This window comes from Mangrovibacterium marinum, from assembly GCF_003046625.1.
Classification (GTDB): domain Bacteria; phylum Bacteroidota; class Bacteroidia; order Bacteroidales; family Prolixibacteraceae; genus Mangrovibacterium; species Mangrovibacterium marinum.
In genome coordinates this window covers 1-115,343 of record NZ_QAAD01000012.1, presented here as the reverse complement: position 1 = coordinate 115,343, position 115,343 = coordinate 1, and the positions used below count along the sequence as shown (strand labels likewise).

Sequence of the window (115,343 nt, the reverse complement as noted above, 5' to 3'; positions counted from 1 at the left end):
CAGAAAAAGAGGCTGTGAAATGAATTTCCAGAGCCTCTTTTGTATATGTTGATGTAAATCTTAAGCTTCTTTCACTTCGAAGCCAACCAATTTTAAATCTTCGTAATAAGCCGGATAGGATTTGGTAACAACCATGGCGTCGTCAATCTCAACGGTGCCGAAGAAAGCCGCCGGGGCAAAAGCCAGCGCCATACGGTGATCGTGATAGGTTGAGATGAATGGAACTTCCTGTTTTTTAAATGGTAAGCTGCCATCCCAAGCCAATTCGCCGTGTTGTGGCTCGGTTAACTGAGCGCCGAACTTGGCTAACTCGTTTTGAAGGGCCGCAATTCTGTTTGTTTCTTTAATCTTCAAGGTTTCCAAACCGGTGAAATGGAACGGAACGCCTTTCATCACGCACAATACAGCCATTGTTTGGGCAATATCCGGGTTTTCGAGGAAGTCCAGATTCAGTTTTTTGGGTTGAATGTTGGCCGTTTTACGGATGATGATACCACCGTCGTAAAGCTCGCTCTCAACGCCAAAAGGCTTAAACCAAGGTGCAATGTTGCAGTCGCCCTGCAAGCTGATCAGGTGGAGATTCGGCAATTTTATCTCGCCTTCGTCAGCTAACGACAGGATTTCGTACCAGTACGAAGCTCCCGACCAGTCGCCTTCAACGGTGTACTCAATTGGCTTGTATGGCTGTTGGGGAATGCGGATTTCGTTGCCTTTAAAAATGGCGTCAACACCGAACTGCTTCATCAACTTTAAAGTCATTTCGATATAGGAACGCGAGGTGATGCGGTTTTTCAGACGCAGCGTTAGGCCATCTTCCAAAGTCGGAGCAATCATCAGCAAGGCCGAGATATACTGGCTGCTAATGCTGCCATCCAGTTCCAGAATCTTTCCTTTTAGGTGGGAGCCAAAAATACGCAAAGGCGGGAAGCCTTCATTTTCGACGTATTCGATTTTCGCGCCCAGTTCGTTCAGTGCATCAACCAACACTTTTATCGGGCGTTGTTTCATGCGCTCGGATCCGGTAACGACCCACTCGCCAACAATTTGCGAAAGAAAGGCGGTTAAAAAACGCATGGCTGTGCCGGCATGACCAATGTCGAACAAATTGGTGTTCGACTCCAAAACCTTTTTCAGTACTTTGGTGTCGTCGCTGTCCGAAAGGTTTTGAATTTCGTAAGGGCTGTAGCTCAGCGCGTGAATGATTAATGCCCGGTTGGCAATACTCTTGGAGGCCGGCAGATTGATGGTGCCGTAAACCTTTTTATCTTGTTTGGAAACTTGAAATTTCATAGTCGTCAAATCTGCAATAATGAATTAAATGCTTAGCTGGCGGTAAAGATCCAGTGCTTCAAAAATCAGTTCTTTGGGGCAATCCTGGTTAATTTCAACCTGGCCAATCGTTGGAATAAGGGTGAAGTTGATGCGGTTACCCTCGTTCTTTTTGTCGTGAGTCATCAACTCGTATAGTGCTTCGTAGTCGGCTTTGCTGATCTCGAACTTACCGTATTTTTGCAGCATCCAAACTGAAATGGACTGCAGGAGTTGCTCACTAAAACCACATTTTTTTGCCGAAAGGTAAAGCTCGGCAATCATTCCGTACACCACCGCGTGTCCGTGCAAAATAGGGCGGCCTTCATGCAGCGCGTAACTCTCAAAGGCATGACCAACTGTGTGACCAAAGTTCAAAGCCTTCCGAATGTTTTTCTCGGTCAGATCGTTCAAAACATGCCACTCTTTTACGGCCACCGAGTGTGCAATAATTTCTTGGAGCGATTCATAATTGATGTTGTTCAGGTCGTATTGCATCAATTCGTCCCAATGCTCCGGGCTTTTAATGAGGCCGTGTTTCAGCATTTCGGCATAGCCCGAGAGGAAGTTGTCGCCATCGATTGTTTTCAGAAAGTTGGTGTTGATGATCACCGCATCGGGTTCGTTGAAAACACCGATTTCGTTTTTCAAACCGTTGAAGTTGATGCCTGTTTTCCCACCAATCGACGCGTCGACCTGCGACAAAAGCGTGGTGGGGATGTTCACAAAGGCCATTCCGCGTTTGAAGGTTGAAGCGGCAAAGCCCCCCAAGTCGGTCAGCATACCGCCACCAATGTTGATGAGCAGTGATTTGCGATCCGCACCGTGCTTCGATAACATCTCCCATACCTTCTCAACCGATCTGATTGATTTGTTGTTTTCACCACCCTGAATGGTAACTGAACGAATGTTGTATTGGTCAATTAACGATTGAATAAGTGGTAAGCACAACTTTGCGGGAATTTCTTCCGTTAATAAGAATACTTTCCCGGCCGGATACGAGCCAATGATTTTCGCCAGTTCGGTTTCGATCTGTTGGGAAAAGATAATATTAGAATGTATTTTTGATGCTGTCATCGCCTCAGTTTTTGGTGCCGCAAAGTTAAAAAAAAATAGGAGCCTCGAGAATTTAAAAGCAATCGGAGGCAATTATTTACAAATCAAAAGTAAAATGGAGATATCGAATAAAAAACGGGTAGCAAAGATCAAACGTATTTTTAACCTGAGCATGCTGGTGCTGGTTTTGGTTACCCTGTTTTTTGCATGGAGAGACAATATGCTGGTGTTTGGAATATTCGCAGGGGTTGATGTACTGTTCTTCTTTGCATTTCAGTTTGCCAATGTGAATTACATCTACTATTGTTCTGATAGCGGCAAGATCCTGCTGCGTTATTACCCCATTCTTTCGATTTTTGGAAAGGACTACCGGTCGATCGAGTTTGACAAAAGCCTGCTTTATTTTGCGAAAATCAAGCGGATGGGGGCGTTGGCCGATCTGTATCTGGCCATAAAAACCAGTAAGGGAATTGCCGAATACCCCGAAGTTAGTCTGATGGGCCTTAGTAAGGACGAGGTAGCGATGATTGAACGCGACTTAAATGTGATGTTAAAACATTAACCTCTTGTCATTTGTCGTGAAAAGCTTTACCTTAACTGAAAGCTTTTCAGGATGTCCGAGCTCAATCAGTTGCCATATCATATCGCCTTATCGTTAATTCCCGGCATTGGCTGCATCAATGCCAAAAAGTTGATTGCCTATATGGGAAGTGTCCAGGCAATTTTTGAGGCGAGCGAAAGGATGCTTCTGAAAGTTCCCGGAATTGGTGCTGTTCTGGCCCGAAATATTGTTGAACACCGCGATTTGGAGCGCGGCCGGAAAGAGCTTGAGTTTCTGAACAAATATAAAATCAAAACCACCTGCTATTGGGACTCCGATTATCCAGGCCGCTTAAAACGTTGTGTCGACGCACCGTTGGTGTTGTTCTCCAAAGGAAACATTGCCTGGAACAGTGAGAAAATTGTCGCGATCGTTGGCACGCGAAATGCCACCGACTATGGCAAAAAGGTGTGCGATGAGCTTGTTGCTGCCATGGCCGAGCGGGGCGGTTATACGGTTGTAAGTGGCTTGGCTTATGGCATCGACTCGGCCGGACATAAAGCCTGCCTACAGCATGGCGTGCCAACCTGGGGCGTGCTGGCTCATGGGCTGGATACAATTTACCCCGCCTTACATCGCTCGCTGGCTGAGCGCATGTTGGTACAGGGAGGCGTGATAACCGATTTTTTGAGCCAGACCAAATTGGATCGGAATAATTTTTTGCGGCGAAACAGGATCGTTGCCGGCCTGGCCGATGCGACCATTGTTGTGGAGTCGGCAGCAAAGGGCGGCGCGTTGGTAACTGCCGATATTGCCGGATCGTACAACCGCGATGTGTTTGCCGTTCCCGGACGCATTGCTGATCCGTTTTCGCAGGGATGCAATGAGTTGATTCAGCAGAATAAGGCTTGTCTGATCCAAAGCTTGTCCGATCTGGAGTATTTTATGGGCTGGGAGAAATCGAAAGCAAAGTCATCTCATATCCAAAAACAGTTGTTTGTTGAGCTAACCACTGACGAACAGCAGCTGTTGAATAGTTTGACGAACGAGCCGGTTTATATCGATCAGCTGTGTCAAAAGGTGAATATGCCGATGGGAAAAGTGTCTTCCTTATTGCTCAATCTCGAGTTTAACGGTTTAGTATTGAGTTTGCCCGGTAAAATGTATCGCCTGAACTGAGACCGCAGTTTCGCATATCAATTTTTGCATATATCTTTGCAGCATGACAACTTTCGAAGATCTAAAAGTCAATAAATCAATTTTGAAAGCCCTCGCAGAGATCGGCTTCGAACAACCAACACCGATTCAGGAGAAAGCGATCCCGATGATTCGTTCCGGTGTTGATGTACTGGGTATCGCTCAAACCGGAACCGGAAAAACAGCCGCGTACCTGCTTCCGCTGTTTATGAAACTGGTGAAAGCCGAAGGTGAAGATCCGCGGGCATTGATTCTAGTGCCAACACGTGAGCTTTCAATTCAGGTTGGCGAGGACATTGAGGAGTTGACCACTTACAGCAACATCCGGCATGCGGCTGTGTATGGCGGTATTGGCTGGACCAAACATGCCGAGTTGATTGAACCGGGAATCGATATCCTGGTGGCTACGCCCGGACGACTGCTCGATTTGTACCAGGCCGGAGCGGTTTCCTTTAAAAAAATAAAAACCCTGGTGATCGACGAAGCAGATCGGATGCTGGATATGGGCTTTATGCCCCAAATTCGGAAGTTGCTCGAAATTATTCCCGTGAAGCGCCAAAACCTCTTGTTCTCGGCAACTTTCAACGAAAAGGTTGAAGAGATGAGCCACGAATTTTTGGACTTCCCGGAACGGGTTGAGGTTGCGCCATCAGCAACACCCGCTCAATCGGTGCAGCAGTCGTATTACAAAGTTCCCAACATACGCACCAAGTTAAACCTGATTCAACACCTGTTGCGCGATGAAGAAACCTACAGTCGGGTGATCATTTTTGTACGCACCAAGGAACATGCTGAAAGTGTTTTCAAGATCGTTAAGCGCAAAACCGAAGGCGAGAAACGGATTCTGCATTCCAATAAAGGGCAAAATACCCGCATCAATGCCATTAATGCGTTTAAAGACGGGGAGGTGCGGATTCTGATTTCAACGGATGTTTCGGCCCGTGGCCTCGATGTGAGTTTGGTTTCGCATGTGATTAATTTTGATTTGCCGCAGCGCTACGAGGATTATGTGCATCGCATTGGGCGTACCGCCCGGGCCAATAATTACGGCGAGGCGATCACCTTGATCAATCCGGCTGAAGAGTACCACCTATATAAAATAGAACAGATTATACGCATGGAGATTCCGGAACGCGAAATTCCCGAGGACGTTGAAATTCCGGCAACGCCAAAAGCTGAAAGTCAGGAGCAACTGCGGGAAATTGACCGGCAGAAAAAAGCTGAAGATCCGACTTTTAAGGGGGCATTTCATGAGAAAAAGCGTCGGCCCGGCGAAAGTAAATACAAGCCGGTCAATCCTCCGAAGCATCTGTCGAAGACCAAAAAGTTTCGCAAGGGACGGGGTAGGCGCTAAGACAGGCTAGTCGGTTGGTAAAATGAAGTAGAACAGGCAGCCTTCGCCGGGTATGGCGTTGCTGATTACGCCGGTTTCGCCGCCCAGCTTTTCAATAATCCGTTTTACGATTGAAAGGCCCAAACCTGTCCCTACAGCGTGGTTTGCGTCCAGACGGGTGTATTTGGTGAATAGTTTATGCTGATCGTCGGCCGACAAGCCACTGCCATTATCTTTGATCCAGTATTTAATTTTTCCTTCGGCATAAAGCTGTTCGGCACCCAGACGGATTACGGGTGGCTTTCCGCCGTATTTTATGGCGTTGCTGATAAAGTTTACCCATACCTCCTCGAGCCAGGCGGAGATTCCCGGGATGTCGGGAAGTTGGCGGTCAACAAGGATGCTTGCCTGGCTGCCGGCAATCAAATCATTTAAACGCGTCTTGGCTTCATCAACGATTAAATTCATATCAACCCGTTCTTTGGTGATGTCCTGTTGTCTGACGGTGGCCAGCGTCAATAGCTCGTCCATGATATAAAGGGTTTTGCGGGCCGAATTATTGATCAACCCGGCATATTGGCTGGCTGCTGTCAGTTCGTTCTCCTCAATTTCGGCACCAATCATTTCCGAGAGGCCAACAATGGAGCCAATGGTATTCTTCAGATCGTGGGCAACGGTGTGGGCAAAGCTGTCCAAATCTTCAATCAGCATTTCTTTTTCCTGGTTTTCCCGAAGCAGTTTGGCATTGCTTGCCATAATTGTTTCCTCGTGCCTTTTTATCGTGGTAATATCACGGGCGATGATTAGTTGTCCGCAGAGCATTTGGTTGCGGTCGAACAGTGCCGTGGAACGGAAGGAATAAAAGCATTTGTCCGTTTTCCCAGGTACGTAAAATGAGGCAGAAACAGCATCGGCATCCGGCCTTAGCCGGCTTATCAGTTCAATTTGCTGCGGAAACAAGTCGATCAGCTGTTGCCCGAGTAGTTCCTTTCTGGAACGACCAACCAGTTGGAGCATACTCGTATTAATATCGGCAACCCGGTTATTGCGATCGCAGAGCAGGAAGCCATCGCTCATGGCGTCAATCAACTTAGTGCGGGCAAAGGGTATCAGATCGACAGAGCCAAAGCGGATATTCACATAGATCAGGATGGCTCCTGTTGTGGAGAAAAACAGCGGTGTCCAGTCGAAGCCGGGAATGGGGTTCAGCTTGAAAACATAGATTAAATTCCCAAGGATGGGAATCAGGCAGGCGACGACCAATAGCCAGATGGACTCGTTGATTTGTTTGCTGTAGCGACGGATGAAATGAAACATGTTCACAAGTCCCAACGTGATAAAACCGTAGATAAACACATAAAGTAGCCAAAAGGCCGGTCCGTATTGGTAGATGCTCGTGTTGTGCTGCTCGTTGATTGTCATTGATTTCCAATGGAGCTGATGCCAGTCGTTGGTAAAGACCAATACGATGAACATTAGCGCAACGCTTATTAGCGGGAGTTTGATGCGCACCGATACCTTGTGTTCGCGGGATTTAAAGTTGATGGAAAAAAGATAAAACCAAACCGGAATGAACGTGATTCCCAGATAGGATAGTTGCGACCAGCGTAGCTTTAGGTTGGCTGTGGTCGCCGAGTATTCGAAGAAATAGCAGATTGTCCAAATCGCAATGGACGTTTGTAGCAGGGCCAGAAAGACAACGCCCGGAGCGCCCCGAAAGCGGTACAAAAACAAGGCAACCATCAACCCAGCGATGCCGGATAAAAGCAGAAACAGGCTTAACCCATTGATGGAGTAGTTGCTAATGAGGTAGGGCATAGTGACAAAAAATTAGATGAGCTTAACGCTAAGGCCAGAGATGAAGATGTTCAAGCAGAATTCGACAGCCAATTAATATCAGAATGACTCCTCCGACTATTTCGGCATGTTTGGAAACCTGGCTGCCCGATTTTTTTCCGATAAGCACCCCCAGCATGGAGGCGATAAAAGTAATGCTGCCAATGATGAGAACGGCCGGGGTGATGCGCTCCATCATCATGGCCATTCCAAAGCCAACGGCCATGGCATCGATGCTGGTGGCAAAGGCCAGCACCAAAGCAACTTTAAAAATCATCGGGTCCAGTCCGGTTCTTTCCTCTTTTGTTTTTCTGGTTTCCAGAATCATTTTCCCCCCAATCAGGCTTAGAAGCCCAAAGGCAATCCAGTGGTCTACCGGTTCGATAAATCGGCGGATGCTGTTCTCCAGCAGCCAGCCCAAAACGGGCATCGCGGCCTGAAAGACGGCCAAAAGAAAGGCCAGCTTTGCGGCCTGAAAAAATCGGATTTTGGGAAGGCTTAAGCCACTGCTGACCGATACGGCAAAGGAGTCGACCGATAAGCCCATGGCAAGCACGATGATGGTATAATAGTACATTCCGGATTGTCGTTTGAGCGGTAAAAATACGAAAAAGAGGCGAAGCTTGCTCCTGTATTTGGCGTAACAACCATCTTCGGAAAATTTACCGAACAATGCGTATGCTTTTAAATTAGTATGGTTATGGCGACGAAAGCAGCCTTTAGGAATGCGCTTGAAAAACGTTCTCCGGCTGGTTAAAGGTGCTTTGCGCAGGCTGTGCATTGCTCCAAAACAACAAACCCACGATTGCCGGCTGTGGGCGATCATGGGTTTGGAGCATCGCTTGGTGGGAGCTTACTGCGCCTGGATCAGCGAAATCAATTTTTTGCCAATATCTTCGTTCTTCATAATTCCGGTAAATTGGTCCGCAGCCGGTCCAAAGGCAAATACGGGCACCATTACTCCGCTGTGGCCGCCCCAGATAAATGAGCCATGCACCATTCCGGTTTGCATGTTGCCACCGGTGATGGCCATACCACCTGTTTCGTGGTCGGCTGTAACTACAATCAGTGTTTCCCGGTCGCGGGCCGCAAATTCCAGCGCATTGCCAATAGCCTGGTCAAAGTCGAGCATTTCTTCTACCACATAGTTGGTGTTGTTTTGGTGTCCGCCCCAGTCAATTTGTGATCCTTCAATCATGATGAAGAATCCTTTTTTGTTGTTATCCAAAATCTGAAGGGCCGTTTCGGTTGCACGGGGGAGCATATTGTCGCGCTCCGAAGCAACGGGGTTGTGCTCTGCAGCAGTCAGCCCTGCCAGCTTCCCGGATTTCACCTTCTCAATTTCATTCATATCCTGTAATACCAAGTATCCTTTGGCTTTCAGTTCGGCAGTCAGATCCTGGCCATCCTGGCGTTGGGTGAAGTGTTTGTAGCCACCGCCAATAAACACATCGATATCGGTTTTCAGAAAATCACCGGCAATGGCTTCGTACATGTTGCGCGACGGCTGGTGGGCAATAAAGGACGCCGGAGTAGCGTGAGTAATGGCCGAGGTTGAAACCAAACCGGTTGCTTTTCCTTTTTTTGCTGCTATTTCGAGCATGGTGGGGCGGGCAATTGTGTCGGTGTCAACGCCAATGGCACCATTGTACGTTCGGTACCCGCTGGATAAGGCCGTGCCGCCGGCAGCCGAGTCGGTAATATAATGGTCGGCCGACTGGGTTTCGGAAAAGCCAACGTGCTTGAAATTATTCAGAAAAAGCTTTCCGTGATTGGCCGTTAAGCCGGCAAAAACCTGGGCGGTTCCCATACCGTCGCCAATCATCAGGATAATGTTCTTCGGCTTTTTTGATTTTGGCGATTCGCGGAAGGTTTTCACCGGATAAGTGATGGTACCATGGTAAATTTTCAGCGAATCTTCTTTCGTGATTGTTTTGTAGTTTTCCTGAGCCAGCAGGTTGCCTGCCAGCAGAACGGCTAGAGCCAATAAAATCTGTCTTTTCATTTCAATTGTTTTTTTCAGAAGCGGTAAAAATAAGCTGCCTTATTGGTATCGCTATCAAGCATCTGTTACAAAAGTGTGAATCTTTTTAGTTTGATGGGGGCTGTTCCCAGCTCTCGCGGTCGAAATCGTCAGCCAGCGCATAGCTTATTTGTTTTTCACCCAAAACGATTTTCAGAATACCCACGACAATGAAATCGGATAGAATAGCTTCGGCTGCGCGATAGGTGATTCCGGCTTTGCGCGCGTAGGCCGACTGGGTGATGCTCGCTTGCCGGGAAAGGTAGTCGAGCAAAAACTTTTCATCCTTCGAGTAGTTGATGAAAACTCCTTTGGGGCGCTTTTGTTTGCGCCAAACTTCAATCATCACTTTGTTGGCCAGTTTGTTTTCGTCGTGGTGACGGTAATAAGCCCACCATTTATTTTCATCGTCTTTGGCAAAGTGGGGTTTGTTGGGGCTGCTTTCAACAATAATCTCCAGCACCACCTTGTTGTCCACCAGGTGCTGGCGAGAGCTGAATTCAATCTCCGGTTTGCTGAAAATCTTCGCTGCCGACTCAATCATATAGTATTCTTCGTCGGAGCGTATACCGGCAATATTGCCGTTATCTTTCACCCCGATCAGCAGTCGTCCTCCATCGGTATTGGCAAAGGCAACCAGCGATTTGGCTATTTTTCGCGAGTCGCTGATACAGTATTTGAAATCCTGCTTTTGGTGCTCTCCCTCCAGGATCATCTTCATCAATTTCATAGGATTAACTATAGCCGGGTTGGCAAGCCCGGATTGTTAAATGTCGATGTTGAACAAGATTCGAACCAAATAGCCCAAACCGAACGAGATTAATCCCACCACCGTACTGAGGGCTACCATTTCGCCAAAGCGTTTGCGGAAGGGCTGGTCGTTGGCAACCGATATGTAATAGCTGTAAACCAGCACGACGAAAACCGAATCGATAACCGAGGCGATCAGCGCCATAAACGGGGAGCTGAAAACCAGGTAGGGCACCACCAGAAATACAACGGCAACAATGTAGGCCAAGCCGGTCCAGAAAGCCGATTTTAGTGCTCCCTCGTGGTTGCCTTCCGACTTGTGCGATAGGTACTCGGACGAGGACATGGACAGGGCGCCTGAAATTCCGGCAATAATCCCGGCCAAAGCAACAAGAGTGGTATTTTGAAGCGCAAAGGTTAAGCCGGCCAGCGTTCCCAGAATCTCCACCAACGCATCGTTTAAGCCCAATACAATGGACCCGATGTACTCCAGTTTTTCTTCTTTGATCATGGCAATCAGCTGGTTCTCGTGTTCGGTTTCTTCCTGTCCTATTTTTGTGGCTTCCGGGATCTCCTGGCCGATTTCGGCGTAGTTTACCTTAGCACTGTTTTCCGCTTTTTCCATCAGCTTCACCCCAAAGGTTAAGCCAAATAGCCGTGCAATCCAGTAGAACTTGCTGATTTCCCATTGGCTGGGTTCCACTTCCCGGTCGGTATATTTCTTCCAGATATGATAGTGGCGCAGCTCATCCTCGGCAATTTTTTGTAGTGTCTCCGCATTTTCAGGGTCTTTGGTCTTTTGGGCCAACTGGCTGTAAATGTGGTATTCGGTAATCTCGTTTCGCTGTGCAATAATCAATTGCTTGCGTGTTTCTGGTGAAAGGCTTTTTCGTTCCATGATGCATTATTTTAGCCACTCATATAACAGATAGTGGTCGGCAGTCATTCCTGCTTTTTGGTAAACAAGTTGTGCTGTTTGGTTGGATTTGTCGGCATACAAACGGATGCCTTTCAGTTGATCGTTTTGCTCAACGATGCGGCGAATGTGGCTGTACATGGCCGAATAAACGCCTTGTTGGCGAAACTCCCGACTTACGTAAACCGATTGAATCCAGAGCACGGTTCCGTTGCGCCAGTCGCTCCACTCAAAGGTGGTGAGCAAGGATGCAACGATGTTGCCTTCTTGTTCTGCAACGTAGTAGATTCCTTTTGACGGGTCGTCGAAAACAGCTTGAACACCTTGGTCAAGCACCGTGTTGTCCAGCTGAAGGTTTTCGGTTTCCCAAGCCATGGCTTGTTGGAATCTTGCAATGGTGCCGGCGTCCTGAGGTTGAGCTTTTCGAATAAGCATTCCTGAAAATTTTAAATTTGAATATTCAGCAAGTAAAGGTAGCTTTATTGCCGAAAACAGATTATGATATCAAATGAAAGTTGTTGTTGCCTCCCAAAACCCGGTCAAAGTTAATGCAGTGTTAAAGTCTTTTCGACAGTGCTGGCCCAACAAAATCGAAGGGAAAGCCATTTCGGTTGCGTCCGGTGTGCCGGATCAGCCCATGGGTGAAGAAGAAACCCGGCAGGGCGCTGTTAACCGGGCCCGGGCCGCTCGGGAACTGGTGCCCTCCGCTGATTTTTATGTGGGTGTTGAAGGTGGTGTACAGCAGATCGGTGAACGTTTGTTTGCATTCGCCTGGATTGCCGTTTCGAACCACGAGACAGTCTCTCTGTCCCGCACCGGAGCATTTGAACTGCCACCCCAACTCAGCCGTCTGGTTATGGAAGGTATGGAACTGGGCGATGCGGACGACCTGATTTTTAAAACCAAAAACTCCAAACAACAAAACGGCGCCGTTGGGCTGCTCACGCGAGATCTGGTTACGCGCCAAAGCCTCTACGAACAAGCTGTTTTGCTGGCATTAATTCCTTTTTTGAATGAACAGTTATATCCGCAAAGCCAAAACCAGTTATCCTAGCGATTTAGGTTCATTTTTTTGAGGATGTGCAGCAAGGCAATTTTATCTTCCGAAAGCATGATCAGCTGAATTTTAAATTCATCCAGCTTGGCTTTGGCCTTTGGGCCAATCTCGCCGGTAACAATTCGGTTGACGTTGTGCTCTTTCAAAAAATTTACCAGACGCGGCCCGATGTTGCTTTCTTCGTTGCAAAACGGATTGCTGACAAAACGACTGGTCTCGCCATCGGTTAAAAGAAAATAAGGAGCACGACCGAAACGAAGGTCCATACTCGAGGTCAGTTTTTTGTCTGTTGCGCTAATTGCAATCATGCTGTGATATTTTAAGGGTGGATATTTGTGGCTGTTTTTTCGTTTAGAGCCTCCCAGTATTCAACTGCGCGGCGTGTATGGGGAATAACAATTGTTCCGCCAACAAGGTTTGCAATTGAGAAAACTTCAAAAATCTCTTCGTTGCTGATTCCCTGTTCGTAACATTTTTCGAGATGATATTTGATGCAGTCGTCGCAGCGCAAAACCATCGACGATACCAAGCCCAGCATCTCTTTGGTGGCTACCGGCAGGGCTCCTTCCTGGTAGGCTAGCGTGTCGATGCTGTATATTCTTTTGAGAACCTTGTTGTTGGATCCCAGGATCTTTTCATTCATCTTTTCCCGGTATGCCCCGAAATCGTCAATCAAATCAGTCATTCTTTTGCGTCGTTGGTGTGTTTTCCTTCCCTGTTTTTTGTTCTTCCATCAAAACTAATATTTGGATCCGATAATCAGTAGCAAAAAGTTCTTTTTTCTTTTTAATGTCGAAAAATCGGTATTCCGACGGGTGTTGCGGTGCGCTGCTTTTGTATTTGCCCGTGTGGAAGGACCGTTCTGGCTATCATTGAATTGATTAAGCCGGAAAAGGACGGCAGATTGGAGTGTGAAGTTTTTTCTAATTTGTGGTTTATTCCACCAAATCGGTTCTTGTATTAAATCAATTACAGCTATATTTGCCCCTTTAAAAGTCGCCTCTATGAAGTTATTAATTGTCGGGATTATTATCTGTTTGTTTCATTTGAGCAGCGCTGCTCAGGAGAATCCCTACAAGCCTGTTCAAACTTCCCCAAAAAATACAATTCTTGATCCTGCCGTGATTCAGCAGGACAGTCGGATTGATAGTTTGTTGGTTGTGCATAAGGAAATGAATAAGCGCAAAAACGGAGCCGACGGCTATCGTCTCGAGATTTTCTTTAGCTCGGGCGTGGGGGCGCGAGCCAAAGCCATGGAGGTGCGAACCGATTTCCTGAAAAACTATCCCGACATTCCGGCCTATATGTCCTTTTCGAGCCCTGATTTTAAAATTAGAATTGGCGACTGCCGGACAAAAAGTGAAGCATTGCAGTTAAAAGAGAGAATAAAGAAAAGTTATCCGAACGCTTTTTTGGTGCCGGATATCATTCAATTTCCCAAACTATACACAGATTCAAATTAAGTAATGAGTGAGTTAATTAAACACGAGTGTGGTATTGCCCTGATTCGGTTGAGAAAGCCATTGAGTTATTATCAGGAAAAGTATGGTACCTGGCAATATGGCTTAAACAAGCTTTACCTGTTGATGGAAAAGCAACATAATCGCGGGCAGGATGGAGCCGGAGTGGTTAGTGTTAAGTTGAATTTGAAACCGGGACAGGAGTATATTCATCGTTATCGCTCGGTTGAGCAAAACCCAATTAAAGATGTTTTTGACAAAGTTGGGAAGCCGGTGAAAAAGGCGATGAAAGCCGGAAAAGATATTAACAACCTGAACTGGGTTTACGATAATATGCCCTTCGCCGGTGAGTTGTATCTGGGACACTTGCGTTACGGAACTTTTGGAAACAACAGCATTGAATTTGTTCACCCGGTGATGCGCCAAAATAACTGGAAGTCGCGGACCCTGGTGCTGGCCGGTAACTTCAACCTGACCAATACCGATGAGCTGTTTCAGCGTTTGATCGATTTGGGACAACATCCCAAAAATTACACCGATACGGTAACGGCGCTCGAAAAGGTCGGCCACTTTCTGGACGAGGAAAACCAATTCCGTTTCCGTCAATATAAAAATGAAGGGTTCTCTAATCGCGAGATCTCTCCCTTGATTGAGAAAACGCTCGATGTTCAAAGCATAGTTGAGAATGCCAGCAAGGATTGGGACGGAGGTTATGCAATGGCCGGCTTAATTGGTCATGGCGATGCTTTTGTAGCCCGCGATCCGTGGGGAATCCGTCCGGCTCACTATTATATCGACGACGAAGTTGTGGTGGTCGCTTCGGAGCGTCCGGTTATTCAAACCGTGATGGATGTGAAAGGTGAAGATGTGCATCAGATTAAACCGGGCGAAGCGCTGATTATTAAGAAGGACGGAAGTGTGTCGACGCAATTTGTGCGTGTACCACATAAACGCAAGTCTTGTTCGTTCGAGCGCATCTATTTTTCGCGAGGTAGCGATAAGGATATTTACCAGGAGCGTAAAGCGTTGGGGCATTTGTTGGCGCCGACTATTCTGGAGGCGATCAATTTCGATGTGAAGAATACCGTGTTTTCATACATCCCAAATACATCCGAAACAGCCTTTTATGGCTTGGTGAAAGGCGTTCGCGATCATCTGATGGTTTGGAAAAAGGAACAAATCCGAATTAAAAACGGAAATATTACCGAAGAAGATCTCGAGAATATCATCTCGTTAGAGCCTCGTGTTGAGAAGATTGCAATTAAAGATGTTAAGCTTCGTACCTTTATTGCCGACGACGCCAGTCGCGACGATTTGGTAGCACACGTGTACGACGTTACTTACGGGGTGATTAGAGAAAATGAGGATACACTGGTGATTATCGACGACTCGATTGTGCGTGGTACGACCCTGAAAAAGAGTATCCTGAAGATCTTGGATCGTCTGAGTCCGAAAAAGGTTATTGTGGTTTCGTCAGCACCTCAAATTCGTTACCCCGACTGCTACGGAATCGATATGGCCGAACTAGGTAAATTTATTGCCTTCAATGCAGCCATAGAATTGTTGAAAGATCACGATAAACAACATATCATCGACGAGGTTTATAGTAAGTGTAAAGCTCAGGAAAACCTGCCGAAAGAAGAAATTGTGAACTACGTTAAAGAGATTTATCGTCCGTTTACCCCCGAGCAGGTGTCGGCAAAAATCGCCGAACTGTTGAAGCCCGAAGGTTGTCGTGCCGAGATCGATATCGTTTATCAAACGGTTGAGAATCTGCATAAAGCCTGCCCGAACGATACCGGCGACTGGTATTTTACCGGCGATTATCCAACTCCGGGTGGTAATAAAGTGGTCAATACATCTTTCATTAACTTTGTTGAAGGATTCAAGGGAAGAGCTTATTAAACGTTACGTTGACAGACATAAAAAAAAGCAGGCCGAAAGCCTGCTTTTTTTATGTCTGTTTATTTGAGTGCTGATCTTTTTCTTCGGTTAATAAGCTAGTCGGTTTATGAAACGTTCAGCCTTTCGAACGCTGAATGTGACCGCTTATCCGGATTCGCCCCAATTGGTATTACTTAATTTCGGGGAAGGCGTCGCCTTTGTCTTTAATGTAGGTTTCAATATGGCGGTCGCGCTTGGCATCGTAAATATCTTTAATGGTTACGATGATGCCTGTTTCTTCAACATCGCCAAAGCGATCGTTCAACACTGTTCCGAAAGTTCGCATCGAGGGGCTCAAATTCATGTAGGCATTTACCAACGGGGGAATATTTTCGCCCAGTTCGCGTACTTTTTGCGTTAATATACGGTAATCTTCGTTGTAGGAACCACCGCAGAAAATTGCCGAAATCTTTTCTTGATCCAGGTGCAGGTCGATTGACTTTTTCGGGTAAACCAGATTCTCGGAATCGTGAAAGTATTTGTCGAAAAAGAACAAAATCAGGTTTCGCGCTTCAATGTTGAAGTGCGTGTACATGGTCACCTTGCCAAAAAAGTATTTGATTTCGGGGTGATCAACCGTCAGAGCTCCTAATCCATCCCAGAGGTTATCGAGGGCAAACAGAGCTTTGGCTCCTGCTTTACTCGATTGGTAGGCCGGTTGCACAAATGAACGTCCCAGCTCTAGGGTGTAGGGCATATAATCTTTCAGAAATTTTTCGGAAAAGTGAAATAAGCGGGCTGTTGCCAGCTCAACTTCTCCGTTTTCGTCCATGGGTAGTCCGTCGCAAATCAAATAGCGATATCCTCCCAGGATTTCCTGGGCGTCAGGATCCCAAACAATGAGTTGTTTGTATGGTTTTTCCTGCGTATCGTATTGGTCGATGTCCAGATCTTTTCCGGTTCCGCCGCCGGCATCTCTAAATGTAATTTCCCGTAAACGTCCGATTTCGTGCATCAGATTGGGCGAATCGTGGTGTGTTACCACGTATATCTCATTGGCACCCTTGTTTGTTTTTCGCAGAAGCTTTTCCGGGGTTAGTTCTGCCAAAAGAGCTTCCTTTGCTAGAGGTGCAGCAATTTCCTTCATAATCTCTATGCTTGGTTTAAATGATTTACAAAACTATAAAAAAATATTTACAGTCGCTTTGGCTGGCACTCGATTTAAAGTAGGCTTTAAGTGGGAAGTTGATAAAGGATTCGGCGTACCTCGTCGGCCCATTCTTTGGGGTTTTTGCTGTTGTCGAAAGTGGCGTGAGGAATGGGTTTTCCAAACGTGAGTTTAAATGTTCTGCCTTTCTGATTGAAGGTCTCGTCGGCCAGATAGAACATCTCGATATTCCATTTTATGCCGATAGCCTTTCTGAAATTGGAAAGGCGGTAGAAGAAATTCGAATTTTGGCCGCTGATGTGTACCGGGATCACATCGCGTTGGTGTTCAACCGCCTTTTGGATGAAGTGCTTTTTCCACTCGGTGTCGGTCACCTGGCCCTTTATTTTACGGCTCGCTAGTCCCGATGGAAAGATCAGGACTTGTTTGTCCGACCGGTAAGTTTCCTCAATTTGCCGGGCCACCATCCGGCTGTGGGCTCCGTGCTTGTTGATGGGCACAAAAAGAGGAGCCAGTGGCTTTATTTGCATTAAAACGTCGTTGACCAGAAAGCGCAGCTCTCCCAGCTTTTGGTATACATTGCTCATAAAAAGCAGCGAGTCGAATCCGCCCAAGGGGTGGTTGGCAACAAATATGAAGCGTCCCTGATCCGGAATGTTCTCCAGCCCGCTAACTTCCTCGTGAACCCCGAAATATTCAATCGACTTCTGAACAAATTCAATTCCTTCAAGATGCCCGTATTTTTCAATAATCTCGTTGCACTCGTCAACGTGTACAATGCGGTTGATGTATTTATAAATGAAGCGGGGGAGTAAGGCCGCCAGTCGCGGGTTCTTCTCGTTGAAAAGTTTCTTGAGATCGATCGGTTTTAGTTTGTTATTCTCGTGCTCTGCCATGCGTTCAGCGTATTTCAGTCGAAAATAGAAAAATATTTGTCAAGTGCCGATTTTGGGCTCCGCTTTATTTGATTTTGATGTTTTTCGGCAGGGAGTTATTAACAATTGTTAATAACGTATGAACAGCTTAATCGCTTGATATAGAGATGCTGTGTTTTTATTATGAACAATAGGGTGGGCTTTATGAACAGACAATAAACAGTGTCGTTGTAGTCTCGTTGTGGAAAAAAGTGACTGAAAGTGACTGAGTGTGGATTTTTGATCAGGAATTTTGTAATTTTACGATTGGGAAATAGGCATTTAGCGTATGAACTTCTCAGCAGAAAAAAAAGCAACATTCGATGAAAAGGGACGAGTCGTCCTGCCTGCCGATTACAAGAATGAAATGGGAGGGAATGTTCCGGGTGGCCAGATGGCTGTCGAGCTGGATCCGTATGAGAAGTGTCTGAATGTCTATCCGATGGAGGCATGGGAGCAACGACTTGGCTATTTTACAAGTCGCTTGAATCGGAATAATCGGGAGCAGAGTCGTTTGCTCGATATGATTTACCGAAGCTTTAAGGTGATTGCGGTGCCCGACAGCTGTCGGATGAATTTCCCCAATAACTTTTTGGAGAAAGTTGGGATCAAAAAAGATGTGGTGTTTGTTGGACAGGGAGAGCGTATCCGCTTGTGGGATGCTGCCGAATACGACGCCTACATCAGCTCTATGGGCGATTACGGAGATTTGTTTGGAAAACATTTTGGCGATTTGGAGGAATTTTAGTGGATCAGGTTTATCACATACCGGTTTTGTTGCGTGAAAGTATTGAGGGACTCAATATTCAGAAGGATGGCGATTATGTCGATGTTACTTTTGGAGGTGGTGGTCACTCGCGTGAGATTTTGAAAAATATCGATGGCGGTCGTTTGTTTGCATTCGATCAGGATGAAGATGCTGCGGCGAATGCATTCGACGATGAGCGCTTCATATTTATTCGGCACAATTTTAAGTATATCCGCAATTTTTTGCGACATAAAGCCGTGGATCAGGTGGATGGAATTTTGGCCGACCTGGGGGTTTCGTCGCATGATTTCGATGTGGCAGAGCGGGGCTTCTCGTTTCGCTTTTCCGGCGACCTGGATATGCGGATGAATCGTGATTCCTCGCGCACGGCGGCCGATATTGTAAATACGATGGATGAGAGTAGTCTGATTCGGATTTTTAAAGACTACGGCGAGGTGGAAAATGCCCGTCGCCTGGTGAAGCAGATCGTGGCTGCGCGGCAGTCCGCTCCAATACGCACCATTGACGAGTTTAAGGCCGTAATTGCACCCTGTGTGCCCAAACGAACCGAAACGAAGTACCTGGCCAAAGTGTTTCAGGCCTTGCGTATCGAAACCAATGGCGAACTGGATGTGCTGAAGGATTTTCTGGAACAGAGTGTTGAGCTTTTGAAGCCGGGTGGGCGGTTGGTTGTGATAACCTATCACTCGCTGGAAGATCGGCTGGTGAAGAACTTTATTAAAACAGGAAACTTCGAGGGTAAGCAGGAGAAGGACTTTTTCGGGAATGTAAGCTCAAGTTTGCAGGCCGTGAATCGTAAAGTGATTATCCCGGATGATGATGAGATTGAACGAAACCCTAGAGCCCGTAGTGCCAAACTGAGAATAGCCGAGAAGGTATGAGTGATGAACCTCTAAATAGCGACAAACAACAAGGCAGGCAGCCAATCCTGAAATCATTTTTGGGAGGGAGTATTCTGGCCAGTGAAAAAGCACTGAGTCAGATTCCTTTTGTTTTGTATGTTGTGCTTTTGCTGATTTTGGTTATCGCAAACCGCTATTGGTCGGAAAAAACCCTTACTGAAATGGAGGCCGTGCAGGATTCGATCAAGGAGTTGCGAGCGTCATCGGTAACCTTCGAAACCGAGCTGATGCGGATGAACCGCCCGTCGACAATCGCCAATAAGGTATATGATAGTGGCCTGGATTTGGTGGAGCCGCAGGAGCCCCCGCGAAAACTGAAAGTGGAAAAGTTGGACGACTAGCCGAAACTAGTCATTCATAAGATATAAAACTAGTCAATTCAGAGAGATTAATGGAGATTAGGAAGGACATAACCTTGCGTTTTGGGATCATTTATTTTGTGGTCATGGTGGTTACTGCAGCAATTGTGGTAAAGCTGTTCATGATCCAGAATGTGGATACCGAAAAGTGGGAAAGCATTGCCCGTAATCTCAAGTCGGCAACCTCCGAAATACAGGCCAAACGGGGGAATGTGTGTGCCGACGACGGCAGTATCCTGGCAACATCTATCCCTTACTACGAGCTGCGCTTCGATTTGCAGGCTCCCCGGATTGTGCGTGACTATGCGGAGAAAAGTAATGCTTTTGCCAAAGAGGTTGCCGGTTTTTTCGGAATCTCTCAAAAACAGTTTAAGCGCAAGTTGGATGCTGCTTTTCGGAAGGGGAGCCGTTGGTTTCTGATCTATCCCGAGAAAGTGAACTATAATCAGCTGCAGAATTTTAAGCGACTGGAGAGCATGAAGCGTTCCAACTTCGGAAGCGGCTTGATTGTGATCGGCGATAGCGAACGGATTATGCCGCATGGTGATATGGCCAGCCGGACCATCGGGACAATGAACAAGGGGGCCTATGGAGGCATTCATGGCAATGTAGGTTATTCCGGAATTGAAGGCATTATGGAGAACGAGCTGGCCGGTGTGAATGGCTTGGCACTGAAGCAAAACTACTCGGGTCACTGGGTCGATGTTCCGATTACCGAGCCTCAGGATGGACGCGATGTGATTACGACCCTGAATGTCAACTTGCAGGATTTTACCGAGAATGCACTTATGCGGCAGATGCAGAAATCGCAGGCCGAGTGGGGAACAGCTGTGGTGATGGAAGTGGCTACCGGCGATATAAAAGCAATTGCCAATATTGGGCGCCGTAAGGACGGCAGCTATGGCGAGTCTTATAATTATGCCTTGGGGCATGCCGGCTGTAGCGAACCCGGTTCAACCTTCAAACTGGTCTCTTTGATGGTTGCCATGGAGGATGGTTTTGTTGATACGACTGATGTGTTTGATGTCGGCATTGGCCGATGGGATTATAAAGGCCAGACGATTTATGATAGTGACTACGGGCACGGAGGCCACGGAGCCATCAATGTGAAGGAGATTCTGGAGCTCTCGTCAAATGTGGGGGTGGCCAAGGTGATTACGAAATATTACGAAGGACGTGAAACAGACTTTATCGACCGGATCTATAACTTCGGACTGAATAAGCCCCTGGGCTTGGGTTTTGCCGGCGAAGGGGTGCCGTATATCAAATATCCGACCGACAATGTGTGGTGGGGACCTTCGTTGGCCTGGATTTCCTACGGCTACGAGATTAAGTTAACACCGATCCAAACATTAACTTTCTACAATGCCGTTGCCAACAATGGGTGCATGGTGAAGCCTCGCTTTGTGAAAGAGATTCGCGAAAACGGACTGCTTTATCGCAAGTTCGATACAGAAGTGTTGAATCCTTCAATCTGTTCATCGTCAACGCTGGCTAAGGCCAAAGCGATGTTGGAAGGGGTTTGTACGGAAGGAACAGGACGATCATTGCAGAATGAGCACTTCCCGATTGCCGGAAAAACAGGAACAGCGCAGGTGGCTTACGATAATGAAGGCTATCTGAAAGGCGGAAAGAAATACCAGGCTTCTTTTTGTGGTTATTTCCCCGCCGACGATCCCAAATATACAGCTATTGTGGTGGTGGTCGGTCCCAAAGGTTCCTATTACGGAGGCTCTGTTGCCGGACCGGTATTTAAGGAGGTTGTTTCGAAAGTGTATGCCTCTTTTCTGGAGCCCCGCGATACGAATGCAGACGAGCATCAGCAAGCAAAGCCGGTGCAGATCGTTGAGAAGGGCTTTCGCGACGATGTGCTGGAGGCGTCCGAAGAGCTGGATCTGAAGGTGGAGGAAGATCAGTTGCAGGGCGACTTGGTGAAAGTAGCTCTGGCAGAACAAAAAACAGATGTGAGTTCCAGTGCTGTGAAAGCCGGACTGGTGCCCAGTGTGGTGGGAATGACTGGTAGCGATGCGTTGTTTTTGCTCGAAAAAACAGGCTTGAAGGTCAAATTAAGAGGGGTAGGAAAAGTGAGCCGGCAGTCGTTAAAAGCCGGCCTGAAAATAAGAAAAGGTCAAACGATCTATTTGGAGCTGAGTTAGCATGAAAACATTGGAATACATATTAAATGGATTGGAGTATGAACTGATTTCCGGTAGTCTGTCGAAAGCTATCGCACAGATCCAGTTCGACTCGCGAAAAGTACAGGCCGGTGACCTGTTTGTTGCAACAACGGGCACGCATGTCGACGGACATGATTTCATTGGCAAAGCAATTGAAAACGGAGCGGTGGCCATTGTGGCCGAACGCGATGATGTGGCGGTGGGCGATGCTGCTTTGGTGAAGATTGACAACACGGCTGCTGCCCTGGGGCTGTTGGCTGCAAATTTCTACGGAAATCCTTCGCAAAACCTGAAGGTGGTGGGCGTAACCGGAACAAACGGCAAAACAACCATTGCCAGCCTGCTGTACAAGTTGTTCATTGGCCTGGGCTATAATGCCGGTCTGATATCGACTATTAAATATTATGTGGGTGAACAGGAATTCCCGTCATCGCATACAACGCCCGATGCCCTGCAGATTCAGGCGCTCATGGCCCGGATGGTGGAGGCCGGCTGCGAGTATTGTTTTATGGAGGTTAGCTCGCACGCCATACACCAGGGCCGAATTGCCGGTGTGCAGTTTCAGGGCGGGGTGTTCACCAATCTTACGCACGACCATCTCGACTACCATAAAACGTTTGCCGAGTACCTGAAAGCTAAAAAGAAGTTCTTCGACGAACTGCCCGCAACAGCCTTTGCACTGACAAATGCCGATGAGAAAAACGGGCGGGTGATGTTGCAGAATACAAAGGCCCAAACTAAGTCCTACGGCTTGCGATCGCTTGCCGATTTTAAATGCAAGGTGCTGGAGAAACATCTCGATGGAATGCTGTTGCTGATTGACGGGCAGGAAATCTGGACCCATTTCTCCGGAATATTTAATGCTTATAACCTGATGGCGGTTTATGGAACAGCGATGCTTTTGGGTGAACAGGCCGATAAGGTATTGCCGCTAATCAGCGAGCTTCGTCCGGTTGCAGGACGCTTCGAGATCTTGCGCTCGCCCGATGGCAAGTATGCCATTGTTGACTACGCTCACACGCCCGACGCACTGAAGAACGTGTTAAACGGCATCAGTGAAATCCGCACCGGTAACGAACAGGTGATCACCGTTGTGGGCGCCGGCGGCGATCGCGATAAAACCAAACGCCCCGTGATGGCTAAGGAAGCGGTGCTGCAGAGTGATAAGGTCATTTTGACATCCGATAATCCGCGTACGGAGGTGCCGGAACAAATTATTGCGGATATGGAAGCTGGCGTTGAGGCTCACCAACGGAAGAAAGTGCTGTCGATCGTGAACCGAAAAGAGGCAATCCGCACGGCCTGCATGATGGCCGTCTGCGGCGATATCATTTTGGTTGCCGGCAAAGGTCACGAGGACTACCAGGAAATCAACGGAGTGAAACATCACTTTGATGACAAGGAAGTTATTCGCGAAATTTTTAATCAGTAGAACCGAGAAAAAAAGAAGACAATGTTTGATTTGTTATATGAATGGTTAAAGCAGTTTGATATCCCCGGAATTGGGATGTTGCAATATATTTCGTTTCGCTCGTCAGCTGCGATTATAACTTCCTTGTTCATCACCATGGGCTTCGGCAAAAAGCTCATTCGGATGCTTCAGAAAAAGCAGATTGGCGAAGAAGTTCGGGACCTGGGACTGGAAGGTCAGCTGCAGAAAAGAGGTACCCCGACCATGGGCGGTATTATTATCTTGGCGTCCATCATTCTTCCCACTTTGTTGTTCGCTAAGCTCAATAATATCTACATCATCCTGATGCTGGTAACAACCGTATGGCTCGGCATTATTGGCTTCATCGACGATTATATTAAAGTGTTTTTGAAGGATAAGGAAGGCTTGGCCGGAAGGTTTAAAATTTTGGGGCAGGTGAGCCTGGGGCTTATCGTTGCTGCTACCTTGTACCTTTCGCCCGATGTGGTGGTGCGCGAAAAGGTGAAAAATGCCAAGGGCGATTTTGTCAAGGAGATTGTTGTGGATGGTGAAACCGGACAGCAAGCGGTGAATTATGTGACTAACGATGTGAAGTCAACAAAAACAACTATCCCATTCATCAAAAACCACGAGTTCGACTATCAATGGATGGTCAACTTTCTGGGCGACAGTGCTTCGTGGATCCGCTGGATTGTGTACGTACTGGCAATTATCCTGATTATCACAGCCGTGTCCAACGCTGCCAACCTTACCGACGGTATCGACGGGCTGGCTACGGGAACGTCGGCCATTAGCGGGGTAACGCTGGGTATTTTGGCTTATGTGAGTGGTAACATCATTTATGCCGATTATCTCAACATCATGTATATCCCGCATATTGGTGAGCTCACGGTGTTTATCGCCGCATTTATTGGGGCTACTGTCGGCTTTTTGTGGTGGAACTCCTATCCCGCCCAGGTATTTATGGGCGATACGGGTAGTCTGGCTTTGGGCGGTATCCTGGCCGTGTTTGCGGTAATCATCCGCAAGGAAATTCTGATTCCCATTTTGTGTGGCATCTTCCTGGTCGAAAATCTTTCGGTCATCATTCAGGTGAGCTATTTCAAATACACCAAGAAGAAATACGGTGAAGGCAAACGGGTGTTCCTGATGAGCCCGATCCACCACCATTATCAGAAAAGAGGAATTCCGGAAGCAAAAATTGTAACCCGCTTCTGGATTGTGGGGATTGTTTTGGCCGTGTTCACAATTGCAACCTTAAAAATGCGCTAAGGATGAACAGTCGCATTGTCATATTAGGTGCAGGCGAAAGCGGAGTCGGATCGGCGATCCTGGCTCAAAAAAAAGGCTTCGATGTTTGGCTGTCCGATGCCGGCCAAATTAAGCCCAAATACAAACAAGTTCTTTCAAATTATGCGATTCCTTTTGAAGAAGGAAAACACTCGGAAGACGAAATTCTGAAAGCCGCCGAGGTGGTCAAAAGCCCGGGCATACCCGAGAAAGCTCCCTTGGTGAAGAAAATTCGCGAGGCGGGAATCCCGGTGATCTCGGAAATCGAATTTGCAGGGCGCTATTGTCAGGCAAAAACGATTTGTATTACCGGCAGCAACGGTAAAACCACCACCACAATGCTGACCTACCACTTGCTGCAAAAGGCTGGTCTGCATGTTGGCCTGGCCGGCAATGTAGGGCATAGCTTTGCCTGGCAGGTGGCCGAACAAAATTTCGACTATTATGTGATCGAGCTCAGCAGTTTTCAGCTCGATGGGATGTATGCCTTTAAAGCCGATGTGGCTGTTTTGCTCAACATCACTCCCGATCATCTCGATCGCTACGATTATAAATTTCAGAATTATGTGGATTCAAAATTTCGCATAATTCAAAACCAGACGAAGGACGATTTTTTTATTTACTGGTCCGAAGATCCGGTCATTCAGCAGGAATTGAAGAACAGAACGATTGCGGCAACCTGTATGCCTTTTGCTTACGGGCAAGCACCCGAGAACGGAGCCGGAATCAACAAGGATACATTAACGATTAACTGGAACAAAAACACATTCAGTATGTCCATATTTGATATTGCTTTGCAGGGAAAACACAATGTTTATAACTCGATGGCTGCCGGCCTGGCAGGCAAGGTTTTAAACATTCGAAATGAGAAAATCAGAGAGAGCCTTTCTGATTTCAGAGGGGTAGAGCACCGGCTGGAACGCTTCCTGAAGGTGCATGGAATCGAGTTTATCAACGACTCGAAAGCAACAAATGTCAACTCAACCTGGTACGCTCTGGAGAGCATACACCGCCCCATTGTTTGGATTGTTGGCGGGGTTGATAAAGGTAACGACTATAAGGAACTGGAACAGCTGGCCCGCGACAAGGTGAAGGCCATTGTTTGCCTGGGAACCGATAACAAAAAAATTGTCGATTTCTTTACCGGCATCGTTCCCGATATTATTGAAACGCAGGATATCAAGGATGCGGTACGTGCATCGTACTACCTGGCCAAAGACGGCGAAGTGGTGTTGCTGTCACCGGCCTGTGCCAGTTTCGACCTGTTTGAAAGCTACGAGGATCGTGGACGCCAGTTCAAAATGGCCGTTCGCGAGTTATAGATCTCTAAAAAAAGGACATTCTGAAGTTGGGAGAACATTGAAAATGAAAAACAGACTGCAAGATATTATCAAAGGAGACCGCACGCTTTGGGTGGTGCTTTTGGTGTTGTCGCTGGCTTCCATCTTAATTGTGTACAGCGCAACCGGGCGCCTGGCTTATCGCGAAGCCGACGGACATACGGCTCACTACCTGCTGCGCCATAGCTTTTTTATCGCGCTCGGCTTTGGGGTGATGCTTTTTCTGGTGAATGTGGTGCCGGTGAAATTTTATTCGCTCATCGCCCCATCTTTGCTTGTCGTTACCATTATTTTGCTCGTGTTGGCCTTTATTCAGTACCGGCTTACCGGTAAAGCAACGCCGCGCTCGCTCGACCTGAAATTTATTAGCTTCCAGCCTGCCGAGCTGGCCAAGATCTCCCTGGTGATGTTTGGCGCCAAGATGCTGGCCAGCCGCCAAAAATCGAAAGAGGAGCTGAGCAAAGCCTTCTGGTGGGTTATCGGAGCCAGTACGCTGGTCTGCGGCATTATTTCGTTGGGGAATATTTCAACGGCCGGCGTGATTTTTATGGGTATGATGGGCTTGATGTTTGTTGCCCGTGTTCCCTTTAAGTTGATGGGCTTAACCGTGCTGGGGGGCGTAGCACTGGCATCGACGATGTATTTCGCCGCCCCGATTTTGCCGCATTCGTTTGGACGTATTCAAACTTTTAAGCAACGTATCGATGATCACCTGTTTGGCGACAAGGATGCCGAAGAGGGAACAACCCAGGCCGATTATGCGAAGCTGGCCATTTTCGAAGGCGGTTTAATCGGCAAAGGTCCCGGAGGAAGCGACGTTAGTAATTATATGGAGGCTGCCTACAACGACTTTATCTACGCCATTTTTGTGGAAGAATATGGCGTGGGAGGGGGAATTGCCATCGTGCTGTTGTACCTCATCTTCCTGTTTCGGGGGGTGGCAATTGTTCGGGCCAGTACCCGCACGTTTCCCGCCTTTCTGGTTACAGGGCTGGTGCTCATTTACGCCATTCAGGCCTTTGTGAATATGTCGGTTTCCACGGGCTTGATGCCGGTAACCGGTCAACCCTTGCCCTGGATTAGCATGGGGGGAACTTCACTGGTGTTTACGGCTGCCGGATTTGGCTTAATCCTATCGGTCAGCTACCTGAATAAACAGAATAAACTAACTGAAGAGGAGCAGTCGGAAACAGCCGTGGTGGTGAATGTGCCCGACGAGGATCAGGAATTGAAATAATGAAAAATAGAGAACGGAGTAAACCATGACATTAAAAGTAATCATCAGCGGAGGCGGAACCGGAGGACATATCTTCCCGGCTTTATCCATTGCCAATGAGTTGAAACAAGAAATCCCCGATGTCGATATCTTGTTTGTCGGTGCATTGGGTAAAATGGAGATGGAGCGCGTGCCTGCCGCCGGCTATCCGATTGTTGGTTTGCCCGTGATGGGATTGCCGCGCAAAGCATCGCTGAAGATGTTTAAGTTCCTGTGGATGCTTTTTCAAAGTATGCGGAAGGCTCGTAACGTGATTCAGGATTTTAAACCCGATGTGGCAATTGGCGTTGGCGGCTTTGCCAGTGGTCCGGTATTGAAGGCGGCTGTTCGTGCCGGAGTGCCTGCGATCCTGCAAGAGCAAAATTCGTATGCCGGGGTAACCAATAAGTTGCTGTCGGCCAAGGTGCGTAAAATTTGTGTGGCCTACCCGAATATGGAGCGGTATTTCCCCGCTGAAAAACTCGTGGTTACCGGTAATCCGGTGCGTCAGCATCTGTTGCAGCCGGTTGATCGGGAAAAAGCACTGAAAGCATACAATTTAACGGCCGACAAACCGGTTGTATTTGTAGTTGGTGGTAGCCTGGGAGCCCGCAGCCTGAACGAAAGCGTGATGGCGAACCTCGATTATATTGCCGAGAACCAGGTGCAGGTGGTTTGGCAAACCGGAAAGATCTACTATCAGGAAATGGTAGAACGCCTAGCCGGACGCAAACCCGCAAACCTGCAGGCTCTGGAGTTTTTAACGGATATGGACCTGGCCTACAAGGCGGCCGACCTTGTGATCTCGAGAGCTGGTGCCGGAACAATTTCCGAGTTGTGTCTGTTGGCAAAACCGGCCGTACTGATGCCCTCGCCCAATGTGGCCGAAGATCATCAAACAAAAAACGCCATGGCCTTGGTTGAAAATCATGCTGCGGTGATGGTGAAAGATGCTGAAGGACCGGAGAAATTATTCAAGCAGGCTTTCCGCCTGGTGATGGATAAGGCAAAGCTGGCCGAGCTGGGCGCCAATGCAAAAAGCCTGGCCAAGCCGAATGCAACAGCCGATATTGTAAAAGTTATTTTGGGTGAAGTAAAAAAGAGATGACAGATCTGAAAAACATAAAACAAGTATATTTCCTGGGAATCGGAGGAATCGGGATGAGCGCCCTGGCACGCTGGTTTAAGCATGCCGGCTTCGGGGTATCCGGTTACGACCGCACGGAAACTGAACTCACCCAAAAGTTGGTGGCCGAAGGGATTGATGTGCATTATGCCGATCGGCCGGATCTGCTGCTCTCGCAGCTCGATAAGCAGGCTTGTTTGGTGGTTTTAACACCGGCAGTACCTGCCGACCTGGCGGAGCGCATCTTTCTGGAAGAAAATGGCTTCACCATTAAAAAGCGTTCTCAGGTGTTGGGCATGATTTGTGATCAGGGCAAGACCTGTGCTGTAGCAGGTACCCATGGCAAGACAACCGTCTCAACCATGACGGCACATCTGTTGAAAAGTTCCCGGTTGGATTGTTCTGCTTTCCTGGGGGGAATCTCGAAAAACTACCAAACCAATCTGTTGCTTTCCGCCCATAGCGATTGGGTGGTGGCCGAAGCCGATGAGTTCGATCGCTCATTCCTGCAATTGCACCCCGATTTTGCCGTGGTAACCTCTATGGATGCCGATCATCTGGATATTTACGGCGATCAGGCTGCCATACATAAAACCTTTAGGGAGTTTGTGGGGCAAATTCGTCCCGGCGGTGCAGTGGTGGTGAAAAAAGGACTGCCCATTCAGCAGTCCGATAATCCGGAGGTGCAGTATTTCAGCTATTCCATTACCGAGCAAGCCGATTTCTGTGCCGTCAATATTGAATTAAAAGATGAGGCCTATCATTTCGACCTGAAGCATCCCAATGGCGTAATTCGATCCATGCAGTTGAATTATCCGGGTTTGCTGAATGTTGAAAATACCGTGGCCGCCTCAGCGTTGGCCTTGCTGGCCGGCGCCGATGAAAACGAGATTAAGGCAGCAGTGGCAACTTATCAGGGCGTGAAACGCCGTTTCGATATTCGTCATCGCTCTAATGATTATATGCTGATTGATGACTATGCGCATCATCCGGAGGAGCTGAAGGCAACCATTGGCTCGGTGAAAGCCATGTTTGCCGATCGTTGGCTGACCGGGGTTTTTCAACCTCATCTGTTTAGCCGCACCAGGGACTTTGCGCCCGATTTTGCGGAACAGTTAAGTCAGTTGGACGAACTCTATTTGTTGGATATTTATCCGGCCCGCGAAAAACCAATCCCGGGAGTAAGCTCGGCGATGGTGCTCGAGCAGGTGAGCCTGGCAGATAAACAGTTGGTGACCAAGGATGAGCTGCTGCAAAAAGCCGCCTCCTTTAAACCCGGTGTTATTCTGATGATGGGAGCCGGTGATATTGATTTGTTGGTTGAACCCGTAGCTCAGACTTTAAACGCTAAAACGAATGATTAAACGAATGCTGCATATCGGGCTTATTGTTAGCGGGGCTGTCCTGGCAATCCTTACGCTGTCTTTCTCTTCCGAAAGATTGTCGAAGGTGAGCTGCGATGAGCTGACCGTGGTCATCCCCGACGACTCACCTCGCTTTATGGATGAGGCCGAGCTTAGTCGGTTGGTGAAACAGGCCGATCCGAAGTTATTCGAGAAAAAGCTGGACGAGCTCAATACGCATCTGCTGGAAGAAAAAATGATGAAAGTGCCGGCGATTAAAAATGTGGAGGTTTATCGCCATATCTCGGGCGACCGGATGGATTTTAAAGGACATCTGATTGTGGAGGTGATGCAACGCAAACCCTTGTTGCGGGTGTTGGAAGGACAAACCGACTATTATATGGATGAGGCAGGCGTGGTCATTCCGGCGAATCCGAAATTTACAGCGCACGTGATGCTGATAACCGGAAAGGCTGATGAGAAATTTGTTCGCAGGCAACTGATCCCGATGATTGCATACATCCAGCAGGATGATTTCTGGCGGGTGCAGATCAAACAAATCAATGTGGATGCGTCGGGCGAGCTGGCAATAGTGCCTCTGGTAGGCGATCAGCTGATCGATTTTGGCGAAGCAGCGCACTATCGCGAAAAGCTCCGTAATTTGAAAGCCTTGTACGATCAGGCTTTTAGTCGGTGGGGCTGGGATAAATACAAAAAAATTAGTTTAAAATATAAAGATCAGGTGGTTTGTACCAGGCGCTAGTGCGGTGGTGCAAACTCGTGGATTATGGAAAATGAACGCACACTAAAATTTAAGCTTATGGCCAAGAGCAAAAAAATAGTTGCAGCAGTAGATGTCGGCTCTACCAAAATTGTGGTGGTAGCTGGACAGTTGAATGAAGAGGGAAAATTGGAAATTCTGGGAATCGGAACGGCAGCGTCGGCCGGTGTTCGGCGAGGTGTTGTGCTGAACATTGAGGAGGTATCCCGGCAGATTGATCTGGCACTTCGGCAGGCCGAAGAGCAAATGGGAACCGAGGTTGAGGAGGTGTTTGTCAATATTGTGGGGCAGCAATTAAAAACCTATACCGTAAAGGCCGAGAAATACATCGACAAGGACCATCTGGTAACCGAGGCTGATGTGGATTTTCTGATTGAGAAAGTTCGCGGATCGGATTTACCCGAGGGCTATAAAATTTATCATGTCGAACCGCAGATGTTTCAGGTCGACCAGGAAGGCGAGTGCTCCGATCCGGTTGGCATGAAAGCTGAGCATCTGGAAGTTGAGTTTAAGCTGTTGGTTGCGCCCCATACCTATGATGAAAACCTTCGGCAGGGAATTCAGCGCACGGGCATCACCGTTAAAAGCTCGGTTATCGACCCGCTGGCATCTTCCGGGATTTTGCTGACCGAGGAAGAAAAAGAGACCGGCGTAATTCTGTTGGATGTGGGTGGTGGTACGACGAAATTGGCCATTTTTCAGGAAGGGGTACTACGCTATTCAACATTAATTCCCTTTGGCGGGAATGTGTTAACCAACGATATCAAAGAGGGCTGTGCTATAAGCGGCATGCAGGCCGAGCAGCTAAAAACACAATACGGGCAGGCAATGGGCGATTTTGCGCCCGAAGACAGGGTGGTAACCATCCCTTCGCAGTCGGGCTGGGCCCCCAAGGAAATCAGTTTCAAAAACCTGGCCTACATCATCCAGGCCCGTCTCGAAGAAATTATCGAGAGTGTTAACTTTCATATCGAAAAGTCGGGTTTTGGCGACCGCATCGGTGCCGGTATTGTTTTAACCGGAGGAACGGCTTTGTTGCCAAACTTCAACCAATTGTTAAAATACCAAACCGGCATGGACGTTCGTCAGGGGGTGCCCCGGATTAAAACCGAAAAAAACTGGAAGGGACTGGAAGATCCCCGGTTTGCAACGGTACTGGGATTGCTGCAGCTGGGCATCAAAGAAAGCCAGGAAAGCAGCCCCAAAAAACAGGCGAAAAAGAAAGCCGTAAAAGCCAAGTCAAGCTCATTTAATTTCTTCCGATCGATGAAGGAAGGAATGGCCAAGCAAATGGACATTTTTTTTAACGATGAGCAGGGCATTGAAATGAAATAGGATACGAGAGGTCTGTCGGACGACAGGCAGTAGCTTTACAGGAAAGATTAGATGCAGAACGAAAGGGGCGTCGTCTTTTGACGCCCGGGCAAATATTAAACTCAAAAATCCTCGCTTATGATAGAGGAAATGATTGACTTTGGATTAGAAAAAGCGCATTCATCAATAATCAAAGTATTGGGCGTTGGTGGTGCGGGCTGTAATGCCGTAAACCACATGTATACGGAAGGCATTCACGGCGTCGACTTTATGATTTGCAACACCGATGCACAAGCGATGGCGCAAAGCCCGGTAGCGGTTAAAGTTCAGCTGGGGGTGAGCCTGACCGAAGGTCGCGGGGCCGGCAATCAACCCGAACATGGCAAACAGGCTGCTATTGAAAACCTGGACGACATTCGCCGCATATTGGATGGAAATACCAAAATGTTGTTTATCACAGCAGGGATGGGCGGAGGTACCGGTACTGGAGCAGCCCCCGTTATTGCCGAGCTGGCGCGCGAAATGGATATCCTCACCATTGCTGTGGTTACGGCACCCTCGCCGGCTGAAGGCAAGCGCCGCTTCGAGCAGGCTAAAGAGGGCATCGATCAGCTGAAGGCTTATGTGGATAGCATGCTGGTTATCAGCAACGACAAGTTGCATCGTATTTACGGCGACCTGCCGGCATCCAAAGCCTTTAAAATGGCCGACAATGTGATCGCGGGAGCCGTAAAAGGGGTGGCCGAGATCATCACCGTACACGGGCAGATCAATATCGACTTTGCCGATGTGCATACCGTAATGGCCAACAGCAAAGTGTTTATCATGGGCACGGGCTATGCCGAAGGCGAAGACCGTGCTATGAAAGCCGTGCTCGAAGCCCTGGAATCGCCCCTGCTGGATAGTAACGACATCAGCGGAACAAAAGATATTTTGCTCAACATCATTTCCGGCGACGAGGAAATTACCATGGGCGAAATTGGCGATATTATCGAGTTCTTGCAGGATCGTGCCGGGCAGGATGCCAACATTATATGGGGGAACGGAAGCGACCCCGGGCTGGGTAACAAAGTCAGTGTAACCATTGCTGCCACCCGGTTCAATAAAAACCCCAGTGAGCTGTTGCAGGAAAAGCCCAAAGTTGAAAAACATGCATTGAATACCGAAGATATTCCGGATATCAATCTGGATGAAGATAGCTACCAAGGGACTGTTTTTGAGCCACGCCCCGAACCTCAGGTTACACGGGCCAGTGCCGCATCAAGAAAGTCCGGCACGACTAACCGGAAGAAAAGATCGGCCGGGGAACTGGTAACCGAAAAAGCGGATGCAACAACCGACAACTGGTTTAAGCGGCAGTTTAACCGTTTGTTCGACGATCAGGATGAATCGATGACTGAAAACAACTAAGAAAAGATCAAGTTATGACTAATGATATTATGAATTTTGATTTGGAAAAATCTTCCGGAAGCATTATTCGCGTAATTGGTGTTGGCGGCGGCGGCGGTAATGCTGTTAACCACATGTATCACCAGGGAATTAAGGATGTTGGTTTCATGGTGTGTAACACCGATGCGCAAGCCTTGCGCAACAGCCCTATTCCGCTGAAGGTACAGCTGGGAGCATCGCTCACCGAAGGACGTGGCGCAGGTAATAAACCCGACATCGGTCGCGAAGCAGCAGTGGAGAATATTACCGACGTGAAGCAGGCCATTGAGCAGGATACCAAGATGGTTTTCATCACGGCCGGAATGGGTGGAGGAACCGGAACCGGTGCTGCTCCTGTCATCGCTCAGGCTTGTCGCGAACTAAATATTCTCACGGTAGGCATTGTAACCATTCCGTTTCGGAATGAAGGGCGTCGCCGTATCAAGCAGGCCATCGATGGTATCAGCGAAATGCAGGAACATGTGGATTCGCTGCTGGTGATTAACAATGAGCGCATTCGGGAAATGTATGGCGACTTCCGAATTTCCGAAGCTTTTGCCAAGGCCGACAACGTGTTGGCTACTGCCGCCAAGGGGATTGCTGAAATTATCACCGTGCCTGGTTATATCAATGTCGACTTTGCCGATGTGGAAACCGTCATGCGTAAAAGTGGCGTGGCCCTGATGGGATCGGCCAAAGCATCGGGCGAGGATCGCGCACTGAAAGCAGTAGAGGAAGCGTTGAACTCTCCGCTGTTGAATAATAACGACATCCGCGGAGCTCAAAATATCTTGCTCAATATCACTTCGGGACAGGAAGAAGTGACCATGGATGAAATCGGGCAGATAACCGATTACATTCAAGCCAAGGCCGGACACGAAGCCGACCTGATCTGGGGGAACGGCCTGGACGAAGAAATGGGCGACGAAATTTCGGTAACCGTTATTGCAACCGGATTCAGCATGAGCAGCATCCCCGAAATGATGGCTGCGCAGAAGGTGGAAAAAACCTATCATTCGCTGGGGCAGAACGACAGCAGCCAATTTGGAGGGGTGCCGCGCCCGCAGGCTTTCAGAACACGCTCGGCCGAAGAAAAACAGGATGCAAACCAAGGCATGATTGGCTTTGAGGTGGACTGCCCCAAACCCGACGAATATGATTCATTGTACAATCAGCCCGTAGCTCCGGGAGATGAAGATTATTCGGTGAAGATCGATTTTTCGAGCTCGGACGACGAGTTTGTCGATAAACTGGAGAACATTCCGGCTTACCGGCGAAAAAATGTCAAGATTGATAACGAAAAAGGAAAGTTTCAGAATAAAATGTCGCGTTTCTCCTTGTCGCAGGATGACGACAATAAAACCTTCCTGCGCGATAATAATTCATTCTTACACGACAATGTCGACTAGCTTTGCGTTATGCCGAAGATGAATTTTCAAAATAGAACTTTTGAAAGTTCAACGGATATTTGGATAGCCTTCTTTTTTTTGAAAACTTTGGAAATTGAATTTTTAAAAACTTAAACGATGAGTTTATTTGACCAGATAAATGCTGACTTGACAACAGCAATGAAAGCCCGTGATAAAGAAAAAACCGGTGCTTTGCGGAATATTAAAAAGGTACTGATTGAAGCAAAAACAGCTTCTGCAACTCACGAGCTCGACGATACCGAGGTGATTAAAGTGATTCAGAAGTTGGCCAAACAAGGCAGCGACTCGGCAAACCTGTACAAAGAACAAGGACGCGAAGACCTGGCTGCCGAAGAAATGGTGCAGGTTGCCGTGTTCGAACAATACCTGCCGAAGAAAATGACCGACGACGAGCTAACAGCCGCCGTAAAAGCCATCATCGAGAAAAGCGGAGCTTCGTCGATGAAGGAAATGGGAAAAGTAATGGGCATGGCCTCCAAAGAACTGGCCGGAAAAGCCGATGGCAAGGATATTGCCGACAAAGTGAAAGCATTATTGGCTTAACGCAATTTTAGGATAAAATCATTGGTAGGGGGGCAGTTGTCCCCCTTTTCTGTGAAAGTCCCTTTGGGGGATGCGGTTTCCAAACCGCATCTGGGATACCTAGAGAGGTGGAACGTCAACCCGACAACTTTAGAAAACAACGACAACAGCATCGTCGAAAAATAGTAAACTGTCCTCGCTATTGGTGATTCCTCGGAATCATGAAGGTTTTCTGTGAAAGTCTACCACAAAAAGCCGCAGAGGTGCTAAGTAGCAATATCAATAACTGGTTTTGATTAGAAGTGGACCGACAACCCGACAACTTTTGAAAACAAGGACAACAGCATCGTCCCCAAATAGTAAACTTTCCTCTCTGTTGGTGATTCTCCGGAATCATGAAGGTGTTTTATGGAAGGGCCATAGCACAAAAAAACTGGTAAGCTGTACAGGCGAGGGGACGGCTCTTCTTCAGATATCGGTCTTTGCAGTGGTCGTTTACTCGCCCGGGGACTGCTGGAGCACCGGTAGCAGCCTCTCCCGAACGCTTCTGCCGCCGGCATGAACGGATGCTCCCAAACTCCCCGAATCAGGCATTTTGCTTTCGGAACTCGGCCGGCGACTTGTGCACAATCTGTTGAAAAGTATAGCTGAAAGCTGACAGACTGTTATAGCCCGCATTATAGGCAATATCGCTGATCGATAAGTTGGTTTGCAGAAGCTGCTCCATACTGTGGATAATGCGGGCAAGTTTAACATACTGCAAAAATGAACTGTCGATATTTTTGTGAAAAAGTCGCGAAAGGGTCCGCGAACTGTAGCCAAACTCCCGTGCAACCTGTTCCAACGAAATCGGCTGGTTAATATGATGGTGAATGTACTTCAATACCTTGCGTAAGTCCTCGTTACGGGTCGTTGGCAAAGCAATAGGCAGCGGAATGTTGGCAACATCCAGCACAATATTTTTCAGGGCCATCAAAAATTCGTAGGCCGAGCGCTGATCCGGGCCAACCTCTCCCTGCCAGTCGGCCGTATAATAAATCATCTCCATCAGTAGGTTGGTGACCGGGTAAATACCTTCCCGTTCCCGCACATGATGATCTTCCGGAAACAAACTGGCCGGAAAATAGAAGTTATAAACCATCCGTGCCGAGCTTCGCGAGATAATATTGTGCGCGATTCCGGCCGGAATCCACAAAAAGTGGCGTGCCGGTAAAAAATACGACTTGTCCGGCGTATTCAAAAAGGCAACACCTCCTTCAATATAGCATAACTGGTGCTTGTCGTGGCTGTGTATGGGTAGTGTTTCTTCCAACTTCGAGTGCAGAACATAAAAAACCTCCTGCGAGCGGTTAACAGCCTCGATCAAATTTTCAAGTTTTGACATCGTGAATCTGTTTGTGGCGTAAATTATAAAACATTTGTCCAACTATTGAAAACAAGACTAAATAATTCGTCGGAAATTTGCAGCTGGAAATTTGAAAGGCTTAGATGAAGAGAAGGATTGTTGTGTTTCTTGTGTTGCTTGTTTCAATTAGTCAGTTGCTTATGGCTAATTCGGGGCCTGCCGACAGTGTGAAGTTAAGCTTGGAGGAAGCATGGGCAAAAGCCGATGCTTTTAGTAAAGAATTGAAGTTGAAAAATGCCGATATTCAAATCGGGCAGGAAGAGTTGTTGAATGCAAAGCGGATGAAACTCCCGCATATTGAGGCAGAAGCCAGCTATGGCAAGCTGAGTAATATCCCGGTTTTTGTAGATGGGATTCTGGAATCTCCAAGCTACATTCCTATTGATGACCATAGTGTTTACGATGCCTCAATCGATGCTTATTTCAACCTGTATGCCGGCAATAAACTGCGGGTGCAGGTGCAGCAGGCCGAAAGCCGGCAGGATTTGCTGAACTATATAGCCGACCAAACAAGCTCGGAGGTGCACTACAAAGTGGCTCAGAGTTATTTGGCCCTGCAACGGGCAAACTGCTTTCTGAAGCTGATTGAGCAGAATATTTTGCAAAGCGAAAAACGACTGGCACAGATCAGCGATTTGTACGACAACGGGCTTGTTTTGAAAAGTGATTTGTTGCGCGCTCAATTGCAATTGTCGCAGCAGCAAACCAATTTGTTGGCGATGAAAAATCAACTGGATTTATCGACCCAACAGCTAAATATTCTCATTGGTAATGCGGATGAACAAGCAATTGATCCTATCGACAGCATTGCAGGCGACGAAAGCCGCGAAATATTGCTGTATTCTCAGTATCTGGAGCAGACGCTGCAATCGTCTCCGCTGGAAAAGATTGCCCAAACGCAGGTGCACTTGAGTAAGTTGGCCGAAAAACAGGCCAAGTCAGACAAGCTGCCCCGGATTGGTCTGTTTGGCGAATACACTTATTCCTATCCGCAAACCAAACTCTATCCTTACGAGCAGGCTCCTTATTTAATGGGCGTTGCAGGGCTGAAGATTTCCTATAACATTTCGGCAATTTACCACGACAAGCATAAGGAAAAGGCGGCAGCAATCAGGCATGCACGGCAGGAGCTGGCGCATCAACAAACCAACGATCAGCTGCGGATTGCCCTGAAATCAGCCTACCGCAAGCTGCATGAAGACCTGGCACAGGTCGATGTAGCGAAAATGAGCATCAGCCAGGCAGCCGAAAATTATCGCATTGTCAACCAAACCTATTTTAACCAACTAACACTATTGACCGACTTACTAACAGCAGATACGCAATTGTTGCAAGCCCGATTCGATCTGGTGAACCGACAACTGTCTGCCCGTTTGCACTACTATCAAATATTAAAAATAACAGGTCAATTGTAATGAGTGATAAATTAAAAACTTACGAGAAGATCGATCATGCGGCAGTGAAAGTTACTTATACCGTCGCCTTGGCCATATTGCTTGGTTTATTGGTTTGGGGAGCTTACACATTCCTGCAATTCCGGAAGTACGAATATACCAACGACGCCCAGGTTAAGTCGTATATCAATCCGATTTTGAGTCGAGCATCGGGTTATGTCGACCAAATCCGCTATACCGATCATCAGCAGGTTCACAAAGGCGACACCTTGCTGCTGCTGGATATTAATGAGGCCCGCGTACAGTTGCAACAGTCCAAAGCAGCACTGGCAACGGCCGAAGCTCAGTTAAAGGTGTTGCAGAGTCATGTAAAAACCACCCGGGGAGGAGCGACTGTCGACCAGGCTAAAATAGCGGCTGCCGAAGCGCAGTTGTGGCAACAGCAAAAAGAGTTCGACCGCTATCAGAATTTGCTGAAAACCGAGGCAGTTACCCGCCAGCAGTTCGAGGCTGTACAAACACGCCTCGAAGTTGCCCGCTCGAACTACGAAGCTGTAAAGAACACCCTTGGTGTTTCCATCGGTAAAACCCGTGATGTGAATGCCCAAATTGCCGTGGCTGAAGCCGATATCGAACAACGAAAAGCCGCCGTAGAGCGTTGCCTTCTCGACCTGAAATATGCGGTGATCACAGCCCCTTCCAATGGATTTATGGGGAGCAGAACAATTCAGGAAGGACAATATATCCAGAAAGGGCAAACCATTGGTTTTATGGTTGATAAAAATCAGGGAAAATGGATTGTTGCCAACTTCGAAGAAACTCAAATTGCACAGATGCACGAAGGACAAGCGGCTAAAATCACGATTGATGCCTATCCCGATGCCGAGTTTCGGGGGCAGATCGAGTCCATTTCTCCGGCAACAGGTGCTCAATTCTCCTTGCTCCCGCCGGATAATGCAACCGGCAACTTTGTGAAAATCACACAGCGCTTCCCTATTAAAATTCGCTTTGCCGATGATAATCCAATGCTCGACAAGTTACGGGCGGGAATGAATGCTGAAGTTTCCGTGCTAAGAGAGTAATTATGCCGAATCATAACAATAAACAACTCTTCAAAAGCTGGGTGCCTTACTGGTTAATCCTGGTCGGAATCTTTATCACGTTGATTCCGATCGCTCTGGCTCTTGGAGTATACATGGGCGGGATGAGCAGCGCCGCAAGTTATTACGGAGTCGACACCACCGATATTCGTTTTTCAGTGGTTATTTATTATCTGGCCATTGCTGCTGCTTTTCCGCTGGAAGCCCGCTTTTATAATTTCTTCTCATCAAAGCCGTATTTTATTGCTTGTTGCCTGTTTTATGTGCTCATCAATCTGGCCTTGTATAATACGCATAGTTTTGCGATGCTCCTGGTGCTTCGTTTTGTGGGAGGAATGAGTTCGCTGGGCATTATTGGAACCATGTTCACCCTGGTCTTCCGACAGTTTCACGAGCAGCGTAGTCGGGTGTTGGGCTATGCCACCATGTATGCAGCCTTGTTTTCATCGGCACCGCTGGCTCAGTTAATCGACGCCTGGGTGTTTTCAAACTATAACTTCAATGTTCTTTTTCTGGTCGAAATATTTTCCGCTATTCCCGGAATCATCCTGATGTTCTGTATCCTGAAGGATGGGGTTGATCTGACCAGGAACGGAAAAATACCGCTGAAACTGGTACGCTGGGAAAGCTTTGTTCTTTACAGCTCGGCGCTTTTATTAGCCGCTTGTATCATGTTGTATGGGCAGTATTATCACTGGTTCCGCAGCGCGCGTATTGTTAGCTGCACCATCGCCTTAGGGGTTCTGCTTTGCTTGTTTTTGGTGCGGCAAATAAAATTGGAAAAGCCTTATATTGATTTGCGGGTGTACAAAAGCCGAAACTTTCGCATTGGCATGTTGTTGCTGGTGTTGTTTTACCTGAGTAAAGGCGATACCGGCTTGCTCTATGGCTTTTACGCCAACAGCGTGAAGTTGGATCCTTACTGGCTGGGCTATGTCAATCTGATCAATGCTGTCGGTATTATTAGCGGATCATTGCTGGCTGCCCGTTTTGTGCTGGCCGGGCGGAAGATCCGGTTGATCTGGATGACCGGTTTTGGCGCTCTGCTGGCCTTTCATATCTATATACTGCTTATTCTCGGAAGCCAGGCCGGAACAGCTGACCTGATTATCCCGCTTTTTTTGCAAGGATTTGGAAATGGTGTACTCATCTTGTCCATCGTGATCTTTTATGTGACTGCTGTTCCGCCCGAGATCAGCTTTTCAGCGTCGGTATCGGGGGTGGCTTACCGGGCGCTAACCTTTACCGGGAGCATGGCATTAACTTCGTACATGAGCCTGTATTTTCAGAAGATCCATTATCAGCATTTTGCGCTGGGTATCCGTGCCGATAGCCCGCTGCTTACGGAGCGCATCGGGCAGTACCGGCAAAGTTTGCAGGATGGGGGAGCCGCAGCGGCTCAGCTGTCTGCCGGAAGCTCGCAGATGTTGGGAAAAGCTGTTGCTGTGCAGGATAACCTACTGGTTGTACGCGATTATTATAGCTATATGAGTGCATTCATCCTGTTGGTTATTTTAGGCATCGCGGTGATTCCTCATTTTCAGTATCAACTGCGTAAAATTGGCAGCAGGTTGATCCCAGTCTAGCGGTGCCGCAGGCTTCTGCTGTTGGCAGCCAGGCCGCAAAACGTCTTTTGCTAAGTTGATGTTACCATCTATGCCCGGTGTTAACCTTTGCCCCTATTGCTTGTTGTGTTATTTGTAAGTTTAGCGCACCGGCATAATAGATCAATTATTGTTTATGGATTACAAAAATGTGAGTTTATATAAACCGAAGATGGAATATCGTCGCTTCGGGAAAACCGAAAAGAAAGTCAGCGTCATCACTTTAGGTGGAATGCGCTACAAACACGGATGGACCGATCCCCGCCATGAAATCCCGGACGAAACTTTGCAACAATGCCGCGACACCGTACAGGAAGCCCTGGCCAGCGGCATCAACCTGATTGAAACTGCTTACGGTTACGGGAAAAGTGAAACGGTTTACGGCATGGTATTGAACGATGAGCTGAAACTAAAGCGCGATTCCTACTTCCTGATGACTAAAGGCGCCAAAATGACCGCCGCCGAGATGCGCGAGCTGGTGATGGAACAGCTGAAAACCTTAAAAACCGATTATTTCGACTTTTATGCCTGGCATGGTATAAACACCATGGATATTCTGGAGACGGCTTGTGCGCCTGGTGGGCCGGTTGAGGAGTTGCTCAAAATGAAAGATGAAGGACTGATCCGCCATGTTGGTTTTAGTACACATGCGCCACTTGAGGTCATCATCAAAGCCATTGAAACCGATCTGTTTGAGTTCGTTAACCTGCACTACTATTATTTTTTTCAACGTAACAAAGGGGCCATCGACTTGGCGCAAACCAAAGATATGGGGGTGTTCATTATCTCGCCCAACGACAAAGGCGGAAAACTGGGAAGTCCCTCACAAAAGCTGAAAGAGCTTACTGCTCCGCTGCATCCGGTGCAGTTTAATGCCCGCTTCTGCCTCGGACATTCCGGGGTTCATACGCTAACCTTCGGCTTGCCGGTCACTTCCGGATTCGATACCCTCGATGGTATCTTTCCTGCACCCAGCCCGATGACGGAAGAGCTGCAACGAATAAAACTGAAACTGGATGAGCAGCGTTTGCTCGACCCCTATGCCCATTACGAAGGTTACGATATGCTGAACGATCCTTCGGGCATTAATATTCCCGAAGTTTTGCGCTTCCGCATGATGGTGAAGTGTTACGATATGACGGAGTTTGGCATCTATCGCTACAACATGTTTCAGGAAAAGGACCATTGGTTCCCGGGCGTATTCCCAACTGAAGAGAACATGAAAAAGATCGATACTTCCCGCTGCCCGGCCCACATTCCTGTTGTGGATTTAATCCGGGAAACGCATAACGAGTTATACCGGCCTAAGGACAACAAAAGCTGATATTGCGTTTTTACCTTAAAAACGATGGGGGGAAGCCATTCTTATAACTTCTTTTAACACTCCTTGGCAGCTGTTAACAGCTTGCCGGCCTATCTTTGTATCAACACATAGCAAAAGAGAGACTCAAGATTTTTTTTTCATAAGTTTAGGTTAAGAGAGAGAAAAGGATGGCAAACGCCATCCTTTTTTGTTGTCCCCCGATGAACGTCGGGAGGCCAAGTTGCCAAATCATCACCAGGCTATGATGGTATTTTGAATGTCAACCCGACAGCCCGACAACTCGGGACAAGCACGACAACAGGATTTCCGAAAACCCCCGACCTTCCTCCCTGTTGGCAATCTCTTGGAATCATGTTTGTTTTTTGCTGCAAGTCCCTTCCCGGATGCTTCAGCACCTGTGTCTTCGCATCTGGTTTTGATCCCGGAGGACTATCGGACTTACCGGAAGGCTTTTGGTCTCAAACCGAACCTGCTTTCTCTGCTTTATGCGCTTCTTTCAGGTCTTAACAGCTTGATTTCTTTGTGGTCAGTTGGCTGTTGTATGTTAATTTAATCTGATCCTTTACCGTCTTTTTTATTCTATTTAAAAATTAATTCGGTTTAAATAAGTGCGTTAATCGGGTATTGTTTTGCTGCGAAGAGCCCGTTGTTTGTCCTTCTTAGGGATATCTTACGTGTTCATATCTATCTGTTGGTCAGTATTGTAAGCTGTACAACATATCTTGTTTTTAGCGTGGGTTATTCATAATTTGTAATTTTTCTTAGCTGGTTAACTTAACTCAAAACGAATGTATGATGATTAAAAATCGACGTGGAATCGCTCTGTTTAAAAGCGAATACCCTCCGCAAGGCGGAATCCAAGCGGGTATTTGGCGTATCTTTTTGCTTGTTTTGTTTAGTATGCCTCTGCTTGCCCATACAAGCCTGTCGGCAATGAATGCTCCCAACGAAGCTCCTGTTGCCAAGTGTAAAAACATTACTATTCATTTGGATCTATATGGAATGGCCAGCATCATGGCCGAAGATGTGGATGATGGTTCCTACGATAACGACGGGAACTTTGTCCTTTTTGTGGATATCGAAAACTTTAGCTGCGACGATGTTGGCGACAACCAGGTGCGTCTTCTGATTCTTGACGATCAGGATGAAGTGGATCTTTGTTATGCTACCGTTACCGTGGTGGATGATATCATGCCGACCCTGGATGCCGAAAGTTTACCCGATGTTTTTGCCGACTGTGAGGTCGCCGCTGAGGATCTGGTAACCCCAACGGCCAGTGACAACTGTTTCGGGACCATCGAAGGGGTGCCTGATGTCGACTTTCCCATTACAGAACAGGGAACAACCATGATTACCTGGACTTTTACCGATGCGGGGGGAAATACGCTGACACAAACCCAGAATGTGACCATCAGCGAGGATATTGCTCCGGTGCCCGATCAGGCTATGCTGCCCGATATTATCGCTCAGTGTATGGTAGAAGAGGCCGACCTGGAAGCTCCTACAGCAACCGATAACTGTGTGGGAACTGTTACCGGAACAACCGACGCTGTTTTCCCGATCTCGGAACAAGGAGCAGCAGTCATCACCTGGACCTACGACGATGGTCACGGAAACACGAGTACTCAGACCCAAAATGTGCTGATTGACGACAGCACCCCGCCGGTTCCCGATGTGGAAACACTGGATCAGATCACGGCACAATGTGTTGTTGAACAGACTGATGTCGTGCCGCCTACAGCGACCGATAACTGTGGCGGCGAGGTGACGGTAAGCACCGATGCGGCTTTCCCCATCGATCAGCAGGGGCCAACAGTGATTACCTGGACTTTTACCGACCAATACGGCAATTCGTCGAGCCAAACGCAGCAAGTGGTGATTGAGGATACCACCGGCCCCACTCCAAACGTGGAAACACTGGACGAGATCACTGCGCAATGCCTGGTTGAGGCGACTGATGTTACTCCACCAACGGCTACCGACAATTGCGGCGGTGCGGTGACCGTGACAACCGATACATCATTTCCGATCGATCAGCAGGGGCCTTCGGTCATTACCTGGACCTTTACTGATCAGTACGGCAATGCCTCCAATCAAACACAGCAAGTGGTGATTGAAGATACTACCGGACCGACAGCTGTTTTGGAAACTTTACCCGATATTACGGCCCAATGTATGGTCGAAGAAGCCGATGTGACCCCTCCGGCGGCTACCGATAACTGTGGCGGCGAGGTGACGGTGACCACCGATGCGGTGTTCCCCATCGACCAGCAAGGACCAACAACCATCACCTGGATCTTTACCGACCAATACGGCAATACATCCAGTCAAACGCAGCAAGTGGTGATTGAAGATACCACCGCCCCGACACCTGTTTTGGCAACCTTACCCGATATGACGGCTCAATGTATGCTTGACGAAGCTGATGTGACCCCTCCGGCGGCTACCGACAATTGTGGTGGCGAGGTGATGGTAACTACTGATGCGGTGTTCCCCATCGACCAGCAGGGACCAACAGTCATTAACTGGATCTATACCGACCAGTACGGCAATACATCGATGCAGAGCCAAAACGTCATCATCGACGATACCATGGCTCCAACGCCCGATGCGGAAACATTGGATGAGCTGGTGGCACAATGTATGCTCGAGCTGGAAGATATTACCCCGCCAACAGCGACCGATAATTGCGGCGGAGAAGTAACCGTGACTCCGGATGCTGTTTTTCCCATCGATCAACAAGGACCAGCCGTGATTACCTGGACCTTCACCGACCTGAATGGTAATTCATCCACCCAAACACAGCAAGTGTTGATTGAAGATACCACCGGTCCTACACCAACGATGGAAACATTGGACGATATTACGGCGCAATGCGTGGTTGAGGCCACCGATGTGGCGACACCAATGGCCACCGACAATTGCGGAGGTGCTGTGAGTGTGACTTCTGATGCATCTTTCCCGATCTATGCGACAAGCCTGATCACCTGGACTTATCACGATCAGTACGGAAATACAACTGAGCAGACCCAAAATGTGGTGATTGAAGATACCACTGCTCCGGTTGCTACTGCTCCGTCCTTGCCCGATGTGCTGGATGAATGTTCCGTGAGCTATGAGGATTTGATACCACCGACAGCCACCGATAATTGTGGCGGCATGGTAACTGTGACCACCGATGCGGTGTTCCCCGTAACCGCTCAGGGAACAAGCCAGATTACCTGGACCTTCAGCGACCAAAGTGGCAACAGTTCTACGCAGACCCAGAACATCATTATTGCCGATGTTACCGATCCGGTGCCCAATGCCGCGAGTCTGCCCGATATAACTGCTATATGTGAACTGGCTGAAGGGGCAGTGACGCCACCAACAGCATCCGACAACTGCATGGGAACCATCACCGGCGTGCCTGATCCGGCTTTGCCAATCAACACGGTGGGAACCCATCAGATTACCTGGAGTTTTACCGATGCCGGAGGAAATACAGTGGTGCAAACTCAAAATGTCACCATCGAAGAATCGCCTTTGGCCAATGTAAGCCTGGATGACCTTGCGGTTACCTACAACGGTACAAGCTACGAGCTTACGGTTACTGGTTTACCCGAGGGGGCTTCGGTAAGCTACGAGAATAACCAACAGGTCAACGCCGGAACTTACCCGGTAACGGCCGTAGTTGACCCGGGCGTGGAAAGCTGCCCGACCCTGGAACTGACAGCAACACTGACCATCGAGAAAGCGCCGCAAACCATTACCTTCGACGAGATCCCGATCAAGCATCTGGAAGAGGATGACGACTTCAGCCTGAACGCTACGGCCAGCTCGGGCCTGGAGGTTAGCTACAGCTATACCTATGAGGCGGAGACTGCTCCGGCAACGGTCAGCCCCACCGGCGAGGTGGTGCTCATCAGCTCGGGAGTGGTTGAAATTACCGCGTCGCAGCCCGGCAACGACAACTACCTGCCTGCTGAGCCCGTAACACAGATCCTGACTATCGAGAGCTCCGATGCCAGTATTCATGAACTGACCATCAACGAAACGACCTATGTCGATCCGCCTCAGGAAATTCACTATGAGATGGCCTGCGATGAAAATATGCAGCAGGTAACGGTGAGCTTCACCAAAGAGGTGGGAGCAACCGCCAATGTCGATCAGTCGTTCGTGATTGTCACCTCCGGAGCCGGCACTTTTGTGCAAACCATTACCCTCACATCGCAGGATGGTACGCAAACACAGAGCTATGACCTGATTATAGATAAGCCATTCAATTATTTGAGCTACAGCAATCTGGTGATCGAGAAGTTCAACAACGTATTGCTGGTGAGTAACAACCCCGACACCAACGGAGGTTATCGGTTTGTGAGTTATAAATGGTATAAAAACGGCAGTGTTATCGGTACCGACCAATACTATTCGGCCGGCGAGAATGCCAACAACACCTTGGATGCCAGTGCGGTTTATGTGGTTGAAATGACTGATGCTGCCGGTAATATTTATCGCACCTGCGAATTTGCAGTTTCGTATGTATCAACAGCCTATACAATGGATGTTTATCCGAATCCGGCACCGGCAGGAACAAGCCTGGAGGTGGAAACAAGCTTTACGCCCGAGATGCTTTCCGATATGACCATCACGGTAAGTAGCTTATACGGCATGCCGGTTCTGAAAACGATAAGCAATAAAAACAGCAATCAGCTCATTCTTCCCTCATCACTTCCGGCAGGTACTTATGTGGTGACCAGTAGAGCGGGCGAGTTGGTATTAACCCGTAAGATTATCGTTGAATAGCCATTGCCGGCAACCAAACGAATGTTGAATGTAAAAAAATGAAAACCATGAATAGATATCAATTGAGCTGGCTAAAACCAGTACTATTGGCCCTGGCACTATCGGTGGGCGCTGCCGTACAGATTCGCGCACAGGAAATACTGATCCCCGAGTCGGAAGTTTCAGTCTATCTGAAAGGGCCTTTCTCGAAAGTAAGCCTTGATGTGGGCGATGCAGGCGAAAATAACAATCGCTTCGGATTAGGTGTTGGGGTGCAATATGCTCATTATTTCAATCTGAACTGGAGTGTCTCGGGGGGACTGGAATTTCAGACCTACCGTTCCGAAGCTCTATTCGATTCGTTCAGCGACGCCTATGCTGCAACCGATGTTGAAGGCGACAACTTTCAGTTTCGCTATCAGCTCGATGCTTACCAGGAACGCCTGAATATGGCTTTAATCAATATACCCATTCGGGTGCAGTACGAGGATGAGTTTACCAAACATTTCATGTTTTATGGATCCGTTGGTGTGGCTGTAGGCTTTCCGTTGGTGGCCAAATATAAAAGCCGCGCCTTTGGTTTGACAACAGCCGGATATTATCAGCAATGGGATGCCTTGCTGAACAGTCCGCGTTTTATGGGCTTCGGAAACTGGGGAAACCAAAGCACCGGGAAGCAGGAACTGGATCCGAAAACAAGTTTCTCACTCCTGCTCGAAACCGGTTTGAAGCATAAAATATCGGTGGGGCATAACCTGTACTTCGGGATTTTTGCCGACATCCCCCTGAATAAACTCAACAAAAGCGGTGATGATGTCCTTCCGCTGATTGAATACGATCCGGCACAGCCCACCAGCTTTATTTATAACTCAGTTATCACGGCTGCTCCCGGTGCACAGGGCGACACTTATGCCGATAAAATGAAAGCATTAGCCTTTGGGGTGAAACTTCGTTACTCGTTCGATTTTTAGATCCTTTTTGGTTTATTAGTTGTGTTGATTAGTGCAGGTCTGTTTCGATGTAGAAACAGGCCTGCTTCTTTAGCAGCTGTTGGCAGCCCCCGTATTTTTCAAGCGGTTATTTTCGGCTTAAGGGACAACCCGCCTAGGGTGAATTGTGCTATATTATTAACATGAGGTTAAAGAAATCGCCTTGTATAGCTTTTTTTTTGAAAAGAATAGGCTTGATTATTTGTGAGTTATCGTTCGTTGTCATAACTTTTAATTTTGGTTTGAATGACATGGACACTTTTCAACGATTTTCCAATTACTGCAATCAACTTGGCAACTTCAGCTATGTTGATCTGATTGCTGTTTTTCGGCAATTGAAGCCTTTACACCTCAAAGCAGGCGAATACCTGAGCGACTGCGGGCATAAAAAGTATCAAATCGGTTTTCTGGAAGAAGGAATTATGGGAGTGCGCGTATGCTGCGGCCGGGGAGATGAACATTTGCAGCATTTTATAATGTCGTCCAGCTGTTTTACCGATCTGGAGTGTCGCGAGTTCAACAAAGCCAGCACCTATCGTTACCAGGCATTGAAGGATTGTGATATTCTGACCCTGCCCATCGATAAAGCGCATCAGCTGGTTCGTCAATATTCCGGTATGTGGCTGGTTTACGAGCAACTGCGTCACGATAGTTTACTTCGGATGATTAGTTATTACGACTTGTTGCACCAGGGGGATGCCGCTAATCGGTACTGCTGCATGGTGGAACTGTTTCCCGAGTTGATTTACCAGTTGCCAATGAAGTACATTGCCGAGTTCCTGGGCATTACTCCTCCTTCGTTGAGCCGAATTCGTCGTTCTTACGCGCATTAGTTACCATCCGGTTAATAAAATAGTTTTGGTAATTGCCGACCTTTGAGTGTATTAGCGCACACTTTATGAAGACTTCGGTAATAGCAATTTATCAATTCACAACTTGTCTCGGAAGAAGCACTCCGCTAGCGTCTCTTTTCACAGTTCGTTTTGCTGTTGGTTTTTCTACCCTCCGAACAAATGATACTTCAATATTAGCGGGTCTTCATTTTTTTCATTGCTCCAGCTCTTTCAAAAATAGCAACAACTCTTTAAAGAGTTACGACAACTCTGGTAAGAGTTACGACAACTCTTTAAAGAGTTACAACAACTCTGGTAAGAGTTACGGCAACTCTGGTAAGAGTTACGGCAACTCTGGTCCGGAATATGGCAAAATACACCAGTCTTTTTTCCTTGTTTCCGGCTTTATGGTGTTCGGAGGCCTGGCTGGGGGACTGGTAGTCAGGCTTGTCCTCTTGTTAGTTGCTTGTTGTCGGCGATGTGTTTAAGGGGTGGGTTTTTACCAGTCCCTCTTGCAGGAACAGTTGTTAAGAAGCTGTTCGTTGTTTGGTCTGTAGATCTGTCTTTCCGCTTGCGGAAATTTATAAATAACTATAGCATATCATATTATGAGTAAAGCTATAATTGATTTCAGTTCGAGTCGGTTTACCGATGCCGGCCTAAGTGTGAATACGAATCAGATCATTGAGAAAATGACTGATAACAGTGCTTTCCCTGATCCGGACCCCAGTCTGGAGACGATTCAAACGGCTAATGACAACTATTTTCAGTCGTTGGATAATGCGAAGAACGGTACCCCCGAGGATACCGCCATTAAGAACAAGCTGCGCAAAGAGCTCGAACAGCTGTTGCACCAGGTGGGTGAGTATGTCCAGTTTACCAGTAAAGGTGACGAACTGCTGATCCTGAGTGCCGGTTTCGAGGTGGCTCGTAAGCGCGAAACGGTTGGTGCCCTTCCCAAACCCAAAACCCTGGAGCTAAAACCGGGCGATAATAAGGGAAGTATCAGGTTGATTTGCAGCACCGTTCCGAATGCCTCTTTTTATGTGTTTGAATACCGTGAGCTTTCCAACGGAGACGATCCCGAGTGGAAAAAGCTGGTATCGACCAAGCACAGTATGCTAATCGAAGGTTTAACAAGTGGTAAGCAATACGCTTTTCGGGCCGCCGGTGGTGGCTCCGACGATTCCAGAAACTGGACCAGCGAAATTGCCAGCTATATCTTGTAGCCGCGATTGTAAGATGCCGCTAAGCGGAAAGACAGAACCGACGGCCGGCTGACCAACTTACTTTGTTTCGGGAAAACAGGACTGTGTAAGGCTTCAGGTCGACCGATGAATTGAAAAGGAGTGATGTTATTCACTCCTTTTCTGCGAAGGGGCCTTTGCAGATGCTGCGCGGCTTGTTTTTCAGCTTTGGCTTTTGAGCAATGAGGAGCTTTGTCCTACCGGACGGGTTTTCATTTTTGTTCTGACACAAAAACGAAACAAAAAAGTCGAGGCTTATTTTTATCATCAGGTGTCGGCTTCTGAAAGCAAAGTTCAGCCGGGTGATCTCCTCCTGTGGTCGGAGCTTCCCGGTTTCACTAAGCTTTCCGTTCGCCGCTCACCATCGATAAAAAGTAGGCCGAAATGGCTTCGAGCATTCCTGTCGGTTTCATCAGAAGCCGTGTCGATCCGGAGCCCATTCATCCCCCTTATGGATTTTGTTACGGGCAAGAAGGTTTTTAGCGAAGGGGGCTTTGCAGATGCTGCGCGGCTTGTTTTTCAGCTTTGGCTTTTGATCCATGAGGAACTTTGTCCTACCGGACGGGTTTTCATTTTTGTCGGGACACAAAAACGAAACAAAAAAGTCGAGGCTTATTTTTATCATCAGGTGTCGGCTTCTGAAAGCAAAGTTCAGCCGGGTGATCTCCTCCTGTGGTCGGAGCTTCCCGGTTTCACTAAGCTTTCCGTTCGCCGCTCACCATCGATAAAAAGTAGGCCGAAATGGCTTCGAGCATTCCTGTCGGTTTCATCAGAAGCCGTGTCGATCCGGAGCCCATTCATCCCCCTTATGGATTTTGTTACGGGCAAGAAGGTTTTTAGCGAAGGGGCCTTTTCGGATGCCTCACTGCTTGTTTTTTAGCTTTGGCTTTTGAGTAATGAGGAACTTTGTCCTACCGGACGGGTTTTCATTTTTGTCGGGACAGAACTGCCGCATTTCGGTGAATTATATGTATAAACTGAACTGTTATAAGGTATTTTAACAGTTCTTGTAAGCTGTTAACACTGTTTGAGCTTACCTTTGAAACATCATAGACAAGCAAGAAGTACAAGATTTTTTTTCATAGATTTAGATTTGGAGTAAAAAAGGATGGCAATCGCCATCCTTTTTTGTTGGGAGCAACTCTGGCCTCCATTTCTGCTTCCTGGCATTGATCCGGAAGCCGGGCATACTGGCTGCCGCGAACTTCACAAATGGCTCCCGGAACTGCGATGTCTTATTTTATCCAATAGTTTTATGATTTTGCTAACATTCATTTTAATAGGTGTTTAGGGAGAGGTATATCCGGAAAATTACGGATATGTGCTTTGCTTCAGTTCACAACTTGTACGGGAGAGCTGTGTAGGAAAGAGATATTAATGGCGTTTATTCGTTTATCCGCTCCAATATGGTCAAGTCAGTATTGATTTATGCGATCAGGTATATCCTGTTTTTTCTGATCGGGCTACCGTTTTCGGTTGTTGCACAAATTCAGGGGGCGGTACACGATGCCCTGAAGGTTAAAAAGCGGGAAACAGCCTTCGAAGAAGAACAACGGTGGGTGAGCGACTAAGCATTGCTAACATCTTTTAACAGTCCTTGGCAGCTGTTAACATCGATCGACACTATCTTTGTAAGTACAGAAAGCAGAAATAGCAAGATTTTTTTTCATACTTTATTGGGTTTAAAAGCAAAGGATGGCAGTGGTCATCCTTTCTTGTTTTCAGGCGGTAGCCATCGGTCCTGAAGGAGCGGGGAGCACGACTATTCGCAAAAAGGCCTTTGGCTGTTGTTCTTTTGCTCAAACTATCTTTATTTTGCCCCTCCAATTACCAACCAAATAGAAAACCATGAGACATTTAACAAGTGTAGCCCTGCTGCTTTGTGCTATTTTCGTATCGTGTAGCAGCAGTTGGCAAAACAAGCTGGAGCCGCAACAAGTTGAGCAGCTTAACGTGGCTTTAAACAAAGCGGGTAGTAACCGTTCTCAATTGGAGCAGGCTTTACAGCAGGTTCCTGCCGATCAGCTGGAAGGGATGGCTTTTTTGATTGCCTATATGCCCCAGCGAGACCTGGATTCTTTAACGGCTGATTTCCTGCTCGAAAATACCCGGATCGCTTATCAGGCACGCCAGCAGTATGCCTGGGCACAAGCGTTACCCGATTCGGTGTTCTTTAACGAAGTGTTGCCCTATGCCATTTTGAATGAGCGCCGCGATAACTGGCGTCAGCAATTTTACGATCTGTTTGCACCGCGCGTGGCAGCTTGCACCGATATTCAGGCAGCAATCGACTCGGTGAGCAAGGATATTAACAAAGTGCTGAAAACAGAATACAACGTTAAAAGACGAAAAGTGGATCAAAGTCCCTTTGAATCGCTGGAACAAGGCATGGCCACCTGTACCGGTTTGTCAATTCTGATGGTTGATGCCTTTCGCTCGGTAGGCATTCCGGCGCGTTTGGTGGGAATCCCCAACTGGACCACCAAAGAGGGAAACCACAACTGGGTGGAAGTGATGGTTGACGGACAGTGGAAAGCTACCGAATATTATGCTCCCGAAAAGCTGGATACCGGTTGGTTTATTGCTGATGCAGGGAAAGCAAATCCCGACGATCCGGATTATAGTATTTACGCCAGCTCCTTTAAGCCGGCACAAACCTGGTTTCGCCTCATCTGGGATTACAACATCCGCTATGTGCATGCCAATAATGTGACCAAACGTTACATCGAAGTGTATCAGGAACAAATGAAAGCCGATAGCTTGCCCGCTGATCTTATGTTGCTGAATGTGGTTTTGTTTAAAGACGAAAGTTGTACGCCCGATGGCAACAACCGCGTGCCCGAACGCATCAGCCTGAAAGAAAAAGGAAGCGAAGTTGACTTTGGCTTTTCACCCTCACCAACCGACGACATGAACAATTATCTGGTCTTCCGGGTGAAACGCAACCAACAGTACAGCCTGGAATACGCCGGTGCCAATGGAGAGCTGATTTCCAAAAAAATCAGAACGACCGATGAACCGCAGATGATACAAGCTTTATATCAGAATTAAGGGCTAATTCGTTGCCCGCGAATACTGAAGCAGTCCGCATGATGATGGGGCTGCTTTTGTTTTTTTTGCTGATCGTCGGCGTCAACTTTTCGTTGCCCCCGGGGCTTTTTGCCAAGCGGCTTTGGTTTTGGTCCCCGAACCGAGGCAACAGTTCTGCAAGCTTGCCTGTACTTCGATAAATAGCCGGCAAGCGCGAAATTATCCCGGTAAAAGTTGTAACTTGTTGCAACAAACAGGACTAGTAACTGCTGGCTTTGCTTTTCAATTTACGGCACGAATGTTGTTTTTACGAGAAAGCAAATCACGTTATTAATACCAAAACATATTGCTATGAAAACAATACACAAACTCTTTTTACTATTAGCCGTGGTTGCCTTTGGGGCTTGTGAAGGTCCCATGGGCCCTCCCGGATACGACGGGCTGGATGGGCAGGACGGACAGGATGGGGTAAACATTCTGGGAACCGTGTTCGAAGTGAACGGCGATTTTACCGAGAATAATCAATATACCTTGTATTATCCTTTCCCGGATGATTTTCAGGTTTACAATGGCGATGCTGTCGTGGTGTATATCCTGTGGAAAGTCGTAGATGGTTTGGATGTTTGGCGCGCGTTGCCACAAACCATCTTCCTGGAATCGGGAGCCTTTCAGTATAATTTCGACTATACAACCGGCGATGTTCAAATCTTTATTGATGGTGAACTGGATCCGGCCTGGTTGGGATCGGGCGACCTGGTGGATCAAACCTTCCGCATTGCCGTCATTCCGGCCGACCTGTACAGTAACAAGTCGATCGATATTACCAACTACGACGAAGTAAACCGGGCCATGTTACTTTGGGGCGGAAAAATCAACCGCGCAACGCTGGTCAATTCCGACCTGTAAGGCAGGCTTGCAGCCAGAGGAGAAGGACAACACCCAACCGGATGTTGTCCTTTTTTTTGATCCATTGATTTGACCTTCCTGTTTATAGGTCGTAACAGGAGGGCATTAGAACAAGCATTGACAACAGAAAACGATCGCCATGGTGATGAAGATTTTCATTCCGTAGAAGAAATAGTCGGTCGTGCCTGTTTTGCAAGAGGATGCGGGGTCCGGAATACCGATTCCGCCTCGATCGGGAAATTCAGACGGCCGGATACCAGAGGCCACCTTTTACCGGTGTTTTCCCCGTTTTTCAGTTCCCCGGCCGAGGATGAAGTAGGATGAACGGAGTTTTATTTTGAGAAAGCAGGCATTCAAATTGAGACGCCCGTCGCAAAGCTGAAAACGATGGCGGTGGCAGTGGTTCAAAAAGCAATTTTTGCCTGAACAAGCTGGCAATTCAGTTGTCTTAAAAATTAAAAATTCAACTTGGTTGATAGCCCCATTGAAAACCATTATTTTTGCTGTTTAAAATTGCATGTAGGGTATGAGAAAGATTGTTGGACGCAGCTTATTTAGTCTGTTGGTGCTTGTTGCTTTTGTTGGATGTTATTATTTCCTGCAAGCCTATACAGTTCCCAAACAGGAGGAAAACCCCAATGTAAAACGGGTAGAAGTTCCGATGCACGGTTCGGTGGATGTGCCATCGAAATTAACCTTTATGGGCGAACCGGTTCCTTTGGAATACTTCGATGTTCGCGAAAGCCTGGATCGGGAGTTGCTGGTGAATGCGAACTTTCATTCGCAAACCCTGCGTTTTCTGAAGTTGGCGCCGCGCTATATGGAAATTATCAAGCCGATTTTGAAAGCCGATACGGTGCCGGAGGATTTTGCCTACCTGGCTTTGGCGGAAAGCGGCTTCAACGAAAAAGCGTTGTCGCCGGCCGGAGCGGTTGGTTTTTGGCAGTTTATGAAAGGAACAGCAACCGACTATGGACTGGAGATCAATCCCCAGGTGGACGAACGTTATCATCTGGAGAAGTCGACCAAGGCTGCTTGCGAATACCTGAAAGACTCGTACCGGAGGTACGGTAGCTGGACCTTGGTGGCTGCTTCGTATAATGCCGGCCGCAATCATATCGATCGGCAATTGGAACGCCAGAAGGTGAGCAGCTACTACGATTTGCTGCTGGGCGAAGAAACATCGCGCTACGTGTTTCGCATTTTAGCCCTCAAGCTGATTATGGAGAACCCCCGGAAATATGGGTTCGATATTCGCGAAAATGAAGTGTATCCCCGATGGCGGTTCAATACGGTGACCTTGAACGGACCGGTAGCCAGCTTTGCCGATTTTGCCAAAGAACATGGAACAAATTATAAGATTTTGAAGATGTTGAATCCTTGGTTGCGCGATGATAACTTGATAAACTCCAAGCGAAAGACATACACGATTAAAGTGCCGGCTGAAGGATTCCGGACCAACGAAAACAATTAGAATGGTGGAGAAAGATAGCTTGTACGCCGAAGAGGAACTGCTCGATCAGGACGAGAAAATTGCGGTACACGGTGCCCGTGTTCACAATTTGCAAAATATTAATGTCGAAATTCCCCGCAATAAACTCACGGTAATTACCGGACTTAGCGGAAGCGGAAAGTCGTCGCTGGCCTTCGATACCATTTATGCCGAGGGGCAACGTCGCTATATTGAGACCTTCTCGGCTTATGCCCGCTCGTTTCTCGGAAATATGGAACGCCCCGATGTGGATAAGATCACCGGTCTGAGCCCTGTGATTTCCATCGAGCAGAAAACAACCAATAAGAACCCCCGGTCGACGGTCGGCACGGTAACCGAGATCTACGACTTCCTGCGTTTGTTATATGCCCGTGCCTCTGAGGCTTTTTCGTACGAAACAGGCGAAAAAATGGTGAAGTACACCGACGAGCAGATCTTAAATTTGATTCAGGAGCAGTTTGGTCAAAAGCGAATCCTGATTATGGCCCCTTTGGTGCGTGGCCGAAAAGGACATTACCGCGAATTGTTTGAGTCGCTGCGCAAAAAAGGCTTCTTATATGCCCGTGTTGATGATGAAGTTGTTGAACTGAAACCCAATATGCGTGTGGATCGCTATAAAAATCACTTTATTGAAGTGGTGATCGATCGCATAAAGGTTGAGGAGGGAATTACAAAACGCTTGAAGGAGTCGGTTCAGATGGCCATGAAACAAGGACATGGCGTCTGCCTGATCAAGGATCATGATTCGGATCAGCTGAAATTCTACAGCCGTCAGCTGATGTGTCCCACCAGCGGTATTTCCTATCACGAGCCGGCACCGCATAACTTCTCCTTCAACTCGCCGCAAGGTGCCTGTCATAAATGTAATGGCCTGGGGCGCATTGCCGTAATCGACCGCGATAAAATCATCCCCGATCCCAAACTGAGCATTGCCAAAGGGGGAATTGCGCCTTTGGGCTCCCAAAAAAATACGCTCATCTTTTGGCAAATTGAAGCCCTCGGCGAAAAATATGGCTTCAACCTGAAAACACCGGTCGAAGAGATCCCCGAGGAAGCCCTGGATGCGATTCTTTACGGAACCAATGAACGTATTCAGCTGAAAAACTCGCCGCTTGGCAGTTCGGTGAATTACATGATGAACTTCGAAGGGATTGTTAAATACATCGATAGCCAACGCGACGATAACCCTTCGCGAACAGCCCAAAAGTGGGCCAATCAATTTGTCAAGGAACAGGATTGCCCCGAATGTAAGGGGAGTCGTTTGCGCAAAGAATCGCTCTATTTTAAAATCGATAAAAAGAATATCTCGGAGCTGGCCCGCATGGATATCGCCGAGCTGCGCGATTGGTTTGAAGGCCTGGAAGAACGGCTTTCGTCGCGGCAGTTGAAAATCGGACACGAGGTGATTAAAGAAATTCGCACCCGTCTGAGTTTCCTCCTGGATGTTGGTTTGGAATATCTGTCGCTGGATCGTTCGTCGGGCACCTTGTCGGGCGGAGAGTCGCAACGCATACGCCTGGCCACCCAAATTGGTTCGCAGCTGGTTAATGTGTTGTATATCCTCGATGAGCCCAGTATTGGCTTGCACCAGCGCGATAATGTGCGCCTGATTCATTCGCTCGAAAAACTGCGCGACACCGGCAACTCGGTCATCGTTGTTGAACACGATAAAGACATGATGATGTCGGCAGACTATCTGGTGGATATGGGCCCCTTTGCCGGGCGGCATGGCGGCGAAGTTGTTGCTGCCGGAACACCGGAAGAAGTGCTGAAAGCCGATACCTTAACCTCGAAATACCTGAAGGGAGAACACCAGATTCAGGTGCCTGAAAAACGGCGTAAAGGCAATGGCAAAAGTCTGAAACTGACCGGTTGCACGGGCAATAACCTGAAAGATGTGTCGGTGGAATTTCCTCTGGGAAAAATGATTTGTGTAACCGGAGTTTCCGGAAGTGGCAAGTCAAGCTTAATAAACGGAACCTTACAACCGCTGCTGAGTCAGTATTTCTATAATTCGCTGAAAGATCCGCTTCCTTATGAAAAAATTGATGGACTGAAGTACATCGATAAAGTGGTTCAGGTGGATCAATCGCCTTTGGGACGAACACCGCGCTCCAATCCGGTGACTTATACCGGTGTTTTTTCCGATATCCGTGCTTTGTTTGCACAGCTTCCGGAAGCAAAAATCAGAGGCTACAAGCCGGGACGTTTTTCCTTCAACGTAAAAGGAGGTCGTTGTGAGTCCTGTCAGGGAGGTGGACTGAAATTGATTGAGATGAACTTCCTGCCCGATGTTTATGTGCATTGCGATGCCTGCAACGGGAAACGCTATAACCGCGAAACGCTCGAAGTGCGCTACAAAGGCAAGTCGATCAGCGATGTTCTGGATATGACCATCAACCAGGGCGTGGAGTTTTTCGAAGCGCTGCCTTCCATTGCTCATAAGCTGAAAACCTTGCAGGAAGTGGGCCTGGGCTATATCACGCTGGGGCAATCGTCAACAACCTTGTCGGGCGGAGAGTCGCAGCGCGTGAAGCTGGCCACCGAGCTGGCTAAAAAGGATACCGGCAAAACCTTGTACATTCTGGACGAACCCACAACAGGGCTTCACTTCGAGGATATCCGTGTGTTGTTGGAGGTCTTGTACAAGTTGGTCGATCGCGGGAACACCGTTATTGTCATCGAGCATAACCTGGATGTCATCAAAGTTGCCGATCATATTATCGATCTGGGGCCGGAAGGTGGCCGAGGTGGCGGCACCATTATGGGAACCGGTACTCCGGAGGAAATTGTGGCAAAGAATGAATCGTATACCGCCGAATTTCTGAAAAAAGAGTTAGCTTTATAGAGCTCCAAGGTTCGGCCAGGGCCGGACAGGACCAACAGAAACCAATCTGCTATGAGCTCGAAAACAATTGATATTTACTGCGAGAACACCAACACAGTTACAGCCTATCCGGTGGGAATTACCCTCGAAGAAATTAGGGATGACCTGGGTGTTCAGCTCGATAACCCGATATGCGGGGCACTGGTGAATAATAAGGTGAAAGAACTTTCGTTTGCCGTTGTTAAATCCAAGCAGGTTCGGTTTATCGATTACACCCATATTGACGGGCGGCGCTTGTATGTTCGTTCGCTCATCTTTTTGTTGTACGTTGCCGTGCGCGAGACCTTCCCCGAGGTGAAGCTAAAGGTGATGAACGGAATTAGCCAGGGCTATTATTGCGAGCTTCTGGGCCTGGAACGCAAGATTGATGATTCGGATATCTTCGGGATAAAAACAGAAATGGAGTATTGGGTGAAGCGAAATATTCCTTTCGAGAAAAAAGGCCTGCTCACCCGCGATGCCGTTGACGAATTGCAGCGTCAAGGCCTGGAAGAAAAGGCCAAGCTGTTTGATCAGCAGGGCATGTTGTTTTCATTTCTGTATTACCTGAATGGTTATTGCAACTACTTTTACGGGCATCATGTGCCGTCAACGGGCTACTTGACAACCTTCAACCTGGTGCCTTATTTTGATGGTATCCTTTTGCAGGTGCCTAAGCCCGACGATTTCGATGAGCTTAATGAAGTGGAGCATCAGCAGAAGTTGTTCGGCATTTTCAAAGAACATAAAAACTGGGCGGAGCTGATGAATGTTCCCAACCTGGGAATGCTGAATCACTATATCGAGAGTGAACGGGGAGGCGATATTATTAAAATATCGGAGGCTTTGCATGAGAAGAAAATCGTGGAAATAGCCAATATGATTGATGCCCGAAGGGATCAGCTGAAGGTGGTTTTAGTTGCCGGCCCCTCGGCCTCGGGAAAGACAACGTTCAGCAAGCGCTTGTCGGTTCAGCTGGCCGTCAATGGCATTGTTCCGCACCTGATCTCGCTGGATGATTATTTTGTCGACCGGGAGAAAACACCGCGCGATGAACATGGTAATTATGACTTTGAAGTGCTGGAAGCCATTGATATTGAATTTTTCAATCAACAGCTATTACAGCTCTTTCAAGGAATGGAGGTTGAATTGCCTCGCTTCAATTTTATCGTAGGGCGCCGCGAACCTTCCGGTCATAAGCTGCAGCTGGGAGACGGACATGTCCTGATTGTTGAGGGGATTCACGGCATGAACCCCAAACTGATGCCTCTGGTGGATGGGACGATGAGTTTCAAAATCTTCCTGTCAGCTTTAACACAAATCTCGATCGACGATCACAATCATATCTCAACAACCGACAACCGATTGATACGCCGTATTTTGCGCGATAGCAAGTACCGGGGCTATTCGGCTGCCGATACCATTAAGCGTTGGCCCAGTGTGCGTAATGGCGAAGAACGGAACATCTTTCCCTATCAGGAAAATGCTGATGTGATGTTTAATTCGGCCTTGATGTACGAGTTGGCTGTACTGAAAAAGTATGTGGAGCCTTTGCTGAAAGCCGTGCCCGAAACCTGCGAAGAACATTGTGAGGCTAACCGCCTGCTGAAGTTTTTCAGCTACTTTCATCATATCGACGATATAGAAATTCCACCAACATCGGTTATTCGGGAATTTTTGGGTGGCAGCAGCTTTAAATACTAAGGGGGAGTGATCAGTATGCAGTTGCAGTGATCAGACAATTTACGATTTAGCCATTTTCAGGTTACCATTCACTGAAATTCCAAATTCCAAATTCCAAATTCCAAACTCCAGGTTCCAGGTTCCGCCCAGTAACCAGTAACCAGTAACCAGTAACCAGTAACCAGTAACCAGTAACCAGTAACCAGTAACTAGTAACCAGTAACTCGCTCGCACTAGTGGAAACTTTTCGCCAGCACTTTAGGGAATAGGATCGCCTGAAAAATACCCCGGCCAAGCATAAACAGCATCATCGCCAGCCAGAGGGCGTGGTTGCCGAGTACGTCCTGTAAGAAGTAGAAACTCGGAGCAAAGAGCAATAAGGTGGCCGCAAGCATGCTGTTGCGCATTTCTCTTGATGCGGTCACACCAATGTAAATGCCATCCCACACAAAGGAACTGAAGGTAATCAGTGGCGTGAGAATCACCCAAACAATAAAATGACTGGCTGTGTCATACAGACCATCCTGGTTGGTCAGCAGCCCGATGACAAACTTGTTGCCAACTAAAAACAGGAAGCTGAAAGCCAGTGCCAAGCCAATACCCCACACAAACAGACGGCGGGTTAACTCGTAAAATAAATCTTTGCGTTGTTCACCTTTGTATTTGCCGGCCAGTGCTTCGCCGGCAAAGGCAAAGCCATCAATAAAAAAGGAGAAAAGCAGCAGAAACTGGATCAGGATTGAATTAACTGCCAGGATATGATCGTTGATGCTGGCCGATTTGGAGGTGAAAAAGGTAAAGACAAAGATGACGCAGAAGGTACGGATGAAAATGTCGCTGTTGACTTTAAAGAATCGTTTCAGGGCAGCCAGGTTAAACACCAAACTTTGCTGGTAGTGGGCAAACAGCGGTTTATACTTTTTGCGCAGAAGAAACAAGCCTGTCAATATACCGGTATATTGCGCAATGACCGTCCCCCAGGCTACGCCGGCAGAGTTCATTTGCAAAAAATAAACAAAGATGAAACTGAAAATGAGGTTGAAGACATTCGCCAAAATGGAGGTGATCATCACGTAGCGGGCATTCTGCATCCCCAGAAACCAGCCGTTTAAAGCATACAGGCCCAAGGTTGCCGGTGCAGCCCAGATGCGAATGCTGAAATATTCGCGGGCCAACGTTTCTACCTCCGCACTTCCTCCGATGGCTGCAAAACTGATCCATTCAATTGGGACTTGCAGCAGGATAATCAAGACACTAATCACCGTTGATACGGTTAGCGAGCGGGCCAGAATAGAGAAACTCTCGGCTTCGTCGCCCTCACCATAACTTTGAGCCGTAAAGCCACTTGTCCCCATGCGCAAAAAGCTAAACCCCCAATAAATAAAGTTGAAAATGACGGTCCCCAGAGAAACGGCACCGATGTAGACTTCCGAGTCAAGATGCCCCATCAGGGCCATATCCACCAAGCCTAACAGCGGAATGGTTACGTTACTGATGATATTGGGGATGGCGAGTTGGAGGATTTTTCTGTTCACGGAAATTTTTTGGGCAAAGAAACAAAAAAAATGCCGCTTGCTAAAGCCTTGATTCTGTTGGTTAATTGAGAATAATGATTGGAGATAGATTTTTTCAATAAAGAAAAGAGCTTCTTTATTTGGAACGAGTCTGAATAGTCTTTAGATTTGCATTAAAAGATTTAAATATCTGATTAGTCTTGACGCCAAGATAACAATGAACCAATATTAAAAGAAAAGAGAATATGTCATTCGAATTACCAAAATTACAATATGCATACGATGCGCTTGAACCCGTAATCGATGCCCGTACGATGGAGATTCATCATACGAAACACCACGGTGCTTATACAACAAACCTGAATGCGGCTATTCAGGGAACAGAACTGGAAGGTCAATCAATTGAAGAATTGATGGCCGGAATATCAAAAGCTTCGGTTGCTGTTCGCAACAACGGAGGTGGTTATTACAATCACTGTTTGTTCTGGGAAGTGATGACACCGGGTGGAGCAAAAGCGCCGAAAGGCGAACTTGAAAAAGCGATTAACGACTCATTTGGGTCATTCGATAAATTTAAAGAAGCTTTTACCAAAGCCGCCGCTACCCGTTTCGGTTCGGGTTGGGCCTGGCTGGTAAAGCAGGGTGATAGTTTGGTGGTTTCATCCACACCGAATCAGGACAATCCGCTTATGGATGTTGCAGAGGTTCAGGGAACTCCAATCCTTGGTCTCGATGTCTGGGAACATGCCTACTATTTGAATTACCAGAACAGACGTCCTGACTATATCTCATCGTTCTACGATGTGATTAACTGGGATGAAGTCGCTAAACGATTTAAAGGTTAGTTGATTTTTGGTTTTTTTCCCCGAGGCAGTGGTCTCGGGGTTTTTCTTTTTTAGAGGGACTGTCCAACCATTTTTTTAGCATGAAGATTACAGAATTGCATATTTACACGTCCCGGTTGGATGAACAATTAGAGTTCTACCAGGAGGTTTTGAGCCTGCCGTTGCTGGAATCCTCCCAAACAGATTTTAAAGTGTTAGTCGGCCAATCGGTGTTGTGGTTTTCCTACAAAGCGAAATCCACGCCCTATCATTGGGCTGTAAATATTCCTCCCAAACAACTTGGCGATGCTTTGGCCTGGTTGCACAAACGAGTTTCCATTATTCAAGACGAAGGGCACGACATTATCAACTTTGTAAGCTGGAATGCCGAGTCCGTTTATTTTTACGATCCCGATCAAACTATCCTCGAGTTCATAGCCCGCAAGAACCTTCCCGGTAAAAATACCGACGCCTTCGATTACCATTCCTTGATCCGAATCAGTGAGATTGGCGTACCTGTCGACGATATTGCTACTTTTTACAACCAGCTGCAACAGTTATCCGACTTCAATATTTATGATGGAAGTATGGAGCGGTTTTGCGCGATAGGCGATGAAGAGGGACTGTTTATTGTTGTCAACAAACACCAGAAGCGTTGGTACCCGACCAACGATGACACCTTTTCATCTGATTTTGAACTGAAGTTTGAGAATCTCGGGAACTCTTTTTTCCTTGTTTTTCGGAACGGAAAAATTGTTGAAGCGACTTCAATTTAACCTTCCATTTAGTCGCTTTTTTTCGATGCGTTTGATATTTCGGTATCGATCAGGGTTTCGAGTAGAATACCACCTTTGATCATGCTCTTTAAAATGGGACGAATGGTTTTGCCAAGCTCGGTAAGTCTGTATTCGACCCGTGGCGGCACCTCCGGAAAAACAGTTTTCTCAATCAAAAGGTCTTGTTCCAATTCGCGTAGTTGTTTGCTCAACATGCGTTCGCTTAGGTCGGGAAGCAAGCGAACAAGGTCGCTGTACCTTTTTTCGCCTTGAAAAAGGTGCAGAATAATGGTTGCTTTTCGTTTTCCTTTTACCACATTGATAAACGTATCGATCGGACAGTAACTTTTTTTCATAAAAACCGAAATCTTAATTGACTGATTTTCTTCAAATCCGAAAGAAATGTAAGTAGGCGCATCATTTGTTCGTTCTTTCTGATGTGATTTATTTTCAGCAGGTTTGTTCAAAAATAACGATAAAAACGATACAAGATATGAGTAGTTATCAAGCTTATGTCGTCCGCGAAAATGACGGGGCATATTTGGGAAAGGTTGAAAAAGTAGATTCCTGGGATTTGAACGAAGGGGAAGTCCGGGTAAAAGTAGAATATAGTTCGTTGAATTATAAAGATGCCTTGTCGGCCAGTGGGAATAAAGGCGTAACCCGGAAGTATCCGCATGTGCCGGGCATTGACGCCGCGGGTATTGTCGCAAAAAGCAAAAGCCCGGGATTTTATGTTGGAGATATGGTCATTGTTACCAGCTACGATTTAGGGATGAGCCACCCGGGAGGTTTTGCCGAATATATACAGGTTCCCGATGCCTGGGTAGTGGCTACACCAAAAGGGTTGACCTCGCTGGAAGCCATGATTCACGGGACGGCTGGTTTCACAGCGGCATTGTCGGTTTACCGGTTGATTCAAAACGGTCAAACGCCTGAAATGGGACCAATTGTTGTAACCGGCGCTTTGGGCGGCGTTGGAAGTATTGCCTGTCGGATTTTGGATAAATTGAATTTTGAGGTGATCGCGGCCAGTTCGGAAGGAATGGGAGCGGACGAAATGAAGAGTTTGGGGGCTTCGGCACAAATCACGAAAGCTGAAACAGATGACCAGTCGGGACGACCAATGTTGAAGACAAGCTGGGCCGGTGCTATCGATGTGGTTGGCGGCAATACGCTTACAACGCTGCTGAAGGGATGCAAGCCGCTGGGAAATGTAACGACCTGTGGCAACATCGGTTCCGGCGATTTGGCGATGACGGTTTACCCTTTCATCCTAAGAGGAGTTAGTTTGTTGGGCGTCGATTCGCAAAATTGCCCGATGAATATCCGCGAAGAGATCTGGAACCTGCTGGCTAATCAGTGGAAAATTGATTTCAGCGATCATCTGATTCACGAAACTGAGCTCGACGGGCTGGACAATTACATCCAATTGATGTTGACAAAGAAAAGCCGCGGTAGGGTGGTGGTCAAACTTTAACGATGCAGTTGCTCTCAGTAAATGGATTGCACGCTGATCCGGAGACGATTAATAGTCTTCGGATTGTTTTTGTCGTAAGCGAATTATTTGGAATCACTTTAAATAGCTTTTGTTCGGCATCCTTTCTCAAACATTTCGGCGAACTCCACGTTCTAGGAGTCAAAAATCAAAAAGTCTAACTTTTAAAAGAGAAATTATGTCATTTGAATTACCTGCATTACCCTATGCAAAAAATGCATTGGAACCCTACATCAGTGAAAAAACATTGGATTTTCATTACGGCAAGCACCACAATGCGTATGTTACCAACCTGAACAATCTTGTTCCGGGAACTGAGTTCGAAAATGCCGATCTGGAGACCATCGTTAAAAAGGCAGAAGGCGGGATTTTCAATAACGGTGCACAGGTTTGGAACCACACCTTCTACTTTTTCCAATTCTCGGCTACACCGGTAACTGAGCCAACTGGTGCGCTGAAAGCGGCAATCGATGCTTCATTCGGATCGTTTGATGCGTTTAAAGAAGCTTTCTCGAAAGCAGCAGCAACCCTGTTCGGATCTGGCTGGGCCTGGTTGGTGAAAGACGCCGCAGGAAAACTGAGCATCGTTCAAACCAGCAATGCGGCTTGTCCGTTGCGCGACGGATTGACTCCGCTGATGACTTGCGACGTTTGGGAACATGCTTATTACCTCGACAAGCAAAACCTGCGTCCAAAGTACATCGAAGACTTCTTCAAAGTACTGGACTGGAAAGTTGTTGAAAGTCGGTTCTAAGACGGATGGCCGGATTACTGGATTTTTGGATTATTAGATGTCTGGAAGTCTGAAAATCTAACAATCCGATAGTCCAATAGTCCGGAAATCTGCCAGTTCAACAATCTAAAAATCTTGAAAAAATGAGTGCAGAGAAAGTATTGGCAGCGATGGAGGCTGCCGGAAAACCGGTAAAAGCCGGAGAAATTGTTACAGCCACCGGTTTGGACCGGAAAGAAGTTGATAAAGCAATGAATCAACTGAAGAAAGAAGGTAGAATTGTATCCCCGGTGCGTTGTGCCTGGGAACCTAAAAAATAGAAAAAGGGGCTTTAGGGCCCCTTTTTTATTTGTTAGTTGAACGTATCGACTAACTTCTTTGTTACTCTGTTGATCTCTATTTTTTCCAAAGTTGTTCCATTTCTTCCAGGGTTTTTCCTTTGGTTTCGGGAACAAATTTCCACATAAACAAAGCGGCCAGGATACCCATGATGCCATAGATCCAGTAGGCAAATCCATTGTGAAAATTATCGACCAGGAAGCTGCTTTTGTTCATCATGGGGAAAGTCCACGATACCAGGTAGTTCGAAATCCACTGTGCCGCAACGGCCACAGCCATGGCACGCCCACGGATTCGGTTCGGGAAAATCTCGGCCAGCAGCACCCAAACAACCGGCCCCCAACTTACCGCAAAGCAAGCCACATACCCCAGCATGAAAACCAGGGCAGCTAGTCCCACTTGTTGGAAGAAGAAGGCAAAGCCCAAGGCGAACATGAAGAAGGCCATCCCTGCAGCACCAATAATCATTAATGGTTTACGGCCAAATTTGTCGACGGTAAGAATAGCCACAACGGTAAACGATAGGTTGATAATACCCACGATGATGGTCTGCAGCAGTGCGGTGTCGGTTCCTGATCCCATATTCTTGAAGATCTCAGGGGCGTAGTACAACACCACGTTGATTCCGACGAATTGCTGGAAAGCTGAAAGCAGGATACCGATAACCACAATCAAAATACCAAATGAAAATAATTTTCCGGAGGTAGTGGTCAGGGTTTGTTTGATTTCACTCAACACCTGAGAGCCCCGTTCTGGCCCATTGATCTTGTTCAGAACCTTCAGCGCCTTAGTGTCATCTCCTCTGAGAGCCATGTAGCGGGGCGTTTCGGGAACAAAAAATAACAGGAATAGAAATAAGCCTGCGGGAATCATTTCCGAGGCGAACATATAACGCCAGCCAATGCTGTTCAGCCAGCTGTCATCTCCTTGTCGGGCAATGGCATAGTTCACAAAATAAACGACCAGCATACCGAAGATAATGGCGAACTGGTTAAAGGACACTAAGCGGCCCCGAATGTCGGCTGGAGCAATTTCGGCAATGTACATGGGCGACAGCATCGATGCCAGCCCGACGCCGATACCTCCGATAATGCGGTAAATGATGAAATGCCAGTAAAAGGTATGATCACCTTCGCCAAACGGACGAAAGAACAACTCGGGGTAGGACGAGCCCATTGCGGAGATGAAAAACAAAATAGCCGCCAGGATTAGCCCTTTTTTGCGGCCCAGCTTTAAGCTGATAAGACCACCGGAAAGGCCGCCGATGATACAGCCGATCAGCGCACTCGATACAATAAATCCAAGTTGCGAGTTGGCGGCAGTTTCCCCCAAGCCCATTGGTTTGATAAAAAAAACGTCCAGCGATCCAACTGTTCCTGAAATTACTGCGGTGTCGTATCCGAAGAGCAGTCCGCCCAGTGTCGCAACAATGGTGATCGCGATGATGAAGAACTTATTCTGTTTCATGTTTCATTGGTTTGTGTCGACCCTGCCTGCTGTGTGGGCATTTGTCAGGGTCCATCTTTTTTTGGTTCGTGAGGCATTGAAAAGCAGATAAACCCGATTCGTTTTAAAGGGTCACGAATCGGGTTATACAAATTATTTTATGTCTGAAATGAAATTCATTCCATTTATTGAAATCTTAAATGTACATATTTACAATAGCTTCGTACAATTCTTGTTTGCCGCTAATTTGTTTTGGTTCTCCGTTTGCTTTAGCGTATTCGTAAACTTGTTCGAAAGTCAATTTGCCTTCTTCAAATTCTTTTCCTTTGCCTGAATCATAAGAAGCATAGCGATCTGCAATCATTTTTTCATAAGGAGATTCTTCCAGAATTGCAGCTGCAGTTTCCAGCGCGCGAGCCATCACATCCATAGCGGCGATGTGTGCGATGAACAAATCATCCAGATCCGTTGAGTTACGACGGATCTTCGCATCGAAGTTGGTACCGCCACCTTGCATGCCGCCACCTTTCAATACAACCATCATGGCTTGCGTCAATTCGTACAGGTCAACCGGAAACTGGTCAGTATCCCAGCCATTCTGAACATCACCGCGGTTGGCGTCGATTGCACCAAGCAAGCCTGCGTCAACAGCACATTGCAATTCGTGCTCGAAGGTGTGGCCAGCCAAGGTTGCGTGGTTTACTTCAATGTTCAATTTGAAATCTTTTTCCAAACCGAATTCTTTCAGGAAGCCAATCACAGTTTCAGCGTCAACGTCGTACTGGTGTTTCATGGGTTCCATTGGCTTTGGCTCAATCAGGAATGTTCCGGTGAAACCTTTTGAACGACCATAATCGCGAGCCATTTTCAACATGGTTCCCAGGTGTTGTTTTTCACGTTTCATGTTGGTGTTCAACAACGACATGTAACCTTCACGTCCTCCCCAGAAAACATAAGCCTTACCACCCAGGGCGATTGTTGCATCAATCGAGTTTTTAATCTGAAGCATGGCACGGGCAGCTGTGTCAAAATCAGGGTTTGTGCTGGCGCCGTTCATGTAGCGAGCAGGTGAGAAAACGTTAGCAGTACCCCACATCAGTTTGATGCCTGTTTCAGCTTGCTTTTGCTTGGCATACTCTACAATTGCTTTCATGTTTGCTTCGTATTCTTCGATGCTGTTTCCTTCGCTAACCAAGTCAAGATCGTGGAAGCAATAGTATTCGATGCCCATTTTTTGCATGAACTCGAAACCGGCATCCATCTTGTTTTTAGCTGCTTCTACCGCATTTTCCGCACCAACCCATGGGTGGTTTTGGGTTGCACCGCCAAAAGGATCGCCACCGTCGGCACATAGCGTATGCCACCAAGCCATGGAGAACTTAAACCATTCGGCCATTGTTTTGCCGTAAACAACTTTTTCCGGGTTGTAGTAACGGAAGGCCATTGGGTTTTTACTTTCTTTTCCTTCAAATTTGATTTTTTCCACTGATGGGAAATAAACTGTTGTGCTCATGTTGTGAATTGTTAGGCCCTTCAATCCTCCCCGGGGGGAGGCTATCAGGACATTGCTATTAATTTTAATTTTCTATTTTTCGTATCAGACTCCTAATTCCGTTTTTCTGATTCCTCCCCCCACGGGGGAGTCGGAGGGGGCTTCTAAATGAATTTCTCCAGCATACTCTTCCAGTTGCCGTAAGCAGCTTCATATTCCGCCTTTTTGTTTAAATCAGGTTCTATGGTTTCCAGTTTGGTTAAGTTTGAAAAGGCTTCGGCCGGCGACTTGTAGTAGCCTGAACCGATTCCGGCACCGCGGGCAGCTCCCACTGATCCGTCGGTGTTATACAATTCGATGGTTGCACCGGATACGCCTGCGAGCGTTTCGCGGAAAATCGGGCTTAGGAACATGTTCGCTTTTCCGGCACGGATTACTTTGGCGTCAATGCCAATGCTTTCCATGATCTCCATTCCGTATTTGAACGAGAAGACGATGCCTTCCTGCGCTGCGCGGAACAGGTGTGCGTTGGAGTGAATATTGAAGTTGATGCCGGACATGACTGAGCCCAGGTTTTTATTTTCGAGAACGCGCTCAGCACCGTTGCCGAAAGGCAGAATGCTGATGCCGTCGGAGCCGATGGCGACTTTCGAGGCCGCTTCGTTCATGCCTTCGTAAGAGATATTGCCGCCACCAACTTGTTTGTTCAACCACGAGTTCAGGATTCCTGTTCCGTTGATGCAAAGCAGTACACCCAAGCGATTGGCTTCGGTGCTGTGATTTACGTGGGCAAAGGTGTTTACGCGCGATTTCGGGTCGTATTTTACCTCGTCGCTCACCCCGTACACAACGCCCGATGTTCCGGCGGTTGTGGCGATTTCGCCCGGGTTCAACACGTTTAATGATAAGGCATTGTTGGGTTGATCACCGGCGCGATAGCTGATTTTGATACCGGGTGCCAGCCCCAATTCTTTTGCAGCGGTTTCGTTAACCTCGCTTTGTACGGAGAACGTTGGTACAATTTCCGGAATAAAACTTTCTTCAAAGCCGTAGTAGTCGATCAGCATTTTAGCCACCGAATTTTCTTTGAAGTTCCAAAGAATGCCTTCCGACAGGTTGCCTGCTGTTGTTTTAACCTCGCCACTCAGTTTCATGGCGATATAGTCGCCCGGCAGCATGATTTTATCAATCTTTGCGTACAGTTCCGGTTCGTTGTCTTTCACCCATTTCAATTTCGAAGCGGTGAAGTTTCCCGGAGAGTTCAGCAGGTTTTCCAAACATTTTTGTTCGCCGATTTCCTTCATGGCCTTATCGCCGATGGCAGCAGCGCGGCTGTCGCACCAGATGATTGACGGGCGCAAAACGTTTTGGTCTTTGTCCACAACAACCAATCCGTGCATCTGGTACGAGATACCGATTGAGTCAATCGCCGTCGGATCAACCTTCGATTTATCCATGATCTCAGCAACCGCCAGCTTCAGGTTGGCCCACCATTGCTCCGGATCCTGTTCTGCCCATCCCGGTTGGATGGCGGTCATCTTCATCTCTTGCTTCGGATAGAAGGCAGAGGCCAGGCATTCGCCCGAGTCGCCGTTGATAATCGACGCTTTTACGGATGAACTGCCAATGTCAAATCCTAGTAGGTACATTTTTCTGTGTTTTATTTAGTATCGGATACTTGTTTGTTCTGTTCTGGTGTGTTCTGCAAATTTAGGACAGTCTTTCCGATTTCAAAGCGCGAAAAATGTGTTTTAGAGCATGTTTTGTCAGACCGATGCGCGAATCGTCAAGTGGGTGGGAATTTGCAGATGGATTGATTCACCGCTTTTTACAAATTCGGCGGCCTTTTTCCCCATGGACTCGAAATCGGTGGATATCACACTTATTCCGTCTTTGACATATTTTTTCATCGGTGTTTCGTTGTACGAAATGACGCCAACATCCTGCCCGATGGTTAAATTTTTTGTTGCACACTGATCCAGGAAGCGGGCAAGTGTTCTGTCGCTTACCAACAGGTACAGGTCGCCCTGTTCTACGGTCATCTGCCGGGAGCTTTTGAAAATCTCGAAGCGGATGTTATTGTCCTTGCAAAAGCGCTCGAAATATTCAAGCGACTCGGGCGGGTGGTAGGTGAACTCGGGGTAGAGATAAATAAATCGTTGGTACTTTTTAATCAGCGGCACTTCGGTTTGCAGGGCCTGGTAAAGGCTCGGCCCGAAATCCTGATAAATCGACGAAGCTTCGGCGATGGTATGGACCTGCCAGTCGATCGACAACAGCTTTGCCGGTGGAATTTGTTGGATAATTTCCGGCACGCGCTCGTGGTCGAAGTTCATTACAATGTATTTCGAGTATTTACCAATGCTTTCGGTAATGATTTTCTCGAAAATCTCGATGTTGTAATGGTGAAAGTGCAGATCGACCGTAAAATTATCGGGCAGGTTATCCAGAAACGAGCCATACAAAACCTCTTTGTAGGCTTTGAAGGTATCGAGAAACAGAAACACTTTGGTGGTTGCCTTGGCTATAAAATAGCCTTTGTTAGGAACCGATTCCACAATCCCGCGGTTCTTCAATTCAGCATAGGCTTTGAACACCGTATCGCGCGAAAGCGAACTTTCTTTGACCAGTTGATTCACCGATGGCAGGATATCGCCAACCTGAAGCAAATTGCGGCTAATAGCATCGGTAACAGCATCAACAAGCTGCTGAAATTTTAACTGGTTGGAAAGCGGATCAATCTGAAACTTAAATTTACTCATAACGGTTCTGGTGTTCTGTTCTGGTATGCAAACATAGGAAAGATCCGTAGAAATTGCCGTCGAAATCAGCGATTTTATTAATATTGAAAAGAAAATCCCATGCTAAACGATCTGTTAAAACGCAACCGCAGCTACCGACGCTTCGATGAACGAGAGCGCATCAGCGGGGAGCAGCTGAGCGAGTGGATAAGCCTGACGCGCTACTGTGCCAGCGGCCGGAATGCACAGCCGCTGAAATATATCCCGGTAACTGAAAAAGGAGATTGTGATAAATTGTTTCCCACCTTAGCCTGGGCCGGTTACCTGAAGGATTGGCCGGGCCCGCGGGACGGGGAGCGCCCTGCAGCCTATATTATTTTGGTGAATGATACCGAAATTGCGACCAACTATTTTTGCGACGATGGCATCGCAGCCCAAAGTATTTTGCTGGGAGCTGTTGAAGCCGGCTATGGGGGCTGCATGATTGCTGCTGTGAAACGGGATGCGCTTCGCGAGCAATTCGGAATACCTGAAAGATATCAGATCGTTATGGTCCTGGCCTTGGGAAAGCCGATCGAGAAAGTGGTGTTGGAGGAAATGAAAGACGGCGATTTTAAGTATTGGCGCGATGAACGGGCTGTTCATCATGTTCCCAAACGAAGTCTCGATGAGCTGATTTTGAAACGATAACAGGGGAGGAGAGAAGCGAACTCCTCTCCATATCCCTTTTCAAAACTAACCCCTAAAAAACAATGCTTTTATGATATGGTTGGCCATCTTTGGATTTTCCTTGAGCCGGCGGGTCGAATAACCAAACCAGTCTTTGCCGAAGGGAACATAAACGCGCATCCGGTGTCCTTGCTCAACAATCGATTTGCGTAAGTCGGGGGTAACCCCGTAAAGCATCTGAAACTCGTAAAGGTCTTTCGAAACCCGATAGCGTTTGATCAGCTCCAGCGCTTGCTCAACCAAATATTTGTCGTGTGTTGCAATGCCGACATAAATTTGATGACGCAACATAAACTCCAGATCTTCGATATAGTGATCCCGAACCGACTGGTATTCTTTATAAGCGATCTCTGCTGGTTCAATGTAGATTCCTTTGCACAAACGAAAATTCAGCGGATGGCCGTTTGCCGGTAGCTTATTCAGATCCATAATGTCGTTGAAGGTCCGACGCAGATAGGCTTGTACCACTAAGCCTACATAGCCCGAAAACTCCTTTTTCAGCCGCTTAAAAATATCAAGCTCCGGATCTACACACTGCGAATCTTCCATATCAACACGCACAAAACTGTTGCAGTCTTTGGCTTTTTGCACGATGGCACGCAAATGTTGGTAGCATACTTCCTGATCGAGCAAAAGGCCAAACATGGTCGGTTTCAGCGAAAAGTTGCCCTTTATTTTTTCGCTCGTGAATCGGTCTATAAGCTCCAGGTAATTGTTCTTGTTGGCTTCGGCCTGCTGAAGATTGCTGATAAATTCGCCAAGCAAATCCATGGTTACTTCGATGCCTTCTGCATTCAGCTGTCGGGCAACCGCAATTCCATCCTCCATTGTTTCGCCCGCTATATAGCGCTTCGAGAATTGCCATACCAGTTTCTCGGGCAGGTGCGGTAGCATTTGGGCAATTAGTTTATTGATCATCTTCAAATATCGCTTTAGGTTATTTCGTCTTTTTTCGTTCAGCCTAAAAATACGACTAGCCGAAGCCTTTCGTCAATGACCTTTATCAGGCCTTTTTTATGACTTTTAGCATATTTCTTTTACGGATATTTTCTTCGGCAGGATCGCGAAAAATAATTGAGGAATAACTGTTTTCCTGCTGATAAATTTTTATTTTTGGCCTCGATTAAAAAGAATAGTTAAAAAGAAGAAAATTGTGGCAATTGCGATCCTTGCGGTTTCAAATGCCTGATATTCTGCAAAAACCCTAGAAATAAACATGAAAAATTCGTCATTGATCCTAAACCTGGTTTTATTGGTTGCTGTTATTGTTCTTTTTGTGTTGCATTTTACTTCGGGCAGTGGTTCAAAACCCGATGGAGCCTTAGTCAGCGGGCCGGCCCAGTTAACCGATATGAAAATTGCTTACGTGAAAGTTGATTCGTTGATCGTAAATTATGATTTAGCGCAGGACTTACACGATGAGTTCACAAAAAATCAGGAAGCTTATACCAAAGAGTATGCAACGCGTCGTTCAAAATTCGAAGAGCAAGCTGCTGCTTTCCAGGAAAAAGTGCAACGTGGCGGATTCCTAAGCGAACAACGTGCTGTGCAGGAACGCGATCGGTTGGTGAACGAAGAGCAGGAAATCCTGAAATTGGATCAGGAGCTGTCGTCGAAACTGACTGAAATGCAAAATGCCAACAACGGCCAATTGGTGGATAGCCTGATGGCCTACCTGAAACGCTTCAATGCCGATAAAAAATACGCTTACATTTTCAACTCGAGCGGCATCCTGATTGGCGACGAAGCACACAACATCACCAACGAAGTGTTGGAAGCGATGAACGTTGACTACGCTGAAAAGAATAAATAAAACATTGCAAATACAGAATAGCTGAATCCGGGTTTTGCCCGGATTTTTTTTATCCCTATTTTTCGTGAATGAGCTTTGCTGATCGCTATATTGAACGAAATATTAACAGTGCCCCTTTCGTAACCGAAGCTCCGCGGCCGCAGCTACGCATGGTTGTGGTGGTCCCGGTGTATAACGAACCCGAGCTGTGCCGGATGCTCAACAGCCTGGAGGCCTGCAATGCACCGGCGGGTGGGGTGGAAGTGCTGCTGGTGATTAATGAAAGCGAGATTGCGCCGGCTGAAGCGATTGCCCAAAATAATAAAGCACAGGCCGAAGTTGCTGGTTGGAAGCAACAGCATCCCGCTTGTTTTTTTGCGCTGCACATCATTCGCCCCAAAGCTTTCAGGCGTAAGCATGCCGGCGTGGGAATGGCTCGGAAAACAGGCATGGATGAAGCCATTCGTCGCTTTGGAGCACTGGATCGGCCCGATGGCATTCTCATTTCGCTGGACGCCGATACGTTGGTGGCTGCCAACTATTTCACGCAACTGGAAAAAAGCTTTGCTGAAAATCCCCGCGCTGTAGGGGCGACCATTTGTTTTCAGCACCGCATTGATGAACTGGATAATGCGCGCCAGCGAGAGGGGATGCATCTCTACGAGCTTTATTTGCATTACTACAAGCAGGCACTTGCTTTTACTGGCTTTCCGCATGCCATTTACACCGTTGGCTCGGCTTTTGCCGTACGCGCCGAAGCTTATGTGAAGCAAGGGGGGATGAGCAAACGACAGGCCGGCGAGGATTTCTACTTTTTGCATAAGCTGACGGCTATGGGGCCAATTGTCGAGATCAATTCCACTGCCGTTTACCCTTCGGCGCGCCTATCGAACCGAGTGCCTTTCGGAACCGGGCCAAGTTTGCAAAAGTGGGTGGATGGCGACGAAAGCCTTCGCCATACTTATGCTTTCAGCGCCTTTGCCGACCTGCACAGTTTTTTTCAACTTATTCCCGGCTTTTGGCAGAAGGAGTTTGATGCCAGGCAGCTTCCTCCATCCGTTGCCGACTTTGTTCTGGCCGATGGATTACCCGACATTGTTGCCGAAATCCGCAGAAACAGTGCCTCGGCAGAAGCCTTCGAAAAACGTTTCTTTGGCTATTTTAACGCCTTTAAAATTCTGAAATTCCTCAATTACGCCCATCTCCGCCATTACGCCTTTCAAGACTTGCAGCAGGCTGTGGTGCAATTGCAGGAAGCACTGGGATGATGATTTTTTGCAGGCTTGCCAAACAAATAGGCTTCCAAGCTGCCAATTGGTTAATATCACAGCGATAAATGAGACTCGTGGCGGTTGGGGCAGGATCTGGATCAGGGCGGCAGCTCGTTGCTTAACCTTAAGCAAGATTCGATGAAAAGTTCCGGCAGCACTCGCAGAAAATAAGGATGCTCCGGATTATTTTATTAGTTTCGGGCAGTGGTACCTACACTCCAACTAAGGTTAAATGATTGATATGGAAACACAAAACGTGCTTTTTGCCCTTGGGTTAACATTGTTTGCCGGTGTCTCAACAGGCATTGGCAGTGTGATGTCCTTTTTGTCGAAAAAGTTTAATCCCCGGTTTTTGGCAGGTTCCCTGGGCTTTTCAGCCGGGGTGATGATTTACGTGTCGCTGGTCGAGATTTTTGTGAAAGCCAAGGACTCACTGATTGCGGCACATGGTGTTAAAGTCGGAAATTGGTATACGGTCATCGCCTTTTTTTCGGGAATTGTACTCATTGCTTTGATCGACAAGATGATACCCTCGTTTGAGAACCCCCACGAAATCAAAAATATTGAAGAGAAGAACCTGAGCCCGGAGAATAACAAAAAGCTTCTGCGTATGGGCATGTTCTCGGCGCTGGCCATTGCCATACACAACTTTCCCGAGGGGCTCGCAACCTTCATGGGCGCACTGACCGACCCAACTTTGGGGATCAGCATTGCTGTGGCCATTGCCATTCACAACATCCCGGAAGGTATTGCCGTGTCGGTTCCCATTTACTATGCTACCCGCAACCGCACCAAAGCATTTTGGTTGTCCTTTTTATCGGGGCTGGCCGAACCGGTGGGGGCTGTTATCGGCTACTTCATCTTACGAACCATTTTCAACGACTCCATGTTTGGGGTGATCTTTGCCAGTGTTGCCGGTATTATGGTTTACATTTCGCTCGACGAGCTGCTGCCCACAGCCGAAGAGTACGGCGAGCACCATATTGCAATTGGCGGCTTGGTGGCCGGCATGGCCGTGATGGCCGTCAGCCTTTTGCTGTTTGTGTAGGCGGATTGACGACCTTCCTTAATCGGCTGACCCTGGTGTAACACTTGGCTGCTTTTGCATCGTGTTGGCTTCGGGGTATCACGTAAATTGTTTGCGCGATGCTATGATGTCGTTCATATTTTCGCGAGCCCACTTGACCAGGCTGTGAAGATGAGGCAACAGGCTTTCGCCGCGCTCTGTGAGCCGGTATTCTACCTTCGGGGGGATTTGAGGGTACACTTTTCGGTTAACCAGTCCATCGGATTCCAGGCCCTTTAAGGTGACGGTCAGCATTTTTTGCGAAATCGTTTCAATGGTCTTATGAATTTCCGAGAACCGCATAACCTGAGCTTCTTCCAGTACGAGTAAAACCAGTACCGACCACTTGTCGCCAATGCGATCGATAACATTTCGTACCGGACAATGCTCGGCATCGCCAAAATATTTCAAATTTTTTTCTTCCATAGTTTCTTGAAAATCAATATTTCTAACTTTTGGGTAACTCGTTGATCTTTTGGTTCGTTCTTGTTTTTACCTGCCGGAGGCAATACCTTTGACTTACCAAATGATACTAACATACCATGAGGGAGCAAATATAATTATTAAAACTAAAAGAAGGAGTAGATATGAAAATAGCAGTAACGGGTGCAACTGGTCAATTGGGCCAAATTGTCATCGAAAAATTGAAAGAAAGAGTCGCTGGTGAAAACATGGTAGCTTTGGTTCGCACGCCGGAGAAGGCCGCAAATTTAGGTGTTGAGGCTCGTGCTTTTGACTACACAAAAGCTGAGGAATTGGCGGGAGCATTAGAGGGCATTGATAAGTTGTTGCTGATTTCGGGGAATGAAATTGGCAAGCGTCTGGAGCAACACACTAATGTGATTGCGGCCGCTCAAAAAGCAGGTGTTAAATCGATCGTTTATACCAGTTTGTTGAGAGCCGACAGCTCAACATTGAGTCTGGCTGGTGAGCATTTGGCAACCGAGGAACTTTTAAAGGCTTCGGGCATTGCTTACACCATTTTGCGGAATGGCTGGTACACCGAAAACTACACCGGTTCCATCGCGGGGGCACTCGCAGGGGGTGCTTTTATAGGCAGTGCCGGTGAGGGGAAGATTTCATCGGCTGCTCGCGCTGATTATGCAGAGGCCGCGGTTGTCGTGTTAACCAGCGAAGATCAAGAAGGTAAAGTGTATGAATTGGCCGGCGATAATGCTTATACATTAAGTGAGTTGGCTGGTGAAATTTCGAGACAAACAGGCAAGGACATGCCGTATAAAAACCTGCCTGAAGAAAGTTATGCTGAGATCCTGAAAAGTTTGGGTATACCCGACGCTTTTGCCGGAGCAATTGCCGGCTGGGACGTTAGTGCCTCGACAGGAGATTTGTTTGATGACGGTAAACAGTTGTCTACGTTAATCGGAAGGCCAACAACAGCATTGTCGGAGATGGTCGCGAAAGCGTTGTAAGCATTGCCTTTTATAGATCGAAAAAGCCCTTTGTTCAATCGAGCAAAGGGCTTTGTTGGTATTTTTTACGAAGGTGTGTTTAATCTATCGTATTGGCTGTTCCGGTCTTCGACTCTCCCGTCTGGTCAATCAGGATCATCTGAATGGTGGCCAGCGGGTGTTTGAGTTTGGCGTGTGTCAGGATCCCGTTTTTATATTCGTATTCGTTGGCTGTTTTGCCATTCTCGTCGGTGGATATGTAGCTGTGGTCGCCCGTTTTTTCGAGGCTGTTGTGCTCGCCGGTCCGTTCTTTGTACATCGAATGCACATTCTCCGGTTCAAAGAAATAAAGCAGGCTGCCGCTGTAGTTAATCTCGTCGGTGATCGTAGTCGAATCTTGCTCGTTGACCAATAAATAATTGTCGTTTTGCTTTTTTAGCCAGGTGTCCGAGTTCAGTTCGTCATTCTTGATAGTTTCAACATGCGAATGTTGCAGGATCCCATCACGGTACAGACTGTTCTGCACATATTTGATGTGGTAGGTAAAAATCAACTTCACTTTTACCTCGGTGATTCCTTCGGTTCTGATCTCGTTGCCAACCGTTTGTTGCTTAACTTTGAAGGTGCCGATATTCATCCCGAAAACCCGCAGTTCGTAATTGGCTGTACGGCCCGATGCACTGGCTCCCAGGCTGATGATCAATAAAATGCCAAGCAAAATAATCTTGCCTTTGTTTCTCAAATAGCTCATGGCTCTGTTTTCTGTTCATTCGCTGTTCCTGGCTGGTCAGCGATTAATTGTTTTCCGGAGGCAAAGGTAATGTTTTTGCCTGTTGCGTAATTAGCTGCCAGGCATCTTTCAGGTGTCGCAGCTCGGTTTGTGTCTGCCCAATACTCATACGCAGCCAAAACTGCTCATTTAAAACAGTATGGGTGAAAAATAACCGACCAGTCCGGTTGATGGTGTCCATCAACTGTTTATTGAAGGTATTGCCGGCTTTATGACGAAAGCACACCAGGTTGAAGGGCGGTTGGTTAAGCAGCTCAAAGTCATCGGACGATTGGACCATCGCCACAAACTCGCCTGTCAGTTCAAGGTGCTGGCGGATGTGATGGCGCAAACCTTCGGCGCCGAAATGACGCAGCACAAACCAAAGTTTCAGCGATCGAAAGCGCCTTCCCAGCTGAATATGCCAGTCGCGATAGTCGATCACCGCCCCTTGCTCGGTGGCTTCGTTCTTCAGATATTCGGGCAGGATGCTGAGCGTTTTGATTAAGGCGGCTTTGTCGGCCACCCAAAAGCAGTCGCAGTCGAAATTGGTAAACAGCCACTTGTGCGGGTTGAAGGCGTAGCTGTCGGCCAGTTCCAGCCCGTCAAAGTAGTGGCGGTAGTCGGGAAGTAGCGCCGCCGAGCCAGCCATGGCCGCATCAACGTGCAGCCAGAGATCGTATTTTTGACAGATTTCGCCAATTCGCCGAACGGGATCCACCGCGTTGGAGGAGGTGGTACCAATGGTGGCGCATACAAAGAAGGGTTTCATGCCTGCTGCCAAGTCCTGCACGATCTGCTTTTCCAGTTCCAGCGGATCCATGGCAAAGCGCGGGTCGACAGCTATTTTGCGCAGCCTGTCGGTTCCCAGTCCCATTATTTTCACGCCCTTCTCGAGCGACGAATGCGTTTGTGTCGATATATAAGCCACCAGACCTGCCGTGTCGCCGGTTTGGTGGCTCCGGTAGTTGGTTTTGCGTTCGCGGGCAGCCAGTAAGGCAGCCAGTGCTGCGCTCGAAGCCGTATCCTGAATGACGCCACCTCCGCTGTCGGTACTTTTAAAGTGCTCCGGCAAACCCATTAAATCAACCAGCCAGTCCATCACGCGGGTTTCCAGTTCGGTGCAGGCAGGGCTGGTGGCCCACAACATGCCCTGAACGCCCAGCCCGGACGAAAGTAAGTCGCCCAAAATAGAAGGAAAGGAACTGTTTGATTGGAAATAGGCGAAAAAATTGGGCGATTGCCAGTGCGTTATCCCGGGCATGATAATTCGATCAACATCTGCCATAATATCGCTCATCGATTCGCCCTGCTCCGGTGCTTGCTCCGGTAGTTGACAACTGATGTCGCCCGGCTGAACCTGCGAAAGAACCGGGTATTTTTCAATTTGTTCGTAATAGTCGGCTATCCAGTCGATCATTTTTTTCCCATTCTCCCGGAATTCATCCGGAGTCATCTGATAGCTTTTCATGTTAATCTTGTTTCAATATTTAATGTAAAAGGATGGGTAGTTGGCCAGCTCGGGCAGTTCTGATTTGAAAATGCGGTCGACACGGCTGTAGCCGTTGCCCGCTTTCAGCTCTGCAATAAAGCGGGCGATGGTCTCCGGATGACCTTCAACCTCGATCTCCACGCTGCCATCCATCTTGTTGCGCACCCAGCCGCTCAGTTTTAGCTCAAGCGCTTTGTGTCGGCTGAAAGAACGAAAGCCGACGCCTTGAACCCGCCCAACCAGGATGATATGGATCCGTTTGCTGGAACTCACCGGCTTTGGATATTAGGAGCTGCCGACCCGAACAGATCGATTGTTTCGGGTTGAACAAGTGCCCAGATCGCATAAATGCCCAGGGCTGTTCCAAAAGGAAAGTTCAGGATGTTCAGCGCCGACAGGATGATGGTCAGAATACGCGCCCATTCCTGGTATTTCAACAGTCCCCAGCCGGCAATAATGCCCGGAACAGAGCAAACTGCCATAACCGTGGCCACGACTGTGGCTACAATCGATAAGATGGCCACGACCTCCGAATCATCAATGAACTGACCAATGAGGTTGAGTGTCAGAAATAAAACGAGAGCACCAATGATACCAAGAATGCTGAAAACCAGATAAAGGATGCCGATGATTTTAACATGTGAATCCATAGCGAAATTTATTGACGGGCACCATAGGCCCCGAATTGGTTGCTTAAAAATACGAAGATCTTTTTGATATTAAGCAGAAGGGGCATCCGTTTTGCGGTGCCCAAAAAACAATAAGTCGCTAAATTTGTTTTTATTAACGCTATGCGGAAGGGAAAAACCAAAGCTTTTAGTTAATTTCGCCCACGAAAAGAGAAGGAGAAGAATTATGAATTTTGTTGTTGTTTTATTGTTTGCCGTGCTTTTAATGGCTGTTGCTTTTGCCGGCCTGGCCATCAAAATTTTGACTGAAAAGAAAGGTGAATTTCCTAATTTGCACATTGGAGCCAACCCGCACATGAAAGAGCGAGGCATTACCTGTGCACAAACCTTCGATAAAATAGAACAGGCACAGGCCCGTAAAGAATTGCGATTTAAAGAGCTGAGCCTGATCAAAGAAGAGCCGGGAAGTTGCTGATATTTCCCCGGCCATTTATTGCTGAACGTTGAATTCTTCCTTAATCAACGATTTGAACCCCTCGGAAAAGTAGCTTCTGTATTTCCCGTCTTCATCGGCATAGATGAAGTAGACTTCAATTTCGGGAACTTGGCTGGCAATCTCGATCGACTTATCCAGCCCCAGAACCATGAAGGCTGTTGCAAATGCATCGGCAGTCATGCAGCTGTCGGCCAGTACGGTAGTGCTTAAAAGACTGTGCTGTACCGGGTAGCCGGTGTGGGGATCGATGGTGTGCGCGTATTTTTTGCCATCTTCAACATAGAAATTGCGGTAGTTGCCCGAGGTGGCCAGCGCTTTGTTCGATAGCCCTACAATGGCTTGCATTTGTTGTTCTTTGAAGAAGCTGTTCTCGTCGGGAGTGCTGATGCCGATGTTCCAGCTTTCACCTTTGGGATTCACCCCACGGGTAACCACTTCACCGCCAATCTCCACCATATAGTTTTTGCAGCCTTGCCCGCGCAGATAGGCCGCCACCACATCAACACCGTAGCCCTTGGCAATAGCACTGCAATCCAGCATGGTATTGGGATGCTCTTTCACGATCTTTCCGTCGATGAGTTTGACTTTTTGGTAGCCAACGAGCGCTTTCAGCGAGTCAATAAGCGCTTCGGTAACATTTTCTTTATTTTTAAAACCAAAGCCCCACACATTGACCATTGGCGCCACTGTGATGTCGAAAGCCCCATCTGTGATTTCCGAAACTTTCTCTGCTTTCTTAAAAACAGTGGTGAAATAGCGATCCAGCACCGTGTCGCGGTTGCTGTTTACTTTCGAGATGACCGAATTCGGGTCGTAGGTCGACAGCGATTGGTTGAAGTGATCCAGTTCCGCTTTCACCCCTTCATGCAGATCTTCTCCTTGTGGACTTTCATAACTGAGGTGGTAGATCGTACCAAAAATCATCCCTTCGTTATGCACGTAGCGGGATTTCGACTGGCAGGACGTGAGTATTGTAATAAACAATAAAAGTGCGGAGGCGGATCTGGTGTACATCATCTTTTTGAATTTTGTTGGCACAAAGATAGGTTAAAATCGCGCTTGTTGATGATCTGACGAACCTTAATGCTTTTGGGGGAGCCGATGCAATTTGTATGTTTCGGGCTTTTAATTATTTTCGGCCTTTCAAAATGGTTTTCAGTGTAAACCAAATGTGTGCGTCTTATGAATGACAATTTCCCAAAGCGGTTGGTGGATGGAACCCGGAGAGTTGTTTGTGGAAACTTTGAGGAAGGAACATTTGAGCAGCGGTTAATCATAATTGGCTGTCTGACTCTATCGTTGGTGACAGCTGTTGCAACGGTGACTAATTTTGCAACCGGCCTGTATAATATGGGCTGGGTTACTTTGGTGTTTTGCCTTGTCACGCTGAGTTTTTTTACAACTGCTCGCAGGGGGCTGTTTCCCCGGTGGCTTGTGCCGGCAATCTTTGTGGGCGCGGTTCTGTTTTCCAATTTGCTGTGGTATTTCAACTATGGCTCTAAGGGGCCGACGCTGATCGTGATTACCGGCGTCTATGTGTTTTATATTCTGATCTCGAAGCGAGGAACTTATCTGCTACCCATCAGTCTGTTTCTGTTGAATATGCTGGGGCTTTTCCTGATTGAATATCATTTTCCGCACTTGTTAGGCGACTATGAGTCGGATCAGCTGCGCAGTTTCGATATGTATTTGGGAACCGCTTTTGCAATGATTTTGATTTTCCTGGCGACCTTGTCGGTGAAGCGGAATTATGAATTGCAGTACCTGCGAGCCCGGTCGTCGGATCAGTTGAAGACGGCTTTCCTGGCGAACCTGTCGCACGAAGTACGGACTCCGCTGAACGTAATATCGGGGTTTACTTCGGTGATCCCCGAAATGGATTACCAAAAGGAGGATATGCAGAAGATCCATCAGATCATTCATTACAACGGCATACAGCTGGTGAATTTGGTGGAAGATATGATCGATCTGTCGAAGCTTGAAGTTGATCAGCTGGAATTGTTCCCGGAGCCGGTGGATTTGCGGGAAATGTTCGACGAATTGAACGATAATTTCAGGAGCTATGCCGCCACGGAGCAGAAAAGGCAGCTCGATTTTCAATACCAGCTGGCGCTGAATAATCCGGTTGTATGGGCCGACAGAAACCGCCTTTCGCAGGTCTTGCGGCATCTGATCAAGAATGCGATGCATTTCTCGGATCGCGGCTCCATCTGTTTTGGTTGCCGCGAGGAAGCCGCCGACATTGTGTTTTTTGTGAAGGATCAGGGGCGAGGTATTAAGCCCGAATACGAAGCCTTTATCTTCGACTCGTTTGTGAAATGTCCCAGCAGCGAAACGACCATCGAACGCGGACTGGGCATGGGGCTGTATTTGAGCAAACGAATCGTTGCCTTGATGGGCGGAAAGATGTGGTTCCAATCGCAACATCAAAAGGGATCTGAATTCTATTTCTCCATCCCCCGAAAGCAAGTGCCTGAAAATGATTTTCGTTGAAAAGCATACAGGCTAGAAAGTATTTTTTTACTTTTGTGCCATCAAAAATTTACGTATCATCTAAATAAAATATTACCGTGGGAAGAGCATTTGAATATCGCCGGGCCGCCAAAGAAAAGCGTTGGGGCCACATGTCCCGGATTTTTCCGAAATTATCAAGGGCTATTACAATGGCCGCAAAAGAAGGCGGACAAGATCCGGATATGAATGCGAAATTGCGTACTGCCATCCAGAACGCAAAAGCCCAAAATATGCCGAAGGATAACATCGACTCGGCCATCAAACGGGCGGCAGGTAAAGATGCCTCCGATTTCTCGGAGGTCAATTACGAAGGTAAAGGACCACATGGCGTATTGGTTTTTGTGGAATGTGCAACCGACAATACAACCCGTACCGTAGCCAATGTGAAGTCGTATTTCAATAAATCAGGTGGCAGTATGGTGCCAACAGGTTCATTGGAGTTCATGTTTGCACGCAAAGCTGTTTTCGAGTTCGAAAAAACGGATGCCATCGATATCGAAGAGATGGAGCTGGAGCTGATTGATGCCGGTCTGGAAGAAATTGAAGTGGAAGAGGACATGGTTTATGTGACAGGCGATTATACAAGCTTTGGGACGCTTTCGAAAGCCCTGGAAGATAAACAGATCGACGTTAAGAAAGCGGTGCTGAAGCGTATCCCGACAACGCCGGTTGAATTTACCGACGAACAGCTGGAAGACATCGAGAAATTACTCGATAAAATTGAAGAAGACGACGATGTGCAACACGTGTTTACAAACATCGCCTAAACAAGTTTCAATACATCGCTTTGCCTGATGTTCATCGGCAAACAAGTAGTAGGGAGGAGCGGGTCAAATCAATATTGAATTTGATCCGCTCCTTCTTTTTTCTGCGAAAGTCTCTTCGGGTGATGTGCCTGCCTGCGGTAGGCCGGGTTTCCAAACCGCATCGGGGATGCCTTGATTTGCGATTGAGTTTGAATCAGGAGCAAAGCCTCATTCTGTAGCAAACCGGTATTGATGGGCCTTACCCCAAACCGAGCTGTTTTTCACTCCTACTTTTGCTCAATTTGAATCTTTTGTCCTACCGGACGGGTTTTCATTTTTCAGCAATGGCTTTAGCCATTCAATACCGATTAGCTTCAAAAGTGTCGCATCCAATCACTTCGTTTCAATGCTCCTTTTTCAGTCTATCGGCATTATACCATCCTATTTCAGAGTATAAATTTAGCCTGTGCAACGGTATAATTTGGGTAGCACAAACGATAACACGAAGATTGTCCCCTCCCGTACGGGACGAAATTTTACCCACGCAAATGCCAAAGCTACCCAAATTGCATCCCTCCGGGATTGCAGGAAGCTTTTTGTTTGATTTCGGCCTCTTAAAAATAGGCCAACTGATTCCAGACTTTTTGGCATTGATCGAACGGCTTTCTTGCTTGTTGATGGCGTTTAGAACGACAACTTTTGACAACAACGACAACCCGAGAACTTCTAATACCCGATCACCAAAAATCTTCCACTTCCATCCTTGTTGGCGATTCTCCGGCACACGCTTGTGTTTGCGTTGGCGAATGCGTAATTTGTAGCAAGCATGGCGGCTATTAATACACTTTACTGATGAATGCACTGCTCCATATCCTGGTTTTTGCGGTTCTGATGTTTTCGGGAATGCCGAAGCTGTATGCCTACAGGGCCGATAGCACGAATGTAAGGGCTCACCGGCAAATTTATCGCAATCAGGAGCAGATCAGCCTGGCGATTCAGGAGGCGTTGGCGCAGGCGGCAGCCGGCAAGGAATTACAGTTTGGAGATGAGCTGATTTCGGCAGAAGAAATATTGCCCGAATTTTACCGGAAACGTGCCTATAAACCGGCGTGGTCTGATTTTTCAACTTTGCTTGATGCGGCGCAGGCTTTAAACCATTCGTGGGAAGATGGCCTGACCCCGACAGATTATCATGCACCCACAATTCAAGCTGTGGCCCATGATCTCCAGGGGATGCTTGGTGGCGATTATATCGATTATCAGGCTGTTGCCCGTTTCGATATTCTGGTGACTGATGCGGTACTCCTTTACGCTTACCATCTGCTCGAGGGGAAAGTCAATCCGGAGTCGCTGGATCAAAAGTGGAACTACAGCTCGCGCGATCTGGAAGAGGGCGTGCCCGCCAAGCTGGAACAAGCGATTGCCGCCAAGGACGTTGCGGGAAGTCTTGCTCGCCTGCGCCCACGGCTGGAAATCTACCAGGCGTATCGTGAGCTGCTGCAGCATTATGCGAAAGAGAAGGACACCGTAGCGTGGCAAACTGTTGGCGGCACACGCTGGCTGGAAGCAGGAGACCAGGACAGCGCCGTGCTCCAAATCCGCAAACGCTTGCAGCAAACAGGCCAGCTGTCGGCCGATACGCAGAGCCTATTTTATGATGATGCGCTGGTGGCTGACGTCGTCCGCTTTCAGCAGGCAAACGGATTGACGCCCGATGGTGTTGTGGGTCCTCAAACACGCGAAGCACTCAATCAGTCGGCTGATTTTCTCCTGGGCAAAATCCGCGTCAATATGGAACGGGTACGCTGGGTGGTATCCAATCTCAGCGACTGTTATATTGTAGTCAATATTCCGGCTTTTAAAATTTATTACGTCGATGGTACAAAGCTGCGCTATACGTCCAGGGTTCAGGTAGGAAGGCCTTACACCAGAACACCGGTGTTTAAATCGCGGCTGGAGTACGTTGAATTTAATCCGCCCTGGATTGTCCCGCGCTCGATTATCCGAACGAGCATTCTGCCTGAACTGAAAAAGGACCCGGCCTATTTGAGCAAAAATCATTTCGATCTGTTGGATCGGGCAGGGAAAAAGTTGAATCCGGCAACCATCGATTTTAGTCAAGCTAGCTTGGCCAGCTTTCCCTATGTTGTCCGTCAGCGCCCGGGCGCCTGGAATGCGCTGGGACTTGTCAAATTGACCTTCCCGAACAAATATTCAGTTTTTATGCACGACACACCGTCGAAAAAACTGTTCGGCGAGAGTCAACGAGCTTTTAGCCACGGCTGCATTCGTATTCAAAACCCGCTGGCACTGGCTGCTGTCTTGCTCGAAGGAACGGACTATGACCGGGCTCGAATCGACACCATCCTGCAATCGGGACAAACTATCCGCGCCTATCCGGCCAAACAGGTCGATGTGATGGTGTTGTATTGGACTATTGGCTATGACGAAACCGGCAAGCTGATTTTCTATCCCGATATTTACCGGCGCGATGAACCCGTACTCCGTCAGTTGGACGCTAAAAGCCAGCCGCGTTTCAACGAAAAGGCCTTTTAAGCATCAAAACACGCGAAGCTTGTGGAGCCGGTTTTTGAGCAGCACCATTAGCGATGAAAGTTGGGAATTTTCGGATATCCTGTTGTCAGTCGTTGTCAGCCCGAACATGAGCAAAGTCACTTGACGACCTGGCGGCGTGGCGCCTCTGCGTATCGGTATTCCTGAAAAATCAGGCGGTAGTAGCATTGGTGTAGATGTACAGGCAGGTGCCGTTTTTGATGCAATCAATAATGTCTTTGTTCAGCTTGTCGGGCAGGGCCGGGCACCCCCAGCTTCGTCCTAAGCGCCCCGTGCTTTGGATAAACTGCTCCGACACATAGGCGGCCGAATGCATGACAATGGCACGTTGGCGGGCATGATCGTTGACTCCCTTCTCGAGGCCGTCCAGTCGCAGCGAGTAACCATGCTTACCCTGATAAGTTTCAGCTGTGGCATAAAAGCCGGGGCTGCTTTTCAACGACTGTGGCTTGTTCGAAAATTGGGTGGCATAATCCATCCCCGAATTTTTGCCATGGGCAACTAAGCTTTCGAATAAGACTTTATTCTGCGATAAATCAAGTACAAATAGTCGTTTTTCAGTCGAAGGGCGGCTGTAGTCGATGATGGTCAGTACTTTTTTATTGTTGAAGTGAAACTGGTCGAGGCCTTTTACTGCCCGGGCAAATACCGGGTAGGGTAATCTGTTATTCAGTTTCAAGGCCGAATACTGCACAAATAAGCTATCTGCATTGGCCGCAGCAGCAAGCCGGTCCTGCCGGTTTTCCGACATCGGTGGTAGGATCAAAATCCCAATAAAAACAATCGAAAATAAAGTGAAAAAAAGTATCCCTCTGCGCATATCCATTACAATTGCCACAAAACTAGTGAATTAATATTGATATGCGATAGGGTAGCGTGTTAATAATTTTAAAATTCTCGGTCAATTCATATCCCGATCATAAACGGATTTCAGGTTGAAAATAAGCGAAATGACAGGCTGTTCGGACAAAACGGCTTTTCGGGAGATCAGAAAGGATGACAGCATATTTCCTGCTTTGTCCATGATCACCGGTGAGTCCTGATTTATTTTCTGAAAAAAGCTCGCCACGATAGCTTTCCTTCGTTGGCGCTTATTCATTCTTCGGGCTTGGAGATACAGCTATTTGGCCGTTATTTTATTTTTAAAATGATGTTGTCTGTTGTGTCATAGGCATCCGATATTGTGTAGTTTGATGCGAGGCTAAATTCAAATTCGTTTGCACTGTCAACGCACCATTGTTTATCCAGAAATACATAGAACGACGTGGTGCCTCGAACAGCATAATTGTTTGTCTGCGCGAATGAAACAAACGAATTGTCTGTTTTTTTTATCATTGCTTCGTCGCGGCCAACAAATACGTCGTCAACCTCGGAGGGGGTCCATAGGATGAAGTTTGTCGACAGACCGGAACTGTTGTCTTCGAGAAAATCGGCGATATTACCGCTGGTGCTAACTTTGATGCAAACATAGTTCTCCGTGGCTAAGGCCGAAACAGTTCTGAAGTCGGATCCGGGAATACCTGCCGGACTATTGTCGTTGGCCGGATCGCTCAATAGCAGTTTAAACTCGGGGATCGCCGCTGTATTAAGCAAGCTGAAGGGGACTAGTCCTAAATCGGAGTTGATTGATCCCGACAGAACCATCTCGTCGTGAATGGTCGCGTTAAGTGTTTTCCCTCCGGCGTTGTAACTAATGTCATTAAACAGCAGGCTTGCTGCGATGCACTCGGCTCCGAAATCGTAAGAACGATATGTTCCTCCAAAATCAAAGTAGCAATTTCCACCTTTGGTTATGGCGCATACTTTGGTATGTGGGCGCAGACTGAATATTGCTTCACCGGTATAAACGGCTACCGGATTGTCCGATGTGCTTTTTAGGACTGTTCCGTGCAATGGATTTTCCCCGGAGGTTGGGGCGCTCGTTGTTTGTACAAAAGCCGGAGCCTTGATGCTGTCGATAGCAGGATTCCCTCCGTTGGCATCAACCGAAAACCAAAAAGTGGAATTGTTGGTGCCGTTAAATTGTAACTTGTTTATCGCACTGTTTAGCGTCGGACTTTGGTTAACGGTAAAGCTTTCTTTTTGGTCATCAATCCATAAGGTTGCCGTGGTGCTTTGGTCGATCGCGATTGTCAGCATACCGCTAATTCCAAAATAATCAGGCGTGGCGGCTGCATCGGCAGCGATGTAACTTCCGCCGGCAATCATGGCAACGTAGGTGCCGTAGTTCGAATGATCATACTCTTCCGATCCTCCCTGTGTTGGTAGTTCAGTTGGATTGACATCTTCTCCTGCGATATCATCGTCATCTTTTCCGCAACTGAAGAGTAGGGCAAAGATGAGTACTACGAATGTTAATAGTCTTGTTGTCATCTCTAAATACGTTTATCGGTTTTCTGTTTGTTTACGAAATTGGGGATAATCCGCTTCAATTTCCGATAGCCAATTTGCCGCTCTTCGTTTTGCCGGGACGAGAAAGTTGATAAAAGCAGGTCAGCCGGACCACAACTCCTCCTCATTAATGGATAGTCACCTCGTTCGCTCACTTATACCACGGGTGGAGATTTTTTCGGTGAAAGTCTCTTTGGGTGATGCGCCCGCCTGCGGTAGGCAGGGTTTCCAATCCGCATCGGGGATGCCTTCAATGGTGATTCAGCTCGAACCTGAAGCAAAAGCTCATTTTGTAACAAACCGGTATTGATGGGCCTTACCCCAACCCTTGCTGTTTTTCTCTCCTACTTTTGATCAACGCGGATCTTTTGTCCTACCGGACGGGTTTTCATTTTTCAGCAATGGCTTTAGCCATGCAATACCGATTAGCTTCAAAAGTGTCGCATCCTATTACTTCGTTCCAATGCTCCTTTTTCAGTCTATCGGCATTATACCGTCCTATTTCATAGCATAAATTAGCCTTCAAAACGGTATAATTTGGGTAGCACCAAAGGCAACACAACAGACTCTCCCGTCCCGTACGGGACGGAATTTTCCTCTGTAGTCGTTCAGCTACCCAAATAGCATCCCTCCGGGATTGCAGGAAGCTTTCCGTTTGATTCCGGCCATGATAAAACCAGGCCAACCGGTTCCCAATTTTTTCCCATTGATCAGAAGACCTTCTTGCAGGTTGATGATCTGGTGGAGGATAAGCCAACAACCGGACAGCTGAAAATCCTCGGACTTCATCCCTGTTGGATATTCCCGCGGTATCAGTTGGGTTTTCGTAAACGAAAAAGAGCTGCCCTGATGAGCAGCTCTTTTTGAATAGGTAATATTTTCGGGATTAGCTTCCGAAGTCGTCGAACAGGACGTTTTCGTCGGGAACTCCCAGATCGTAAAGCATTTTCTGAACCGCAGAGTTCATCATTGGCGGACCACACATATAGTAGTCAATCTCTTCCGGTTCTTCGTGTTGTCTCAGGTAGTTGTCGTAAATTACCTGGTGAACGAAGCCTGTTTTGTATTGAACATCAGCTTTATCAGCTTCCGGATCGGGTTTGTCCAAGGCCAGGTGGAAGGTGAAATTCGGGAAGTTTTTCTCGATTTCTTTGAATTGTTCGTAGTAGAACACTTCCTTCCATGAGCGTGCTCCGTACCAGAAAGTCACGTTTTTCTTGGTTTCTTTCACGGTGTGGAACAGGTGGAACAAGTGAGAGCGCATAGGCGCCATACCGGCACCACCACCGATAAACATCATTTCGCTATCGTTATTTTTCAGGAAGAACTCACCGAAAGGACCAGAGATGGTTACTTTATCACCCGGCTTGCGCGAGAAGATAAAAGACGAACAAACCCCCGGATTTACTTTCTTGAAGCCACCGTTTACCCGGTCGAACGGAGGTGTGGCAATACGGATGTTCAACATGATGATGTTTCCTTCGGCAGGGTGGTTGGCCATTGAATAAGCACGGAAGGTTGGTTCCGGGTTTTTCATCTTCAGGTCAAACATATTAAACTGCTCCCATTCCGAACGGAATTTCTCATCGATGTCCATATCTTTAAAATCGACATCAATTTTAGGTACGTCGATCTGAATATAACCACCCGATTTGAAGTCCAGTGTTTCGCCTTCCGGCAATTTCACTACAAACTCCTTGATGAAAGTGGCCACGTTGCGGTTGGAAACCACTTCGCATTCCCATTTTTTCACCCCAAGAACTTCCTGGTGGATGTGAACTTTCATGTCTTCTTTCACCTTCACCTGGCAACCTAAACGCCAGTTGTCGGCCTGCTCTTTACGGGTAAAGAAACCAGTTTCGGTAGGCAGGATGGAACCACCACCTTCAGTAACCTGACAACGGCACATTCCGCAAGTACCACCACCACCACAGGCTGACGGCAAAATAACTTTGTTGTTGCTTAGTGTTGATAGCAGGGTGTTTCCCGGGTCTGTCTCAATCTCCATATAACCATCGTTCAGGTCAACCTTAACTTTTCCTGATGGAGTCAGTTTCTTTTTAACAAACAACAGGATTGAAACCAACAGGATGATCACCAAAAGGAAGATGACCACGCTGGTAACAACAACTGTTGATTGTGCTGCTAATAATATCATATTCTCAGTTTTTACGAATTACAGTTTAATACCCATGAATCCCATGAATGCCAGCCCCATCAGGCCGGTAACGATGAAGGTAATACCTAGTCCGCGGAGCGGAGCCGGAATTTGAGAGTATTTAATTTTCTCACGAATAGCTGCAATACCCACAATTGCCAGGAACCAGCCAATGCCGGAACCCAAGCCGTAAGTAGTAGCCTCGGCAATGTTGTTGAAAGCTTTTTGCTGCATGAACAACGATCCCCCAAGGATGGCACAGTTTACGGCAATCAACGGCAGGAAGATCCCCAGCTGAGTATACAATACCGGAGCAAATTTTTCAACAATCATCTCAACCAGCTGTACCATTGACGCGATAACAGCGATGAACATGATGAAGGATAAGAAACTCAGGTCTACATCAGCAAATTGAGCGCCTAACCAGCTTAGTGCTCCTTCTTTCAATACGTAGTTTTCAAGCAGGTAGTCAACCGGCAGGGTAATGGCCAACACGAAGATGACGGCAGCGCCCAAACCGGTAGCGGTCTTCACCGATTTTGAAACAGCAAGGTAAGAACACATACCCAGGAAGTACGCGAATACCATGTTTTCAATGAAGATCGACTTGACGAATATATTAATCAAATTTTCCATATCGTATCTTAAATTGAATTTCAGATTTAGTCTTCAATTAATTTCCGGTTTTTACTGCGTTGCACCCAGATGATCACCCCAACAGTAATCAGGGCCATCGGAGGCAGAATCATCATCCCGTTGTTGGAGTAGAAGCCACCGTTGGCGATGTACCAGCTTTCGGGGATGAGTTTGTAGCCAAACAAGCTACCCGAACCCAGCAACTCGCGGAAGAAACCGATGATCACCAGTATCATTCCGTAACCGGCACCGTTACCAATACCGTCCAAAAGCGAAGGCCAGGGTTTGTTGCCCAGTGCAAAGGCTTCCAGGCGTCCCATCAGGATACAGTTGGTGATAATCAACCCGACGAATACCGATAGCTGCTTGCTCACGTCGTAAACGAAAGCTTTCAGTACCTGGTCGACCAAAATTACCAGAGCAGCAATGACAACCAGCTGAACGATGATCCGGATCCGGTTAGGGATGGTGTTACGCAAAAGCGAGATAATCACGTTTGCAAAAGCCAGCACAGCTGTTACCGAGATGGCCATCACGATGGCTGGTTTCAACTGAGCAGTCACCGCCAAGGCCGAACAAATCCCCAACACCTGAACGGTAATCGGGTTGTCGCTGTTGAGCGGATTGGTCAACAGACCAATATTTTTCTTTGAAAATAATGCTTCTTTATCGCTCATCGTCTTTTAGTTTTTCTGGTTGAAAAATGCTTTATAGGCACCCAGGTCGTCTTCGACCATTGTTTGCAGACCTTTAGAGGTAATGGTACCCCCCGAAATCGCATCTACTTTGTGTTCAGCAGGTGCTGTTTCGTTTGATTTGGCAACAACGATTGAATAGAATTTTCCGTCTTCATCGAAGATGGTTTTGCCTTTAAATTGTTCCTGGAATGCTTTGGTGGCGATCTCGGCACCCAATCCCGGTGTTTCTCCCTGGTGGTCGAATGTTGCACCGTAAATGGTGTTCATATCGCTTTCAACAGAGATGTATCCCCAGATTGGCCCCCACAGGCCAGCACCGTAAAGTGGTAAAATGTATTTAATACCACCATCAATATTACATTCGAAAACCGGTAATTGGCGGTCTTCTACTTTTTTCGCACGTTCTTTCTTTAAGTCAACTGTAAAGGCATCTCCCTCAAGAGTTTCACCTTTGGCGTTGACGATGTATGAGTTCACAATTTTCTCGCTGTAAATCTGTTCGGCATCGGCAGCTGTCGCTGCAATGTTTACAGAAGCCAGAATATTCTGTTTTTTCTCAATTTCAACATTCTTTGCTTGATAGGGCTTCAGATTGAATGCTGCAAACGAAAGGATTGCGGCAACCAAAATAACCATTACCGAGGCATATATAAATGTATAAACATTACTATTCCTGTCCATTATCGTAGTCTTTGTAGGTTAAACATTTACTTTTGCCCGTTTCATCCGACGACTGATGTTGCCTTCAACAACATAGTGGTCAATCAGAGGTGCAAAGGTGTTCATTAATAGAATAGCCAACATCATACCTTCGGGGTAAGCCGGGTTCACCACGCGGATCAGGATGGCTAGCAAACCAATCAGGAATCCGTAGATCCATTTTCCTTTCACGGTTTGAGCCGCCGATACCGGATCGGTTGCCATAAAGATGGCACCAAAGGCAAAACCGCCGATAATCAGGTGATCGTAAAAGGGAAGTGCCATATAGCTGTTGTCGCCGGCGAAAATGTTCAAAAGAAGACCCATGAACAAACCTCCCAACACCGTTGATACCATGATTCTCCAGCTACCGATTCCGGTAACGATCAGTACCAGGGCACCAATTAGGATGGCAATGGTTGAAGTCTCACCAATTGATCCGGGGATTAAGCCCAAAAAGGCGTTCCAGGTGTTTAATGCGTCAGTGTGTCCTGCGGCAGCCAGTGCCATCGGTGTAGCTCCGGTGAAACCGTCAACGGCTTTATCAATGCCCGAGGCAGAGATCCAAACCGAGTCGCCCGACATTTGGCCGGGATAAGCAAAGAACAGGAATGCACGGGCTACCAACGCGGGGTTCCAGATGTTCATACCTGTACCGCCGAAAACTTCTTTACCGAAAATAACGGCAAAAGCAACAGCAATGGCAATCATCCAAAGTGGTGTGTTCACCGGCATAACCATCGGAATCAAAAGACCCGATACAAGGAAGCCTTCGTTTACCTCGTGGCCGCGGAACTGAGCAAAGATGAACTCAATACCCAAACCAACAACGTAGGATACAACAATGATGGGTAACACTTTCAGCAAACCAAACAGGAACAGATCGAAGAATGAAGCTGTTTCCAATTGGCCTAAAGCACCGAAATGTTGGTACCCCACGTTGTACATTCCAAAAAGTAAAGCCGGAACCAATGCCAGGACAACAATCCCCATGGTCCGTTTCAGGTCAATAAAGTCGTGGATATGTGTTCCCGACTTCGACGTATTCTTTGGTACAAAGAATAGCGTAAATAGCGCATCATGCGTGGAGTGTAGCCAATGGAATTTGGCACCCTTCTGTACATGAGGCTGCGTTTTTTCGAAAAAATTCTTTATCGCTTTCATTGAATTTCTTTTTTAAGGCAATCGTTTATCCCACTTCTACTACCATGGTGTCAAGTCCTTTGCGCAAAATCTCCTGAACTTTAATTTTTGAAGTACAGGCATATTCACATAGTGCAAGGTCTTCTTCAATCACCTCGTAAATACCCAATTGTTCCATTTTGTCGATATCGTTGGCCAGAATTGCTTTCAGCAAGTAGACCGGCAGAATATCCATGGGCAAGTATTTTTCATACTGGCCAGTCACGACAAATGCACGTTCTGCACCGTTCATGTTGGCGTCCAGTGTGTATGCTTTTTTCGGGAATAAACTTGAGAAGAAAGTTTTTGAAGCAGAGTATTTGTCAAATCCGGGAGCTGCCCAGCCCATAAATGCATAGTGCTCGCCTTCCGGAATTACGGTAATTTGCTGATCGGCGAATCCCAGGTAGTTGTCAGCTTCTACTTTTGTACCGGTCAGTACGTTGCCGCTGATGATACGCTCGGGATCGTTCTTTTTGGTTTTACCACCAACAATGGAGCTGATAAGGGCCCCGTGAATGGTTTGGTAATATTGAGGTGCTTTGACTTCGGAACCTGCTAAGGCGATTGTTCGGCTGAAATCAACCTGTCCGGTTTCGAATAAGCGTCCCATATAAGCCAAAGCCTGAATGCTGGTTGTCCAAACAACTTCTCCTTTATTAACCGGAGCTGTTTTGTGGATTTGAATACCAACATTACCTGCAGGGTGCGGACCTGAGAAACTGTTGGTTTCAACATTTTTCAACCCGCTGAAAATGCTGTTTGATACTTTTCCCGGCAGACCAAGGTAAACTTTTCCATCGGTTAATTTCGCCAACGCGTTGATCCCAGTTTGAATGCTGGCGATCTGGTCTTTGAAAATGAACTCATAATCAGGAGCTAACGGGCTTGAGTCGAATCCTGAAATGAAAATGTTCTTGGGTTGATCACTCGGCTTGGCAATTGTCCCGTAAGGACGCTGTTTGATAAACGGCCAAAGTCCACTGTTTAAGAGTTGTGCAACAATCTCTTCTTTGCTAAGCTTGGCAGGATCCGCCTTTGTGAAACTCGCAAACTCGTTTTTGCCGTCGGCTTCAACAATCACTTCCAGAATCTTACGACGCTCGCCGCGGTTAATGGTCTTTACCGTACCACTAACCGGAGATGTGAAGAAAATTTCCGGATTGTATTTGTCGAAGAACAGGGCATCGCCAGCTTTCACTTGGGCATCAACTTTCACACTTAATTTTGGAGTTAAGCCAGGAAAATCGGTTGGCTTAAGGGCAACGGTTGCAGGAGCCGATGCGTTCGCTGTGGTCGCTTGCGCAGCACCTTCCAACCGGATATCCAATCCGCGTTTTAGTTTAAAATGCTTTGACATTGTAATCCCTTGTTGTTTTGATTTAATGGGTAGCAAAAGTAATTATTATTGAAAACTTTTCACAATCTTTGTCTGGAAACCTGGGCTTTTGAAACGGTTGATTAACAATTATTCTGTCGTTTTATAACTGTATGTTTAACTGTTCGTCCACCATCGGTTGAAAGCCTTTCTTTATCATCGATTTTAAAATGAAAATGTTCCGGAATTGTTTTTTTCTATCGCTCATTTCGATCGTTATTTTTTCATTAAATTCTCGGGCACAGGCTGCCTTCGACCAGGTATACCGAAACCAGGTTTTTATTCCCGATATCCATTCGGTGCAGTTGTTCTCGTCCGGCAGTGTGCTGTCGATGCCTGTTTTATCGCTGGGGACCGATGAGCAGCTGGTCCTGAAATTTGACGATTTGTCGGGCCAGGTGAAGAATTATAACTATACCATCCTGCATTGCGATGCCGACTGGCGGGAGTCCTTTGTGATGCAGTCGGAATACCTGGATGGCTTTGCCGAAAACCCGCTCGACGATTATGCCCTGAGCTTCAACACGTCTATGGATTATGTGAACTATCAGCTTGCCATTCCCAATCAACAGGTCCGTTTGAACTACTCGGGGAATTATATCCTCTTGGTTTATGAGGGAAACGATCGCGAACACCCGGTGTTGAGCCGTCGCTTTTTTGTGCTCGATCAGCAGGTTGCAGTGCAGGGACAGGTGAAAAAGGCAACCTTCGATCCTTTTCAGGGCGACAACCAGGAGGTTGACTTCTCGGTGTTGCACCGACAGCTGAAAATTGAGGATCCCTTTAGCGAGATTCGGGTGGTGGTGATGAAAAACAGGCGCTGGGACTCGGCCATCCGCGACCTGAAACCCATTTTTGTGCGGGATAATGAGCTGGTGTACGATTACGATGAGCAGAATGTGTTTCCCGGAGGGAACGAGTTTCGTTATTTCGATATGCGATCGTGGAAATATACCGGTGAGAATGTCGATGAGATTGGCTTTTATCAGGCTTATTATCATGTTCGCGTGATGCCGGATGAAATTCGGTCGAACAAAAAATATTTCGAATACCAGGAAATGAACGGCAACTTCACCGTCGAAAGTCAGGACCGTATTCAGGATCCCGACACGGAATGCGATTACGCCTTTGTGCACTTCAGCCTGGCTGTGCCGGTGCCCCTGGTGGGCGGAACGGTGCATGTTTTCGGAGCCCTCACCAACTGGACGACCGGCAAAGGAACGGCTATGAGCTGGGATGCCGCGCACAAACAATACGATTTAACCCTCTTGTTGAAGCAGGGCTACTATAACTACGAGTATGTGTATGTGCCCGAGGGAGCCACCGTGGCCGACGAAACGGTGCTCGAGGGGAGCCATTTCGAAACCGAGAACGATTATCAGATCTTTGTTTATTATAAAGGGATTTCCGATCGTTACGAGCAGTTGGTTGGCTTTACGCAGTTGAACTCACGCTCGTTTTAGCGGACGACGGTGAGCAGGCCATCGCCATTTTCGAAGGGAATGCTGAATGAAAAGCTGGAGCCCTGATTGATCGCCGACTGAACATCAATATTGCCGCCCAAAACATGAGCGTAATGTTGTGCAATGGCCAGACCAAGGCCGGTGCCCTCGTATTTGCGGCTTTTCTTATGATCGATCTGGTGAAAGCGGTCGAAGATGCGTTCCAGGTTCTGCTCGTCGATGCCAATGCCCGTGTCGCGGACAAAAAATTTCAGCCGGTCGTTGCCCTCCATCCGATAGCCAAACTCAACTTCCCCGTCGGTGGTGAACTTGATGGCGTTGTCGATTAATTTTTTCAGGATCTCGGTGAGCAGCTGGCGGTCGGTCGACACGCCAAACTTGGGGTTGGCATTTTCGTTATTCAGCTTCAGCTTGATGGGCTTACCGGCCACATCGATGCTGTATTCCCGAAACAGATCGACCATTAAATCGTTGATCTTGCAAAAGCCTTTGTGCATCACCACTTGGTTGCTTTCAATTTTCGAGATGCTGATCATGTCATTAATCATCTCCATGAGTAAGCGCCCGTTGTTAACGATAATCTCAATAAATTTGCCCCGTTCGTCATCGTCAAAATCGGGGGAGCCCAGCATCCGCGAGAAACCAATGATGGCATTCATGGGCGTGCGTATTTCATGCGATATGTTGGCCAAAAAGGCCGATTTCAGCTGGTCGGCCTCTTCTGCTTTTTGTTTGGCTTGCTCCAGCCGTATTTCGGCCAGCTTGCGTTTGGTAATGTCGCGGGCAATGGTAATTACCGAGTTGTCGTCGAGTTTGGCAATGCGCATCTCAAACATGGCCGTACCTTTATTCACCTCCAGCGCATATTCAATCGTCTCAATCGAGTCGAAGCGAATGGCATCCTGAATATACTGGTAGATTTTCCGCGACATCTTTTCCGAGAAACCAACCTCGAAAATTGAATTGCCAATAATGTCTTCCCGGTCAATTTCGAGTTGTTCCGAGTCCTTAATCACAAAATCGACATACACCCCGTCCTTGTCGATAATGAAAAACAGGTCGGGAATAGCTTCCAGTAAAACCTGAAAGCGTTTGCGGCTTTCCTTTAAACTGTATATCGCGTTTTGCTTATTGGTGATGTCGTAAAATACGCAGGCTATCAGATCTTTGGTTGGCATCACGGTGGTCAGCTCAAACCATTTGTCCAGATGCGGCAGGTGTAGCTCCATCTGGCGCTTCCTGGAGTGTAGTAGGAAATAATTCCAGTTGAAGCTGTTTTTAAAAAGCTTCGGGAAGATTACATCAATATCCACATGGCGTATTTCGCGCATCGATACCCGAAAGGTAGCCTCGAAGGCTTTATTGGCCTTAACCACCGACAGGTTGACCGGGTTGCCCAGTTCGTCGCGGTTTATTTGAAGAAGCAGATAGCCCTGCGGAAGTTGCTTTTCAAACTGCTGTATACGCGTTTCGGTATCGGCCAGTTGGGTGATCAGCAGCTTCATGTGATGGCCGTAAGTCCAAGCCGTTACAAAGCAGATGATGAACCCAATGGTTAACACAATCACCGGATTCAGGATATATTCTGTCGGGTTCCAGTAAAGCTGCCCCAGTAGTTCGGTTCTGTTGGCTTGCACTATATGCAGTACCAGGGCTCCAAGCCATACCAGGTAGAACAGGAAGAGTTTTCGGCGGTTGTTGCTTTGAAACAACAGTAGCACTAAGCCTGCAATGCCGGTCCATAGGGTGAACTGAATGGTATGATGGATTGGCATGATGGCCTGATCGGGCGATATATAATAAAAGTAAGCCGGAATTACCCAAAGAAAAATGCTGTTGATCGCCAGACGTGTCTTCCGAATGTAGAGCAGATACAAACCGACAACCGAGATGGCCATCAGGCTGACGTCGCCAGGGGTGCATACATATTTTAGTTTCCCCGAAAGCCCCATCGTCAGGCTGTACAAGCCAAAGAGACTTGTCGCTAAAAACACCAGAAACAAACCGAGTGTTTTGCGGTTGGTATCATTGGCTTTTACGGATAGTTTGTCGGCAATCAGGTTGAAAATTGGCACTGGCATGAATGAAAAAAAAAGTTTTGGATAAATATAGTAATTTTTGAACGGGCAAGCGGATCGAAGCGTTTTATCTCCCTAATTTCTGAAAGCTGATATTTATTATGGATTAGCTTGGGGGTATTCTTTAGATTTGTTGATCACGGATTAAATGGAGAATACTTATTAAACGATACAAAAGATAACTATGCCAAAAGGAATTTTTAATGTGCCGGTTGCCAAAAACGAACCGGTACGTACTTATGCTCCCGGATCGGGCGAACGAAAAAGTTTACAGGCTAAGCTAGCCGAATTGCGTTCGGTAGAAGTTGAATTACCCATGATTATTGCCGGAAAGGAAGTGACCACGGATCGTCGCCGGCGAATTGCCCCCCCGCATGACCATCAACATACGCTGGGCTATTTTTTTGAAGGAGATTCGTCACATGTGCAGATGGCCATCGATGCCGCGTTAGATGCAAAGAAAGCGTGGGCCGATATGGGCTGGCAACACCGTGCCGCAATTTTCCTGAAAGCCGCCGATTTGCTGGCAGGCCCTTACCGCGACAAAATGAACGCAGCAACCATGCTTGGGCAGTCGAAAAATGCCTTTCAGGCCGAGATTGATGCCGCGTGTGAGCTGGCTGACTTTTTTCGCTATGGGGTGAAATGTATGACTGATATCTACCAGATGCAGCCTGAGTCGTCAGCCGGAATTTGGAATTATAACGAATACCGACCGCTCGAGGGCTTTGTGTTCGCACTCACGCCCTTCAACTTTACCTCCATAGCTGGTAACTTACCCAGTGCACCGGTAATGATGGGCAACGTAGCCGTCTGGAAACCCTCCAATACTTCGGTGTACTCTGCGGCTGTTATTATGGAAATCTTACAGGAAGCCGGCTTGCCCGAGGGGGTCATCAATCTGGTGTATGTGGCGGGGCCGGTGGCCGGAGAGGTGATCTTTAGCCACCCCGATTTTGCGGGAATCCACTTTACCGGGTCAACGGCAGTGTTCCAAAATATCTGGAAAACAATTGGTGAGAATATTTATAAATACAAGGCATACCCGCGCATTGTCGGCGAAACCGGCGGTAAGGACTTTATCTTTGCCGATCCTACAGCCGATCCGCAAGCCCTGGCCGTGGCTATGCTGCGTGGTGCTTTCGAGTACCAGGGGCAAAAATGTTCGGCCGCCTCAAGGGTGTACGTTCCCGAAAGTATCTGGGCTGATGTGCGCGGGCGCTTCGAGAAAATGATGGGCACCGTAAAAATGGGACCCGTTGAAGATTTTACCAATTTTGTAAATGCGGTGATCGACGAAAAATCATTCGATAAGTTGGCCGCCTACATCGAGCGCGCCAAAAGCAGCAAGGATGCTCAGGTCATCTGGGGCGGTAAATGCGATAAGTCGGTCGGTTATTTTATTGAGCCTACCGTTATTTTAGCTGCCAAAGCCGACTACGAAACCATGGTCGACGAACTGTTCGGCCCGGTGTTGACGGTCTATGTATATGAAGATAGAAAGCTTGATGAAACCCTGGCGCTCGTGGATCAAACGTCAATGTATGCGTTAACCGGAGCCATCTTCTCGCAGGATCGCTACAGCATCGAGCGGATGACCAAGCGACTGGAAAACGCAGCCGGTAATTTCTATATTAACGATAAACCAACCGGCGCCGTGGTGGGTCAGCAGCCTTTTGGCGGTGCACGCGGCTCGGGAACAAACGATAAGGCAGGCTCGGTTTTCAATATGTTGCGCTGGACTTCCATCCGCACCGTGAAAGAGACTTTTGTTTCAGCCAAAGAATACGGCTATCCGAATTTCTTGCCCGATCAGGATTAAAAACTTTTTTATGCGATGAAGGAGGTGTTCTTTTGGGGACATCTCCTTTTTTTTGCGCCCTTGAAGGCCGTGTTTTTCTGTGAAAGTCTCTTCGGGTGATGCCTGCGGTAGGCCGGGTTTCCAAACTGCACCGGGGATGTATTGAATAGGGGTCCAGCTTCAACCGGAAGCCAGGCTTCTTTTGTAGCAAACCAGCGCTGATGAGGGTTGCCCCAAAACTGGCTGTTTTTCACTCCTACTTTTGCGCAATTCGGATCTTTTGTCCTACCGGACGGGTTTTCATCTTTGGCTTGCCCCAAAGACGAAACAGAAAACGCAAGGCTTATTTTTATCTTCAGGTGTCAGCTTCCGAAAGCTAAGTTCAGCCGGGTGATCTCCTTCTGTCGGCGGAGCTTCCCGGATTCACTAAGCTTCCGGTTCGCCTCTCACCATCGATAAAAAGTAGGCCGGTCCCGCTCCGAGCGAGCTTCCGTCTTCTCTTAAATGCCTTCTGCTGTCTTCCACCACTTTCATCCCTGTTGGAGATTCCCTCCGAATCATGTAGGTTTTTTCTGTGAAAGTCTACCACGCAAAGACGCTAAGGCGCAACGTCAATAACTGGTTTTCATTAGATGTGGACCGACAACTTTCGACAACCTGACAACTTCGTTGATCTGGGATCTTTCGACAAATGTGACTGAACACTGGGACTGATCACTTTCTTCGTTTCAACTTTCGACTTAAAGCGGATGTTTTTCCCTGTCGGATAGGTTTTCATCTTTCGGTAATGGCTTTAGCCATTCCATTTGGGTAGCACGCAAGTCGACAGGATGGCAGTACCGTCCCGTACGGGACGGAATTTTGAGTATTGTTGCGTTTATCTACCCCAGTAGCATCCCTCCGGGATTGGACTGAGCAGCAGGTTCTCGCGTCACCATCAATAAAAATGGCCGAAATCGCTTCGGTCAGGTTTAGAACGACAACCCGACAACTTTCGACAACTTTCGATAACCTGACAACTTCGTTGATCTGGGATCTTTCGACTGATGCGCCTGTGCCTGCGCCTGCGCCTGCGACTGCGCCTGCGACTGTGACTGCGACTGAGACTGTGACTGCGACTGCGACTGCGACTGCGCCTGTGACTGAGACTGAGACTGAGACTGAGACTGAGACTGAGACTGAGACTGAGACTGCGACTGAGACTGCGACTGAGACTGAGACTGAGACTGAGACTGAGACTGAGACTGAGACTGAGACTGCGACTGAGACTGAGACTGAGACTGAGACTGAGACTGCGACTGCGACTGCGACTGCGACTGCGCCTGTGACTGAGACTGAGACTGCGACTGCGACTGCGACTGAGACTGAGACTGAGACTGAGACTGAGACTGAGACTGCGACTGAGACTGAGACTGAGACTGAGACTGAGACTGAGACTGAGACTGCGACTGCGACTGCGACTGCGACTGCGCCTGTGACTGAGACTGAGACTGCGCCTGAGACTGCGCCTGAGACTGCGCCTGCGCCTGCGACTGCGACTGTGACTGCGACTGAGACTGCGACTTGCCTTCAGCCGTCAGCTGCTCAAGGCGAAGTTCGTCCCGATAGCGCAAGCTGCTGTTTCGCCGGCGAGCTGTTTGTTTTTTCTGCCAGACTACTTACATTTGTTTGAAAGATTTGCAAGCTATGTTGAAAACACCGAAATGGATTCGCGAACAGGTATTCACCAAATGGGGAGTTGTTACCCTGGCCTTTGCCGTTTATATCCTTGTGATCAACGAGCACAATGTGTGGCAACATCTTCAAAATAAATCGAAATTGAAGCAGCTGACGGAGCAGAAAGACCTGCTGCGTGAAAAAATTGAAGCTGACAAAACGAAAATTGAGGAGCTTCAGACCAGTCAGAAGAATCTGGAAAAGTTTGCCCGTGAGCAGTTTCTGATGCACAAACAGGACGAAGATGTGTTTGTAGTGGTCGAGAAGTGAACCCCAAATCCGCTTTCCCCGAGGCTCCCGTTTTTCGGGCAAGGCAGGCTGAAGACCTGAAACTGCAATAAATTCCCGAATTCCGTTTCCTCAGCTATTTGATATATCAAAGATTTTTCTTTAAATTGATATCAAATTATGAAGCTGAATATCAACATATTTAAAATTGAGACCAACCATGTGGCTCCGCAAAAGGGACGGATTTTGATTGCCGAGCCGTTTTTGCCGGGCAGCTATTTTAACCGAGCGGTCATTTTGTTGGTCGCTTACAGCGACAAAGGAGCGGTTGGATTCATTTTAAATAAAAAGGTTGATTATCCAATAAATCAGATTATTCCCGACTTTCCCGATTTCGATGCCGATGTGTATGTTGGCGGACCGGTAAGTACCGATTCCATCTATTTTATCCACTCGCTGGGAACCGAAATTTCCGGAAGCATCCACATTAAAGACGATCTGTACTGGGGCGGCGACTTCGAAGAGCTGAAAAGCAAGATCCGCCTGGGGATGGTAAAACCCGGTGATGTGCGCTTCTTTATGGGCTACTCGGGCTGGGATCACGGACAACTGGAAGAGGAACTGGCCGAAAATAGTTGGTTGGTGACCGATATTGACCAGCAAGCCGTGATGGGCGAGGAGTCCAAGAAGCAAATGTGGCTCAACATCGTGAAAGGAATCGGTGGAAAATATCTGATGTGGGAACACTTTCCCGAAAACCCGTCAATGAATTAATAGCCGCTCAAAGCCGTTGGCGATCTGCTGACTGTACCTCCGGTAAAAACGTTTCATGCCGAAACCTCTCACGTATTGCACCCCATCGGTGTCGTTCGCAATAAAAGCCTCGTCAACATCCTGGATGTCATCTTCGTAGATCTGGTCGAGCTCATGAAGCGCAAAGCCGATTTGCTCACAAAGCTGGGCGATAACCCGTTTGGCGGGATTGATGTAACAACCGGATCCGGGAGAGGGCGTGTACAGCTGTTTGTTTTTGATAAAGTAAATATTGGCGCCTGGTGTTTCCAGTAGGCTGTGCTTGGTGTTGGTAATCAGTGGTATGTTTCCGCTTTGGCGGCTGTGCGCACGCGCTATTGTCCATATCGGCTCCGAGCCCAGCTGCAAGGCCGACAGGGGAGAGTCGGACTTCTGGAACTGGCGGAACAATTCCAGCTGATAGCCATCCGGATTTTGGACGAACGAGGATTCCCGATGCGGGTTGATTTCAATGAGGTAGCCTACCGTTCCTTCATTAAAGAGAAAACTAATTCGGATGGTTGCTCCCTTGAAACAGCGGTTTTTATGGATGGCTCTTTCAATCTGTCGCCGGAGATCTTTGCCTTCGTGAGCTAAAAAATCGGGTTCATCAATTTTGAATATCTTAAAATGTAACTTCCATAATCGAAGATGATCCTCCCAAAAGGGCATCTGGCTTTTCAACATACGCAGCTGATCGGTAAACAGCAGATGTTGCAGTTTGCCGGCCGTGAGAACCGGTTCCCCGCAAGGGTGAAGCTTTTTGTTGTATAGGATGAACTGCCCCATCGATTTAGATCACACCAAACAGCCGGTCGACAAAATGCTGAAAGTAGTTTGCATTTAATAAGATCGGATAAATGAAGCCGAACAGAGCCCCCAGGAAGTGCGCATCGTGGGCAATATTATCGTTCTGCTTGCGGCTCATGTAGTACGAATAGGCCAGGTATAACAAGGCGAAAACAATTCCCGGAATGGGTAGGATCCCAAAGAAATAAATCTTGTTCCAGGGATCGAAAAAAATGGCGGCAAATAAAACTGCCGAGACAGCACCAGAAGCACCCACGGCGTTGTAGTAGAAGTTATTGCGGTGTTTGTACAGCGCATAGATATTGGAAACAAGCATTCCCCCAAAATATAAAAGCAGAAAATAGGCATTGGCCATTCGTCCGAACACGAAGAAATACTGCTCGATGGCCCGGCCAAACGAATACAGAACAATCATGTTCACGATCAGGTGCTCCCAGTTGGCATGGACAAAACCATGTGTCACCAGCCGGTAATATTGGTGTTGATGAACAATTTTACTGGCGTTAAACTGAAGCTTGTCCAGCAGCGCAGGTTTGCCAAATGCCGCAATCGATATCAGACAGGTGATGACAATCAGGATTGTAGTCATATTTAATCGTGTAATATTTTATAAATTAATTCTTTCTGGAGATCGCCGGCGCTCGACGATACATTGCCAAGCCCTTTTGATTTCATGTCGAACTCGCGCAGGGTTCCAATAATTGCAACCAGCTTGCGGATCGGATATTGCCTGGCGGCGGCAATATAGTCTTTCACAAAATACGAATTCACGCCCAGTTTCGATGCCGCTGCTGTCGGCGATTTGTCGTCCAGAAAATGAAAGGTGAGCAGCTTCATGAAAAACTGATAAAGGCTCGAGATCGTGCGCGGAAGCGGATTGGCATTCGGATTGGCCGCAAAGTGGTTGATAATCTGATTGCTTTTCAGAATATTGCGCTGCCCCAGCGCATTCTGGAGCTCAAAAATATTATAGTCTTTACTGATCCCGATATTTTTTTCAATATGGTCGGCGGTAATCTGGGTTTTCGCCGGCAGGCTGATGATTAACTTTTCCAGCTCGTTGGACACCTTGCTCAGGTCGCTTCCCAGGTATTCGGCCAGCAGCTGCGCCGCTTGCGGAACAATGGTGAAGCTGCGGTTAGCCAGGTAGCTTTTGATCCAGTCGGGGAGCTTATTGTCGTAAATGCGCTTCGACTCAAACAAAACACCGTTTTTGTCCACCAGCTTGCTGAAGCTTTTGCGTTTATCCAGGCTTTTGTACTTGTAGTTGATCACCAGAATGGTCGATTGAAGCGGATTCTTGATATAGGCTTCCAACTCCTCAATTTTTTTGATGTTCTGCGCTTCTCGGACAACAACAACCTGGTGGCTGGCCATCATCGGGAAACGGCGCGCGTAGGTAATAATCGTATCAATGTCGGTGTCTTTACCATATAAAATGTGCTGGTTGAAGCCTTTTTCAGCATCGGTCAGTACATGTTCGGTAATATAGTCCGAAATCTGATCGATGAAATAGCTTTCTTCGCCCATCAAAAAATAAACGGGACGATATTCTTTTTTCTTGAGCGCAGTCAGAATTTGGTCAAAGGTCATGTCGGGGCATTAAAAGATTAAAATTTCAGGTGTTTTACCGATCGGCCGTTGGTTTTGATCTCCACCAAGGCGTCGATGCCGGTTTTAATGTGCATCTCCACAAATTCGGAGGTTACCTTTTTATCGCTGGCATCGGTCTTAATGCCGGTCGAAATCATGGGTTGATCCGAAACCAACAGCAAGGCACCTGTCGGAATTTTATTGGCAAAGCCAACGGTGAAAATCGTTGCTGTTTCCATATCAATAGCCATGGCTCTGGTTTTCTTCAGGTATTTCTTGAAGCGTTCGTCGAACTCCCAAACCCGCCGGTTGGTCGTGTACACCACCCCTGTCCAGTAATCTTTTTGGTTTTCGCGGACGGCTGTCGATACTGCCCGCTGCAGGGTAAAGGCCGGAAGGGCCGGCACTTCGGCGGGCAGGTAGTCGTTCGAGGTTCCTTCGCTGCGGATGGCCGCAATAGGCAGGATGAGGTCGCCGAGTTTGTTCTTTGCTTTCAGTCCGCCACATTTGCCCAGAAAGAGTACTGCTTTGGGCGTAATTGCACTTAACAAATCCATGACGGTTGCCGCATTGGGGCTGCCCATGCCAAAGTTGATAATGGTCATGTCGTCGTAGCTGGCACTCGGCATATTCTTGTTTTCCCCTTCAACCGGAACGTCAAATCGTTTGGCAAACATCTCAACATACAACTGAAAGTTGGTTAAAATGATATATTCGCCAAATTCTTCAAGTGCTTTGCCGGTGTAGCGGGGAAGCCAATTGTCCACAATCTCTTTCTTTGTCTTCATCTGCAATTGATATATTTGTACCTGATTCTGTATGTTTGCCGCGACCGCAAAGCCGGCAGCTTGACAAAAATACAACTTTGCATACTTTAAAATGTTCAAACAGCTAAATTTACCCACTTATTCCTTCCGCACCCGTCAGCAAGACTCGAAAGTTCAGATTTTTGACGATATCCGCAAGCGCTTTCTGGTGCTGACACCTGAAGAGTGGGTGCGTCAGAACTTTATTCGTTATCTGGTTGAAGAAAAGAACTTCCCGGCATCGCTCATGGCGATCGAAACCGGCTTGAAGCTGAACAAAAACCAGTTCCGGGCCGACCTTTTGGTCTACTCCAAGGCCGGGAAACCACTGATGATTGTCGAGTTTAAAGCCCCCGAAGTGAAAATCACCCAAAAAGCGTTCGACCAGATTGCCCGCTACAACCTCACCTTTATGGTTCCCTATCTGATTGTCTCCAACGGGATGAACCATTATTGTTGCCAGGTTGATTTCGAAGCGCGTAATTACCGGTTCTTTAAAGACATTCCGGCATACAGCGACTTGCTTTAAACGGATTACAAAATACGCTGATAGATATGCTCGTCAATTCGTCCGGCTGGACTGTTCAGCCAATCTTTTTTCGTTCCCGAAAGGCTGAATCCGCATTTCTCGAATAAGCCCATACTCGCCGGATTATTTGCCCCAATGTTGGCATAAAGCTGATGCAGCCCGAGTGTTTCTTTGGCGTAGCGGCACATCAGCTGCAAGGCATCGGCAGCATACCCTTTTTGCCGGTTGGCTGGCGAATAAATTAAAATACCAATGCCGGCGCGTTGATGAAAAGGATCGAAATCGAACAGATCAATCGCTCCGACCGCAATCGCTTCTTCTGCTTCAATAATTAAGCGCAACTGCTTTGTCTCGTAAATATCACGATGCGATTCTTCCAGATATTGTTTCAAAATGAAGCGCGAAAACGGAGCTTGGGTGTTGCTGACTTGCCATAGCGAGCTGTCGTTCTCCCATTGGTATAAAAGCTCTAAATCCTCTGGCTCCAGCGGACGAAGATTGATTTTTCCAAAATGAAGTTGATTATTCGGCATGCGGTGTTTTTAGGCGTTAAGGATATATTCACAACCAAAGGTCGCGATTTTTTTGCAATTCGGGCAAACAGCAGGTCTGTTGCGCGGGCGAAACTGTGTTGGCGGGGCAGCTGTGCCCTTTTACAGGCCGACGATTTTAAAATGGATGTTTGATCTGCAAAGGCGATCCATCGTTTGAATAATGAGCGTGGCCGAAACGGAATTCAGGTCGAAGATGAGGACGTCCGGGGCAAAGGCTTCAACTGCCCGGGCTGTTTGTTCCAGCTTCTCCGGTGCCATAAGCTCGAGGGGCTGATAGCGGGTGGGCGAGTTGTTCAGCATCTTTTGGCAAGCCCCGAATCGCTCGCGAGCAGCAATAAGCAGTGCTCGTTTCGGGCTGCCTGTTCCGAAAGGTGGGCGCAAGCGCTGCAGCGGGCTGACCATTACGCCTGCTATCCGGCTAAGAACCGATAGGAGCGCCCGGAAATAAACCGCGAGCTTAATCAGGATTTTAAACAGCCCGTTATGTTGACCCGAAAAGTGCTTGTTGGCAAAAATCAGCATGGCTTTGTAGAATAACACAACATAGTTGAGGCTGCCCCGACGGGTACTTTCGCCTTTATAGTGTAAAATGTTTGTTTCCGGAAAATAGTAATTCTGAAAGCCACACTGCCCAATCCGGAAGGATAGGTCAATATCTTCGCCATACATGAAAAAGCTTTCGTCGAGCAAGCCTGCCTGGTCGATGGCCCTGCGGCGCATAAACATAAAAGCGCCGGCCAAAACATCAATCGGGCAGGTTTTGTCGTTGGGTAAATGGCCCAGGTAATAACCGGCGAACCGTCGTGAGCCGGGAAAGAGTCTGGTTAAACCGAAGATCTTGCAAAAGGCCACCCAGGGGGTTGGCAGCCCCCGTTTCGACTCGGGCAGGTAGTGCCCGCCACCATCAATCATGCGCACCCCCAGGGCTCCGGCATCGGGGTGGCGATCCATAAAATCGATACACCGATCGAAGCAATCTTCCGGAACCAAAGTGTCCGGATTCAACAAAAGCAAGTATTCCCCGCGAGCGATTCGCAGGGCACGGTTGTTGGCTTTCGAAAAGCCTTCGTTCAGCTTGTTGGCCAGCAGGCGAACCTGCGGAAATTTCTCCTGAATCATGGTGCACGACTCGTCAGCCGAAGCATTGTCAACAACAATAATTTCGCCTTCAATAGCTTGCATAGCACGCTCAACTGAAAGCAGGCATTGCTCCAGCAAGGTTTTAACATTGTAATTGACAATAATAACGGATAGCTTCATCGTGGGGGGCTATTGCGAAAGCGAGCTTTCAAAATCCAGTCGGTTTTTAATGGATCGTGCCAGGGTGAGCTCATCGGCATACTCCAACTCATCGCCAATGGAAACACCCCGCGCCAGGGTCGAAATTTTAACATCCAGCTCTTTCAGTTTCTTATAAATATAGAAGTTGGTGGTATCACCTTCCATGGTGGTGCTTAATGCTAAGATCACCTCACTCACTTGCCCTTCCCGAACCCGGGAAACCAGCGAGTTAATCTCCAGATCGGATGGACCAATGCCATCCATGGGCGAAATAATTCCTCCCAGCACATGGTACAAACCAATATACTGGCGGGTATTTTCAATGGCCATCACATCGCGAATGGTTTCCACAACGCAGATAATTTCACCGGTACGCTCGGGCTGGCTGCAGATGTTGCAAATGTCGTGGTCCGAGATGTTGTGACAGACCTTGCAGTGTTTGATCTCGGTGCGGGCCTGGATGATACTGTTGCCAAAAAGTTCAACATCATTTTTCTCCTGCTTCAGCAAATGCAAAACCAGACGCAAGGCCGTTTTACGTCCGATTCCCGGGAGTTTCGAAAATTCATTAACGGCATTTTCCAGTAAGCGCGAGGGAAATTTCTCGATCATCATAGCACATATCCGGTTAAAGTTGAGCCCAAAATTAACAGTTGAAATCAAATTCAGACTACGAAGCTCGAATTTTATCGGCTGAAGTGATTGACAATCTGCATAAAATGCTGTAAATTATACTTGTGAAAAGAGAGATCGTGATTGTGGGAGACTACCACATCCTTAGAACCGGCCTAAAATTACTACTTGAGAGCAAAGAGGAATTTGATGTGGTTGGTGAAGCAGCCGATTTAAAAGGGCTCATTGCATGTATGGAAAACTCGCTTCCCGATGTTATAATGCTCGATCTGGTGCTTCCCGAAGGAGTTGTTGTCGATATGCTGAAGTATCTTCAGCGTGCATACAGTCGCATACCGGTCGTGGTTATTGCTGTTAATGCCAGTCAGGGGGCAGTGCTCGATTGTGTGATGTGGGGGGTGAAAGGTGTGGTCTGGAAGGAAAGCTCCGAAGAGGATTTATACCAGGCGCTGGATATTGTGATGGCCGGCGAAAACTATTTTCAGATGCCTCCAAACGGAATCGACACCCAGCTGATCAACCAGTTCGAACGGGTGCAAACCCTGCAAAGCGAATTAGCCATGCTGAGCCAGCGCGAACTGCAAGTCTTAAAACTCATTGCTGAAGGTTTCTCGTACAAAGAAATCGGCGAACGACTCTCGATTAGCCCCCGAACTGTTGAGACCCATAAAAGTAATTTGCTCTCCAAGCTGAATATGAACACACCTATCGACCTGGTGAAATATGCTGTGCGGTCGAAACTCGTTGATTAGTGTTCGCTTACCCTCCTTTTTTACCGCTTACAAATAATACGGGATTTCACGGATAAGAATACGGAATTTTACGGATTGATTTCCGCCGACTGTATGTCGTAACTTGCAGATCCTTACAGATGGAAAAACCAAATTTGAGCTGCCCTTTAGTGAGTCATCCAAACAAACAAGGTTGGATTTGCGGGAAACTTTAGTCGTGGGAGGGTATACAATGAAGCAGCCTGTTAAAATTGCAATATTCGAGAATTACAGCTTGTTTAATTCCGGGTTGAGGTCGATGCTTTCGGATCAGGATCAGTTTGAAATTACAGGGATAAGCAGTAAGGTCGCCGACCTGATGGTGCAAATTCGAAAGAATATGCCAGATGTGCTTTTGTTCGACATCTTACATACCGATGGCGCCGGCAGTAGTATGTTGAAAAAAATTATTCGCAAGTTTCCGGAGCTCCCGGTGGTAATTATGACCAGCATGCAGTTTTCCGACTGCTTTGCCGATCTGGTGAAATTGGGCGTTCGCGGTTTTGTTTTTGAAAATGAAACCCCCGACGACTTGCGAAAAGCACTTCGGAAGGTAACCTCCGGAACCAATTATATCCCCGCCGAGATGCAAAAATGGCTGAAAGATGTGTCTCCCGCCAAAGCAGTTCGGCCCGGGGCCAGCCGCCGGAATATTCTCACCGAGCGCGAAATTTCTATCCTGAAACTTTTTTGTCAGGGCTTGACCTACAAGGAAATTGGTAAGCAGCTGTTTATCAGTCCGCGGACGGTGGAAACTCACAAGAAGAACATTCTGACTAAACTTCGCCTAAAATCAACAGCCGAAATGGTCAAGTATGCCTTCCACAATCGCCTGATCATCTGAGCCCCGAATATCCGTAAAATCCCTGATTGAATATCCTTGGGGAAGTCACTAACTTTCATTCAGACAATTTAAATGAATAAGCTCTTTGAAAATTCGTAGTCGACGGCTACAGGTTGCGATCAATGGTCTTACTGTCGTTTTTGTCGAAAAAGTCAATATCGAAGTTATGAAGCAGGAAAAGATAGTGTTGAATTTAGAGGAGTTGATAATGGTGGAAGAACCATACAACATTTTGCAGGATCTGGAAGTGCAGGACGATGGCAGTATTCGGGCAACCGTGGTGAACGAATATATCGACCGCGACGAAGGCGGCCCGATGGGCGGCGGCGAGTGCGGCCGGCACCTGGCCATCCTGGGATCGATCGTTCTGGCTCACGCTTACAATCATAAAAAGCGCCACTATTACCTGGCCGTTCATGCACTGCTAAGCCGGAAGAGCGATCAGGTATTTGCGGCCGAAGAGCTTCTGTTGACCGCCAAGCCAACACTCATGGAAAAGCGAAAAGGAACCGTTTATGGCGAACTGCTGAGCGCTGACAACGAAGTGATTTTTACCGCCGAGGTGGAGTACCTGGTGATGAGTCCGGCGGTGTTTACGAAATTCTACGGTAAATACCAGGTCGACACCCCCGTTCACAATGGCGTGAGCCCCTATATTAACCGGCGCCACTTGTCCGACATCACCCTGAACGGTGAGCGTGCTACCGGCGAGTTTGGCATTGTGCAGGCCAGCGAGTGCGAAGGACATTTCCGAAACTATCCGGCATTGCCGGTAGCCTTAATCGGAAACCTCTTTGGGGAGCTCGGCTTCGCGCTTTTTAAACACAATGTGCCGGGGTTCAAGCGAATTATCAGTCCGCGAACATCAATCCGTGCCTACCGGCTGGCTTTTACCGGGGAGCATGTTCGCTTTGTGGGGCGTATTAGTAAATACATTTCCGACGATACAATCCAGGTTACTGCCGAAGCCAAAGTAGGCGACGAAATTGTATCGAATGTCGAGTTTGAATTACGTGGCGTAAATCCGTAATAGGCCGGATGTGCCTTGACGAATTGGAAGCCCGTCGGTGTGGTAGACTATACCCGTCGCCAGCTCCCTTTGATATTCTCTCCTGGCCGGGATCTATCCCTGCAATTGGTGAGCTTGTTTTTCCTGCCGGTCAGGCAAAACGACCAGTGTGGATAAGAATAATTAAGAATAGATGATTCACCATGTCTGAGTCGGTAAGCTGCTTTTCGAAACTCCTTCTTCTCTTCTGTTCCCACTTGTAAAGAAAGCCTTAATCCGACAAATTATAGCCTTCGATAGCCTCAGGTGATGGCTGTTTTGTTGTTGGAGGGTAGCTTAAGGCACGTTAAAACAGCTTGTTGATTGATTCGTGTTCCAGGCTTGTTGCTCCTGTCTTCCAAGTTGAGTCATTCGAAATCCGATCGATATTTACTTCTCTTCTTCTGACTCGTAGATCTTTCATTGTTGGAGCCTGTCGCCTGGAGTTGGTAGTCTAAATGTTAAATGAAGAAGTTGTTTCTGCAAAATATCCGTAAAATTCCTGATTGAACTGTGATTTTATTTCCCCTAACTTTTTTTTGAATTTCTCGGAGGCCATCAGCCCCGACACTCTCTACTGTGATTCCCTGTTTTGAAGGGAATTTCTATATACGAATGGTGATGTTTGCAAGCTGCTTTAAGTCAGCGAAAAAGATGCTTTCGAACGGCGGTTTTTGCAAGCAGGTAAAATCTAAATTCAAATAATTATGAACGACTTTGACCTCGCTTCTTTTATGAAAAGAAAAGGTTGTTGGTGTTGGCATTGCTGCCTTATGCTTGCGATGCTGACATTCTTATGTGTGCCACAATTTGTTCAGGCTCAACCCGGAAATATTCAGGGGATTGCGCCGGTTATGGCACCGACGAACGGTACGGCGATCGATGGAAACGCTTACGCCAATCATGTCTTCACGTTGATTGATAATACCTCCGGGTTTCCCCAGAACTATGGGACTGCCGGAGATATTTTTTATTGGGAACAGGTGTATCCCGGTGACGGCGGTGGTGTATTCGATATTCTTCCGATAGCCACTCCTCCTTATTTCGATGTGTCGGAACACAGTTATCCCGGAGTGGATGATTACACGGTGGTCCGGTACATTGATGATATTACCAACAAAGATCCGACGATTTTCCTGGGTCGGAATAAGATTAACGATAATCCGAACACGTATGAATGGGGCGTCGGCTCGAATCCGAATAAAAACGAGATTCAAAATGCCGGGGTCATCTTTACCCGAGGTAATCCCGAAATACAAGGGATTAATGGGGAGTATGGCGATCCCAATGACTTATGGGTGTCTTGGGCTGCCGACCGCGAAGTAACCAACGGTAGTAGTTATATCGACTTCGAGTTTCTGCAAAAGCCATTTTATATGGATACGCTGGGACAGGACAATGCTGGCTACTATTACGGAAAATTTTACAGCGAAGCCGATCCGGCAACGGGAGGGCGAACTCCCGGCGATATTTTGGTAACCGTTGAATTTACCAATGGCGGACCCGTAGCCAACGTAATTGTGCTGATCTGGACGCAAGTGGGCGATACATACCAGTACGTCCATTATACCGACTATCCGCACGGAACAATTTTGGCTACGGTTAATACCGAAAAGACCTATGTCCATTTTCCGGCTTTTGGAAATCAGGAAGAGGTGAGTTTGCCCGGAACAAACGGAGGTCCGGGCTATACCGGTATGTTGCCCTATTATGATATTAACCAGTGGTGTGAAGGTGCCATAAATTTGAGTGCCTTCTTCGATGAGGTCATCAATCCTTGCTTCGGTATTGCCACCGTATTTACACGTACCCGGACTTCAGGTGAGTCTGCAACAGCTGAGCTGAAAGACTTCCCCGGCCCGCCCGCACAAGTAAGCGTATTGAAGAATCCTCCGGTTGTGGAGTGCCCCGGCAATGTAGAATATGAGCCGTGTACCGAACTCAATCTGGAACAGGAATGGGACGACTGGAGAACCTCCTTTAAACTGGTGGAAGGAACAGGTAATGATTTTGCAGAGGTTTCAATAACTCAAGGCGACACACCGCTGCCTGAAGATCTTCCATCAAACGTTTCCTGTGGCTTTACCGTAACTCACTGGATCAAAGCGGTGGATTATTGCGGCGATATGGATTCCTGTAGTGCAACCTTTACGGTGCTGCCGGATGAAGTGGCACCAGAGTTAACAGTACCTGAAGATGTAACCGTAGAGTGTGATGCAGTTCCAACAGTTGGTACTGCGAGTGCTACGGATAACTGCAACGGAGAGGTAGCTGTTGAATATGTAGGTGAGGAAATTATAGGAACTGATTGTCCTAGCGTATATACTATTGTCCGTACTTGGACTGCGACCGATGCATGTGGTAACAGTGTTAGTGCATCTCAAACAATTAGTGTTGTAGATACCACCGCACCGGTATTGACCTTACCAGCCGATATCCGCTTCGAATGTGAAATGGGCGATGCGGGAATGGCAACCGCGGAGGATAACTGCGACGGCATGCTTGAACCAAGCTACAGCGACGATCTGTCCGGATTGGATAACTGCGGCTTTGGCGATGTACTGAGAACCTGGATCGTAACAGACTGCGCGGGTAACACCAGCAGCGATGTACAGACCATCACAATCTATGATGATACCGCACCGGTATTGACCTTACCAGCCGATATCCGCTTCGAATGTGAAATGGGCGATGCGGGAATGGCAACCGCGGAGGATAACTGCGACGGCATGCTTGAACCAAGCTACAGCGACGATCTGTCGGGATTGGATAACTGCGGCTTTGGCGATATCCTGAGAACCTGGACCGTAACAGACTGCGCGGGTAACACCAGCAGCGATGTACAGACCATCACAAT

The 115,343-nt window shown here is 47.5% G+C and carries 103 protein-coding genes; 59 read left to right on the top strand and 44 right to left on the bottom strand.

Annotated elements, in window-relative coordinates; translation table 11 throughout:
* Nucleotides 1-60: 60 nt before the first annotated feature.
* Both C8N47_RS12615 and aroB read right to left on the bottom strand, forming a co-directional pair.
* Nucleotides 61-1,290, bottom strand: coding sequence for a 3-phosphoshikimate 1-carboxyvinyltransferase (locus C8N47_RS12615; protein ID WP_107822919.1), 1,230 nt, complete (start codon nucleotides 1,288-1,290; stop codon nucleotides 61-63).
* A gap of 24 nt (nucleotides 1,291-1,314) precedes the next feature.
* Nucleotides 1,315-2,385 (bottom strand): 3-dehydroquinate synthase, encoded by a 1,071-nt coding sequence (gene aroB / locus C8N47_RS12610; protein WP_107822918.1) that lies wholly within the window; start codon nucleotides 2,383-2,385, stop codon nucleotides 1,315-1,317.
* 94 nt (nucleotides 2,386-2,479) lie between these two features.
* On the opposite strand from aroB, the gene C8N47_RS12605 reads away from it, so the two are divergent.
* The 3 genes from C8N47_RS12605 to C8N47_RS12595 are packed head-to-tail and all read left to right on the top strand — an operon-like array spanning nucleotide 2,480 to nucleotide 5,456.
* The gene (locus C8N47_RS12605) at nucleotides 2,480-2,926 is read left to right on the top strand and encodes a hypothetical protein (protein WP_107822917.1); all 447 of its coding nucleotides are present in this window, start codon (nucleotides 2,480-2,482) and stop codon (nucleotides 2,924-2,926) included.
* Between the two features lie 51 nt (nucleotides 2,927-2,977).
* Nucleotides 2,978-4,084 (top strand): DNA-processing protein DprA, encoded by a 1,107-nt coding sequence (gene dprA / locus C8N47_RS12600; protein ID WP_107822916.1) that lies wholly within the window; start codon nucleotides 2,978-2,980, stop codon nucleotides 4,082-4,084.
* A gap of 43 nt (nucleotides 4,085-4,127) precedes the next feature.
* Complete coding sequence (locus C8N47_RS12595; RefSeq protein ID WP_107822915.1) at nucleotides 4,128-5,456, top strand: DEAD/DEAH box helicase; 1,329 nt, start codon at nucleotides 4,128-4,130, stop codon at nucleotides 5,454-5,456.
* 6 nt (nucleotides 5,457-5,462) lie between these two features.
* Here C8N47_RS12595 and C8N47_RS12590 read toward each other — a convergent pair whose 3' ends face one another.
* From C8N47_RS12590 to C8N47_RS12565, 6 genes are all read right to left on the bottom strand, one after another.
* Complete coding sequence (locus C8N47_RS12590; protein WP_107822914.1) at nucleotides 5,463-7,253, bottom strand: sensor histidine kinase; 1,791 nt, start codon at nucleotides 7,251-7,253, stop codon at nucleotides 5,463-5,465.
* Nucleotides 7,254-7,281: 28 nt separating this feature from the next.
* Nucleotides 7,282-7,848 carry a manganese efflux pump MntP gene (locus C8N47_RS12585; RefSeq protein ID WP_170111386.1) on the bottom strand — a complete coding sequence of 189 codons (567 nt, stop codon included), beginning with the start codon at nucleotides 7,846-7,848 and terminating at the stop codon, nucleotides 7,282-7,284.
* A gap of 276 nt (nucleotides 7,849-8,124) precedes the next feature.
* Nucleotides 8,125-9,276: an alkaline phosphatase gene (locus C8N47_RS12580; protein WP_211316131.1), complete on the bottom strand. Its 1,152-nt coding sequence runs from the start codon at nucleotides 9,274-9,276 to the stop codon at nucleotides 8,125-8,127.
* A gap of 85 nt (nucleotides 9,277-9,361) precedes the next feature.
* Complete coding sequence (locus C8N47_RS12575) at nucleotides 9,362-10,024, bottom strand: AlbA family DNA-binding domain-containing protein (protein WP_211316130.1); 663 nt, start codon at nucleotides 10,022-10,024, stop codon at nucleotides 9,362-9,364.
* A 36-nt stretch (nucleotides 10,025-10,060) separates the two neighbouring features.
* On the bottom strand, nucleotides 10,061-10,942 hold the full coding sequence (locus tag C8N47_RS12570; RefSeq protein ID WP_107822911.1) for a VIT1/CCC1 transporter family protein: 882 nt from the start codon (nucleotides 10,940-10,942) through the stop codon (nucleotides 10,061-10,063).
* Between the two features lie 6 nt (nucleotides 10,943-10,948).
* Nucleotides 10,949-11,395 carry a GNAT family N-acetyltransferase gene (locus C8N47_RS12565; RefSeq protein ID WP_107822910.1) on the bottom strand — a complete coding sequence of 149 codons (447 nt, stop codon included), beginning with the start codon at nucleotides 11,393-11,395 and terminating at the stop codon, nucleotides 10,949-10,951.
* A 73-nt stretch (nucleotides 11,396-11,468) separates the two neighbouring features.
* Between C8N47_RS12565 and yjjX the strand changes: the two genes are divergently transcribed.
* Nucleotides 11,469-12,014, top strand: coding sequence for an inosine/xanthosine triphosphatase (gene yjjX, locus C8N47_RS12560; protein WP_107822909.1), 546 nt, complete (start codon nucleotides 11,469-11,471; stop codon nucleotides 12,012-12,014).
* On the opposite strand, the gene C8N47_RS12555 is transcribed toward yjjX, so the two are convergent.
* Nucleotides 12,011-12,325, bottom strand: a complete 315-nt coding sequence (locus C8N47_RS12555) for a NifB/NifX family molybdenum-iron cluster-binding protein (RefSeq protein WP_107822908.1) — start codon at nucleotides 12,323-12,325, stop codon at nucleotides 12,011-12,013. The two genes, yjjX and C8N47_RS12555, sit on opposite strands and share 4 nt — an antisense overlap.
* 11 nt (nucleotides 12,326-12,336) lie before the next feature.
* Complete coding sequence (locus C8N47_RS12550; RefSeq protein ID WP_107822907.1) at nucleotides 12,337-12,702, bottom strand: carboxymuconolactone decarboxylase family protein; 366 nt, start codon at nucleotides 12,700-12,702, stop codon at nucleotides 12,337-12,339.
* 319 nt (nucleotides 12,703-13,021) lie between these two features.
* Between C8N47_RS12550 and C8N47_RS12545 the strand changes: the two genes are divergently transcribed.
* Nucleotides 13,022-13,480 carry an SPOR domain-containing protein gene (locus C8N47_RS12545; RefSeq protein ID WP_107822906.1) on the top strand — a complete coding sequence of 153 codons (459 nt, stop codon included), beginning with the start codon at nucleotides 13,022-13,024 and terminating at the stop codon, nucleotides 13,478-13,480.
* A gap of 3 nt (nucleotides 13,481-13,483) precedes the next feature.
* Nucleotides 13,484-15,382, top strand: a complete 1,899-nt coding sequence (locus tag C8N47_RS12540) for an amidophosphoribosyltransferase (protein ID WP_107822905.1) — start codon at nucleotides 13,484-13,486, stop codon at nucleotides 15,380-15,382.
* 169 nt (nucleotides 15,383-15,551) lie between these two features.
* Here the strand turns inward: C8N47_RS12540 and glsB are convergent, their stop codons facing one another.
* A complete protein-coding gene (gene glsB, locus C8N47_RS12535; RefSeq protein WP_107822904.1) occupies nucleotides 15,552-16,508 on the bottom strand; it encodes a glycine N(alpha)-acyltransferase GlsB in 957 nt (318 codons plus the stop codon).
* An 86-nt stretch (nucleotides 16,509-16,594) separates the two neighbouring features.
* Nucleotides 16,595-17,425: a lyso-glycine lipid O-acyltransferase GlsA gene (glsA, locus tag C8N47_RS12530; protein ID WP_107822903.1), complete on the bottom strand. Its 831-nt coding sequence runs from the start codon at nucleotides 17,423-17,425 to the stop codon at nucleotides 16,595-16,597.
* 307 nt (nucleotides 17,426-17,732) lie between these two features.
* On the opposite strand from glsA, the gene C8N47_RS12525 reads away from it, so the two are divergent.
* The 15 genes from C8N47_RS12525 (at nucleotide 17,733) to C8N47_RS12455 (ending at nucleotide 34,932) form a co-directional block, all read left to right on the top strand.
* Nucleotides 17,733-18,191 carry a division/cell wall cluster transcriptional repressor MraZ gene (locus tag C8N47_RS12525; RefSeq protein WP_107822902.1) on the top strand — a complete coding sequence of 153 codons (459 nt, stop codon included), beginning with the start codon at nucleotides 17,733-17,735 and terminating at the stop codon, nucleotides 18,189-18,191.
* Nucleotides 18,191-19,093 (top strand): 16S rRNA (cytosine(1402)-N(4))-methyltransferase RsmH, encoded by a 903-nt coding sequence (gene rsmH, locus C8N47_RS12520; RefSeq protein WP_211316129.1) that lies wholly within the window; start codon nucleotides 18,191-18,193, stop codon nucleotides 19,091-19,093. The genes C8N47_RS12525 and rsmH overlap by 1 nt, the downstream gene beginning before the upstream one ends.
* Entirely contained in the window at nucleotides 19,090-19,455 is a 366-nt protein-coding gene (locus C8N47_RS12515; RefSeq protein ID WP_107822901.1) for an FtsL-like putative cell division protein, read from the top strand. The genes rsmH and C8N47_RS12515 overlap by 4 nt, the downstream gene beginning before the upstream one ends.
* Before the next feature lie 50 nt (nucleotides 19,456-19,505).
* Entirely contained in the window at nucleotides 19,506-21,629 is a 2,124-nt protein-coding gene (locus tag C8N47_RS12510; protein ID WP_107822900.1) for a penicillin-binding protein, read from the top strand.
* Nucleotide 21,630: 1 nt separating this feature from the next.
* The gene (locus C8N47_RS12505; protein WP_107822899.1) at nucleotides 21,631-23,082 is read left to right on the top strand and encodes a UDP-N-acetylmuramoyl-L-alanyl-D-glutamate--2,6-diaminopimelate ligase; all 1,452 of its coding nucleotides are present in this window, start codon (nucleotides 21,631-21,633) and stop codon (nucleotides 23,080-23,082) included.
* A gap of 21 nt (nucleotides 23,083-23,103) precedes the next feature.
* Nucleotides 23,104-24,354, top strand: a complete 1,251-nt coding sequence (mraY, locus tag C8N47_RS12500; protein WP_107822898.1) for a phospho-N-acetylmuramoyl-pentapeptide-transferase — start codon at nucleotides 23,104-23,106, stop codon at nucleotides 24,352-24,354.
* Between the two features lie 2 nt (nucleotides 24,355-24,356).
* Nucleotides 24,357-25,694, top strand: coding sequence for a UDP-N-acetylmuramoyl-L-alanine--D-glutamate ligase (murD, locus tag C8N47_RS12495; protein WP_107822897.1), 1,338 nt, complete (start codon nucleotides 24,357-24,359; stop codon nucleotides 25,692-25,694).
* 43 nt (nucleotides 25,695-25,737) lie between these two features.
* On the top strand, nucleotides 25,738-26,949 hold the full coding sequence (locus C8N47_RS12490; protein ID WP_107822896.1) for an FtsW/RodA/SpoVE family cell cycle protein: 1,212 nt from the start codon (nucleotides 25,738-25,740) through the stop codon (nucleotides 26,947-26,949).
* Nucleotides 26,950-26,974: 25 nt separating this feature from the next.
* Nucleotides 26,975-28,075: an undecaprenyldiphospho-muramoylpentapeptide beta-N-acetylglucosaminyltransferase gene (gene murG / locus C8N47_RS12485; protein ID WP_107822895.1), complete on the top strand. Its 1,101-nt coding sequence runs from the start codon at nucleotides 26,975-26,977 to the stop codon at nucleotides 28,073-28,075.
* Complete coding sequence (gene murC, locus C8N47_RS12480) at nucleotides 28,072-29,457, top strand: UDP-N-acetylmuramate--L-alanine ligase (RefSeq protein ID WP_107822894.1); 1,386 nt, start codon at nucleotides 28,072-28,074, stop codon at nucleotides 29,455-29,457. The genes murG and murC overlap by 4 nt, the downstream gene beginning before the upstream one ends.
* Nucleotides 29,450-30,199 carry a cell division protein FtsQ/DivIB gene (locus C8N47_RS12475; protein WP_107822893.1) on the top strand — a complete coding sequence of 250 codons (750 nt, stop codon included), beginning with the start codon at nucleotides 29,450-29,452 and terminating at the stop codon, nucleotides 30,197-30,199. The genes murC and C8N47_RS12475 overlap by 8 nt, the downstream gene beginning before the upstream one ends.
* Nucleotides 30,200-30,256: 57 nt before the next feature.
* Nucleotides 30,257-31,552 (top strand): cell division protein FtsA, encoded by a 1,296-nt coding sequence (gene ftsA, locus C8N47_RS12470; RefSeq protein WP_170111385.1) that lies wholly within the window; start codon nucleotides 30,257-30,259, stop codon nucleotides 31,550-31,552.
* Between the two features lie 117 nt (nucleotides 31,553-31,669).
* The gene (ftsZ, locus tag C8N47_RS12465) at nucleotides 31,670-32,941 is read left to right on the top strand and encodes a cell division protein FtsZ (RefSeq protein ID WP_211316128.1); all 1,272 of its coding nucleotides are present in this window, start codon (nucleotides 31,670-31,672) and stop codon (nucleotides 32,939-32,941) included.
* Nucleotides 32,942-32,955: 14 nt separating this feature from the next.
* Entirely contained in the window at nucleotides 32,956-34,368 is a 1,413-nt protein-coding gene (gene ftsZ, locus C8N47_RS12460; RefSeq protein WP_211316127.1) for a cell division protein FtsZ, read from the top strand.
* A 117-nt stretch (nucleotides 34,369-34,485) separates the two neighbouring features.
* On the top strand, nucleotides 34,486-34,932 hold the full coding sequence (locus tag C8N47_RS12455) for a GatB/YqeY domain-containing protein (protein ID WP_107822890.1): 447 nt from the start codon (nucleotides 34,486-34,488) through the stop codon (nucleotides 34,930-34,932).
* A 565-nt stretch (nucleotides 34,933-35,497) separates the two neighbouring features.
* On the opposite strand, the gene C8N47_RS12450 is transcribed toward C8N47_RS12455, so the two are convergent.
* Nucleotides 35,498-36,295 carry an AraC family transcriptional regulator gene (locus C8N47_RS12450; RefSeq protein ID WP_107822889.1) on the bottom strand — a complete coding sequence of 266 codons (798 nt, stop codon included), beginning with the start codon at nucleotides 36,293-36,295 and terminating at the stop codon, nucleotides 35,498-35,500.
* A 104-nt stretch (nucleotides 36,296-36,399) separates the two neighbouring features.
* Between C8N47_RS12450 and C8N47_RS12445 the strand changes: the two genes are divergently transcribed.
* The 15 genes from C8N47_RS12445 (at nucleotide 36,400) to C8N47_RS12375 (ending at nucleotide 59,569) form a co-directional block, all read left to right on the top strand.
* Nucleotides 36,400-37,731, top strand: a complete 1,332-nt coding sequence (locus C8N47_RS12445) for a TolC family protein (protein ID WP_107822888.1) — start codon at nucleotides 36,400-36,402, stop codon at nucleotides 37,729-37,731.
* Nucleotides 37,731-38,792: an HlyD family secretion protein gene (locus C8N47_RS12440; protein WP_107822887.1), complete on the top strand. Its 1,062-nt coding sequence runs from the start codon at nucleotides 37,731-37,733 to the stop codon at nucleotides 38,790-38,792. The genes C8N47_RS12445 and C8N47_RS12440 overlap by 1 nt, the downstream gene beginning before the upstream one ends.
* 2 nt (nucleotides 38,793-38,794) lie before the next feature.
* A complete protein-coding gene (locus C8N47_RS12435) occupies nucleotides 38,795-40,396 on the top strand; it encodes an MFS transporter (RefSeq protein WP_107822886.1) in 1,602 nt (533 codons plus the stop codon).
* Between the two features lie 169 nt (nucleotides 40,397-40,565).
* Nucleotides 40,566-41,738 (top strand): aldo/keto reductase, encoded by a 1,173-nt coding sequence (locus tag C8N47_RS12430; protein WP_170111384.1) that lies wholly within the window; start codon nucleotides 40,566-40,568, stop codon nucleotides 41,736-41,738.
* Between the two features lie 792 nt (nucleotides 41,739-42,530).
* A complete protein-coding gene (locus C8N47_RS12425) occupies nucleotides 42,531-46,523 on the top strand; it encodes an HYR-like domain-containing protein (RefSeq protein WP_107822884.1) in 3,993 nt (1,330 codons plus the stop codon).
* A 47-nt stretch (nucleotides 46,524-46,570) separates the two neighbouring features.
* On the top strand, nucleotides 46,571-47,473 hold the full coding sequence (locus C8N47_RS12420; RefSeq protein WP_170111383.1) for an outer membrane beta-barrel protein: 903 nt from the start codon (nucleotides 46,571-46,573) through the stop codon (nucleotides 47,471-47,473).
* A 269-nt stretch (nucleotides 47,474-47,742) separates the two neighbouring features.
* Nucleotides 47,743-48,324: a Crp/Fnr family transcriptional regulator gene (locus C8N47_RS12415; protein ID WP_107822882.1), complete on the top strand. Its 582-nt coding sequence runs from the start codon at nucleotides 47,743-47,745 to the stop codon at nucleotides 48,322-48,324.
* 608 nt (nucleotides 48,325-48,932) lie between these two features.
* The gene (locus C8N47_RS12410; protein WP_107822881.1) at nucleotides 48,933-49,553 is read left to right on the top strand and encodes a fibronectin type III domain-containing protein; all 621 of its coding nucleotides are present in this window, start codon (nucleotides 48,933-48,935) and stop codon (nucleotides 49,551-49,553) included.
* Between the two features lie 193 nt (nucleotides 49,554-49,746).
* A complete protein-coding gene (locus C8N47_RS12405; protein WP_107822880.1) occupies nucleotides 49,747-50,451 on the top strand; it encodes a hypothetical protein in 705 nt (234 codons plus the stop codon).
* A gap of 526 nt (nucleotides 50,452-50,977) precedes the next feature.
* Complete coding sequence (locus tag C8N47_RS18770) at nucleotides 50,978-51,142, top strand: hypothetical protein (protein ID WP_170111382.1); 165 nt, start codon at nucleotides 50,978-50,980, stop codon at nucleotides 51,140-51,142.
* 277 nt (nucleotides 51,143-51,419) lie between these two features.
* On the top strand, nucleotides 51,420-52,622 hold the full coding sequence (locus C8N47_RS12400) for a transglutaminase-like domain-containing protein (protein WP_107822879.1): 1,203 nt from the start codon (nucleotides 51,420-51,422) through the stop codon (nucleotides 52,620-52,622).
* 330 nt (nucleotides 52,623-52,952) lie between these two features.
* Complete coding sequence (locus C8N47_RS12395) at nucleotides 52,953-53,507, top strand: hypothetical protein (RefSeq protein WP_211316126.1); 555 nt, start codon at nucleotides 52,953-52,955, stop codon at nucleotides 53,505-53,507.
* 526 nt (nucleotides 53,508-54,033) lie between these two features.
* Nucleotides 54,034-54,981, top strand: coding sequence for a lytic transglycosylase domain-containing protein (locus tag C8N47_RS12385; protein WP_107822877.1), 948 nt, complete (start codon nucleotides 54,034-54,036; stop codon nucleotides 54,979-54,981).
* A gap of 1 nt (nucleotide 54,982) precedes the next feature.
* The gene (gene uvrA / locus C8N47_RS12380) at nucleotides 54,983-57,847 is read left to right on the top strand and encodes an excinuclease ABC subunit UvrA (RefSeq protein WP_211316125.1); all 2,865 of its coding nucleotides are present in this window, start codon (nucleotides 54,983-54,985) and stop codon (nucleotides 57,845-57,847) included.
* Nucleotides 57,848-57,898: 51 nt separating this feature from the next.
* Nucleotides 57,899-59,569 carry a nucleoside kinase gene (locus C8N47_RS12375; RefSeq protein WP_107822876.1) on the top strand — a complete coding sequence of 557 codons (1,671 nt, stop codon included), beginning with the start codon at nucleotides 57,899-57,901 and terminating at the stop codon, nucleotides 59,567-59,569.
* Between the two features lie 39 nt (nucleotides 59,570-59,608).
* Here C8N47_RS12375 and C8N47_RS18765 read toward each other — a convergent pair whose 3' ends face one another.
* Entirely contained in the window at nucleotides 59,609-59,782 is a 174-nt protein-coding gene (locus C8N47_RS18765) for a hypothetical protein (RefSeq protein WP_170111380.1), read from the bottom strand.
* On the bottom strand, nucleotides 59,782-61,083 hold the full coding sequence (locus tag C8N47_RS12370) for an MATE family efflux transporter (protein ID WP_107822875.1): 1,302 nt from the start codon (nucleotides 61,081-61,083) through the stop codon (nucleotides 59,782-59,784). Before C8N47_RS12370 ends, C8N47_RS18765 begins: the two co-directional genes overlap by 1 nt.
* A gap of 224 nt (nucleotides 61,084-61,307) precedes the next feature.
* On the opposite strand from C8N47_RS12370, the gene C8N47_RS12365 reads away from it, so the two are divergent.
* Both C8N47_RS12365 and C8N47_RS12360 read left to right on the top strand, forming a co-directional pair.
* A complete protein-coding gene (locus tag C8N47_RS12365; protein ID WP_107822874.1) occupies nucleotides 61,308-61,907 on the top strand; it encodes a superoxide dismutase in 600 nt (199 codons plus the stop codon).
* An 80-nt stretch (nucleotides 61,908-61,987) separates the two neighbouring features.
* Nucleotides 61,988-62,662 (top strand): VOC family protein, encoded by a 675-nt coding sequence (locus C8N47_RS12360; RefSeq protein WP_107822873.1) that lies wholly within the window; start codon nucleotides 61,988-61,990, stop codon nucleotides 62,660-62,662.
* Between the two features lie 8 nt (nucleotides 62,663-62,670).
* Here C8N47_RS12360 and C8N47_RS12355 read toward each other — a convergent pair whose 3' ends face one another.
* Complete coding sequence (locus C8N47_RS12355) at nucleotides 62,671-63,018, bottom strand: winged helix-turn-helix transcriptional regulator (RefSeq protein ID WP_107822927.1); 348 nt, start codon at nucleotides 63,016-63,018, stop codon at nucleotides 62,671-62,673.
* 137 nt (nucleotides 63,019-63,155) lie between these two features.
* On the opposite strand from C8N47_RS12355, the gene C8N47_RS12350 reads away from it, so the two are divergent.
* The 3 genes from C8N47_RS12350 to C8N47_RS12340 all read left to right on the top strand — a co-directional run bounded on the left by C8N47_RS12350 (nucleotide 63,156) and on the right by C8N47_RS12340 (nucleotide 65,213).
* A complete protein-coding gene (locus C8N47_RS12350) occupies nucleotides 63,156-64,142 on the top strand; it encodes a YhdH/YhfP family quinone oxidoreductase (protein ID WP_107822872.1) in 987 nt (328 codons plus the stop codon).
* A gap of 196 nt (nucleotides 64,143-64,338) precedes the next feature.
* Nucleotides 64,339-64,914 (top strand): superoxide dismutase, encoded by a 576-nt coding sequence (locus C8N47_RS12345; RefSeq protein ID WP_107822871.1) that lies wholly within the window; start codon nucleotides 64,339-64,341, stop codon nucleotides 64,912-64,914.
* 122 nt (nucleotides 64,915-65,036) lie between these two features.
* On the top strand, nucleotides 65,037-65,213 hold the full coding sequence (locus C8N47_RS12340; protein WP_107822870.1) for a transcriptional regulator: 177 nt from the start codon (nucleotides 65,037-65,039) through the stop codon (nucleotides 65,211-65,213).
* A 76-nt stretch (nucleotides 65,214-65,289) separates the two neighbouring features.
* Here C8N47_RS12340 and xylE read toward each other — a convergent pair whose 3' ends face one another.
* From xylE to C8N47_RS12320, 4 genes are all read right to left on the bottom strand, one after another.
* Complete coding sequence (xylE, locus tag C8N47_RS12335; protein ID WP_107822869.1) at nucleotides 65,290-66,699, bottom strand: D-xylose transporter XylE; 1,410 nt, start codon at nucleotides 66,697-66,699, stop codon at nucleotides 65,290-65,292.
* Nucleotides 66,700-66,874: 175 nt separating this feature from the next.
* Nucleotides 66,875-68,191 carry a xylose isomerase gene (gene xylA, locus C8N47_RS12330; RefSeq protein WP_107822868.1) on the bottom strand — a complete coding sequence of 439 codons (1,317 nt, stop codon included), beginning with the start codon at nucleotides 68,189-68,191 and terminating at the stop codon, nucleotides 66,875-66,877.
* A 143-nt stretch (nucleotides 68,192-68,334) separates the two neighbouring features.
* On the bottom strand, nucleotides 68,335-69,819 hold the full coding sequence (locus tag C8N47_RS12325) for a xylulokinase (protein WP_107822867.1): 1,485 nt from the start codon (nucleotides 69,817-69,819) through the stop codon (nucleotides 68,335-68,337).
* A gap of 117 nt (nucleotides 69,820-69,936) precedes the next feature.
* Nucleotides 69,937-70,932: a GntR family transcriptional regulator gene (locus C8N47_RS12320; protein WP_107822866.1), complete on the bottom strand. Its 996-nt coding sequence runs from the start codon at nucleotides 70,930-70,932 to the stop codon at nucleotides 69,937-69,939.
* Nucleotides 70,933-71,031: 99 nt separating this feature from the next.
* Between C8N47_RS12320 and C8N47_RS12315 the strand changes: the two genes are divergently transcribed.
* On the top strand, nucleotides 71,032-71,601 hold the full coding sequence (locus C8N47_RS12315) for a nitroreductase family protein (RefSeq protein WP_107822865.1): 570 nt from the start codon (nucleotides 71,032-71,034) through the stop codon (nucleotides 71,599-71,601).
* A gap of 45 nt (nucleotides 71,602-71,646) precedes the next feature.
* Here C8N47_RS12315 and C8N47_RS12310 read toward each other — a convergent pair whose 3' ends face one another.
* Nucleotides 71,647-72,558 (bottom strand): proline dehydrogenase family protein, encoded by a 912-nt coding sequence (locus C8N47_RS12310; RefSeq protein ID WP_107822864.1) that lies wholly within the window; start codon nucleotides 72,556-72,558, stop codon nucleotides 71,647-71,649.
* Nucleotides 72,559-72,856: 298 nt separating this feature from the next.
* On the opposite strand from C8N47_RS12310, the gene C8N47_RS12305 reads away from it, so the two are divergent.
* The 3 genes from C8N47_RS12305 (at nucleotide 72,857) to zupT (ending at nucleotide 75,751) form a co-directional block, all read left to right on the top strand.
* Nucleotides 72,857-73,453 carry an OmpH/Skp family outer membrane protein gene (locus tag C8N47_RS12305; RefSeq protein WP_107822863.1) on the top strand — a complete coding sequence of 199 codons (597 nt, stop codon included), beginning with the start codon at nucleotides 72,857-72,859 and terminating at the stop codon, nucleotides 73,451-73,453.
* A gap of 68 nt (nucleotides 73,454-73,521) precedes the next feature.
* The gene (locus C8N47_RS12300) at nucleotides 73,522-74,700 is read left to right on the top strand and encodes a glycosyltransferase family 2 protein (protein ID WP_107822862.1); all 1,179 of its coding nucleotides are present in this window, start codon (nucleotides 73,522-73,524) and stop codon (nucleotides 74,698-74,700) included.
* Nucleotides 74,701-74,944: 244 nt separating this feature from the next.
* Complete coding sequence (zupT, locus tag C8N47_RS12295) at nucleotides 74,945-75,751, top strand: zinc transporter ZupT (protein ID WP_107822926.1); 807 nt, start codon at nucleotides 74,945-74,947, stop codon at nucleotides 75,749-75,751.
* Between the two features lie 78 nt (nucleotides 75,752-75,829).
* On the opposite strand, the gene C8N47_RS12290 is transcribed toward zupT, so the two are convergent.
* Complete coding sequence (locus C8N47_RS12290) at nucleotides 75,830-76,195, bottom strand: winged helix-turn-helix transcriptional regulator (RefSeq protein ID WP_107822861.1); 366 nt, start codon at nucleotides 76,193-76,195, stop codon at nucleotides 75,830-75,832.
* Between the two features lie 161 nt (nucleotides 76,196-76,356).
* Here C8N47_RS12290 and C8N47_RS12285 point away from each other — a divergent pair, with 161 nt between their 5' ends.
* A complete protein-coding gene (locus C8N47_RS12285) occupies nucleotides 76,357-77,199 on the top strand; it encodes an SDR family oxidoreductase (protein WP_107822860.1) in 843 nt (280 codons plus the stop codon).
* A gap of 79 nt (nucleotides 77,200-77,278) precedes the next feature.
* Here the strand turns inward: C8N47_RS12285 and C8N47_RS12280 are convergent, their stop codons facing one another.
* From C8N47_RS12280 to C8N47_RS12265, 4 genes are read right to left on the bottom strand one after another with little or no spacing between them, the layout of a single operon-like run.
* A complete protein-coding gene (locus C8N47_RS12280; RefSeq protein WP_107822859.1) occupies nucleotides 77,279-77,929 on the bottom strand; it encodes a DUF6134 family protein in 651 nt (216 codons plus the stop codon).
* Nucleotides 77,930-77,972: 43 nt separating this feature from the next.
* Complete coding sequence (locus C8N47_RS12275; protein WP_211316124.1) at nucleotides 77,973-79,418, bottom strand: pyridoxal-dependent decarboxylase; 1,446 nt, start codon at nucleotides 79,416-79,418, stop codon at nucleotides 77,973-77,975.
* Nucleotides 79,419-79,430: 12 nt separating this feature from the next.
* Nucleotides 79,431-79,712: an acylphosphatase gene (locus tag C8N47_RS12270; RefSeq protein ID WP_211316123.1), complete on the bottom strand. Its 282-nt coding sequence runs from the start codon at nucleotides 79,710-79,712 to the stop codon at nucleotides 79,431-79,433.
* Nucleotides 79,709-80,089 carry a hypothetical protein gene (locus C8N47_RS12265; RefSeq protein ID WP_107822858.1) on the bottom strand — a complete coding sequence of 127 codons (381 nt, stop codon included), beginning with the start codon at nucleotides 80,087-80,089 and terminating at the stop codon, nucleotides 79,709-79,711. The genes C8N47_RS12270 and C8N47_RS12265 overlap by 4 nt, the downstream gene beginning before the upstream one ends.
* Nucleotides 80,090-80,294: 205 nt before the next feature.
* Here C8N47_RS12265 and C8N47_RS12260 point away from each other — a divergent pair, with 205 nt between their 5' ends.
* Nucleotides 80,295-80,543 carry a hypothetical protein gene (locus C8N47_RS12260; RefSeq protein WP_107822857.1) on the top strand — a complete coding sequence of 83 codons (249 nt, stop codon included), beginning with the start codon at nucleotides 80,295-80,297 and terminating at the stop codon, nucleotides 80,541-80,543.
* A 15-nt stretch (nucleotides 80,544-80,558) separates the two neighbouring features.
* Here the strand turns inward: C8N47_RS12260 and C8N47_RS12255 are convergent, their stop codons facing one another.
* Nucleotides 80,559-81,581, bottom strand: coding sequence for an FAD:protein FMN transferase (locus C8N47_RS12255; RefSeq protein ID WP_107822856.1), 1,023 nt, complete (start codon nucleotides 81,579-81,581; stop codon nucleotides 80,559-80,561).
* A 165-nt stretch (nucleotides 81,582-81,746) separates the two neighbouring features.
* Between C8N47_RS12255 and C8N47_RS12250 the strand changes: the two genes are divergently transcribed.
* From C8N47_RS12250 to C8N47_RS12235, 3 genes are all read left to right on the top strand, one after another.
* Nucleotides 81,747-83,057 carry a sensor histidine kinase gene (locus C8N47_RS12250; protein ID WP_107822855.1) on the top strand — a complete coding sequence of 437 codons (1,311 nt, stop codon included), beginning with the start codon at nucleotides 81,747-81,749 and terminating at the stop codon, nucleotides 83,055-83,057.
* Between the two features lie 77 nt (nucleotides 83,058-83,134).
* A complete protein-coding gene (locus C8N47_RS12245) occupies nucleotides 83,135-83,845 on the top strand; it encodes a YebC/PmpR family DNA-binding transcriptional regulator (protein WP_107822854.1) in 711 nt (236 codons plus the stop codon).
* 831 nt (nucleotides 83,846-84,676) lie between these two features.
* Entirely contained in the window at nucleotides 84,677-86,380 is a 1,704-nt protein-coding gene (locus C8N47_RS12235) for a L,D-transpeptidase family protein (RefSeq protein WP_107822852.1), read from the top strand.
* A gap of 169 nt (nucleotides 86,381-86,549) precedes the next feature.
* Here the strand turns inward: C8N47_RS12235 and C8N47_RS12230 are convergent, their stop codons facing one another.
* The 8 genes from C8N47_RS12230 to C8N47_RS12195 all read right to left on the bottom strand — a co-directional run bounded on the left by C8N47_RS12230 (nucleotide 86,550) and on the right by C8N47_RS12195 (nucleotide 95,522).
* Entirely contained in the window at nucleotides 86,550-87,149 is a 600-nt protein-coding gene (locus tag C8N47_RS12230; RefSeq protein WP_211316122.1) for a murein L,D-transpeptidase catalytic domain family protein, read from the bottom strand.
* Between the two features lie 380 nt (nucleotides 87,150-87,529).
* Nucleotides 87,530-88,771 (bottom strand): hypothetical protein, encoded by a 1,242-nt coding sequence (locus C8N47_RS12225; protein WP_107822851.1) that lies wholly within the window; start codon nucleotides 88,769-88,771, stop codon nucleotides 87,530-87,532.
* A gap of 904 nt (nucleotides 88,772-89,675) precedes the next feature.
* Entirely contained in the window at nucleotides 89,676-90,947 is a 1,272-nt protein-coding gene (gene nqrF, locus C8N47_RS12220; RefSeq protein WP_107822850.1) for an NADH:ubiquinone reductase (Na(+)-transporting) subunit F, read from the bottom strand.
* A gap of 18 nt (nucleotides 90,948-90,965) precedes the next feature.
* Nucleotides 90,966-91,583, bottom strand: coding sequence for an NADH:ubiquinone reductase (Na(+)-transporting) subunit E (gene nqrE / locus C8N47_RS12215; protein WP_107822849.1), 618 nt, complete (start codon nucleotides 91,581-91,583; stop codon nucleotides 90,966-90,968).
* Between the two features lie 26 nt (nucleotides 91,584-91,609).
* Nucleotides 91,610-92,260 carry an NADH:ubiquinone reductase (Na(+)-transporting) subunit D gene (locus C8N47_RS12210; RefSeq protein WP_107822848.1) on the bottom strand — a complete coding sequence of 217 codons (651 nt, stop codon included), beginning with the start codon at nucleotides 92,258-92,260 and terminating at the stop codon, nucleotides 91,610-91,612.
* Between the two features lie 6 nt (nucleotides 92,261-92,266).
* Nucleotides 92,267-92,962, bottom strand: coding sequence for an NADH:ubiquinone reductase (Na(+)-transporting) subunit C (gene nqrC, locus C8N47_RS12205; protein WP_107822847.1), 696 nt, complete (start codon nucleotides 92,960-92,962; stop codon nucleotides 92,267-92,269).
* Nucleotides 92,963-92,980: 18 nt separating this feature from the next.
* Complete coding sequence (locus tag C8N47_RS12200; RefSeq protein ID WP_107822846.1) at nucleotides 92,981-94,144, bottom strand: NADH:ubiquinone reductase (Na(+)-transporting) subunit B; 1,164 nt, start codon at nucleotides 94,142-94,144, stop codon at nucleotides 92,981-92,983.
* Between the two features lie 25 nt (nucleotides 94,145-94,169).
* Nucleotides 94,170-95,522, bottom strand: coding sequence for a Na(+)-translocating NADH-quinone reductase subunit A (locus tag C8N47_RS12195; protein ID WP_107822845.1), 1,353 nt, complete (start codon nucleotides 95,520-95,522; stop codon nucleotides 94,170-94,172).
* A 194-nt stretch (nucleotides 95,523-95,716) separates the two neighbouring features.
* Between C8N47_RS12195 and C8N47_RS12190 the strand changes: the two genes are divergently transcribed.
* Complete coding sequence (locus C8N47_RS12190) at nucleotides 95,717-97,003, top strand: type IX secretion system plug protein (RefSeq protein WP_170111381.1); 1,287 nt, start codon at nucleotides 95,717-95,719, stop codon at nucleotides 97,001-97,003.
* On the opposite strand, the gene C8N47_RS12185 is transcribed toward C8N47_RS12190, so the two are convergent.
* On the bottom strand, nucleotides 97,000-99,084 hold the full coding sequence (locus tag C8N47_RS12185) for a sensor histidine kinase (RefSeq protein ID WP_107822843.1): 2,085 nt from the start codon (nucleotides 99,082-99,084) through the stop codon (nucleotides 97,000-97,002). The two genes, C8N47_RS12190 and C8N47_RS12185, sit on opposite strands and share 4 nt — an antisense overlap.
* Before the next feature lie 181 nt (nucleotides 99,085-99,265).
* On the opposite strand from C8N47_RS12185, the gene pruA reads away from it, so the two are divergent.
* Entirely contained in the window at nucleotides 99,266-100,903 is a 1,638-nt protein-coding gene (pruA, locus tag C8N47_RS12180; protein ID WP_107822842.1) for an L-glutamate gamma-semialdehyde dehydrogenase, read from the top strand.
* A 405-nt stretch (nucleotides 100,904-101,308) separates the two neighbouring features.
* Here the strand turns inward: pruA and C8N47_RS19005 are convergent, their stop codons facing one another.
* On the bottom strand, nucleotides 101,309-101,443 hold the full coding sequence (locus tag C8N47_RS19005) for a hypothetical protein (RefSeq protein WP_281257088.1): 135 nt from the start codon (nucleotides 101,441-101,443) through the stop codon (nucleotides 101,309-101,311).
* Between the two features lie 1,125 nt (nucleotides 101,444-102,568).
* On the opposite strand from C8N47_RS19005, the gene C8N47_RS12165 reads away from it, so the two are divergent.
* Complete coding sequence (locus tag C8N47_RS12165) at nucleotides 102,569-102,868, top strand: FtsB family cell division protein (RefSeq protein ID WP_146161522.1); 300 nt, start codon at nucleotides 102,569-102,571, stop codon at nucleotides 102,866-102,868.
* 138 nt (nucleotides 102,869-103,006) lie between these two features.
* Nucleotides 103,007-103,600, top strand: coding sequence for a YqgE/AlgH family protein (locus C8N47_RS12160; protein WP_107822839.1), 594 nt, complete (start codon nucleotides 103,007-103,009; stop codon nucleotides 103,598-103,600).
* On the opposite strand, the gene C8N47_RS12155 is transcribed toward C8N47_RS12160, so the two are convergent.
* The 4 genes from C8N47_RS12155 to C8N47_RS12140 are packed head-to-tail and all read right to left on the bottom strand — an operon-like array spanning nucleotide 103,589 to nucleotide 106,809.
* Nucleotides 103,589-104,407, bottom strand: coding sequence for an aminotransferase class IV (locus C8N47_RS12155; protein WP_107822838.1), 819 nt, complete (start codon nucleotides 104,405-104,407; stop codon nucleotides 103,589-103,591). The two genes, C8N47_RS12160 and C8N47_RS12155, sit on opposite strands and share 12 nt — an antisense overlap.
* A gap of 4 nt (nucleotides 104,408-104,411) precedes the next feature.
* Nucleotides 104,412-105,017 (bottom strand): rhomboid family intramembrane serine protease, encoded by a 606-nt coding sequence (locus C8N47_RS12150; protein WP_107822837.1) that lies wholly within the window; start codon nucleotides 105,015-105,017, stop codon nucleotides 104,412-104,414.
* 2 nt (nucleotides 105,018-105,019) lie between these two features.
* On the bottom strand, nucleotides 105,020-106,021 hold the full coding sequence (gene holA / locus C8N47_RS12145) for a DNA polymerase III subunit delta (protein WP_107822836.1): 1,002 nt from the start codon (nucleotides 106,019-106,021) through the stop codon (nucleotides 105,020-105,022).
* Nucleotides 106,022-106,038: 17 nt separating this feature from the next.
* Nucleotides 106,039-106,809: an AMP nucleosidase gene (locus C8N47_RS12140; protein WP_107822922.1), complete on the bottom strand. Its 771-nt coding sequence runs from the start codon at nucleotides 106,807-106,809 to the stop codon at nucleotides 106,039-106,041.
* Between the two features lie 91 nt (nucleotides 106,810-106,900).
* On the opposite strand from C8N47_RS12140, the gene C8N47_RS12135 reads away from it, so the two are divergent.
* Entirely contained in the window at nucleotides 106,901-107,356 is a 456-nt protein-coding gene (locus C8N47_RS12135; RefSeq protein WP_107822835.1) for a type I restriction enzyme HsdR N-terminal domain-containing protein, read from the top strand.
* A gap of 5 nt (nucleotides 107,357-107,361) precedes the next feature.
* Here the strand turns inward: C8N47_RS12135 and C8N47_RS12130 are convergent, their stop codons facing one another.
* The 3 genes from C8N47_RS12130 to recR form a co-directional block, all read right to left on the bottom strand.
* Nucleotides 107,362-107,889 carry a GNAT family N-acetyltransferase gene (locus C8N47_RS12130; RefSeq protein WP_107822834.1) on the bottom strand — a complete coding sequence of 176 codons (528 nt, stop codon included), beginning with the start codon at nucleotides 107,887-107,889 and terminating at the stop codon, nucleotides 107,362-107,364.
* A 120-nt stretch (nucleotides 107,890-108,009) separates the two neighbouring features.
* Complete coding sequence (locus C8N47_RS12125; protein WP_107822833.1) at nucleotides 108,010-109,170, bottom strand: glycosyltransferase family 2 protein; 1,161 nt, start codon at nucleotides 109,168-109,170, stop codon at nucleotides 108,010-108,012.
* Nucleotides 109,171-109,179: 9 nt separating this feature from the next.
* A complete protein-coding gene (gene recR, locus C8N47_RS12120) occupies nucleotides 109,180-109,806 on the bottom strand; it encodes a recombination mediator RecR (RefSeq protein ID WP_281257129.1) in 627 nt (208 codons plus the stop codon).
* Nucleotides 109,807-109,928: 122 nt separating this feature from the next.
* Between recR and C8N47_RS12115 the strand changes: the two genes are divergently transcribed.
* The 4 genes from C8N47_RS12115 to C8N47_RS12100 form a co-directional block, all read left to right on the top strand.
* On the top strand, nucleotides 109,929-110,576 hold the full coding sequence (locus tag C8N47_RS12115; RefSeq protein WP_107822832.1) for a response regulator transcription factor: 648 nt from the start codon (nucleotides 109,929-109,931) through the stop codon (nucleotides 110,574-110,576).
* A 211-nt stretch (nucleotides 110,577-110,787) separates the two neighbouring features.
* Nucleotides 110,788-111,438: a response regulator transcription factor gene (locus C8N47_RS12110; RefSeq protein ID WP_146161521.1), complete on the top strand. Its 651-nt coding sequence runs from the start codon at nucleotides 110,788-110,790 to the stop codon at nucleotides 111,436-111,438.
* A 166-nt stretch (nucleotides 111,439-111,604) separates the two neighbouring features.
* Complete coding sequence (locus tag C8N47_RS12105) at nucleotides 111,605-112,468, top strand: hypothetical protein (protein ID WP_107822830.1); 864 nt, start codon at nucleotides 111,605-111,607, stop codon at nucleotides 112,466-112,468.
* A gap of 818 nt (nucleotides 112,469-113,286) precedes the next feature.
* The coding region (locus C8N47_RS12100) for an HYR-like domain-containing protein (protein WP_425436633.1) at nucleotides 113,287-115,343 on the top strand (2,057 nt) is incomplete at its 3' end.

Coding starts and splice junctions, on each gene's coding strand:
- C8N47_RS12615 (WP_107822919.1), bottom strand. CDS start 1,290: ATGAAATTTCAAGTTTCCAAACAAGATAAAAAGGTTTACGGCACCATC.
- aroB (WP_107822918.1), bottom strand. CDS start 2,385: ATGACAGCATCAAAAATACATTCTAATATTATCTTTTCCCAACAGATC.
- C8N47_RS12605 (WP_107822917.1), top strand. CDS start 2,480: ATGGAGATATCGAATAAAAAACGGGTAGCAAAGATCAAACGTATTTTT.
- dprA (WP_107822916.1), top strand. CDS start 2,978: ATGTCCGAGCTCAATCAGTTGCCATATCATATCGCCTTATCGTTAATT.
- C8N47_RS12595 (WP_107822915.1), top strand. CDS start 4,128: ATGACAACTTTCGAAGATCTAAAAGTCAATAAATCAATTTTGAAAGCC.
- C8N47_RS12590 (WP_107822914.1), bottom strand. CDS start 7,253: ATGCCCTACCTCATTAGCAACTACTCCATCAATGGGTTAAGCCTGTTT.
- C8N47_RS12585 (WP_170111386.1), bottom strand. CDS start 7,848: ATGTACTATTATACCATCATCGTGCTTGCCATGGGCTTATCGGTCGAC.
- C8N47_RS12580 (WP_211316131.1), bottom strand. CDS start 9,276: ATGAAAAGACAGATTTTATTGGCTCTAGCCGTTCTGCTGGCAGGCAAC.
- C8N47_RS12575 (WP_211316130.1), bottom strand. CDS start 10,024: ATGAAATTGATGAAGATGATCCTGGAGGGAGAGCACCAAAAGCAGGAT.
- C8N47_RS12570 (WP_107822911.1), bottom strand. CDS start 10,942: ATGGAACGAAAAAGCCTTTCACCAGAAACACGCAAGCAATTGATTATT.
- C8N47_RS12565 (WP_107822910.1), bottom strand. CDS start 11,395: ATGCTTATTCGAAAAGCTCAACCTCAGGACGCCGGCACCATTGCAAGA.
- yjjX (WP_107822909.1), top strand. CDS start 11,469: ATGAAAGTTGTTGTTGCCTCCCAAAACCCGGTCAAAGTTAATGCAGTG.
- C8N47_RS12555 (WP_107822908.1), bottom strand. CDS start 12,325: ATGATTGCAATTAGCGCAACAGACAAAAAACTGACCTCGAGTATGGAC.
- C8N47_RS12550 (WP_107822907.1), bottom strand. CDS start 12,702: ATGACTGATTTGATTGACGATTTCGGGGCATACCGGGAAAAGATGAAT.
- C8N47_RS12545 (WP_107822906.1), top strand. CDS start 13,022: ATGAAGTTATTAATTGTCGGGATTATTATCTGTTTGTTTCATTTGAGC.
- C8N47_RS12540 (WP_107822905.1), top strand. CDS start 13,484: ATGAGTGAGTTAATTAAACACGAGTGTGGTATTGCCCTGATTCGGTTG.
- glsB (WP_107822904.1), bottom strand. CDS start 16,508: ATGAAGGAAATTGCTGCACCTCTAGCAAAGGAAGCTCTTTTGGCAGAA.
- glsA (WP_107822903.1), bottom strand. CDS start 17,425: ATGGCAGAGCACGAGAATAACAAACTAAAACCGATCGATCTCAAGAAA.
- C8N47_RS12525 (WP_107822902.1), top strand. CDS start 17,733: ATGAACTTCTCAGCAGAAAAAAAAGCAACATTCGATGAAAAGGGACGA.
- C8N47_RS12515 (WP_107822901.1), top strand. CDS start 19,090: ATGAGTGATGAACCTCTAAATAGCGACAAACAACAAGGCAGGCAGCCA.
- C8N47_RS12510 (WP_107822900.1), top strand. CDS start 19,506: ATGGAGATTAGGAAGGACATAACCTTGCGTTTTGGGATCATTTATTTT.
- C8N47_RS12505 (WP_107822899.1), top strand. CDS start 21,631: ATGAAAACATTGGAATACATATTAAATGGATTGGAGTATGAACTGATT.
- mraY (WP_107822898.1), top strand. CDS start 23,104: ATGTTTGATTTGTTATATGAATGGTTAAAGCAGTTTGATATCCCCGGA.
- murD (WP_107822897.1), top strand. CDS start 24,357: ATGAACAGTCGCATTGTCATATTAGGTGCAGGCGAAAGCGGAGTCGGA.
- C8N47_RS12490 (WP_107822896.1), top strand. CDS start 25,738: ATGAAAAACAGACTGCAAGATATTATCAAAGGAGACCGCACGCTTTGG.
- murG (WP_107822895.1), top strand. CDS start 26,975: ATGACATTAAAAGTAATCATCAGCGGAGGCGGAACCGGAGGACATATC.
- murC (WP_107822894.1), top strand. CDS start 28,072: ATGACAGATCTGAAAAACATAAAACAAGTATATTTCCTGGGAATCGGA.
- C8N47_RS12475 (WP_107822893.1), top strand. CDS start 29,450: ATGATTAAACGAATGCTGCATATCGGGCTTATTGTTAGCGGGGCTGTC.
- ftsA (WP_170111385.1), top strand. CDS start 30,257: ATGGCCAAGAGCAAAAAAATAGTTGCAGCAGTAGATGTCGGCTCTACC.
- ftsZ (WP_211316128.1), top strand. CDS start 31,670: ATGATAGAGGAAATGATTGACTTTGGATTAGAAAAAGCGCATTCATCA.
- ftsZ (WP_211316127.1), top strand. CDS start 32,956: ATGACTAATGATATTATGAATTTTGATTTGGAAAAATCTTCCGGAAGC.
- C8N47_RS12455 (WP_107822890.1), top strand. CDS start 34,486: ATGAGTTTATTTGACCAGATAAATGCTGACTTGACAACAGCAATGAAA.
- C8N47_RS12450 (WP_107822889.1), bottom strand. CDS start 36,295: ATGTCAAAACTTGAAAATTTGATCGAGGCTGTTAACCGCTCGCAGGAG.
- C8N47_RS12445 (WP_107822888.1), top strand. CDS start 36,400: ATGAAGAGAAGGATTGTTGTGTTTCTTGTGTTGCTTGTTTCAATTAGT.
- C8N47_RS12440 (WP_107822887.1), top strand. CDS start 37,731: ATGAGTGATAAATTAAAAACTTACGAGAAGATCGATCATGCGGCAGTG.
- C8N47_RS12435 (WP_107822886.1), top strand. CDS start 38,795: ATGCCGAATCATAACAATAAACAACTCTTCAAAAGCTGGGTGCCTTAC.
- C8N47_RS12425 (WP_107822884.1), top strand. CDS start 42,531: ATGATGATTAAAAATCGACGTGGAATCGCTCTGTTTAAAAGCGAATAC.
- C8N47_RS12420 (WP_170111383.1), top strand. CDS start 46,571: ATGAATAGATATCAATTGAGCTGGCTAAAACCAGTACTATTGGCCCTG.
- C8N47_RS12415 (WP_107822882.1), top strand. CDS start 47,743: ATGGACACTTTTCAACGATTTTCCAATTACTGCAATCAACTTGGCAAC.
- C8N47_RS12410 (WP_107822881.1), top strand. CDS start 48,933: ATGAGTAAAGCTATAATTGATTTCAGTTCGAGTCGGTTTACCGATGCC.
- C8N47_RS18770 (WP_170111382.1), top strand. CDS start 50,978: ATGGTCAAGTCAGTATTGATTTATGCGATCAGGTATATCCTGTTTTTT.
- C8N47_RS12400 (WP_107822879.1), top strand. CDS start 51,420: ATGAGACATTTAACAAGTGTAGCCCTGCTGCTTTGTGCTATTTTCGTA.
- C8N47_RS12395 (WP_211316126.1), top strand. CDS start 52,953: ATGAAAACAATACACAAACTCTTTTTACTATTAGCCGTGGTTGCCTTT.
- C8N47_RS12385 (WP_107822877.1), top strand. CDS start 54,034: ATGAGAAAGATTGTTGGACGCAGCTTATTTAGTCTGTTGGTGCTTGTT.
- uvrA (WP_211316125.1), top strand. CDS start 54,983: ATGGTGGAGAAAGATAGCTTGTACGCCGAAGAGGAACTGCTCGATCAG.
- C8N47_RS12375 (WP_107822876.1), top strand. CDS start 57,899: ATGAGCTCGAAAACAATTGATATTTACTGCGAGAACACCAACACAGTT.
- C8N47_RS12365 (WP_107822874.1), top strand. CDS start 61,308: ATGTCATTCGAATTACCAAAATTACAATATGCATACGATGCGCTTGAA.
- C8N47_RS12360 (WP_107822873.1), top strand. CDS start 61,988: ATGAAGATTACAGAATTGCATATTTACACGTCCCGGTTGGATGAACAA.
- C8N47_RS12355 (WP_107822927.1), bottom strand. CDS start 63,018: ATGAAAAAAAGTTACTGTCCGATCGATACGTTTATCAATGTGGTAAAA.
- C8N47_RS12350 (WP_107822872.1), top strand. CDS start 63,156: ATGAGTAGTTATCAAGCTTATGTCGTCCGCGAAAATGACGGGGCATAT.
- C8N47_RS12345 (WP_107822871.1), top strand. CDS start 64,339: ATGTCATTTGAATTACCTGCATTACCCTATGCAAAAAATGCATTGGAA.
- C8N47_RS12340 (WP_107822870.1), top strand. CDS start 65,037: ATGAGTGCAGAGAAAGTATTGGCAGCGATGGAGGCTGCCGGAAAACCG.
- xylE (WP_107822869.1), bottom strand. CDS start 66,699: ATGAAACAGAATAAGTTCTTCATCATCGCGATCACCATTGTTGCGACA.
- xylA (WP_107822868.1), bottom strand. CDS start 68,191: ATGAGCACAACAGTTTATTTCCCATCAGTGGAAAAAATCAAATTTGAA.
- C8N47_RS12325 (WP_107822867.1), bottom strand. CDS start 69,819: ATGTACCTACTAGGATTTGACATTGGCAGTTCATCCGTAAAAGCGTCG.
- C8N47_RS12320 (WP_107822866.1), bottom strand. CDS start 70,932: ATGAGTAAATTTAAGTTTCAGATTGATCCGCTTTCCAACCAGTTAAAA.
- C8N47_RS12315 (WP_107822865.1), top strand. CDS start 71,032: ATGCTAAACGATCTGTTAAAACGCAACCGCAGCTACCGACGCTTCGAT.
- C8N47_RS12310 (WP_107822864.1), bottom strand. CDS start 72,558: ATGATCAATAAACTAATTGCCCAAATGCTACCGCACCTGCCCGAGAAA.
- C8N47_RS12305 (WP_107822863.1), top strand. CDS start 72,857: ATGAAAAATTCGTCATTGATCCTAAACCTGGTTTTATTGGTTGCTGTT.
- C8N47_RS12300 (WP_107822862.1), top strand. CDS start 73,522: ATGAGCTTTGCTGATCGCTATATTGAACGAAATATTAACAGTGCCCCT.
- zupT (WP_107822926.1), top strand. CDS start 74,945: ATGGAAACACAAAACGTGCTTTTTGCCCTTGGGTTAACATTGTTTGCC.
- C8N47_RS12290 (WP_107822861.1), bottom strand. CDS start 76,195: ATGGAAGAAAAAAATTTGAAATATTTTGGCGATGCCGAGCATTGTCCG.
- C8N47_RS12285 (WP_107822860.1), top strand. CDS start 76,357: ATGAAAATAGCAGTAACGGGTGCAACTGGTCAATTGGGCCAAATTGTC.
- C8N47_RS12280 (WP_107822859.1), bottom strand. CDS start 77,929: ATGAGCTATTTGAGAAACAAAGGCAAGATTATTTTGCTTGGCATTTTA.
- C8N47_RS12275 (WP_211316124.1), bottom strand. CDS start 79,418: ATGAAAAGCTATCAGATGACTCCGGATGAATTCCGGGAGAATGGGAAA.
- C8N47_RS12265 (WP_107822858.1), bottom strand. CDS start 80,089: ATGGATTCACATGTTAAAATCATCGGCATCCTTTATCTGGTTTTCAGC.
- C8N47_RS12260 (WP_107822857.1), top strand. CDS start 80,295: ATGAATTTTGTTGTTGTTTTATTGTTTGCCGTGCTTTTAATGGCTGTT.
- C8N47_RS12255 (WP_107822856.1), bottom strand. CDS start 81,581: ATGATGTACACCAGATCCGCCTCCGCACTTTTATTGTTTATTACAATA.
- C8N47_RS12250 (WP_107822855.1), top strand. CDS start 81,747: ATGAATGACAATTTCCCAAAGCGGTTGGTGGATGGAACCCGGAGAGTT.
- C8N47_RS12235 (WP_107822852.1), top strand. CDS start 84,677: ATGAATGCACTGCTCCATATCCTGGTTTTTGCGGTTCTGATGTTTTCG.
- C8N47_RS12230 (WP_211316122.1), bottom strand. CDS start 87,149: ATGTCGGAAAACCGGCAGGACCGGCTTGCTGCTGCGGCCAATGCAGAT.
- C8N47_RS12225 (WP_107822851.1), bottom strand. CDS start 88,771: ATGACAACAAGACTATTAACATTCGTAGTACTCATCTTTGCCCTACTC.
- nqrF (WP_107822850.1), bottom strand. CDS start 90,947: ATGATATTATTAGCAGCACAATCAACAGTTGTTGTTACCAGCGTGGTC.
- nqrE (WP_107822849.1), bottom strand. CDS start 91,583: ATGGAAAATTTGATTAATATATTCGTCAAGTCGATCTTCATTGAAAAC.
- C8N47_RS12210 (WP_107822848.1), bottom strand. CDS start 92,260: ATGAGCGATAAAGAAGCATTATTTTCAAAGAAAAATATTGGTCTGTTG.
- nqrC (WP_107822847.1), bottom strand. CDS start 92,962: ATGGACAGGAATAGTAATGTTTATACATTTATATATGCCTCGGTAATG.
- C8N47_RS12200 (WP_107822846.1), bottom strand. CDS start 94,144: ATGAAAGCGATAAAGAATTTTTTCGAAAAAACGCAGCCTCATGTACAG.
- C8N47_RS12195 (WP_107822845.1), bottom strand. CDS start 95,522: ATGTCAAAGCATTTTAAACTAAAACGCGGATTGGATATCCGGTTGGAA.
- C8N47_RS12190 (WP_170111381.1), top strand. CDS start 95,717: ATGTTCCGGAATTGTTTTTTTCTATCGCTCATTTCGATCGTTATTTTT.
- C8N47_RS12185 (WP_107822843.1), bottom strand. CDS start 99,084: ATGCCAGTGCCAATTTTCAACCTGATTGCCGACAAACTATCCGTAAAA.
- pruA (WP_107822842.1), top strand. CDS start 99,266: ATGCCAAAAGGAATTTTTAATGTGCCGGTTGCCAAAAACGAACCGGTA.
- C8N47_RS19005 (WP_281257088.1), bottom strand. CDS start 101,443: ATGATTCGGAGGGAATCTCCAACAGGGATGAAAGTGGTGGAAGACAGC.
- C8N47_RS12165 (WP_146161522.1), top strand. CDS start 102,569: ATGTTGAAAACACCGAAATGGATTCGCGAACAGGTATTCACCAAATGG.
- C8N47_RS12160 (WP_107822839.1), top strand. CDS start 103,007: ATGAAGCTGAATATCAACATATTTAAAATTGAGACCAACCATGTGGCT.
- C8N47_RS12155 (WP_107822838.1), bottom strand. CDS start 104,407: ATGGGGCAGTTCATCCTATACAACAAAAAGCTTCACCCTTGCGGGGAA.
- C8N47_RS12150 (WP_107822837.1), bottom strand. CDS start 105,017: ATGACTACAATCCTGATTGTCATCACCTGTCTGATATCGATTGCGGCA.
- holA (WP_107822836.1), bottom strand. CDS start 106,021: ATGACCTTTGACCAAATTCTGACTGCGCTCAAGAAAAAAGAATATCGT.
- C8N47_RS12140 (WP_107822922.1), bottom strand. CDS start 106,809: ATGAAGACAAAGAAAGAGATTGTGGACAATTGGCTTCCCCGCTACACC.
- C8N47_RS12135 (WP_107822835.1), top strand. CDS start 106,901: ATGTTCAAACAGCTAAATTTACCCACTTATTCCTTCCGCACCCGTCAG.
- C8N47_RS12130 (WP_107822834.1), bottom strand. CDS start 107,889: ATGCCGAATAATCAACTTCATTTTGGAAAAATCAATCTTCGTCCGCTG.
- C8N47_RS12125 (WP_107822833.1), bottom strand. CDS start 109,170: ATGAAGCTATCCGTTATTATTGTCAATTACAATGTTAAAACCTTGCTG.
- recR (WP_281257129.1), bottom strand. CDS start 109,806: ATGATGATCGAGAAATTTCCCTCGCGCTTACTGGAAAATGCCGTTAAT.
- C8N47_RS12110 (WP_146161521.1), top strand. CDS start 110,788: ATGAAGCAGCCTGTTAAAATTGCAATATTCGAGAATTACAGCTTGTTT.
- C8N47_RS12105 (WP_107822830.1), top strand. CDS start 111,605: ATGAAGCAGGAAAAGATAGTGTTGAATTTAGAGGAGTTGATAATGGTG.